Origin of the sequence: Peptostreptococcus anaerobius VPI 4330 = DSM 2949 (assembly GCF_000381525.1) — a bacterium.
GTDB classification, from domain to species: Bacteria; Bacillota; Clostridia; order Peptostreptococcales; family Peptostreptococcaceae; genus Peptostreptococcus; species Peptostreptococcus anaerobius.
This window is the reverse complement of record NZ_KB906611.1, coordinates 1-83,043: the sequence shown is the minus strand read 5'-3', so window position 1 is coordinate 83,043 and position 83,043 is coordinate 1. Positions and strand designations below refer to the sequence as shown.

Below are 83,043 nucleotides of genomic sequence, written 5' to 3'. Positions count from 1 at the left end.
CAAGATAAGATTTCCCACCGCAAGGTTAAGATCCCAGGAAGACTACCTGGTTGATAGGTCAGAGGTGTAAGTGCAGCAATGTATGTAGCTTACTGATACTAATAGATCGAGGACTTGACCAAGAAAGATGTTTGAGTAAGGATTAGGTCTAGCCGAAAGGCTCACTAAATATTCAGTTTTGAAGGTACAAACCTTTAATTAAATAATGTGGTTACTATAGCAAGGAGGATACACCTGTTCCCATTCCGAACACAGAAGTTAAGCTCTTTAGCGCTGAAAGTACTTGGTGGGAAGCCGCCTGGGAGGTTAGGACGTAGCCACGTGAAAAAGACTCTAGTTTATCTAGAGTCTTTTTGTTATATGAATGAAAAGTCTTCCCTTGCTTTAACTTGGGAAGACTTTTGCTTATTTTGTAAGTTGTCCAATCTGTTTTTTTAGAAGTGGGTCTGAAAATTTGACCACAAAACCAATAAATATGCCGGTTGCCAGTGAGGCTCCTAACATAAATGGTAGGTAGGACAGCATGGATATATTTACTATTATAATACTCGCAACAAGTAGCTGGCCTATATTGTGCATAATGGCCCCACATATACTGATACCTATAGTTGAAAAATCCTTGATTCTAGTAGCGAGATACATACCAAATAGGCTCAGGTAGCCCCCAGCTATAGAGAATAGGAAGTAGGAAACAGGACCAGCAAATATTGATGACAATATTATTCTTACACTCAATATTTTAAAGGTATCCTTAAATCCAAAATTTATAAGGCACAAAAGAGTTATTATATTGCTTAGTCCAAGTTTGGCTCCTGGAAATATCGCTATCATTGGGTTGGGTATTATAGTCTCAAGTAAGTAGAGCGCCAAAGAATAGGCTACCATGAGACTCATAAGTACAAGTTTTCTGGTATTATTTTTCAAGATATACTCCTTCCTATAAGTAAAGTTTACTAAGTAAGTGTTGTTCATATAAAAGTGCGTGACTTCTCTTTAAGTTACATTTACTTATCCCATTAAAAAGTATATCATAATTTAAGCTAGATGTGATAAAATAATCTTATAAAAACAATATATATTAAAAATTATTATCAATTACTTTTTACTGTTAGATAATTTAAAGAAACTATAATCTACAATATATAAAATACACAAAAGAAAGGAAATATTTAACATGGCAAAAAATAGACAGGATATAAGCAATGATTTCAAGTGGGACCTAGATTCCATGTATGATGGACCTGAATCAATAGACAAGGACTTAGAAAAGATAGGAGAGTCCATAAAGGAGATGGAGACTTATAAGGGAAGATTATCTGAGTCTAAGGAGATTTTTTACAAGGTCTTAAAGATGATGGAGGATACTTCTAGGAGGATATCCCACAACTATGTCTACACAAATATGAAGCACCATGAGGATACTAGGATAAATGAAAACCAAGCTAAGGCAACCAAGGCAGAGATGATGTCTAATGACTTTTCTAGGGCTACATCTTATATAGTCCCAGAGATAATATCTATGGACCCAGATACTTTGGAATCATATATGAGGGATGACAAGATAGCCCACTACAAGAAGATGGTTGATGAGATATTGAGGGACAAGCCTCACACTCTTAGCCAGAAGGAAGAGGAGATACTTGCCCAGGTTGGTGAGCTTACAAGTGTACCGGAGACTACTTATGAGATGCTGTCATATGCAGATATGGTATTTCCTGAGATAGAAGACGAAGATGGTAATAAGGTTAGGGTAGACCACTTCAACTATTCAAAGTACATAAAGTCCAAGGATAGGAGGGTCAGAAAGGAAGCCTTTGAGGCAGAGTTTTCTACATATAACAAGTACTCAAATACCATGGCTGCAACCCTATTTGGAGCTATAAAGGCAGAGGTATTTTCAGCTAGGGTGAGAAAGTACCCATCAGCTATCTATGCATCGCTTCACGGTGATAATATATCTACTGATGTATATGACAACCTTATAGAATCGGTTCATGAAAATATAGGAGCACTTGACAGGTACATTGGAATCAAAAAGAAGTACTTTGGACTAGACCAGATGCATATGTACGACCTATATCTCCCAATGGCCAGGGATTTCAGGATGGAAATACCTTACAAAAAGGCTCAGGAGATAATTATAGAGGCCCTAAAGCCTATGGGAGAAGAGTACCTAGGCCTAATCAAGAGGGCATTTTCAGAGAGATGGATAGACGTATATGAGAATGAAGGTAAAAAGGGTGGCGCCTATTCATGGGGCAGCTATGACTCTCATCCATATATATTGATGAGCTATAACGATGACCTTAATTCACTATTTACACTGATACATGAGTTGGGACATTCAATCCATAGCTACTATTCAAGGACTAGCCAGCCTTACATATATTCTTCATATAAGATATTCGTAGCAGAGGTCGCATCTACAGTCAATGAAACCCTATTGATAAAGTACCTACTTAAGAATAGCAAGGATAAAGAAGAGAAGATATACCTTCTAAACTACTACCTAGAGCAGTTTAGGACTACTGTATACAGGCAGACCCTATTTGCAGAGTTTGAAAAGATATGCCACCAGAGCGTTGAGGCGGGTAATCCTCTAACAGCCAAGGAGTTTACAGACATATATTATGACTTGAACAAGCTATACTACGGAAATTCTTGTGAGGTAGATGAGTTAGTAGGTGTTGAATGGGCTAGGATACCGCACTTCTACTCAAACTTCTATGTATATAAGTATGCGACAGGATTTTCAGCGGCATCAGTCCTATCCTCATTGATCCTAGAGGGCGGTGACAATGTAGAAAGATATATCAATTTCCTAAAGTCAGGTGGTTCTGAGTATCCTCTAGACCAGCTTAGGGCAGCAGGAGTTGATATGGAAAGGAAAGAGTCAGTTGATGATTCTCTAGGATTATTTTCAAAGCTAGTAGATGAATTGGAGGCATTATGCCAATAGAAAGAATCAATATAGACTGTATTCAGGATGAGATAGAGAAGGTAGCCCAGGCTATCTCTCTAGTCTTAGATATAGACGTTACAATAGTAAATGATGATATGGTCCGTATAGCAGGAACGGGTGTTTACAAGGACAAGTTGGGTCAAAAGATAGAGGGTATGTCTGCCTTTAAAAAGTCATACAGGGAAAAAAAGACCCTTATCATAGACAATCCAAAAGTGTCTGACCTGTGTAGGGACTGTTACAGGCTTGGTAACTGTATGGAAGAAGCAGAGGTATGCTGCCCGATAATCCTAGACAACCAGTGTTACGGGGTTATAGGTCTTATAGCCTTTGACCAGGTCCAAAAGACAAAGCTACTCAGTTCTAGGGATGAATTGATCCAGTTTATAGAGAAGATGGCAGACCTAATATCAGGCAATATAAGGGCAGAGATAAAGTCGAGTGAATACAATATAGAAAGAGAAAAAATAGCCCAGGTCCTAAACAGTATAGACAGACCTGTAGTGTCCTTGGATGAGATGGCTAGGATAGATTCCTTTAACTACAAGTTTTCAAAGATGTTCTCTGTAGGACCTGATGTTCAGGGTAGGTCTATTAAGGAGACCTTGGAATTTTTTGATCTTGAGACCCTATTTGATTTTAAAAAGTCAGATAGAAATTCTGACAAGTTCTATTATGAGTACAAGGCATATCGTGGTATATATTCCATAGCAAAAATAAGGTATGGAGGAGTAGTGTCAGGCTATGTAATAGACTTTATAGACAATAAGGAAGCTATTCAGACCTACAATAGGATGAACGTAGACCATAGGATGACAATAGATGATATAATAGGCAAATCAAGGGCCATTATGGATGTAAAAAGAGATGCCCTAAATGCAGCCAAGTCTACATCTACAATACTTATAACAGGCCAGAGTGGTACTGGCAAGGAGATGTTCGCCAGGGCTACACATAGTCATAGCGACAGGTCAGACGGACCCTTTGTGACCATTAACTGCGCCGCAATACCAGGTGAGTTGCTGGAGAGTGAACTCTTTGGTTACGATGAGGGAGCCTTTACAGGTGCCAAAAAAGGTGGCAAGCTAGGCCTATTTGAGATAGCCAACAAGGGTACTATTTTCCTTGATGAGATAGGAGATATGAGTCTTCACCTACAGGCAAAACTCCTAAGGGTCCTTCAAGAAAAAGAAATCCACAAGGTCGGTGGAGGCAAAAACATAAAGGTGGATGTCAGGATTATATCAGCTACCAACAAAAATCTAGCAGACATGGTAGCAGAGGGTATGTTTAGAGAAGACCTCTACTACAGGCTCAATGTAATACCTATATCCATACCTAGCCTAGAAGAGAGAAAGGATGATATACCCCTACTGGTAGATAGGATGATAGATGTGTACTCCCATAATCTTGGCAAGGAAGTGAGGTCTGTATCTGACAGGGTAATAGCTGCCTTGAAGGAATACTCATGGCCGGGCAATATTAGAGAACTTCAAAATGTCATAGAATACTCTATAAACATGACCAATGGAAGTATTATAGACGATGTCAACCTAGTCTATTCAAGGTTTAGGAAGATAGGCCCACAGGTTATGGAAAAGACAAGAGTTGACAGTCAGGAAGAAGACCAAGATATGGAGATTAGGACAATTGAATCCCTAGAAGAGGACCAGATAAGAAAGGCCCTTAGAAAGTACAAGGACTACAAAAAGGACAAGGATTTGGCAGCCAAGGCCCTAGGCATATCGAGGGCTACACTCTATAGGAAGATGGATAAGTACTCTATAGAGGTGGACTAAGTATATAGAAAGGTTAAGTCCAAAAAGATTAATTAAGTCTAAAAAAGAGTAACTAAGTCCCAAAAGAGAGAATAAATCTAAAATAAAAAATAATATCAGAATCATATTGATATAAATATGTATCAATATGAGAAATAATAATATCTTTTTGAGAAAAAATAAGGCCTTCATCTCATGCTATCTAGCTTGGATTTGTGGGCCTATTTTTAGTGCATAATATTTTATAAGGCAATATGTCTAAATATCAAGCTTGTATACAAATTTTAGGGATTTTAAAATAATAAGTGAGATAAATAAAAAATTGGCATGGCACTTGCTATATATTAGGCAGAGGATAGATAATATGTTTTTGCTTTTTGGGAGGATGTAAAGTATGAGAGATATAAGAAAAGAGCTAGTAGCAATGTTAAAGGCAGAAGTAAAGCCAGCTGTTGGTTGTACAGAACCAGTTGCTCTTGCCCTTGCTTGTGCTAAGTGTAAGGAATTAGTTGGGGAAAAAATAGTCGAAAATACCATGCTTGTAAGTCCAAGTATCTACAAGAATGGTATGTGTGTAGGGATACCAGGTACTCAAAGACTTGGTCTAAAGATAGCTGCAGCCATAGGTATAGTTGCAGGTAAGTCAGAAAATGGCCTAAGTGTTCTAGAGGGGTCTAGCCCAGACCAGATAAGACAGGCAGAGGCATTGATGGATGAGGGAAACCTATCAATAGAACCTGCAGATACTCTAGATAAGGTCTACATCATGGTTGCGTTTAAGGGGGAAAATAACTCAGCCAAGGTAATTATAAGAGAAAAGCATGACAATTTTGTATATATAGAACAGAATGGCAAGGTCCTAGTAGACCTATTAGCAAAGGAAGAAAAGTCACTTACTAAAGAGGAAGTAGTGGCTCAGACTTCTAAGGGAACTATAATGGATGATGCTACATTAGAAGAGTTGATAAGAAATATAGAAAAGATAGATGCCAGTGAATTAGAATTTCTACTTGAGGGAGTAGAAATGAACCTAAAAATGGCTGAAGTCGGTCTAGAGGAAAAAATAGGTATAGGTGTAGGGTACGGTATCAAAAAGTCAATAGAGTCAGGAATCATGGGAGACGATGTAATAAACAATGCCATGATGCTTACAGCAGGTGCATCTGATGCTAGAATGTCCGGTGTGGATATGCCTGTAATGAGTTCAAACGGAAGTGGTAACCATGGTCTAACAGCAATCCTACCAGTAGTTGCCTATGCTAGAAAGTTTGATATTAGTGATGAGAGACTATCTAGGGCCCTAGCTATATCCCACCTAGTTACAGCCTATATCAAGAACTTTACAGGTAGGCTATCAGCTATGTGTGGATGTGGAGTTGCTGCATCTACAGGTGCAACAGCAGGTATAGCTTGGTTGATGGATGAATCAATTGACCAGATAGGTGGAGCAATCAAGAATGCAGTAGCAGACCTTTCTGGTATGATATGTGATGGTGCCAAGTCAGGATGTGCCCTAAAGCTATCTACAGCAGCATCAGCAGCAGTACAGAACGCCCTACTTGCCAAGAATGATTGCTATGCAGACACAATCAATGGTATAGTAAATATCAGCGTTGACGATACTATCAGAAACCTTGGTAGGGTAAGTAACCTTGGAATGGGTATGACAGATACCGTTATCCTAGGTGTTATGAATGATATGAACAAAGTTAAATAATAAGCTATAAAAATAAATCTCCCTGTGGTAAAATTAGTTACCATAGGGAGATTTTTTATTTACCTGTGGAAAGGTGGTATCAAAATGAAAATATTAATAGTCGAAGATGATAAAAATATAGAGAGAATATTGAAAAATGAGTTGGAAAAATGGGGATACTCTGTAGATACTGTGGACAAACTTGACCAGGTTACTGATGTATTCAAGGAGTCTGACCCACAGTTGGTCCTTATGGATATAGTCCTTCCATTTTTCAATGGCTACTACTGGTGTCAAGAGATAAGAAAGATTTCCAAGGTGCCTATAATATTTATATCTTCAAAATCCGAAAATATGGATATAGTGATGGCAATGCAGTTTGGTGGAGATGATTATATCACCAAGCCCCTAAATATGGATGTGACTGTAGCCAAGGTCCAGGCTATGCTAAGACGTGCCTACAAGTTTGTCAACGATATTTACTATATCAGCTATGGGTCAGTTAACCTACATATAACTGATGCCAAGATAACCTACGATGGTCAGGAGGTGAGTCTCACTAAGACTGAACTATTAATTGCCCAGTCCTTATTCAAGGCCCAGGGTGGGGTGGCTTCTAGGGAGAGCCTGATGGATAGGTGCTGGCAAAATGACAACTTTATAGACGACAATACTTTGGCGGTCAATATAAACAGGCTTAGAAAGAAGTTGTCACAAATAGGTCTTGAAGGGCTTATAGAGACCAAAAAAGGTATAGGTTATTATCTGAGAGAGGGTGTCTAGTATGAAGAGGTATTTAGGTTCGTATCTTAGGAGGGTTTACCCTCAGTTGCTTATATTTATTTTATTCTCAATGGTGTTTTATATTACTTTTAAAGTGTCCAACCTTGGTATGGAATACTATTATATGGCCATAGAGATAATGATATTTTTTATGCTAGCATATTTAATATTTATACTTGTAGGTCATAAGAAGAGCCTATCTATGGCAGACCAGGTTGACAATTTGACATTTGAGAAAAAACAACTTATCAATAAGATGACCAATGAAAAAAATGATATGAGGGACTACTACACTATATGGATCCACCAGATGAAGACTCCAATAACAGTTGCCAATCTTCTGGTTGATGAGATGGATGAAGACAATACAAGACTTAAAAACGACCTTAAAAAAGAACTTATGTATATTGAAGACTATACAAATATGGCCATGACCTACCTCAAGATTGTAAATAGGCAGGCAGATATGGACCTAACTAGTGTATACCTTGATGATATAATAAGGTCGGTCTTAAAGAAATATTCTATGGTATTTATATCAAACCACATCAGTATAGACTACAAACCTATGGATATAAGTGTGGTGTCCGATTATAGCTGGCTGTCTATATTGGTGGAGCAACTTGTGTCCAATGCCGCCAAGTATACCAGCAATGGAAGCGTAAAGTTTGTATTTCATAGAGAATCAAACTCCTTAGAAATAAGGGATACTGGTATAGGTATCAGGCCTGAGGACATACCGAAGATATTTGACAGGGGCTACTCTGGATTCAATGGTAGGCTCAATCAAAAGTCTAGTGGTCTAGGCTTGTTTTTGGCTACTAGTATATCTTCCAAGTTATCCATAAATATCAGGGTTGAGTCTGAGTTAGGGGTTGGTTCTAGCTTCTTTTTGGATTTTCCAAAAGAGAGGGACTATAGGGACCTATAGTTTGTTTTGGACTCCTGTAGTCTATTATAGTTTTTTTGTAGTTTATTATAGTTTTTTTGTAGTTTATTATAGCTTTCTTTCAATTTTGTAAGATTGGGACCTACTATTGTAATCTTAGATAAATGCTAAGACTACAAATACTTGCTAAAATATACCTATAAGGTAAGGAGAGGAGCAAGAATATGAAAATACTAGAAGTACAAAACGTTAAAAAGATATATGGAGATAAGGGAGCTAGGGTTGAGGCATTGACTGACCTTAACTTCTCAGTAAACGAAGGTGAATTTATAGCTATAATGGGTGAGTCAGGTTCGGGAAAGACGACTCTATTAAACATTGTAGCTAGTTTAGATAGACCTACAGAGGGGTCTGTCTTAATAGGAGGAAAGAATATAGGTCAGATGAAGGACAAGGAGTTGGCAGCCTTTAGGAGAAATGAACTGGGATTTGTATTCCAGGACTTTAACCTACTAGATACTTTTTCAAATAGGGACAATATATATATGCCCCTTGTCCTATCAGGTATGAAACATAAGGATATGCTAGCCAAGATAAACAAGATCAAGTCACCCCTTGGAATAGACAAGTTGTTGGAAAAGTATCCATACGAAGTGTCTGGTGGGCAAAAGCAGAGGGTTGCAATAGCTAGGGCCATAATAACGAATCCTAGGATCATCCTTGCCGATGAGCCTACAGGAGCCTTGGATTCAAGTTCTTCAGAGATGATACTTAATCTTTTCTCTAAGATAAATGCAGGAGGTCAGACTATACTTATGGTTACCCATTCTCTTAGGGCTGCATCATATGCATCTAGGGTATTGTTTATAAAGGACGGTGGTGTCTACCATGAGCTATACAAGGGAAATGAAGACAAGGAAGTATTTATGGAGAGGATCAACCAGTCTATGATGCTTATGGGTAGAGGGGGTGACAGGTAGATGACTTCGATACTCAGCAAATTTGCCCTTAAGAATATGAAGACTAATAGGGTCATGTTGGTGCCATTTATCCTGTCATCAAGTATCATGTTGTCCCTATTTTATATAATGAGGTCCTTAGTCAGCAATGACTATGTTATACATAGGCATAAGGACCTGCCTATGGTTATCAACTTTGGTACATTGATAGTTGCTATATTTACCTTTATGTTTATTATTTATGCTAATAGGTACTTGGTAAAGAGAAGGTCTAAGGAATTTGCCCTTTATTCTATATTGGGGCTTGAAACTAGGCATATCAGGAAAATTATCTTTATTGAGGAATTTATTACATTTCTTGTAATAGGTATTTTGAGTCTGCTTGAAGGCCATGTATTTGGTAAATTGAGCTTTTTAGGACTTAATAAGATTATGAAGGATGTAAATGTCAAATTGATGAATTATACATTCTCCTACGAGTCTGCACTATACCTGTTTATGTTTACAGTGATTATATTTATAGCTGTATACATAATATCATGTTGGAATATAAGGGCGGTTAGTCCTATGCAGCTACTTGCCCAGCAAAAGGCTGGTCAAAAGGAGTCTAAGTCAAAGTTTATCATATCTTTATTGGGTGTGCTTTTACTTGCAGGTGGTTACTATCTAGCCTTGGCATCAGATGGTACACTTAACAGTTTAAAGAATTTCTTTGTGGCTGTAGTCATGGTAATAGGTGCTACATATTTCTTGTTTGTATCATTCTCTATATGGATATTGAAATTACTCAAAAAGAGGGAGTCTTACTACAAGACAAAGAATTTCTTATCTATATCTGGTATGCTGTACAGGATGAAGGCTAACGGTATGGGCTTGGCTTCGATAGCAGTTATGTCGACTTCTGTAATAGTTACTATAGGATCAACAATGTCAATATATTCAGGCATTGAGGGAGTGGTAAATTCAAAACTTGCTAGGGACTACTCTATTTCCTATGAAGACAGTATACCAGCTAGTATGTCAAATGACGAAATACTAAAGATAGAAAAGTCGATGACAGACCTAGTCAAATCAACAGTTACTGATAAATCAGATATAAAGGGCCTATATACAAAGAGGTCTAGTCTGGTTCCTATGTTAAAGTCAGGTTCTACACTTGATATATTACAAAAGACTAAGTCAGGCAAAAAACCATCAGGTCTTCCTGTATATGGCCTAATAGAGACCCTAGATTCATATAATAGGTCAAAGGGCAAAAATATAAGCCTAGAAGACAACCAGGTCCTAATGACATCAAACAACAAGAGGATAATGGATTATGACCATTTTAAGATAGCAGACAAAAACTACAGGGTCATAAGAGGGGAATCTGATTCTGGATCAGAATATGCCATAGATGCCTACCATATAGTTGTAAAGGACTACAAGACAATGGTCGATATAAACAAGTATTATAGTGTCAATAACTATAAAATTGATACAAACATTGAGGCCCTGTGGAACCTAGATAAAAATTCTAGCGAGGCTAGAAATGAGTCAGCCTATACGAAGACCCTAAAGTCTGTGGCTTCAAGAAATAATATGGATGTTTTGACAAAGGTTGATGTGAGGGAAATAGGCTATAACTTCAATGGTGGTTTCTTGTTTATAGGTATCCTAATAGGTATAATGTTCTTGGTCGGAACAGTGCTTGTGACCTACTACAAGCAGTTGACAGAGGGTTATGAGGATAGGGCCAACTACCAGATAATGAAAAAGGTCGGTCTACCAGATGATATGATCAAGAAGACTGCATCATCTCAGATAATATGGATGTTGTTTATACCATTGTTTGTTGCTGTGGTACATACAGCAGTAGCGTCTAAGGTCTTGAATGGGCTGTTGGGACTATTTGGGGTATGGTCTTATGGAATATTGGTTAAAAATCTTCTTATAGTTACCCTAGTATTCCTAGTGTTTTACCTAGTAGTGTTTAAAATCACGTCTAATATATATTATAAAATTGTAAATTAATTAAAAACAAATGATAGAGTATGATGAAAACTTGCAAAAATATATTTTCATCTAATAAATTAATTTACAAAAACCATATATAAAATCAACTCTATTTACTTAGATATTGATCTTGGTTTAAAAATTTAAAATATATAAACAAATAAATGTACGCTTTTGGAAGACTTAAAAGTCTCTAACCCAAAAGCGTACATTTTTTATGTAAAATAATAAAACATACGCAAAAAAACTTATCTAGTTAGAACAACCACCTCAAAATCCAACATATAAAAAATAGGACTTTATTATCGTTCGTTTTTATCCCTCTATAAAGAATTATATTTAGAATTTTAGATATAATTCATTATTTTATTAAAACTTGAAGAAAACGTATTTAAAATAAAGTGAGATTAGTATATAATAGATGTATTAAATTGAAAAATAAAGTGGAGGTTAATATATGCTTAAAAAGTTTAACAAAGTATTGGTAGCCAACAGGGGAGAAATTGCTATAAGAATTTTTAGAGCCTGTGCAGAGCTACAGATTAGAAGTGTTGGTATATACAGCGAAGAAGACAAGTACGGACTATTTAGGACTAAGGCAGACGAATCTTACTTGATAGGTGAAGGTAAGGGGCCAGTTGATGCATATCTTGATATTGATGGTATCATATCTCTTGCCAAGAGAAAGAAAGTAGATGCCATACATCCTGGTTATGGATTTTTATCTGAGAATGCAGAATTTGCAAGAAAGTGTGAAGAGAATGGCATAACATTTATAGGTCCGGACTCAAGTATCATGGAACAGCTGGGTGACAAGATTAATTCTAAGATAGTGGCTCATGCAGCTAATGTTCCTACAATACCGGGTGTAGAAAAGGCCCTAAAGACTATCAAGGAAGCCAAGGAAGTTGCCGCAGAGATAGGTTACCCTGTAATGGTAAAGGCATCTAATGGTGGTGGCGGTAGAGGTATGAGAATAGTCCGCCGTGAAGAAGACCTAGAGATAGAATTTGAAAACGCTAGAAGTGAATCAAGAAAGGCATTTGGTGAAGATATAATATTTATAGAAAAATATATAGAAGATCCTAAGCATATAGAGGTTCAGATACTAGGGGATGCATATGGAAATATCGTCCACCTATATGAAAGAGACTGTTCTGTCCAGAGAAGACACCAGAAGATTATCGAACATGCTCCAGCCTTTTCACTTCCAACTGAAATAAGGGAAAAGATATGCCAGGATGCTGTAAGGATAGCCAAGCATGTAAACTATAAAAGTGCTGGTACTCTTGAGTTCCTAGTAGACAAGCATGGCAACCACTACTTTATAGAGATGAATACAAGAGTCCAGGTTGAGCATACTGTTACTGAGCAGGTTACAGGTATAGATATAGTACAGAGCCAGATAATGATAGCCCAGGGCTATAAGCTATCTGACCCAGAAATCAATATAAAGGGCCAGGATGATATCCAGTTAAGAGGATATTCTATCCAGTGTAGAATCACTACAGAAGATCCTAAGAAGAACTTTATGCCAGATACTGGTAAGATCCAAGTATATAGGTCAGGCTCAGGTGCAGGTATCAGACTTGATGGTGGTAACGGATTTACAGGAGCTACTATCAGCCCATACTATGACTCACTTCTAGTAAAGACTATATCATATGATAGAACTTTCCAGGGTGCTATCAACAAGATGGTAAGGTCAATCAAGGAAATGAGAGTAAGGGGCGTAAAGACTAATGTAGGCTTCCTAGTAAACGTACTATTAGACCCTCAGTTTATAGAAGGTAAGTGCTCTACAAACTTTATAGATGAAAACCCTCAGCTATTCGATATCAAGGAATCAAAGGATAGGGGTACTAAGCTACTTAAGTTCATTGGTGATGTCGTTGTCAACGAAAGCAAGTGTAAGGGAAGAAAAGAATTTGATGCCCTATACGAACCTAGAATGAGAGAAATCAAGCAGGTTGAAGGTAGTAGGGAAAAATTACTTAGACTAGGTAAGGAAGACTACCTAAAAGAAATAAAGAACGAAAAGAAATTATTATTTACAGATACAACTATGAGAGATGCTCACCAGTCTCTAATAGCTACTAGACTTAGAACATACGACTTGATGAAGGTAGCAGCTGCAACAGAGCACTATCAAAAGGATATGTTCTCACTAGAAATGTGGGGGGGAGCTACATTTGACGTAGCCTACAGATTCCTAAAAGAATCACCATGGAATAGACTACACAAGCTAAGAGAGGCTATACCATCAATCAATTTCCAGATGCTACTTAGAGCTTCTAACGCGGTTGGTTACAAGAACTATCCAGACAACGTAATAGAAGAATTCATCAAGGAATCAGCAAAGTCTGGTATAGACGTATTCAGGATATTTGACTCACTAAACTGGGTTGAAAATATGAAGCAGTCAATAGATATAGCCCAGAAGACAGGAAAGATAGTCGAAGCTGCCATGTGTTATACAGGTGATGTACTTGACCCAGACAAGACTAAGTACACAATTGACTACTATGTAAATATGGCAAGAGAATTAGAAGCTGCAGGTTCAGATATCATAGGTATCAAGGACATGGCAGGCCTACTAAAGCCATATGCAGCCTATGAACTAATCACTGCATTAAAGCAGAATGTAAATGTGCCAATCCACCTACATACTCACGATACAAGTGGTAATGGTGTTGCTACACTTCTAATGGCTTCACAGGCAGGTGTAGATATAGTAGATGCTGCCCTAGAATCTATGGCAGGTATCACTTCTCAGCCATCCCTAAACTCAGTGATTGAAGGTCTAAAGTTTACAGATAGGGACCCTCAGATAGATATGTTCGGCTATAATGAACTAGGTAAGTACTATAGGGACCTTAGAAAGATCTACTACAAGTTTGAAAGTGACCTAGTCAATACAAACGCAGAAATATACGACTTTGAAATACCAGGTGGTCAGTATACAAACCTTAAGCCACAGGCAGACTCACTAGGACTTGTAAACAGGTTTGAAGAAGTAAAGGAAAACTACAAGGTAGCAAACAGGGTAGTTGGAGATATCATCAAGGTTACTCCATCATCTAAGGTAGTTGGTGACCTTGCAATATTCATGACAAAGAACCACCTAACAGAAGAAAACATCATAGAAGAAGGTAAGAAGTTGTCATTCCCAGACTCACTAGTTGACTACTGTAAGGGTATGATAGGCCAGCCAGTTGGTGGTATACCTCAGGCTCTACAGGAAGTAGTCCTAAAGGGTGAACCAGCTATCACAGCTAGACCAGGATCACTTCTTCCAGCTGAAGACTTTGATGCAATTAGAAAGCACCTAGTAGAAGACCTAGGAATTAAGGATCCTACTCATAGACAGGTCCTAAGTTACTCACTATATCCAAAGGTGTTTGATGACTATATCAACCATGTTAAGGACTTCAATGATGTAAGTGAGCTTGAATCAGACGTATTCTTCTACGGCCTAAATATAGGTCAGGAATGTGAGGTTGAAATAGAGGAAGGTAAGAACCTTACAATCAAGCTAGTAGATATCGGAGAGCCAAGAGAAGATGCAATGAGAACTCTTACGTTTGAGCTTAACGGTATGCTAAGAGACGTAGATATCAAGGATATGAACTATTCAGGTAAGGTAGTAAGTGTAGAAAAGGCTGACATGAATGACCCTCACCAGATAGGAGCATCAATACCAGGTAAGGTTGTCAAGATCCTTGTTAAGAAGGGCGATGAAGTAACTGAAAACCAGCCATTAATTGTAATTGAGGCCATGAAGATGGAGACAAATATAGTTGCCAAGGCTGCTGGTAAGGTTGCAGATATCAAGGTTGATGTCAACGATATGGTAATAGACAAGCAGTTGTTGATGCAGTTAGAAGAATTGGGAGAGTAATATCCAATAAGTAACTGTAGGGTCTTGGTATAGATCTATATATAAAACTTAAACAGAAAAAATTTAGGCTCTTTATCAGCTTTGTTTGATAAGGGGCCTAATTTATTTTTAGAAGATATTTATTTTTTTATCTTCTTGTAGTACAAAAACAGATACAAAAAAAGCCAGCATCTTTAGACACTGGCTTACAACTTTTTATTTACTTAGCTTTTTTTCATAGATTGAATATACTGGTAGTCCTAGTAACATTATTGCAATTGATCCACAAGCTAGTAGTGGAGCGTTGAATAACTGGCTAACAAGAACGAATAATCCACTTGCTGTAGCTACTATTGGCATAATTGGATATAGTGGCACTTTGTAGCTTCTTTCTAGGTTTGGCTTAGTCTTTCTTAGCTTGATAACAGCTAGGAATGAAAGAACTATGAATATCCAAACCGAGAACATTGCAAGGTCAGTTAGTAGGTTGAACTGTCCAGAAAGTGCATATACAGCAGCTATTAGAGATAGAACTAGTAGAGCAAATGCTGGTGACTGGCTCTTGTTAAGGCTACCGATCTTTTCAGATAGTGGTAGGTGCTTAGACTGAGCTAGAGCATATAGGACTCTTGATCCTGTGAATAGGTAAGCATTTGTTGCACCGAACACTGATACCATTATACCTACACCTATTACCTTGGCACCTGCTGGTCCAAGAATTCTTGTAGCAACTAGGCTGGCTGGTGATACTGAGTTAGCAAGTTCGCTAGCTGGTGCTACCCATAGGTAAGATACGTTGATTATTAGGTAAACAGCTGCAACAACAGATATACCACCAACGATTGCTTTTGGTAGGTCCTTACCTGGGTTTTTCATTTCACCTGCAAGTGCAGTAACATTCATCCATCCGTCAAATGCGAAGAATATAGCAAGTAGTATCTGACCGAATGCAGATGCTACATTTACTCCTTCACCTGTCATTGGAGTGATTACTGTGTTGTTGCCATCACCTAGTACAAAACCTAAGATTATAAGACCAACTAGAACTGCAAGCTTACAGATAGTAGATATGTTCTGGATTATTGATCCAGACTTGCTGCCCATTGAGTTTAGGAATGCAACTAATAATATAAGAACGATTGCCAATGGAACTTTAAGTGCTGCCATTCCTGATAAAACAGCGAACTGTTCTGAGAATATAACTGCAAGAGCTGCAATCATACCTGGATAGAATAATAATGCCTGTACCCAACCTGATAAGAACCCTATTTTCTTACCATATACTTCCTCGATGTACATCATCATACCACCTGTTTTTGGTATAACTACTGCTAGTTCTGCAACTGTAAGTCCTGCTGCTATTGTGATTAGTGCTGCCACTACCCAACCTAATATACCAAGACCAGGTGCTCCACCTGTTGCAGTATAAATTGCTTGAGGCTTAAAAAATACGCCAGAACCTATAACTCCACCGATTAGAGTAGATAGGGCAGCGCCTAAGCCAAGATTTTTTTGTAACTGGTTATTTTCCACTACAAATACCTCCCTTTACCATTTTTACTAAATTATAACTTGATTTTTTTAAAAAAACAAGGCAAAAAACCTAAAAAAATACAAAACACATAAAGTTTTTCACATGTATTTTATATGAATATGACAGTTTAAATTTAAAAACATAAAAAGATGATAAAAATTACACAATAATTAGGAAAAGATCTATAGTTATTATCTATTAGAGGCTTTTAAGGCTTTCGATTGTTAAAAAATAGATGTATAAAAATTTTGAAAAATCACTACTGTATAAAAAGGAATATTGAGTATGAGTGTAGAATAAATTAATAATTGACTTGTGAGGCCAAAATTTTATCTATTGAAAACGAAATTTTGCTCTTAATATAATATAAAGTATTTTTATGAAAGTGTCTTATATTATTAATATCTGAAAAGTCAAAAATAAACAAAAGGTAGGTGCTCTTATGAAAGTCTATAATAGTGAAAAAATCAGAAATATTGCAGTTTTGGGTCATAGTGGTTGTGGTAAGACTAATCTGCTTGAAACAATTGCTCATGCAGCAAATGTAAATAAGATTCCCAAGCTAAGCAACAATGTCCAGATGACTTATAGCATGAGTCTTATGCCGGTTGAATATGAAGGATTCAAGTTTAACTTCCTAGATACTCCTGGCTATACTGACTTTACTGGTGATGTTGTATCTGCTCTTGCAGCTAGTGACGCAGCTATAATAGTAATCGATGCTACAGATCCTATGCAGGTAGGTACTGAGAAGGCTCTAGAGCTTACAGAAGGTATACCTAAGATTATGTTTATTAACAAGATTGACAATGAAAAGGCTAGATACAAGGACGTAATAGCTATGTTAGACGAAAAGTTTGAGAACAAGATAGTTCCTATGATTTCTCCAGAATTTTCAGATGGAAAGTTTGTTAAACTACATAACCTATTTGAAGACTATGAAGGACTAGAAGGTGAGTTTGTAGACCAGGCTAAAAAGTCATATGATGCCTTGATGGAATTGGTTGCAGAGACAGATGACGACTATTTAGAAAAATTCTTTGAGGGACAAGAGCTTACTCGCGATGAAATAAGAAAGGGAATAACTATAGGAGTTAAGAGGGGAGATATAGTACCGGTAATATCAGGCTCTACTATAAATAATGTAGGTACAGCAGAGATATTGGCTTCTCTTGAAAGTTATATAGACCCATCATTTGTTGATGAAGACGCTAAGTTTAAGGGAACGGTATTTAAGACTTTCATAGATCCATTTATTGGTAAAATTTCATATATAAAGGTTACGGCAGGTCAGATAAAGAAAGATACAGAGGTTTATTTTGAGGATGGTTCAAAAGAAAAGATAGCCAATATATATACTATAAGAGGTGGAGAACTGATAGAACTAGACAAGGCCTATGCTGGAGACATAATAGTTGTGACTAAGGTATCAAAACTGTCTACAGGCAAACTTATATCTACAGACAAGAATGCCCAGTCTGATATAGATATAGTATTCCCTAAGCCACAGATTTACTATGCTATATCACCTAAGAACAAGAATGATGAAGACAAGATGGCTACTGTTATAACAAGACTAGTTGGTGAAGACCCAACTCTTGAATACTATAGAAATAATGAAACACATCAGGCTCTAATAGGTGGCCAGGGAGACCTTCACCTAAAGACACTAGTAAATAAGATGAAGGACAAGTTTGGCCTAGAGGTTGAACTATCAGACCTAAAAGTTCCTTATAGGGAGACTATAAAGGCTAGTTCAGATGTAGAAGGAAAGCATAAGAAGCAGTCTGGTGGTCATGGTCAGTATGGTCATGTAAAGATTAGGTTCTCAAGGTCAGATGAAGAATTTGAATTTACTGAAGAACTGTTCGGTGGATCAGTGCCAAAGTCATATGTACCGGCAGTAGAAAAGGGTCTAAGAGATTCAATGCTAAAGGGTGTATTAGCTGGATATCCTGTGACAAATATAAAGGCTGTATTATATGATGGCTCTTACCACGATGTTGACTCTTCAGAGATGGCCTTTAAGATGGCTGCATCTATAGCCTTTAAAAAGGGTATGGAAGAGGCAAAACCTATCCTTCTTGAGCCAGTTATGAAACTTACCATAACTATACCAGAAGAATATATGGGAGATGTTATGGGAGATATGAACAAGAGAAGAGGTAAGATCCTTGGCATGGAATCAAATGGCAAGGGCAAGCAGGTGCTAGAAGCCTTAGCTCCACAGGGAGAGACATTCAAGTATGCTATAGACCTTAAGTCAATGACTCAGGGACGTGGATATTTTGAGATGGAGTTTGATTCATATGCAGAAGTTCCTTCTTCAGCAGCAGAAAAGATAGTTGCTGGAGTAAGGAAAGACCAGTAGTTCACAACCTACCTTTTTATTATCCGTTGCGGGGGGACTTTTCTCCTCGCAACATTTTTATTTATTATATTTGGATTATTGCAAGTTCACATGTGGTATAATAGAAGCTAGAATTTAATTTTTACTTTAAGGTAAATTTAAGGGGGTATTGTTAAAATTTATGGCAAAGATTAGAACTAAGTATGTATGTCAGAACTGTGGCTATGAAAATCCAAAGTGGCTAGGTAAATGTCCAGAGTGTTTGCAGTGGAATACCTTTGTGGAAGAGACAGAGGTAAAGGAGACACCAAAGGAAAAAGCTATCAAGGAAAGAGCCTTGAGGGCATCTATAAAAACTGACACAAAGCCTGTTAAAATCAACTCAATACAGAGCCATAGGGAAGAGAGATTTTCTACAATGATACCTGAACTAGATAGGGTACTGGGTGGCGGAATCATACCGGCTTCATTGATCTTAGTAGGTGGAGATCCTGGTATAGGAAAGTCAACTCTACTTCTTCAAGTGTCCAACAACATAGCTAGATCTGGCAAAAAGCTCTTGTATGTATCTGGTGAAGAAAGTGAAAACCAGATAAAGATGAGGGCCAAAAGACTAGGTGTAGATTCAGATAATCTCTATATATACACAGAAAATAATCTTGCAGCTATAGAGTCTCAAATAGAGGATATCAAGCCCGATGCAATTGTAGTGGACTCTATACAGACCATGATATCTCCAGAAATAAATGCAGCTCCTGGAACTGTAAGCCAGATAAAAGAAGGTACTTCAAAGTTTATGAATATATCCAAGTCAAAGGGTATCTCTACTTTTATAGTGGGCCATGTAACAAAGGAAGGCTCCCTAGCCGGTCCCAAACTTCTTGAACACATGGTGGATACCGTCTTGTATTTTGAGGGTGAAAGATATAATACCTATAGGCTTCTTAGGGCAGTTAAAAATAGGTTTGGTTCAACAAATGAACTTGGTGTATTTGAGATGAAGGCAAATGGACTTGAAGAGTTAGAAAATCCATCCAAGGTACTAATATCTGAAAAGCCAAGTGATGCATCTGGTTCTGTAATAGTATCAACTGTTGAAGGTACAAGGTCTATGTTACTTGAACTCCAGGCCCTTGTTGCGACAACCAATTTCGGTTATCCAAGGAGGACGACAACCGGTGTAGACAACAATAGGGTAGCCCTTATCTTGGCAGTGCTTGAAAAAGTTGTCGGTCTTCAAATTCAAAACCAGGATGTATTTGTAAATATTATAGGTGGTCTAAAGATAAATGATCCATCTATGGACCTAGGAATCGCATTGGCAGTAGCTTCTAGTTTCAAGAACATACCTATAGATGCAAGTGTGGTTGTCACAGGGGAAATAGGTCTTACTGGAGAGGTCAGAACAGTGAGTTTCATTGAAAAAAGAATAATAGAATGTGAAAAATTAGGTTTCAAAAAGATGATTATACCTAGAGGAAACTACTTAAATGAATTCAAAAAAGAATATAGTCTAGAGATTGTTCCGGTGTCTAATTTAAGACAGGCCATGTATGCCTTGATGGGCAACTAGTTGGATAAGTTATTGGGCTTGGAAAAATCAGTTTTTTCTAAAGTTTGATCATGAAATATTTATAGGCTAAGCTAAAAACAAGCTTTTTGGTCTATATTATAGTCAAGGTTTTATAATTAAAACAATATTTTAATAGGAGGTGAAATAATGTTAGCAAAACTAAGAAGGTTTGTATTTGCTCTAGTAGGGTTTGCACTTACGACTACGATTTACCTATCGCTAACACCAGAGATGTCCTTTATAAAAGACCTACATACCAAGTATGGTTATTGGGGCGGTATAGCATTAGGAATTGTAGTTGGAGTAATATTCTTTTTATTGGAGCCGATTGCTAGCAAGCAATTAAAAAAGATAAGTAAGAAATTCGACAAGGAGTTGTCAGTATATTCTCAGGTAGATATTATACTTGGGTCGGTGGGATTATTATTGGGATTCTTTATTGCTTTCTTTGTCAGTAAATTATTGGAAAACTTGTATATAGTTGGACCGGTACTATCTATTATATCATACATTATATTTGGACTTATAGGAATCAGGATAGGCGTAAGAAGCAAGAACGAGTTGGCTAATTTATTTAAACTAAGACAGCAGGGTGAGAAGAAAGAATCTGAAAAACACAAAAAGTTGAAGAGAAATATTCCACCTAAGGTATTGGATACATCTGTAATAATAGATGGTAGAATAGCCGATATCTGCAAGACAGGTTTTATAGAGGGTAAGCTTGTTATACCCCAGTTTGTCCTTGATGAGCTAAGACACATAGCAGATTCAGCCGATGACCTTAAGAGGGTCAGGGGTAGAAGGGGTCTTGATATACTAAACGAGATCCAAGAAGATGGTTCAATAGAAGTAGAGGTAACCAACCAAGACTTTGATGATATAGCAGAGGTTGACATCAAGCTTTTAAGATTGGCATCAGTCCTAAAGGGCAAGGTAGTTACAAATGACTTCAACTTAAATAAGGTAGCCCAGGTTCAGGGGGTTGAGGTCTTGAATATAAACGAACTTGCTAATGCGGTCAAGCCAATAGCTATACCTGGTGAAGAGATGTTGATTACAATAGTTAAAGAAGGTAAGGAAAACCAACAGGGTGTTGCCTACCTTGACGATGGTACTATGATAGTAGTAGAGAATGGTAAGAAGTTTATCAATGAAACTAGGACAGTAGTAGTAACTTCAATACTTCAGACTCCAGCAGGTAGGATGATATTCGCCAAGGTCAAGTAGTTCTATGAATTAAGACAATCATAAGACATTCAAGTTTTAAATTTGAAATAGAGTTAAATAGATAAGGAGAAGAATGTTTATATTAGAATTATACCAAGATGGAATGAGCACAGAGCTAGGACTATTTGACACCATAGAAGAAGGAAGAAAATTTGTATCTCAACTTAAAGGATACAAATTTGAAGAAATAGACGGATTTGAATACGAAACTATAAAGCTAGATTCAATCTCAGACTACATGGAACTAGAAATAAATGGCAACATAGTACCACTAACTAAGCTTATGTTTACAGGAGATGGCGATGTAGAAGTATATTGGAAAGAAATTCCAAACCTATCTAAAAAAGGAAAAGGAATCGTAGAAGGTGCAACTAGAGTGGATGCCTACACAGTAGCGAATTCAGATTTAAGAGAATATATAAAAGCGAGAGAAAATAATTATTTAGAAGTAAAGAAAAATCTAGAAAAGAAAGGCTACCAAGTAGAAAGAGCCTACTTAGGTTCAGAAGACGGAGAAGCAATCCTATTTAGAAAAAAAGATTCAGAAGACTGGCACTTATTAACCCATATGGATCCAGAATTCACGGAAGAATTTGATTTAGATGAATGTTTAGAAATGCTAGAAGAAGATAATTAAATTGAAAGCTAAAAGCCACCACTCGGTGGCTTTTTATTTCCAAATTGTATTTTTTCTATTTAATTTAGAAATAAAAGCTTTGTTCCTCTTTTTTCCTTTCTAACTATCTAAGGGAGTTTGAAAGATATTTTTCCGGCTAAATTTGAATTTTTTCAGAAAAAAGTTTTCAAATGCTCTATAAATTTTGTCCTTCTACTAGGTAGCTTTAGGAGATAGTAAAAATTATTATTATATGGTATAATAACGCTATATTATTGAAATGTTTACGCAAGGAGATGCATAATGGGATTTCCAGATGAAATTAAAAGAATTAGACAATGATGCTTTCTTTCGCAGCAAGACTTTGCTAAAAAAATTAAAGTGGCATTTTCTACTGTGAATAGATAGGAAGGTGGCAAAGCAAAGCCTAACCTTAATGCTATGAAAAATATAAAAGAGTTCTGCCTTAAAAACGATGTTGACTATACAGGCGTTGAAGAGTCATGGCTCGATTTTGAAGTGGAGGGAAAAAAATAATGTCTATTGATAATAAGAAAGAACAGGAACGTGATGAACTTCACAGAGCAATATGGGCAATTGCAGATGAACTTCGTGGTGCTGTAGATGGATGGGATTTCAAAAACTATATACTTGGTACTATGTTCTATAGATATATTTCTGAAAATATTACTAACTACATCAACGAAGGAGAAATTGAAGCAGGAAATAGCGATTTTGATTTTGCAAAGATTTCTGATGAGATGGCCAAAGAGGCAAGAGAAGGACTTGTTGAGGAGAAAGGCTTTTTCATTCTTCCTTCTGAACTATTTTGTAATGTAAGGGCAAAAGCCAAGGATAATGAAAATCTGAATGAAACACTTGAAAAGGTATTCCGTCACATAGAGGAATCTGCAAAAGGCAGTGAATCAGAATCCGACTTTGCAGGTTTATTTGATGATTTTGATGTAAACAGTAATAAACTTGGCTCTACTGTTGCAAAGAGAAATGAAAAACTTTGTAAACTCCTTGACGGTGTGGCGGATATGAATCTTGGAAATGTTAAGGATCACGATATTGATGCGTTTGGAGATGCCTATGAATATCTTATGACAATGTATGCATCAAATGCTGGTAAATCGGGTGGAGAGTTCTTTACTCCTGCTGATGTATCAGAGCTTCTTACAAGACTTGGTACAGTTGGAAAAACTGAAATCAACAAGGTGTATGATCCAGCTTGCGGATCTGGTTCGCTACTTTTAAAGGCGGAAAAAATACTTGGTAGAGATAAGATTCGTAATGGTTTTTATGGACAGGAAATCAATATTACAACCTACAACCTTTGTCGTATCAATATGTTTTTACACGATATTGGATTTGATAAATTTAATATTGCTTGCGAAGATACCCTTATCGCTCCGGCACATTGGGATGATGAACCTTTTGAACTTATCGTTTCAAATCCGCCATATTCCATTAAGTGGACTGGTGATAATAATCCATTACTTATCAATGATCCTCGTTTTTCTCCTGCAGGTGTTCTTGCACCAAAGAGCAAGGCTGACCTTGCCTTTATTATGCATAGCCTTTCATGGCTTGCAAGTAACGGAACAGCTGCGATTGTATGTTTCCCCGGTATTATGTACCGTGGTGGCGCTGAAAAGAAAATAAGAAAGTACCTTATTGATAACAACTTTGTTGATTGTGTAATTCAGTTGCCACCGAACCTTTTCTTTGGCACATCTATTGCAACTTGCATTATGGTAATGAAAAAGAACAAGGTAGATAATAAAACGCTGTTTATCGATGCGAGCAACGAGTGCGTAAAAGTTACCAATAACAATAAGCTGACTCAAGACAATATGGATAAGATTGTGGGATGCTTTGCAAATCGCAGTGAAATTGAGCATTTCTCACATCTTGCAACCTACGATGAGATTTCTGAAAATGACTACAACCTTTCTGTATCAACTTATGTAGAAGCAGAGGACACAAGAGAAAAGATTGATATCGTTAAGCTCAATGCAGAAATCAAAGAAATTGTCGCTCGTGAGCAGGTGCTTCGTGATGAGATTGCGAAGATTATCGCAGAAATCGAGGTGCAGTGATGGAAAATGATTTTAATTTTTTAGTATATCAAACCGCTGAAGAAAATGTTTCAGTCAATGCGCTTGTGAAAGACGAAACAATTTGGCTTACGCAAAAAGCAATGGCTGAATTGTTTGATGTCGATAAATCTTCCATAAGCAGGCACTTGAAAAATATTTTCAATGAGGGCGAGCTTGACGAAAAAGTGGTTGTTGCAAAAATTGCAACAACCACTCAACACGGAGCTATCGAGGGAAAAACGCAAAGCAAAGAAACACAATTTTATAACCTCGATGCAATCATATCTGTTGGTTACAGAGTAAATTCCAAACGGGCAACAAGTTTCAGAATCTGGGCTACCAGTGTTTTGAAGGAATATATGATAAAAGGCTTTGCTATGGATGATGAACGCTTGAAGCAGGGCAAAACAGCCTTTGGGAAAGACTACTTCCGTGAACTTTTGGAAAGAGTTCGTTCAATCCGTGCGAGCGAAAGACGAATCTGGCAGCAAATCACAGACATCTTTGCGGAATGTAGCATTGACTATGATAAAAATACACAGATTACCCATGATTTTTATGCTATGGTGCAAAACAAGTTCCATTTTGCAATTACAGGGCAGACTGCGGCAGAAATTGTCTATACTTATGCTGACAGAACCAAAGAAAATATGGGGCTTACTACATGGAAAAATGCTCCGAACGGACGCATTTTGAAATCAGATGTGGTTGTTGCGAAAAACTATCTGGAAGAAAAACAAATTCGTCAACTGGAGCGTGCCGTAACAGGCTATTTCGACTATATTGAAGATTTGATTGAGCGAGAAAATACCTTTACTATGGAGGAGTTTGCCGCCAGCGTGAACGAATTTCTGGCGTTTCGCCGATATGATATTCTGCGGGATAAAGGGAAAATCTCCGGTAGAACGGCAAAAGAAAAAGCGTCGGCTGAATATGAAGAATTTAACAAAACACAGAAAATCACCTCTGATTTTGATAAGGCGGTCAATCGAATGTTGAAAGCAGGTGAGCAAAATGAATAAATTACAGGAATTGATTGAAACATTGTGTCCTGATGGGGTGGAGTATAAAAAGTTAAAAGAAGTTTGTAGATTCCAAAATGGTTTTAGTTTCAAGAGTTCTAAATTTACTAATGAGGGCAAACCGATATTAAGAATTACTAATATTCAAGATAATTCAATAAGTGGAGAATTTGTTTGTTTTTCTAAAGATGATTATAAGGAAAATCTTGAGTCATATTTAGTTTCTCCAGGGGATACAGTTGTAGCAATGTCTGGAGCAACAACAGGTAAAATTGGTTATAATTATTCTGATAAATATTATTATTTAAATCAACGAGTAGGTTTGTTTGTTCCAAACGAATCATGGCTAATGAAAAGATATTTGTTTCATTGGTTATCTTCGCAGACACAAAATATTTATAACGTTTCTTCGGGAAGTGGAGCTCAACCTAATTTGAGTTCAGTAAAAATGATGGAATTTGTTATTCCTGTACCTCCGTTGGAGGTACAACGTGAAATAGTCCGTATATTGGACTCTTTCACGTTACTTACAGCAGAGCTTACAGCAGAGCTTACAGCTCGTAAGAAACAGTATGACTATTATAGAGATGAATTATTAAAACCTAAAGCTAATATACCTATGGTAAAGCTTAAAGAAATTGCCACTTCTATTTATAGGGGTGCAGGAATAAAAAGAGACCAAGTAACTGAAGAAGGTATCCCTTGTGTCAGATATGGGGAAATATACACTACATACAATACATGGTTTGGTGAGTGTGTTTCTCATACAAAAGAAGAATATGTTCCTAGTCCTAAATACTTTGAACATGGAGATATTCTCTTTGCAATAACTGGTGAAAGTGTTGAAGATATTGCAAAATCTATTGCTTATGTAGGACATGATAAATGCCTTGCGGGTGGGGATATTGTTGTAATGAAACACGAACAAAACCCTCGTTATCTTGCTCATGTTCTTAATACCTCTATGGCAAGAGAACAAAAGAGTAAGGGTAAGGTTAAAAGTAAGGTGGTACATTCAAATGTTCCGTCAATCGAGCAAATTGAAATACCACTGCCACCATTAGATGTTCAAAAGCGTTATGCAGAAGTTCTGGATAACTTCGAAAAGATATGTAACGACTTGAATATTGGGCTGCCTGCTGAAATAGAAGCAAGGCAAAAACAATATGAATTTTATCGCAATTTACTATTGACATTTGCTGAAACCGGCAACATAATCGCACAGACAGACAGACAGACAGACAGACAGACAGACAGACAGACAGACAGACAGACAGACAGACAGACAGACAGAACATAATTAGGCTTATTCAGTATGTGTTTGGCTATGCACCTGTTAAGCTTGGTGAAATTGCAACTATAGTACGAGGTGGTAATTTCCAAAAGAAGGACTTTATAGAAAACGGTAGACCTTGCATTCATTATGGTCAGATGTATACTCATTTTGGTATTGCTGCTGATAAGACTTTGACTTTTGTGAATGAAGAAGTATTTGCAAAATCAAAAATTGCTAAGTCGGGTGATATTGTTATGGCTGTTACAAGCGAGAATGTTGAAGATGTTTGTTCTTGTACAGCATGGATTGGTGATGAAGATATTGCCATCAGTGGTCACACTGCTATTATCAGTCATAATCAGAATCCAAAGTTCCTATCATACTACTTCCACAGTGTGATGTTCTTCAATCAAAAAAAGAAACTTGCACATGGAACTAAGGTTATAGAAGTTACTCCGAGTAAGTTAGGTGACATTGTGATTATGCTACCCACTATAGAGAAGCAAAATAGAATGGTTTCAATACTTGATAGGTTTGATTCCCTATGCAACAGCATTTCAGAAGGATTACCTGCTGAAATAGAAGCAAGGCAAAAACAATATGAATTTTATAGAGATAAGCTGCTTTCTTTTAAACAGTTATAATCTTTTAAGGAGGTGTATGTATGTCATATTTCAATATCGTGGCAGCTACAAGTGAAAATACAGTTGTTACTGAATACGAGCCTCTAAAGGCACGTTCTAACAGTTATCAGTCAGAAGCTGAACTTGAAAAAGAGTTTATTCGTATGCTGACAGAACAAGGATACGAGTATCTTTCTATACAAGCAGAAAAAGATTTGACCACCAACCTTCGTAATCAGCTTGAAAGGTTGAATGCTTACCAGTTTTCTGAAACTGAATGGGATAGGTTCTTCAAGAATTCTATCGCCAATCAGAATGAAGGCATTGTGGAAAAGACTAGAAAAATTCAAGAGGATAATGTTCAGGTTCTAAAGAGAGATGATGGCAGTACCAAAAACATCACACTTATTGATAAGAAAAATATTCACAATAACTTTTTGCAGGTAATCAATCAGTACGTTACCAGTAAGGCTGACGGTGCAAATCACGACAACAGGTATGATGTTACAATTCTCGTAAATGGGTTTCCTATTGTGCATATTGAATTAAAACGCAGAGGAGTGCCTATTCGTGAGGCCTTCAACCAAATAGGTAGATATCAGCGTGATTCTTTTTGGGCAGGAAGTGGTCTGTTTGAATATACGCAGATTTTTGTTATCTCAAATGGAACTAACACAAAGTACTATTCTAACAGTACCCGTTTCAATGCTATAAAGGATGTAAATGCTGTATCTACCGCAAAGAAAGGCAAAACAAGCAACAGTTTTGAATTTACTTGCTTTTGGGCAGATGCAAACAATCGTGTTATTTCTGATTTGATCGACTTTACAAGAACATTCTTTGCAAAACATACGATTCTTAATATAATCACCAAGTATTGTATTTTCACTTCTGAAAATATGCTTATGGTCATGAGACCATATCAGATTACTGCAACGGAGCGTATTCTGAATCGTATTGAAATAGCTAATAACTATAAAAAATATGGTGATGTTGCTGGAGGCGGGTATATCTGGCATACAACAGGTTCGGGTAAGACACTTACATCATTCAAAACTGCAAGACAGGCATCACTTCTTCCTTACATTGATAAGGTACTCTTTGTAGTTGACCGTAAGGACTTGGACTACCAGACAATGAAAGAATATGACCGTTTCGAAAAAGGTGCAGCTAACAGTAATACCTCTACTGCTATTCTTAAAAAGCAGTTGGAGGACAGCAACGCTCACATCATCATTACGACTATTCAGAAGCTTGCAACATTTATCAAGAAAAATAAAGATCACGAAGTTTACAACAAGCACGTAGTAATTATTTTTGATGAATGCCATAGAAGTCAGTTTGGTGATATGCACGCCGCCATTGTAAAGAGTTTTAAGAAATATCATTTATTCGGTTTCACAGGAACACCAATCTTTCCTGCAAATACAGCAAGCTCTCGTAAGACTCAGTTTTTTACTACAGAGCAGACTTTTGGGGATCAGCTTCATACATATACTATTGTTGATGCTATTAACGATAAGAATGTACTTCCATTCAGAGTCGACTATGTTAAGACAATGGATATGGATGCAGATATTGATGATGAACAGGTATGGGATATTGCTCGTGAAAAGGCTATGATGGCTCCGGAACGCATCAAGCTTGTGACAGAATATATTCTTAACAACTTTGATAGGAAAACATATCGTGGTGATAAAACATATATTTACAACACCCTTACCAATATTTCAGAAGTTGCATCCGGTAAAAATGGTGCTGTAGAAGAAATTAAACAGAAACAACGTGTAAGTGGATTTAACTCAATCTTTGCAGTTAGCTCTGTTCCTATGGCAAAGTTATATTATCAGGAATTTAAAAAGCAGATGGAGAATGATCCTACGAAGAAACTTCGTATCGCAACCATCTATAGTTATGGTGCTAACGAAGCAGAATATGATGAAGCTACAAGTGGTATTCTTGATGAGGAAAATTCAGAAGATACATCAGCACTTGACCAGTCATCGAGAGATTTTCTTGAAATGGCAATCAAAGATTATAACGAGATGTTCCATACAAACTATTCGACAGACTCTGACAAGTTCCAAAATTATTATAAAGATGTATCTCTTCGTATGAAGAACAAGGAACTTGATTTACTTATTGTTGTAAATATGTTCTTAACAGGTTTTGATGCCACTACATTAAATACACTGTGGGTAGATAAGAACCTCAAGATGCATGGACTTATTCAGGCATTTTCAAGAACAAACCGAATTCTTAATTCCATTAAGACTTTCGGTAATATTGTATGCTTTAGAAACCTTCAGAAACGAGTAGATGCTGCTATTTCACTTTTCGGTGATAAGAATGCAGGAGGTATCGTTCTGATGAAGGGTTTCAAAGATTACTACTATGGTTATGAAGGTATTGATGGAAAGCAGTATCCAGGATATATGGATATGATGGATAACTTAACTTCCAAATTCCCACTTTCAGAGTCACAGATTATAGGTGAACAGAACCAGAAGGACTTCATCTCGTTATTTGGTGCAATTCTACGCATGAGAAATCTATTGTCTGCATTTGATGAATTTGAAGGGCGAGAGATGATTTCTGAACGTGATTTACAGGATTATCTTGGCAGGTATCAAGATTTGCGTGATGAATGGAATGAAAGACGCAAACATGGTGAAAGCACAGATATTATAGATGATATTGTCTTTGAAGTTGAACTTATCAAGCAGATAGAAATCAATATCGACTATATCCTTATGCTTGTTAAGAAGTATCATGACAACCATTGTGAAGATAAAGAAGTACTTGTTACAATCAAAAAGGCTATTGATGCCAGTCCGGAACTTCGTAGTAAGAAAGCACTTATTGAAACCTTTATTTCTGGTATCAATGATGTTGAGGATGTTATGACCGAATGGCATAATTATGTGGCTGAAAAACGAGAAGAGGAACTTGTTCAGATTATTAAGGAAGAAAAACTTAAAGAGTCTGAAACAAGGAAGTTCATTGAGAATGCCTTTTGTGATGGTGAAATCAAAACAACAGGTACGGATATAGATAGACTTATGCCTCCTATATCTCGTTTCGGAGGTGGCAACAGAACTACTAAGAAGCAAGGTGTCATTGAAAAGTTTAAATCATTCTTTGAGAAATTCTTTGGTGTTGGTGGTTCATTTACCGCAGATACACCTAAGGTTTTGAACTATGCTGATTCCTCTTCAAAGCAAGCCTTAATGATGGTAGCTGAAGATACTGTAACTATTGATTAATCGTGATTAAAAAAAGTATTTGACATTTTATTAAATATATTATATTATAATGTCATACCAAATAGAGGCAATTATAAAGGGATAGTAACTTGCAAAAGTTTACCAGAGAGGGACTGGGATATAAGGGTGTTTATGATACTTTTTATCCATGGTGTGAGGTCCTAGATTTGAGCTTGTGAACCAGCCTTTTAGCTTGGAGAGGTAACAATCTCCACGGTTTGAACCGTTATATTCTATCGAGGGAGTCAGGACAACCTGGCTAATAAGAGTGGTACCGCGGAAACTAACAGCCTTTCGTCTCTTTTTTAAGGAGATGAAGGGCTTTTTATGTTCTTCAAGGCTGTTGCTGATAATTTTATTAAAATTTAGGAGGACGCTAATATGGCAAAGAAAGAAAATCAATTTGTTGAAGAAATCACTCCAATGGAAGATGATTTTGCCCAGTGGTATACAGATGTAATCACTAAGACTGACCTAGTAGACTATGCACCTATAAAAGGATTTATGGTAATCAAGCCTTACGGTTTTGCACTTTGGGAAAAGATTAGGGACTATGCAGATGGACTATTCAAGCAGACAGGACACAAGAATGTATACTTCCCACTATTGATACCAGAAAGTCTATTAAATAAAGAAGCTGAACACGTTGAAGGTTTTGCTCCAGAAGTTGCTTGGGTAACTCAGGGTGGTAATAAGGTTCTAGAAGAAAGACTAGCAGTAAGGCCTACTTCAGAAACTATAATATGTACTATGTACGCAAAATGGTTAAACTCATATAGACAGTTACCATTCCTATACAACCAGTGGAACTCAGTTGTAAGATGGGAAAAGTCAACTAGACCATTCCTTAGAACATCTGAATTCTTATGGCAGGAAGGTCATACTCTACATGAGACAGAACAGGAAGCTATAGATGAAACATTACAGCAGTTAGCAGCTTACAAGTCTGTTGCAGAAGATCTAATGGCTATACCAGTAATAGACGGTAGAAAGTCTGAAAGTGAAAAGTTTGCAGGAGCATCTGCTACATATACAATAGAGGCTATGATGCATGATGGTAAGGCTCTTCAGTCTGGTACATCACACTTCCTAGGCCAACACTTTACAAAGGCGTTTGATATTACTTTCTCAGATAGAGAAGGAAAACTAGCAAACCCATACCATACTTCATGGGGAATATCAACTAGACTAATAGGTGGGCTAATCATGGTACACTCAGATAACAGGGGTCTAGTTCTTCCTCCAAAGATGGCACCAACTCAGGTAATCATAATACCTATAGCTGCCAACAAGGGTGGAGTAATGGAAGTAGTAGATAAGGTTGCAGCTGACTTAAAGGCCAAGGGAATATCTGTAGAAGTTGATGACAGAGACAACTACAGCCCAGGTTACAAGTTCAACGATGCTGAAATGAAGGGTATACCAGTAAGACTTGAAATTGGTCCAAAGGATATAGAAAAGAACCAGGCCCTGGCCTTTAGAAGAGATGAGCTTACTAAGTCTGAAATGTCACTTGACACAGTTGTTGATGATGTGGCAGCTTTACTAGATGAAATCCAGAAGAATATGCTTGAAAAGGCTAGAAAGTATAGGGACGAAAGAACTTATGTAGCCAACAATATGGATGAATTTGTAGACATCATAGAAAATAAGAAGGGCTTTGCTAAGGTAATGTGGAAGAACGATGCAGAAAACGAAGCAAAGATTAAGGAATTAACAGGAGCTACAATTAGAGTTATACCTTTTGCCCAGGAAGACCTAGGAGACAAGTGTTTCTACACAGGTGAAAAGGCAGATAATATGGTAATATTTGCAAAGGCATACTAAGATATAGCCTATATAAAAATTAATAATAGTGTTGAAAATGGTCACTCTTTAGGGGGTGGCCATTTTTGAGCATGATTAAGTTACAACTTAATTTTTAATGTCTTAATATAGTAGTTTCAATTTGTTTAGGATAAGTTTTTATATATTCACATATGTATTATTTAATATTGTTAACTGATAAAAGTTCTTATAAAATAATAATTGTACAGTATGAGCTGTGGCCTATTATGTCACAGTATATAATCTATCTTGTAAGTAGTCTTAGGCTCTTGACTTACATATAAATAAATTTTAGGAGGAAGTAAATTGATAGAGAAGAGTTTATTCGAATTTTGTGGTAAAACCAAAAAATATATCGTACAAGCAGTTCTTATAAATTGCATAAAATTGATGGCAAATATAGCCTTTTCAATTGCTTTTGCATCGCTTATGGCATACTTCATAACAGGAGATCTTATATATGATTTTAAATTAGTCAGTCTTGTGATTCTAGTATCGCTTTTATTTAGACAGCTATGTACTAGACTTGCTGCAAGAAAGAACCATATGGTAGTACATGAGGTCAAGCATAGTCTAAGAAGGGCCATATATGAGAAGGTCTTGTCAATGGGTACACTATACCAGGAGAAGTTGACTACCCAAGAGATAGTCCATCTTGGAGTTGAAGGTGTAGAACAGTTGGAGAGTTATTTTGGTTTGTACCTAACACAGTTTTACTATAGCTTTGTATCTACATTTATATTATTCTTGGTAATGCTACCTATAAATATAAAAGTAGCCTTGGTGATGTTGGTACTTTCCCCTATGATACCACTCTTTTTACTTTTGATCTTGAAAATAGTAAAGAATGTACAGAAGAGGTATTGGTCGAAGTATGCGGATGTAGGTAACCTATTCCTTGATAGTCTACAGGGGCTTACTACCTTAAAGGTATTTAAGGCAGATGAGCATAGGGCAAGTGAGTTGGATGAAATGGCTGAAGGGTTTAGAAAACAGACCATGAAGGTATTATCAATGCAGTTGAATTCCATAATGTTTATAGACTGGATGGCCTATGGTGGAGCAGCAGCAGGGATTATTGTTGCGCTTAATGAGTATGCGGCAGGCAATATGGGAGTCTATGAAGTTACCCTAATAATGCTTCTAATAGCTGATTTTTTTGTTCCTATGAGACTTTTGACATCATATTTCCATATAGCCATGACAGGGGTTACTGCAAGTGAAAATATGTTGGATTTCTTAAACTCACCAAGCGATATTGTATATGGCCATGATGAGTACGAGGAAAATACTCCTATAAGGGTTAAAAATATGACCTATGCCTATGGTGATGGGACAATAGCCCTAAGAGATATAGACATGGTATTTGAACCAGGCAAGATGACAGCCCTTGTTGGTCCGTCTGGATGTGGTAAGTCTACACTAGCATCTGTAATTGCAGGTGAGTACCTACAGCCACAAAAAGCCGTTTATTATGGCAATAGTGAGGCCTATAGCCTAGCCAAGGGTCAAATAAACAAGAACATAATAAGGATAACACATGATGGACATGTATTTGCAGGAACTGTCAGGTCGAACCTTCTTTTGGGAGATGAAAATGTGACAGAAGAGAGGATGATAGAGGTCCTAGAACAGGTGAGTTTATGGGATATATTCTCAAAGATGGATGGCCTAGATACACAAGTTCTATCACAAGGTAAGAACCTATCAGGAGGTCAGGCCCAGAGATTATCTCTTGCTCGTGCTCTACTATATGATGCTCAGGTATACATATTTGATGAAGCGACATCAAGTATAGATATAGAATCTGAGAATATAATTATTGACATAATAGAAAAAATATCTGCCTATAAGACTGTAATTTATATTTCACATAGGCTACAGTCTGTTGTAAATTCGGATAAGATATATGTTATGGAAGACGGAAGATTGGTTGAAGAAGGCAACCATAAGGAGCTTATGGAAAATAAGGGCCTATATGAACACCTATTTAGCCAACAGGAAGAATTGGAAAGGTATAGGAACCATAAGCTATCAAATAGAGGAGGTGTTTCTAATGAATAATAAAAATACGAATTCAGCAGATACAAGAAGGGGCACCCTAAGGATGATGCTAGAGATGGTTGGCCTAGTAGCCCCCTTAAAATTCCAGATGATGGGAGCAATCCTGCTTGGGGTTGTAGGTTTCTTACTGTCCTTTGGCTTGGGTATATTTGGTGGATATGCAGTAGTTAGCTTACTTCCTATACCAGTTGAAGGACTTGAGAATATACCATTTGGGGGACATGATTTTGCATGGTATATAAGGGCTCTTATAGTATGTGCAGTTCTAAGAGGGGTTCTTCACTATTTGGAGCAGTTCTTGAACCACTATATAGCTTTTAGGATATTGGCAGAGATAAGACATAAGGTATTTTCAGCCATGAGAAGACTTGCTCCCGCCAAGCTAGAGGGAGAAAACCAGGGCAAGTTGATATCTATAATAATGGGTGATATAGAGTTGTTGGAGGTATTCTATGCCCATACCATATCTCCAATACTTATAGCTGCTCTTACACTAGTGTGCCTATTTGTATTCTTTGTAAATATAAATATATATGTTGCCCTACTTGCCTTGGCTTCAGAACTTGTAGTTGGTCTTGTAGTGCCGATTATAGCATCTGAGAAGAGTAAGACAGTTGGTGTAAAGATAAGAAGAGAACTAGGTCTACTAAATGGCAAGTTTCTAGACCAGTTAAGGGGCATCAGAGAAGTAATCCAGTATGACAAGGGTAATGTAGCTATAGACCAGCTGGCCGATACTACAGAGCAGATACTAAAGAACCAGGAAGACCTAAGGATGCAGGTAGCTGGTCTGCAATCTAACACAGATACTATAATAATAGTATTCTCAGTCCTTCAGGCTATACTTTGTATGAGTTTGGTATCAAAGGGTATACTAAGGCCAAGTGAAGCCTTTATAGCAGTTTTGACTCAGATATCTACTTTTGCACCCTTTATAGCCCTAGCAAACCTAGGTGTTACACTTACACAGACCTTTGCTTGTGGAGATAGGGTTCTTAGCCTGATAGAAGAAGAGCCTATAGTTGAAAGGCTAGTAGACGGAAAAGACGTAGAAATGAAGAACTTGAGTGCAGAGAATATAGGATTTAAGTATGAAGATGTCGATGTCCTAAAGGATGTTAACTTTGATCTTGAACTAGGGGAGACAGTTGGCATCATGGGCAAGAGTGGAAGTGGTAAGTCTACAATCCTAAAGTTGATAATGAGGTTTTGGGATCCACAAAAGGGATCGATATCTATTAATGGAGTCAATATAAAGGATATAAATACAGATTCTTTATATGAAAATATAGACTATATGACCCAGTCCACAATCCTATTTGCAGGAGACATAAGGGATAATTTGAGGGTTGCCAAGCTAGATGCAACAGATGAAGAAATATATGATGCCCTTAAGAAGGCTTCTATCTATGACCATGTTGCCAAGTTGGAGCATGGGCTTGATACTAGGGTATCAGACCTAGGTGACAATTTCTCAGGTGGAGAAAGGCAGAGGATTGGCCTAGCTAGGTGTTTTCTGACTGACTCTAAGTTATTGTTACTTGACGAGCCAACATCAAATCTCGATTCCCACAATGAGGCTGTAATACTAAAGTCTATGATGGATGGAATGAAGGAAAAGACTATAGTCTTGGTATCTCATAGGGAGTCTACACTTGGAGTTTGTGATAGGATATACTCTTGCAAAAATGGGGAATTAAAACCTTTAATTTAACAAGTTAGTTGATTATTATTGGATAGATAAAATTGATTATTGTTGAATACATAAAAATTTAAAATGACAAAAATAGCCAGCTCAAAAATAATAGAGTTGGCTATTTTTGTGGTTTGCTATGATCTATTTTACTAGATGACGAGTTCTATATCTTAATATGGTGGGGATGTCCCTTAGGCGGACCATCTTGCCCCGAGTCATCTCGATTAGACGACTTTCTAAATGATGAACTGCTTTTTCTGAATTTAGCAGGAGAAAGACCTATATGTTTTGAGAACACAGTAGAAAAATAAGTAGGATTTCTAAAACCACACTTATTGCTGATTGCTACGACTGATAGGTCTGTATTGATCAACAACTCTCTTGCATAGTTGAGTTTTCTATTTGTCACATAAATACTGAAGGTCTGACCCATTTTTTGCTTGAATATATGTGAAAGATAGCTCTTGTTTACGAACATCTCTTTGGCAGTTTCTTCCAGTGTGATTGAATTGTTTAGGTTGTTTTCTATGTACTCCAAAACATCCTTCAAAAATGAATTTATGACTATTATATTTTCTTTTAACATAACATTGTAGTAGTCATTTAAAATGTGTATAGCAGTATCCCTAAAATTACTCTTACTTATATGTTTATGCATCAGAAGAGTACACTGAAAATAGCACTTAAGTAAGGATTTTTCGTATTTGAACAGAACATAGTAGTATATTGCTGAATTTAAGCTATTCAAAAAAACCCTGTATGCGACCAGGTTGTTACTGTCTACCCAATCAAAAGTTATAACATCAAACTCTTTTGTTGCATAGTCTAGGTTGCCCCTTACCAAATACTCACAAAGCATCCTATAGTCTACATTCATATCAAAAGAATCCAATTGATCTAGCTGTTTGTCCATTTTTTGTTCACCCCCCTTTTACAATACATACCACTGATTGATTATCTATACATAATAATTATCACTTTGTATTGCATGATATTATTATATCATAATAAAAACAAAATATAATGGAAATTTTAATAAAGAAACAAAAATTATATATTAATAAAGTATGATAATATAAACTGGTAAGATAATACAAAAAATATTAGGAGGATTAAATATGAAAGTAGCTGTGATATATAGTTCAATGACTGGTAATACTGAAAAATTGGCAAGGGGTATATTTGATAAAATACAAGGTCACGAAAAGGACCTATTTAACCTAAAGGACAAGCCAGATATTTCCGGGTATGACATAGTAGCATGCGGATTTTGGGTAGATAGGTCCACTGCCAACAAGGAGATGGGTGAATTTATATCAGGTATTAGGGACAAGAAGGTATTTTTATTTGGTACTATGGGTCACCTTCCAGATTCAGACCATGGAGAAAAATCTATGGCAAATGTAGTAGGTCTTGTTGATGATTCTTGTAAGATAATAGGTTATTTTATGGCTTGCGGTAAGATAAATATGAGGGTATTAGAGGGAATCAAGCATATGAAGGCTGAAACTATAGGTGAAAAAGCATTTAAGGCTCATATGCTAGATGAAAAGAACTTAATAGTTTATAAGATACTAGGTGACCATGTAAATGATGCTGATATAGACTATTGTTCAGCTAGACTAAATGAGAGAATATATATAGAAGAGTGTTTAGCCAAGTTATAAATTCAAGCTCGAATATATACTAGTTAAATAAGAGACCTCCCCGAAGTTAAGGCTAAGTGTTAACGTTGGGGAGGTCTATTTTTTATTTTGTGATTTTTAATTCTATTATTTTGTTTTATATTTTTGGCTAACAAACTCCATGTATGCTACTTGCTTCTAATACAGATATAAGTTTTATCAACTTATATTTCTTCTAGCAGGCAAACGCACTGAGATGATATACCTAGTTTTTCACCTGTAAAGCCTAGTTTTTCTTCTGTAGTAGCTTTGACATTTATCCTTGACTTGTCAGTTTTAAGGACTCTTGCAAGGTTGTCTATCATTGATTCTAGGTGGGGAGCCATTTTTGGAGCCTGGGCTATAATCGTCGAGTCTATATTTCCTACCTTGTAGCCCATTTCTGTCATTTTGTCGTGGGCATAGGAAAGTAGATTTAGGCTATCTGCACCCTTGTATTTTGGGTCGGTATCTGGGAAGTGTCTCCCAAGATCTCCTATTGCAAGAGCTCCAAATATTGCATCTATTATAGCGTGTGTTAAAACATCTGCATCAGAATGTCCCAGTAGACCTGTTTCATGGTCTATTTTTACACCTCCTATAATCAGGTCCCTGTCATTTACCAGCCTATGAACGTCATATCCAATTCCTATTCTCATTAGTTACCTCCTCTTATAATTACTTATATTTTTGGGCTATGTAGTCTGCATAGCCTATGTCTTCTGGTGTTGTAATCTTTATATTGTCGTAGTTACCCTTTATGATTTTGACTGGGTGGCAGTAGGCCTCTACAATACTTGCATCATCGGTTACTGATAGCTTGTTTGTGTAGGCATTTTCATAGGCCCTAAGTAGTAGGTCAAAGTCAAATGTCTGGGGTGTTTGGGCACACCATAAGTACTTTCTATCAGGCGTATCTACTATATTGAGGTCCTTATCTGCTAGCTTTATAGTATCTTTTGCTGGGACTGCTAGACAGGTTGCCTTGTGGACTAGGGTCTCTTTTATACAAGTATCTATAGTAGACTCAGATACAAAAGGCCTAGCTCCATCATGGACCAAGACTATGTGTATATCTTCATTGATACCTAGAGCTGGTTCTTTATCCGAACTTATTATTTGAGATTTTATACTCGACCTATTATGACTTAGGTTATGGCCTAAGTTTTTTATATATTTGAGGCAGTTAAATATAGAGTCCTGCCTTTCCTTACCTCCGTGCACTAGGTATATACCCTCAAATCCGTATTTATCCAGAAGGTACCTTACGTACTTTTCTTCATCTTCTTTGACTGCAAGGATAATTCTATCTATATTTTTGTGGTTATAGAATTTTTCTAGGCTATGGATTAGGATTGGCTTGTCATCTATCTTTAGAAATTGCTTGTTGGTGGAAGACTTCATTCTTTTTCCAGATCCTGCAGCCAATAGTATAAGGTCTATCATATATATCCTCCTAATATTCAATAAGAAGACTATAGATACTTGACTTTTTGCTAGATTAGCCAGTCTTTGATCGTATAGCCTTCTTAGTATAAATTCATAAGTCTTATCTATTTACTAGATTTTTTGCTAGATTTTTTATTTTGTCTTTTCTCTACGGCTGAATTTATTTCAGCAAGCCATTGGTCTGTCTTTCCAACTAGGACCTTGTGGCTGATACCCTTGTCTAAAAATATTTCTATTCCGTCATTTGTAAATGGTGTTGGCTTGAATCTCTCTATCTTAGAGACCTTAGAAAGGGGCATCCTAATAGCCTTTTTCTCTATTAGGTTTGGATCTGGAGTATTGGCGAATATTACAAACCTTGAATTTAGGTACAACCAACCCTTTGTCACATTTTTTTTATTGGCTACTATCATATCAGCCTGGGCGTCCATTATGAGGTCTCCCTCGTTATGGAGCTTTTTGGCAAATATCCTCATATTTGTAGTGTGTCTACCCCTTCTTGATGACATCATGCCTGTCAAAAAGAAGGTACCGCCCATAAGTATAAAGACGTATAAGAATTGTCCTATACCTTTTGCAAATCCATATTGGTAAAAGTGGGCTGAGTTGAGTATTAGTCCGAACAAAAGCCCTACTATACAAGAATTTCTAAGTTGTTTTAAAGTGTCTGTTCTCATATCATTCTCCTCTTTATTGCTTATCGCTATTTGCAAGTCTATTGGAAGTCAACATCAGCGAGCAAAGGATGCAGGCTATTGTTGCCACTAGACAAAGTATATATATTATATTGTATCCCTTAAATAGGGAATTTACTAGGTCTATTTTGTCAATACTTGTATTGGTAAGGAGACTGCTTGTGTCTACACTCATGCCCTTTTTCATAAAGTAATTGTTGACTGCTACATTTAGGCTAAGGCCAAAAGCACTTATTCCAAGTGTCTGGCCTAGGGTTCTCACAAGCATTACAGATCCAGAAGCCATACCCATATCATCCTTGTCTAGGGCTTCTTGGACAATAAATAGGAGCATATTAAAGCAACCGCCAAAACCAAGACCTACCAAAAATACGGCAAGGCCTATGTGTAGGAGTTCTGTATCAGGCTTCATGATAATTAGGGCAACTTGACCCAAGGCTAGTAGTGCTAGGCTGACTACCATAATGATTTTAGTTGTATACTTGTGTATGATCTTAGATAGTAAAAATGATGCCAGCACCCAGGCTCCTGACATAGGGACTATAGCCACTGTAGAATACATAGGTGGATAACCCGACACATTCTGCATAAACTGTGGATTATACACATCCATGGCAATAAGGACCATAGATGTCAAGAATGACATCACCATAATCAAGAATATATCCTTTGAAAATAGCTGTATAGGGAGAACAGGATGTTCTACATTTTTTTCTACCTTCTTGAATACAAGAGCTAGTATAAGTCCTATTAGAACAGGTATAAGTACCTGAGGATCACTTAGTGAGTGCTTTTCAAGAGCTGTCATAGCCTGTATCAGGGCAATTATAAATAGGGTAAGTATAACCAAGCCCTTGACATCTAGCTTTGAATCCGACCTTGTTTCTGATGCATGGTAGTTTTCCTTTATCAGGTACATACTTAAAAGACCGATTGGGATATTGATATAGAATATCCAATTCCACGTAAGCTTTAGTAGTATTGCACCACCTATAACTGGAGCTATAAGGCTAGCAAGACTCCATACTGTGGAATTGTAGCCCTGTATTTTGGCTCTTTCTTCCACAGCGAAGATATCACCTATAATAGCCATACTAAGAGTATTTATTGCACCAGATCCGATACCTTGGACACCTCTAGCTACAATCAGCATAAACATTGTTTTTGACATACCACAAAGTATAGAGCCTATCAAAAATATAAGTATGGATATCTGTAGGAGTTTTTTTCTACCATAGAGGTCGGATAGCTTGCCGAAGACTGCTGTTGCCACTGCTGAGGTCAACAGGTATATAGAAAATATATGACTGGCAAGGTTAAAACCATGCAAGTCCTTTACTATTGAGGGGATCGCTGTCGTTACAATTGTTATTTCAACCGCACTCATAAAAGAGCAGGCGAATATTGCAAAGGCGATCATTTTCTTACTTTTATTCATTATTTACCCCCCGATTAAAATGCCCAGTTGCCGTCTTTAAATATGGCAAACTCTGTTCCATCTTGCTTGATACCTACTATATCCATGTCCTTGTCGCCTATCATAAAGTCAACGTGAGTCATGCTTACATTCATTCCTATTTGGTCTTTTTCCTCTTCGCTAAATGAAGCTCCATTTTCTATACAAGAAGAATAGGCTGCACCTATTGCAAGGTGGCAAGATGCATTTTCGTCAAATAGGGTAGAGTAGAATATTATATTTCTATTTGATATAGGAGAATCATAAGGCACTAGGGCTATTTCACCCAACCTAAGTGATCCCTCATCTGTTTCAACTAGGTTTTTTAGGTTTTCCTTACCTATTTTGGCATCGTAGTCTACGATTTTACCTTCTTCAAACCTAATCCAAAATTCATCTATTAGGCTACCTGCATAGATAAGTGGTTTTGTAGAATATACGATACCGTCAACCTTGTACTTGTGTGGCATGCCGAACACTTCTTCTGTGGGAATATTTGGATTGAACATATTTTTCTTAGGATCAAATGATGCACCTGACTCCCAGATATGTCCCTCAGGTAGGCCTACTACTAGGTCTGTTTTTGATGATTTATACCTAAGTTCCTTGAAGTTCATCTCGTTTAAAAAGTCCCTCTTATCGTGGAGATTCTTGTTGTGTATAGCCCAATCGCCTATTGGGTCTTCTGATACCCTAGAGCAGTCTAGGATATTTTCCCAAAGCTCTCTTACAGCATCCTCATCATCAAGGTCAGGGTGGATTCTCTTGGCCCACTTTAGGGATGGAACAGCTACTATTGACCACTTAACCTTGTCTGAAAGTGTATATGACCTCCATTCCTTTAGGTACTTGCCGGCGATTTTTTGAGACCTGGCTATCCTGTCTGGATCAACACCTGCTAGTAGGTCTGGATCATCTGATATTATAGATAAGAAAGATCCACCTTCCTTGGCTATCTGAGTGTACTTGTCTGCCTGCCACTGAGGATATTCATCAAAAGCATCGTTTGGAGCACTCATATATTTTTCTCTTGTTATAACTCCGTCAGAATACTCAACGTATACTTGTTTGGCACCAGCCTTGTAGGCTTCTTTGACGCACCTTCTTGTGAAATCTATAGCTTCAACATCTGCTCTTATAAGCAGGTTTTCACCTGACTGTACGTTGATGCCGGTTTTTATAGCTAGTTCTGCGAATTTATCTATTCTAGTATTTAAAGTCATAAATACCTCCTTAAATGATTATAATTTTTACCTCCTATATATTATAGGCTAAAATCATGATTTTGCATACAAAAATTGGTTTTTATACATATTTAAATGCCTAAAGAGCTAGCAGGCATGATATACTGTTATTATGAAAGTTAGTATATCTATTAATTTATAAGGAGATTGGTATGAGACGTAGAAAAAAAGAGAGAATAATTATATCTGTATTTATTTTGATAAGTCTGCTTTTGTTTGGTCTTGTAATAGCCTTTAATAAGGTAAGGGAAAAGACTTATAATATGGCTGAAAACCAAGTTACTAGTCAGGTTACAGAAAAAAATACATATAAGGAAAAGAGTGAGGATACAGCTAAAAGGGTCAGTTTTGCAGGTGTTGGTGATAATTTGATCCATGACTCAATATACAATGCAGCTGACATGAGAAAGGGTGTATATGGAGATGGTCAGTATGATTTTGACAAGCTATATGAAAATATCAAGCCTAGTCTAGACAAGTATGACCTAAGATACATCAACCAAGAGTCTATAGTAGCTGGTGACCAATATGGAAAGAGCAATTATCCATTATTTAATACACCTCAGGCAATCATACCCTCTATAGAAAAGGCTGGATTTAATATTATAAATATGGCAAATAACCATTCACTAGATAGGGGAAGTCAGGGACTGGTAGATTCAATCAAGTTGTGGGATAAGACAGGACTTTGTCATATAGGGGCCTATGAGTCAGAAGAAAGCAGAAGAAAACCCGTAATAATAGAAAAGAAGGGCATCAAGATAGGTCTTATAGCATACACATATGGAACTAATGGTATGAGTCCAGATACTCCCTATAGGATTGGCTACTTAAATGAGAAGGACATAAGAAGTGATATTGCCAGACTGAGACGAGCTGGTGTTGATTTTATATTAGCATCTGCACATTGGGGACAGGAAGGGCAACTTGCCATAGATTCAGTTCAGATGAGATATGCTCAACTTTTTAATGATCTAGGTGTTGATGTTGTCCTAGGAACACACGCTCATAGAATTCAAAAAGTTGAGTGGAAGACCAATGACAAGGGCAAAAAGACCCTTATTTATTATGGAACAGGTAATTTTGTTGCCAATATGATAGGAGCCCATACTTATTTAGAGGGTATGGCAAGCTTTGACTTTGTGAAAAAGGGAAATGACAAGTACATAGATAATCCAAAGTTTATACCACTAGTATGTCACCTAGAGGCCAACCAGTATGGCTATGATGGTAGTGTATACAGGTTGGATGAGTATCCGGTCGAGTTAGCCAACAGACACCTTTATATGAGGGGAGCAGGAGCATATAATATTGAACTATATAAGAATAGTGTAAACAGTATTGTTCCTAAGGAATTTTTGGAATAATAGTTTGGTATAAAAGTAGCTTTTCTAATACTGGCATGATTTAATTTGTTGTGGTAAAATCATAGAAAAATCGGTAAGTTATAGAAAATAAAATACATAAACTAGTTGACACACAATGTGTGAGATGGTAAACTTATAAGGTATGTAATCTACGGATTGCATACCTTTTTAGTGAATAACTAAAGCATCAATCAATTAATCAATCAATATGAAAATATTGATGGGGTTGGCGATCACTGATTAAGATCGAAAATTTTAAAAAAAGGAGGTGCAGTTGATGCCAACAATCAACCAATTAGTACGTAAAAGTAGAAAAGCAGTAGAAAAGAAATCTACAGCTCCAGCACTACAAAAGGGCTACAATTCTTTATACAAGAAGGCCACTGACATTAGTGCTCCACAGAAGAGAGGTGTTTGTACTTCTGTAAAGACAGTAACACCTAAGAAGCCTAACTCAGCGCTTAGAAAGGTTGCCAGAGTAAGACTTACAAACGGTATAGAAGTATCAGCTTATATTCCAGGTGAAGGACACAACCTTCAGGAACATAGTGTTGTTATGATCAGAGGAGGTAGAGTAAAGGACCTTCCTGGTGTTAGATACCATATCCTAAGAGGTACACTAGATACAGCAGGTGTTGACAAGAGAAGACAGTCAAGATCTAAGTACGGTGCTAAGAGACCAAAGGAAGCAAAGAAGTAAGAATTTAATTTAAAATTGTAAGGCTAGTAGCCTAAAAAGTTAGCTGGTTGACAGCAATTGATTATAGTTAGATGCTTTAAATATATATATTTATGGCATCACGGCAATAATTGTCGAGTACCTATGATTTAACTTTAATAATTAAGGAGGGAAGCGAAATGCCAAGAAAAGGTAATGTTCCAAAGAGAGAAATTTTACCAGATCCAATGTACGGAAGTAAGGTAGTAACAAAGTTAATAAACAATTTAATGTATGACGGAAAAAGAGGAAAATCACAGAGAATAGTATATGATGCATTTGCATTAATAGCGGAAAGAACTGGTGAGGACGCTCTAGAAGTATTCAGTAAGGCGATGGACAACATCATGCCTGTACTTGAAGTTAAGGCTAGAAGAGTCGGTGGTGCAAACTATCAGGTACCTATCGAAGTTAGAGCTGATAGAAGACAGACACTAGGACTAAGATGGTTAGTTAGATATACAAGAGCTAGAGGCGAAAAGGGAATGGTTGAGAAGCTTGCAAAGGAAATAATGGACGCAGCTAACAACACTGGAGCTTCAGTTAAAAAGAAAGAAGATACTCATAAGATGGCAGAAGCTAATAAGGCATTTGCTCACTATAGATGGTAAGCTTTTAACTTTCAATAAATGAAGGAGGAAAATAATGGCTAGACAGTTTCCATTGGAAAAAACTAGAAATATAGGAATCATGGCCCACATAGATGCAGGTAAGACAACAACTACTGAAAGAATTCTTTTCTATGCTGGTCGTACTCATAAAATAGGTGAAACTCATGACGGTGCATCTCAGATGGACTGGATGGATCAGGAAAAAGAAAGAGGTATCACAATTACTTCTGCGGCTACTACTTGTCAGTGGAATGGCCATAGAGTAAACATAATAGATACTCCAGGACACGTCGACTTCACAGTTGAAGTTGAAAGATCTCTTAGAGTTCTTGACGGTTCTGTTGCAGTTTTCTGTGCTAGATCAGGAGTTGAACCTCAGTCAGAAAATGTATGGAGACAGGCAGAAACTTACGGTGTTCCTAGAATAGCATTCGTAAACAAGATGGATAGACAGGGTGCTGACTTCCTAAATGTTGTTGAAATGATGAAGGAAAGACTAAAGGCTAATGCTGTTGCTATACAGTTACCAATAGGTGCAGAAGATAACTTCACAGGAATAGTTAACCTTATGACTATGAAGGCTCATATATACAAGAACGATGAAGGTACTGATATAGAAATAACTGATATACCAGCTGATATGGTAGATCAGGCTAATGAATATAGAGAAATCTTGGTTGAATCAGTTGCTGAAACTGACGAAGAACTAATGATGAAGTACCTAGAAGGTGAAGAAATAACAGAAGATGAATTAAAGGCAGGAATCAGAAAGGCTACAATAGCTTGTGAAATGAACCCAGTTCTATGCGGTACTGCATACAAGAACAAGGGTGTTCAGCTATTACTAGACGCTGTAATAGACTACCTACCAGCTCCTACAGATATAGAATCAATAAAGGGTGTTCTAGAAGATGGTGAAGAAAGTGAAAGACATGCATCAGATGATGAACCATTCTCAGCTCTTGCATTCAAGATCATGACTGACCCATTCGTTGGTAAGCTAGCATTCTTTAGAGTTTACTCAGGTAAGCTAGAATCTGGTTCTTATGTACTTAATGCTACAAAGAAGAAGAGAGAAAGAATTGGTCGTATCCTACAGATGCATGCCAATACAAGAGAAGAAATAAATGAAGTTTACGCAGGAGACATCGCTGCTGCAGTAGGTCTTAAGGATACTACTACAGGAGATTCACTTTGTGATCCAGCTAACCCAATAGTTCTTGAATCAATGGAATTCCCAGAACCAGTTATCTTCGTTGCTATTGAGCCATCATCAAAGGCAGCTCAGGAAAAGATGGGTGTAGCTCTTCAGAAGCTTGCAGAAGAAGACCCTACATTTACAGTTAGAACTGACGCTGAAACAGGACAGACAATAATCGGTGGTATGGGTGAGCTTCACCTAGAAATCATCGTTGACAGACTACTAAGAGAATTCAAGGTAGAAGCTAATGTTGGTGCTCCTCAGGTTGCATATAGAGAAACAATAACAGTTCCAGTAGACGTAGAATACAAGTATTCTAAGCAGTCAGGTGGTAGAGGTCAGTACGGTCACGTTAAGATCAGAGTTAACCCACTTGAACCAGGCGAAGGATATAAGTTCGAAAACAAGACTGTTGGTGGTTCAGTTCCTAAGGAATATGTTGGTCCAGTTGACCAGGGTATCCAGGGTGCTATGCAGTCAGGTATCGTAGCTGGTTATCCAGTAGTTGACGTCGGTGTTGAACTATATGATGGTTCTTACCACGAAGTCGATTCATCAGAAATGGCCTTCAAGATGGCAGCTTCTATGGCATTTAAGGACGCTATGAAGAAGGGTAACTCAGTTCTTCTTGAACCAGTATTCGCAGTTGAAGTTGTTACTCCAGAAGACTACATGGGTGATGTTATGGGTGACCTTAACTCAAGAAGAGGTATGATCCAGGGTATGGAAGCTAGAAACGGAGCACAGGTAATAAAGGCTCATGTTCCACTATCTGAAATGTTTGGATATTCAACAGACCTTAGATCTGCCACTCAGGGTAGAGCAACTTACACAATGATATTCAACCACTACTCACAGGTTCCAGCATCAGTTGCTAAGAAGCTAGTAGAAGGTAAGTAATATAAAAACAAGTATTCATTTTTGCAAAATTAGGTTGAGATTTTTCAACGAAACATTGAAATTTAAATGAAAAAGTGATATACTTATTAAAGATTTACAAGATTTTTGTAAAATAGGGGAACCTCGTGTTCCCCAGACAAAATAAACTATTATTTTTCTAACAGGGAGGAAATTTGAAATGGCAAAAGCTAAATTTGAAAGAAGTAAGCCACATGTTAATATCGGTACAATAGGTCACGTTGACCACGGTAAAACAACATTAACAGCAGCAATAACTAAGACTCTATTCAACAAGTATCAGTTAGGTGAAGCAGTAGACTTCGCTAACATAGATAAGGCACCAGAAGAAAGAGAAAGAGGTATCACAATCTCTACAGCTCACGTTGAATACGAAACTCCAGCTAGACACTACGCTCACGTTGACTGCCCAGGCCATGCCGATTATGTTAAGAACATGATCACTGGTGCTGCTCAGATGGACGGTGCTATACTAGTTGTTGCAGCTACTGACGGTCCAATGCCTCAGACTAGAGAACATATCCTTCTTTCTAGACAGGTTGGTGTTCCTTACATAGTTGTATTCCTAAACAAGTGTGATATGGTAGACGACGAAGAATTACTTGAACTAGTTGAAATGGAAGTTAGAGAACTTCTTAACGAATATGAATTCCCAGGAGATGATACTCCAATAGTAAGAGGTTCAGCTCTTATGGCTCTTGAAGATCCAAACTCTAAGTGGGGAGATCAGATAGTTGAATTCTTCAACCAGATAGACGAATATATACCAGCTCCAGAAAGAGCAGTTGACAAGCCATTCCTAATGCCAGTAGAAGACGTATTCTCAATCACTGGTAGAGGTACAGTTGCAACTGGTAGAGTTGAAAGAGGTGTTCTTAAGGTTTCTGATGAAGTTGAACTAGTTGGTTTAACAGAACAGCCAAGAAAGGTTGTAGTAACAGGAGTAGAAATGTTCAGAAAGTTACTAGATCAGGCAGAAGCTGGAGATAACATCGGTGCACTTCTAAGAGGTGTTCAGAGAGATGAAATCGAAAGAGGACAGGTTCTTGCTAAGCCAGGAACAGTTCATGCTCATACTAAGTTCACTGCAGAAATATACGTTCTTAAGAAAGAAGAAGGTGGTAGACATACTCCATTCTTCGATGGATACAGACCACAGTTCTACTTCAGAACAACTGACGTAACTGGTGAGTGTAAGCTACCAGAAGGTACAGAAATGGTTATGCCTGGTGACAACGTAACAATCGAAGTTGACCTAATCAACTCTATATGTGTTGAAGAAGGTTTAAGATTCGCCATCAGAGAAGGTGGTAGAACAGTAGCTTCTGGTGTTGTTGCTTCTATAATAGAATAATCTATACTTTAGAGTATAACTACAATACGAGATATAAAAGAGAATTCCTATTTGGGATTCTCTTTTTTTATGCAAAAAAGTCTAAGCTTAAGGCAGATAAATCACATGACAAAGAACCAGATTAAATAGAAAGAAATAAATAGGATTTATGATATAAGTAATTGTATGGTTAATGTTTTCCTGTTATACTATTATTAAGATAACAAATTTTAAAAATTGCTCAATATTAAATAAGTGAGCAGTAAAATATTAACTTTAGGAGGACATATGACAGTGGATGAAAGAAAAGAGGCATTGAGAAATAAGTATGGTTCTTCAAGGGATAATCAGACTCACAGAAGAGGAGTAGAGCCTGAGCTTAAGAGGCGTCCAGTAAGTGAGACTCCACCACCTAGAAGAGATTATTACGATGAATCAGAGGATGATGAATTTGATGAAGACGACTATAATAACTATAGGAGTCCTAGAAGCCAGATGGATTCTAAACAAAAGAAGATGCTTGCAGGAGGAATTATACTTGCTATTTTATTAGTTGTAGGCTCATTCTTTGGTTTTAGATTCTACAAGGTATACAGTGATGAAAAAAGAGCTAGTCAGGCCCTCGAACTTGGGGAATTTGATGAAGCTGAGAACCTATACTCAGACCTTTATAAGAGAACAGGTGACCAGAAGTATAAGAAACTTAGAGAAAGTGTACTGGTTAGTAAAGAAAACGACTCTATCATTGTTTCTGCCAAGAATTCAGCTGATGCAGGTGACTATGTAGAGGCGGTTAGACTGTATGCTAGCGTAAGCAGTGAAGATGTTAAGAACTATGAAAAGGCCCAAGCGGCTGCTAAAATAGCTCAGTCTAAGGCAATAGACATGATTAACAATTATGTAAGAGATGAAGACTTCACAACTGCTAGGTCCAATCTCGATAGCCTAAAGGCATCCATGCCAGATGACTCTAGATATGCTGGTTTAGAAACCAAGATAAGTGAAGGGGAAAAGAAAAAGAAGGTAGCTGAAAATAAGCCTAATGAAACTACAATTGTATACAAGACTCAGGGTATAGAGAGAATAGCAGATACAAGTAGGAAAAGAGCTGTCGAGGAATACAGCCAGTCCATAATAGGTACTAGTCAGTCTATAACATCAGGTGCTGCAAATGTTAGAACTGGTCCTAGCAAGAGTTCATCTATAATAACATCTATAGACAGGGGTTCTACTGTATATGTAGAAGATACATATGTAGAGAGTGCAGATAGGATTTGGTGTAAGGTATCTTTTGGTGGCACTGTAGGATGGATATCTTATAATACTATGAATTATTCAATCAGATAGGAGGTATATAATGGGAAGGTATTACGAAGAGGAGCCATATCAGGAAGATATATATCCTGAGGATGATCTAGGTCAAGAGTTTAGAAGGGTCAGCAAAGATGTAGTAAGAGTTGGTGGCAAGGCCATTAAAAGAGGTGCATCTAAGATGAAGTCAAGTGTTTCCGGTGTAAGTTCGGGAGGACTTTTAGTTGCTAAGATTTTAAAGGTTTTGGCAATCATCTCTATTGTAATAGGTGTTATCGGATTTTTTGGTATATTGTTTTCAAAACCGGATGCAAGTATGTTTGGTAATCGCATAGATAGTGGGCTTGGTGGAGCATTTTTCATGGTGGCTCTGATGTATTTATTGTTAGCCTTAGGCATTGCCCTAGGACTATTTGCTGCTGGATTTAGTTTGGAATACTTGTACTTTGCAAATGTTAGATTAGACAGACTAGCAAAGCTTACGGTTGATACTAATGAGATACTCTTCTATCAGAATGAAGTTTTAGAAAAAACAGATACTAGTAAGCAGTAGGATATTGAAGATGATAAATGCTATAAGCGACAAAGCCTATAGCTTTAAAAGGACTCCTGTTCTATTTGTATAGGTTTATCCAATCCTAATACAGGTAGATTGACAGGGGCCCTTTTTATTGCTTATGTTTTGATTGAATTTATGTTATAATTGTAAATATTGAAAGGAGGTTTACTAATGATAGATAGAGCTAAGCAAATTGAAGATTATATAGTTAAAATGAGAAGGTACTTCCACGAAAACCCAGAGTTAAGTGGTGAAGAGTACAATACACAAAAGGTCATTCTTGCTGAACTTGAAGGTCTTGGACTTGATATAGAGAAGGTTGGAAATACATCTATAATTGCAAGACTAAAGGGTTCTAAGCCAGGAAAGACTGTAGCCCTTAGGGCTGATATGGATGCTATTCCAATAATAGAGCAGTCAGATGTTGATTTTACTTCAAAGAACCAGGGAGTAATGCACGCCTGTGGTCATGATGCCCACAGTGCCATGCTATTAGGAGCTGCAAAGATTCTGACATCTATGAAGGACGACATAAAAGGAGAGGTTAGGTTCTTCTTCCAAGAAGGTGAAGAAAACTTCTCAGGAGCTAAGAAGATAGTAGCTGCAGGCGGTATGGATGGAGTAGATGGTGTATTTGGAATGCACGGTCTACCAGGTATAGATGTAGGATACGCAAATATCGAGCCAGGCTACAGACTTACAGGTTGTGATACTATATTTGTAAAGTTCGAGGGAGTATCAGGTCATGGATCAGCTCCACACCTAGCTAAGGATACTATACATCCGGCTTGTATGTTCGTTACTGATATCCAGTCCGTTGTTACAAAGAATGTTGACCCACAGGAGCCAGTTATCGTATCCGTTGGTCAGTTCCACGCAGGAACAAAGCCAAATATAATATCAAAGTATGCAGAAGTTGAAATGTCTATGAGATACTATGATCCAGAGGCTAGGGCTGCTATACATGAAGGTATAAAGAGACATGCCAAGTCTATAGCTGATGCATTTGAAATAAGCGTAGAGGTTGTTATAGAAGAATCTACCCCAAGTCTTAGAAATGACGAGGCTATGACAGAACTTGCTAAGGCTACTTGCGAGAAGGTAATGGGACCAGGAAAGAATGCTCCTATGAAGAGGGTCATGGCATCAGAGGATATGTCATATTACTTCCAGCATGCCAAGGGAGTATATATAAATATGGGTTATAGAAATCCAGAAAAGGGATGTATCTATTTCCCACACCATGAAAAGTTCAAGATAGATGAGGACTACATGAAGTACGGAACTGCCATGTTTGCCCAGTTTGCACTAGACTTTTTAGATAGTGATTTATAGGAAAAATTTAGAGGAGATGTAAGTGGAAGAAGGAGTTTTTAGAATATTATCGAGGACGTGGAGGAGTATTTATAGGAATAAATTTGATTACCTTATAAATGCATCCGTACTCCAGCTGATAATGACGAGTATAGGGACCTATCTCTTATCCGAAATATTCAACCTAGTCTTAGCCAGTTCTAGGCAAACAAATATAAATATGGATAATATAGGAGTACTGGTGAAAAATCCTGTTAGCCTTGTAATGGTAGCAGTATACCTTCTATTTTTTGCCCTTCTCATAACTATAGAATTTTCTGTTATGTGTATGATGGTATATGGGAAGCAAAATAATAAGTACTATTCTATTAAGTCTGCCCTACTAATAGCGAGCAAGAGGTTCAAGGGCTTGATAGGAGTTTCATTTATATTCTTTATAGGCTATCTACTGGTGACTATACCGACAGCAAATACAGGTATGATGTCGATATTGACAGAAAAATTATATATTCCAAAGTTTATAACTGACGAGATACTGAAGATGGGGTGGGGAAGGTTTTTTATACCGATGATTTCCCTAGTATTTATATATATTAACTTTAGGCTCATATTCTCTATACCTATTCTGCTTATAAAGGGTAAGGATTTTAGGACCTGTCTTTTTGAAAGCTGGAAATTGACACGTAAGAAAAAGTTGAAGTTGGCTACAACCATGGTCCTATTTGAAGTGCCACTCTCTTTGGCAAACTTGCTATTTTATGCAGGTATAGTAACAGTCCTATCTATGGTGGATCCCCAGGGAAAGGACCTGGTCAGTGAGGCTATATTTTTGAGTGCCACCAAGTTAGGCATATTCTTTTTCTTGGTTATGACTAAGATAGGTATACTTGAGATAATAATATCTATTATAAGTGGTGGCCAAGACCTATCAGAGGATATAGATACTATAAGTCAGGAAGAGAGGAAAAAGTCAAAACTCCTGATATCATCTCTTGTAGTGGTGTCGATATCATCTATAGTTGTAAATGGTTTTAGGTTGTCTTTGTGGGATATAAATAAGGATATGGAAACTATAGCCCACAGGGGATGTGTAGGTTATGGGGCAGAAAACTCCATAGAGGCCCTAGAAGGAGCCAAGAGGGTAGGTGTAGACTATGCTGAGATGGATGTTCAGATGACTAAGGACCATAAGTTTGTGGTTGTCCATGACTTTAACCTCAAGAGACTGACGGGTAAAAAACTCTACGTCAAAGATATGTACTATAAGGATATAGTTGGTATTAAAATAAGGGACCATGGATTCACTGGTAATATAGTTTCCTTTGAAAAATATGTTAAAAAGGCAAAAGAACTAAATATAAAGTTACTAGTTGAGTTGAAGCCCAACGGTGGAGAACCCAAGAATTACGCAGACTTATTTATAAAAGAGGTTGACAGGTTGGGTATAAGGAAAGAATATAAATATATGTCATTGTCAAAGTCTTTGATGGAAGAGATCAATAAGAAGGCCCCAGAAATGGAGACAGGTCATGTAATACCCCTTCAGATAGGTGGTTTTTCCGATGAAGACGTGGACTTCTTTGTCATAGAGGATTTTTCATATAGAAATAGGTATGTTGAAGAGGCTAAGTTGATGGGCAAGGATGTATATGTATGGACCATTAACGATGAAGGAAAGATGAACCAGTACCTACAAAGACCTGTTGATGGTATAATAACTGATGAAGCGAGTATTTTTTTGAATATAAAAAGAGATTATATGAAGAATAATACCTACTTTGATAGGCTAGCTAGGATAATAGAAGCAAGCTAAAAATATGTGAAAACGGATGGCAAGAGGCCGGTCCTAGAGTGATTGAAATTTCAAGAAAAATAATAAAAAATTAGATGAAAAACTTTAAAAAAAAGCTTGCATTATGCAGGCTTTTTTGTTAAAATAATCTAGTACGCTCACACAAGTGAGTAAGTTTTGGGTGGATAAACAAAAATCGATTAAGGAAATACGACACACCCGGAACAGTGTATCGGTGTTTTGATTTATCTGGCCAGGTAAATAAAATCAGAAGGAGGGACTAAAATGGCTAAGAATGAAAAGATAAGAATAAGATTAAAATCATATGATCATAAGTTATTAGACTACTCAGCTACTAAGATAGTTGAAGCTGCTAAAAAAGCAGGTTCTGTAGTTTCAGGTCCAATACCACTTCCAACAGAGAAGAAGGTTGTGACTATACTAAGAGCTGTACATAAGTACAAAGACTCTAGAGAACAGTTCGAAATAAGAACTCACAAGAGACTTATCGACATAGCTAATCCAACACCAAAGACAGTTGATTCATTAATGAAGCTTGACTTGCCAGCTGGTGTAGATATAGAAATCAAATTATAAGCCGCCTAAGATAGAAATATCTTAGAATGATTACCCAAGTTGGTAATCCGCTGTAAGAACTAGGAGGTAAATATGAAGGGAATTTTAGGAAAGAAAATAGGAATGACACAGGTATTCACTGAAGAAGGTCTTGTAATACCAGTGACAGTTGTAGAAGCTGGTCCAGTAGCAGTTACTCAGATAAAGACTCTTGAGAACGATGGATATGAAGCTATACAGGTTGGTTATGTTGATGCTAAGGAAAAGGCACTTAACAAGCCACAGAAGGGACATCTAGCTAAGGCTGGTGTACTTAAGAGACATCTAAAGGAATTTAGAGTTGACACAGTAGAAGGATATGAAGTTGGACAGGAAATAAAGGCTGACCTATTCACTGCTGGAGAAAAGATAGATGTTACAGGTATCTCAAAGGGTAAGGGATTCCAGGGACCAATAAAGAGACATGGACAGAGTAGAGGTCCAGAATCTCACGGTTCAAGATACCACAGAAGACCAGGTTCAATGGGTGCTTGTTCATATCCGGGTAGAGTATTTAAGAACAAGAAACTTGCAGGACACATGGGAAGTGTTAAGATTACAATTCAGAATCTAGAAGTAGTAAGAGTAGATGCTGAAAAGAATCTTTTATTAATAAAGGGTGCCATCCCAGGTGCTAAGGGATCTGTAGTAACTGTTAAGGCAGCTATTAAGGGTTCTAACTAATCACTAGAGGAAAGGAGGATTAACAAATGCCAAAGATTAATGTATTAAACGTATCAGGCCAGAATGTTGGTGAAATAGAATTAAACGATTCAATATTTGATATAGAAGTAAACGAACACGTTCTATACGAAGCTGTAAAGTGCCAGTTAGCTAATAAGAGACAGGGTACACAGTCTGCAAAGACTAGAGCTGAAGTTAGAGGTGGTGGTAGAAAGCCATGGAGACAGAAAGGTACTGGTAGAGCTAGACAGGGTTCTATAAGATCAGTACAGTGGGTAGGCGGTGGAGTTGCATTCGCACCAAAGCCAAGAGATTACTCTTACTCACTACCAAAGAAGGTTAGAAGACTTGCAATGAAGTCTGCTTTATCTTCAAAGGTACAGGATAAGGAAATAATAGTACTTGACGCACTTAGCTTAGAGGCTCCTAAGACTAAGGAAATAGTAAATCTATTCAAGAATGTAAACGCAGCAAAGAAGACTCTTGTTGTTACTGCAGAAAACGACGTAAACGTAGTTAAGTCAGTAAGAAACATAGAAGGAGCTAACGTAGCTCACGTAAGCACACTAAATGTTTACGATATACTAAACTGTGATTCATTCATAATAACAACAGACGCAGTTAAGAAAGTGGAGGAGGTGTACGCGTAATGACAAATCCACATGATATAATCATAAAGCCAGTCGTTACTGAACAGTCAATGGCTGAGATGGGTAATAAGAAATATACTTTTGTTGTTGCAAAGAGCGCCAACAAGACTGAAATAAAGAAAGCAGTAGAAAAGATTTTCGAAGTAAAGGTAGCAGCAGTAAATACGCTAAACTACGATGGAAAGACTAAGAGAATGGGAAGAACAGTTGGAAAGACTGCAAGCTTCAAGAAGGCTGTTGTTAAGTTAACAGCTGAAAGCAAGGATATTGAATTCTTCACAGGAATGTAATTCAGATAAAGGAGGAAATAAATAATGGCTATTAAAAAGTTTAAACCTACTTCTCCTGCCTTAAGACAGATGACAGTTTACAAGTCAGATGATATTACTACAGACAAGCCAGAAAGATCACTTCTTGTAAAGTTAAAGAAGAACGCTGGTAGAAACGTTCATGGTAAAATAACTGTACGTCATAAGGGTGGCGGAAATAAGAGAAAATATAGAATAATAGATTTCAAGAGAAATAAAGATGGAATACCTGCAAAGGTAGCAACTATAGAATACGATCCAAACAGAACAGCTAATATAGCTCTTCTAAACTATGCAGATGGTGAAAAGAGATATATACTAGCTCCTCAGGGATTAAAGGTTGGTACAGTAGTACTATCAGGTAAGGGTGCTGACATCAAGCCAGGTAACTGCCTTGAATTAAGAGACATGCCAGTAGGTACACTAGTACATAACATAGAGTTAAAGGCTGGAAAGGGTGGCCAGATAGTTAGATCTGCTGGAGCATCTGCACAGTTAATGGCTAAGGAAGGCGGAAGAGCACTTCTTAGATTACCATCAGGCGAAGTAAGATACGTTAAGGATAACTGTAGAGCAACTGTTGGACAGGTTGGTAACGTAGAATACGCTAACGAAGTAATCGGTAAGGCTGGTAGAAAGAGACACATGGGTATCAGACCTACAGTAAGAGGTTCTGTAATGAACCCTAATGACCATCCACACGGTGGTGGTGAAGGTAGATCTCCAATCGGTAGACCATCACCAGTTACTCCATGGGGTAAACCAGCTCTTGGATACAAGACTAGAAAGAAAAACAAGGCTTCTAATAAGCAGATAGTATCTAGAAGAACTAAGTAATAGATTTAATTTACTCAGGAAGGAGGATTATTAATGTCAAGATCAACAAAGAAGGGACCTTTTGTCCATGCAGGATTATTTAAAAAGGTTGAAGCGATGAACGCTAGCGGAAATAAAGAAGTAATTAAGACTTGGTCAAGAACTTCAACAATATTCCCACAGTTTGTAGAACATACAATAGCAGTTCACGATGGAAGAAGACATATACCAGTATATATCACAGAAGATATGGTTGGACATAAATTAGGAGAATTCGTTCCTACAAGAACTTTTAGAGGTCACAAGGACGATGAAAAATCTTCAAAGAGAAAATAACTAATTGAAGGTGAAAGGAGGAATAAGAATGGAAGCAAAGGCTACAGCTAAATACGTTCGTGTATCATCTAGAAAAGCTGGACAGATATGCGACTTAGTTAGAGGAAAGAACGTGAATGAAGCATTAGCAATACTTAAGTTTACACCAAGATACGCATCTGAAATAGTTGCAAAGGTAGTAAAGTCTGCTGCTGCAAATGCTGAAAACAACCACGAAATGGACGCAGATAAATTATACATATCACATATAGTTGCAAACCAGGGACCTACAATGAAGAGATTCATGCCTAGAGCACAGGGTAGAGCAACAGCAATCAGAAAAAGAACATCTCACATAGAGGTAGTTGTTAAGGAAAGAGAAAATTAATAAGAAGGAGGGACACAAATGGGTCAGAAGGTAAATCCACACGGCTTAAGAGTTGGTGTAATTAAAGATTGGGACTCAAGATGGTTCGCTAACGATAAAAAAGAGTTCGGCGCTTTCATCAAGGAAGATAATGTTCTTAGAAAGCATTTAAAGAAAGAATTATACTCAGCAGGACTTGCTAAGATAGAAATAGAAAGATCAGCTAACAAAGTAAAGATGGACTTACATGTTGCAAAGCCAGGTGTTGTAATAGGTAAGGGAGGAGCTGGAATCGAAGCTCTAAAGAAAGAATTAGAAAAGATGACTGGTAAGACAGTTATACTTAATATAATCGAAGTAAGAAACATAGACAGAGATGCTCAGCTAGTTGCTGAAAACATAGCACAGGCAATAGAAAGAAGAATTGCTTTCAGAAGAGCTATGAAGCAGGCAGTTGGTAGAACAATGAAGTCTGGTGCTAAGGGTATCAAGGTTAGTGCTTCTGGTAGACTAGGTGGAGCTGAAATGGCTAGAACTGAAGGATATTCAGAAGGAAACGTACCTCTACAGACATTAAGATCTGATATAGAGTACGGATTTGCTGAAGCAAACACTACTTATGGTAAGATAGGTATCAAGGTTTGGATCTGTAACGGTGAAATCCTTCCAGGCAGAAATCTTTCAACTGAAAGAGAAGAAAAGAGAGCCGAAATGAGAAATGGAAGAGATAACAAGAGAAACGGCAGAGGAAACGACAGAAGAGGAAACAGAAATAACGACAGAAAAGGTAACAATAGAGGTCCTAGAGCTTCAAAAAGAGAAGCAAAGCAGGACTAATTAGTTCGGAAGGAGGAAACAACTCATGTTAATGCCAAAGAGAGTAAAGCGTCGTAGAGTACACAGAGGAAGCTTAGCTGGTAAGGCAAATAAAGGTAATAAAGTAACTTACGGAGAGTTTGGACTTGTTGCCCTAGAGCCTTCATGGATAACTTCTAACCAGATAGAAGCAGCCAGAATCGCGATGACAAGATATATCAAAAGAGGTGGTCAGGTTTGGATCAAAATCTTCCCACACAAGCCAATAACAAGAAAGCCTGCAGAAACTCGTATGGGTGCTGGTAAGGGTTCTCCAGAATATTGGGTAGCAATAGTAAAGCCAGGTAGAGTAATGTTTGAACTTGCAGGAGTTTCAGAAGAAAAGGCAAGAGAAGCTATGAGACTTGCAGCTCATAAGTTACCTATCAAGTGTAAGTTTGTTAAGAAAGAAGATTTAGAGAAGGTAGGTGAATAGGATGAAAGCTAAAGAATTAAGAAATTTAACAAGTGAAGAGTTGCTAGCAAAGTTAGACGAATTCAAGAGTGAATTATTTAGCTTAAGATTCCAATTAGCTACTGGTCAGTTACAGAATACAGCTAGAATAAAGACTGTTAGAAGAGACATAGCAAAGGTTAAGACTGTTCTTGCAGAAAGAAAGTTAAACGAAGCTAGAGCTTAATATTGGAAAAAGGAGGCTTTATAGACATGGAAGAAAGAAACAGAAGAAAAGTTAGAGTTGGCCGTGTTGTTAGCGATAAGATGGACAAGACAATAGTTGTTGCTTGTGAAGACTTCGTTAGACACCCACTTTACAATAAGCGTGTAAAGAGAACAAAGAAGTACAAGGCTCATGATGAAATGAATGTGTGCAACATTGGAGATAGAGTAAGAATAATGGAAACTAGACCTTTATCAAAAGACAAGAGATTCAGACTTGTTGAAGTAGTTGAAAAGGTAAAATAGTTTTACAAGAAGGAGGAATTGCGATGATACAGCAGGAATCACGTTTAAAAGTAGCTGATAATTCAGGTGCTAGAGAACTATTATGCATACGTGTTCTTGGCGGAAGTAAGAGAAAGTACGCTAACGTAGGTGATGTAATAGTTGCAACAGTTAAAAGTGCAACACCAGGCGGAGTTGTAAAAAAAGGTAAAGTAGTAAAAGCTGTTGTAGTTAGAAGCAAGCAGGGTATGAGACGTAACGATGGTAGCTATATTTCATTTGATGAAAATGCTGCAGTTATTATAAAGGACGATAAGACACCAGTAGGTACTCGTATATTTGGACCTGTTGCGAGAGAGTTAAGAGATGCAGACTTCATGAAGATCGTATCACTTGCTCCAGAAGTACTATAATTAGAGGAGGTGCAATAGACAAATGATGCGTGTAAAGAAAGGCGACACTGTAGTAGTTATAGCAGGTAAGGACAAAGGTAAGAAGGGTCTAGTACTAAGCGTAGATGCTAAGAACGATAAGGTTCTAGTTGAAGGAATAAACGTTGTAACTAAGCACAACAAGCCATCTGCTACAAACCAGCAGGGTGGAATAACAACAAAGGAAGCTCCTATACATATATCAAATGTTATGCCATTTGATGCAGAAGCAGGAGTTGGCGTTAGAGTTAGATACGAAGTTAAAGACGGAAAGAAAGTTAGAGTATCTGCTAAGAGCGGTAAAGAATTATAGAAATAACTAGACGAAAGGAGGACATGTAATGGCTTCAAGATTACAGGAAAGATACAATAAAGAAGTTGCTCCAGCACTAATGGAGAAATTCGGATATAAGAATATAATGGAAATACCTAAGCTTGATAAGATAGTAATAAACATGGGAGCTGGCGATTCTAAGGATAACGCTAAGGCCCTAGAAAAAGCTATCGAAGAGCTAGAAAAGATAGCTGGTCAGAAACCAGTAACAACAAGGGCAAGAAAATCAGTAGCAAACTTTAAGTTAAGAGAAGGTATGCCAATAGGAGCAAAAGTTACACTAAGAGGTGACAAGATGTTCTATTTCATGGATAAATTAGTTTCAGTATCTCTACCAAGAGTTAGAGACTTCAGAGGTGTTAACCCTAATTCATTCGACGGAAGAGGTAACTATGCACTAGGAGTTAAGGAACAGCTTATATTCCCAGAAATAGTTTACGATCAGGTTGATAAGGTTAGAGGTATGGACATAATCTTCGTAACAACAGCTAAGACTGACGAAGAAGCTCGTGAACTAATAAAGTTATTAGGAATGCCATTTTCTAAGTAGGTAAAGGAGGAATTCACGTGGCTAGAAAAGCGATGATAGTAAAGCAGCAGAAAAAGCAGAAATATAAGACAAGAGAATACACAAGATGCACAATATGTGGTAGACCACATTCAGTACTAAAGGATTTCGGAATTTGCCGTATATGCTTTAGAGAACTAGCATACAAGGGTGAAATACCTGGTGTAAGAAAGTCAAGTTGGTAAGATTAAGATAAATCGGAAGGAGGTTTTATTATGACAATGACAGATCCAATCGCAGATATGCTGACAAGAGTTAGAAATGCTAACACTGTAAAGCATGAAACTGTTGATGTTCCGGCTTCTAATATAAAGAAAGAAATAGCTAGAATACTTCTTGAAGAAGGATTCATTAGAGGTTATGACGTAATCGAAGATGGTAAGCAGGGAATAATAAGAATACAGCTTAAGTATGCACAGGAAGGTGAAAGAGTAATCTCAGGATTAAAGAGAATCTCTAAGCCGGGAATGAGAATATATGCATCAGCAGCTGATGTACCAAAGGTATTGAACGGACTAGGTATTGCAATGATATCTACATCAAACGGTATATTAACTGACAAGCAGGCAAGAGAAAATAACGTAGGTGGAGAAGTAATCTGCTACGTTTGGTAATTATTTCGTAGAGTAAGGAGGTGTAATAATGTCAAGAATAGGTTTAAAGCCAATCGTGATACCTGCAGGCGTTGAAGTAACTATAGGTGAAGGAAACGTAGTAACTGTAAAGGGTCCGAAGGGAACATTAACAAATACATTCAGTCAGGATATGGCTATAAAGAAGGAAGAAAATACAGTAGTAGTTGAAAGACCTACTGATAACAAGAAGCATAAGAGTCTTCACGGTCTTACAAGAACACTTATAAACAACATGGTAATAGGTGTGTCTGAAGGATACGAAAAGAAGCTAGAAGTAAAGGGTGTTGGATATAGAGCTGCAAAGCAGGGTAAGACACTTGTTATGAACTTAGGTTTCTCACATCCAGTAGAAATGGAAGATCCAGAAGGTATAACTGTTGAAGTACCAAACCAGTTTGAAATAATCGTAAAGGGTATAGACAAGCAGAAGGTTGGAAATTACGCTTCTAAGATTAGAGCATGGAGAAAGCCAGAGCCATACAAGGGCAAGGGTCTTAAGTATGCTGATGAAGTTATCATCCGTAAGGAAGGTAAAACTGGTAAGAAGTAATAATTAACGAAAGGAGTGAGTACTTTGTTCAAGAAAATCGATAAGAACGCAAACAGAGTTGCTAGACATAAGAGAGTAAGAAAGAAAGTAACAGGAACAGCTGAAAGACCAAGACTTTGTGTATTCAGAAGTTCAAAGAATATATACGCTCAGATAATAGATGATGCTAACAGAGTTACACTTGTATCTGCTTCTTCACTAGATGAAGCAATCAAGGGTGCAGTATCATACACAGGAAATAAAGAAGCTGCTAGAAAAGTTGGAGAATTAGTAGCAAAGAAAGCCGCTGAAAAGGGTATAACAGAAGTTGTATTCGACAGAGGTGGATACATTTATCACGGTAGAGTTTTAGAGCTAGCTGAAGGCGCAAGAGAAGCTGGTCTTAAGTTCTAATTAATAAAGGAGGAAGAATATGCTACATAGTAAACCTATAGATGCAACTCAATTCGATTTAGAAGAGAGAGTAATAGAAGTTAGACGTGTTACTAAGGTTGTAAAAGGTGGTAGAAACTTCAGATTTGCAGCACTAGTTGTAGTTGGAGATTCAAACGGACACGTTGGTATCGGATCAGGAAAAGCAATGGAAGTTCCAGATGCTATAAAGAAGGCTGTTGAAGATGCAAAGAAGAACCTAATAGTAGTACCAAGAGTTGGAACTACAGTACCACACGAAGTTGTTGGTCACTTTGGTGCAGGTAACATCCTTATAATGCCTGCTAAGGAAGGTACAGGAGTCCTAGCTGGTGGTCCAGTCAGAGCCGTACTAGAACTTGCTGGAGTAATGGACGTTAGAGCTAAGTCAACTGGTTCAAACAACCCAAGAAACATGGTAAACGCAACAATAGCAGGACTAAAGAGTCTTAAGACTGCAGAATCAATTGCAAGATTAAGAGGTAAAAAAGTAGAAGAACTGCTTGGATAATAAATAGGAGGTTTCACAATGTCTAAGATACAGATAAAGTTAGTTAGAAGCGTTATAGGAACTACTCCTAATCAGAGAAAGAACGTTGAAGCTCTTGGATTAAAGAAGAGAGAATCAGTAGTAGTAAAGGAAGATAACGCTCAGATAAGAGGAATGATAAACAAGGTTAGTCACCTTGTTGAAGTAACTGAGATAGCAGAATAATAGAAATAGAAAGAGAAGGAGGTGCGACATAATGAAGTTACATGAGTTAAAACCTGCCAAGGGAGCTGTTAAAGCGAAGAGAAGACTAGGTAGAGGTACTGCGACTGGTCAGGGTAAGACATCTGGTCGTGGACAGAAGGGCCAGTGGTCAAGATCAGGCGGAGGAGTTAGAGTAGGATTCGAAGGTGGACAGATGCCACTTGCAAGAAGACTGCCTAAGAGAGGTTTCACTAACATATTCAAGAAAGAATACACAGAAGTCAACGTTGAAACTCTTAACAAGTTTGAAGCTGGAACAGAAATCACAGCAGAATTCTTAAAGCAGAATAAGACAATAGCTAAGATTGAAAAGGACGGACTTAAGATTTTAGGTAATGGTGCTATAGATAAGGCTCTTACAGTTAAGGCTGCAAAGTTTACTGCATCAGCTAAGGAAAAGATTACAGCTGCTGGTGGAACAGTAGAAGAAGTTTAATCATTTCTAATGATGTGGAGGTGATTGGATTATGTTAAACAAATTTAAGCAGGCATTACAGATAAAAGATATAAGAAAGAAACTAGTATTTACTTTCTTGATGATTATAGTGTTTAGGATGGGTACAACAATTCCAGTACCTGGTATAGATACATCTATAATCAAAAACATGGTTGCTAATAACTCATTACTAGGGTTATACAACATGTTTTCTGGAGGAGCATTCAGTAACTTTACTATATTTGCTCTAGGTATTGGTCCTTACATCACAGCATCAATCATTATTCAGCTTCTTACAGCAGGTTTCGAGAGTTTGAAAGAACTACAGAAGTCTGGTGAAGAAGGTAAAAAGAAAATAAATAAATACACTAGATTTACAGCGTTAGGTCTTGCAGTTATACAGGCAATAGGTATAACATTAGGTATTGTTAGAAGAGCCCTAAAGGTAAACAGTCCATTCTTTATATTCACTGTTATCATTACATTGGTAGCTGCCAGTATGATGGTAATGTGGCTTGGAGATAGGATTACTGAAAAGGGACTTGGAAACGGAAGTTCTGTTTTAATATTTGTTGGTATCATATCAAGGACACCAATAGATATAATAGCAATATCACAGAAGACTTCACAGGGAATCATAAAGTGGCCAGCGATAGCAGTTCTTGTTGTGGTTATATTGATTACAATAACGGGTGTTACATTCATCAATGAGTCTACTAGAAAGATTCCAGTACAGTATGCAAAGAGGGTTGTCGGAAGAAAAATGTACGGTGGAGATTCATCTCATATACCTATGAAGGTTAACCAGTCAGGTGTTATGCCTATCATATTCGCGAGTTCAATACTTGCGCTTCCACAGACTGTAGCTCTTCTTGGTGGACCTAAGATGCAGGCTATTGTAAATAATCTATTCAATATGTCAACAGATAGAGGATTTTGGACATATAGATCTATAGAAATAGTGCTTATAGTACTGTTCTCATACTTTTATAATACAATATCATTCAATACTGAAGACATAGCAAAGAATATGAAAAATAGTGGTGGATTTATACCGGGAATAAGACCGGGTAATCCAACTGAAACGTATTTAAATGGCATACTTTCAAAGCTAACTATCGTGGGAGCTGCCTTCCTAGGCATCATGGCCATGGTTCCAGCCCTAATAACTCACTATATGCAGATACCTATGAACCTTGGTGGTACATCACTACTAATCGTTGTTGGTGTTGCACTTGAGTTAAAGAGACAGTTAGAATCAAATCTTGTAATGAAAAATTATCAAGGTTTCTTAAAATAATTTTGGAGATGATAAATATGAGAATAATTTTACTTGGACCTCCTGGTGCAGGTAAGGGTACACAGGCTGCCAACATAGTAGACAGCTACAAGATACCACACATATCAACAGGAGATATTTTTAGAAAGAACATTAAAGAAGGAACAGAGCTTGGTAAGAAGGCTCAGGAATACATCAACAATGGACAGCTAGTTCCAGACGAGCTAACATGCGGTTTGGTAGCATCAAGGCTTTCAGAAGAAGATTGTAAGGACGGATTTATGTTGGATGGTTTCCCTAGAAATATTTTTCAGGCAGAATACCTAGACAAATATCTATCTGAAAACGGCATAGGCTTAGATAAAGTGGTAAACATTGAAGTTGATCCTAAACTACTAGTTGAGAGAGCTTGTGGAAGAAGAATTTGTAAGACATGTGGAGCTACATTCCATGTTAAATTCAATCCAAGTAAGCAGGAAGGTGTTTGTGATGTTTGTTCAAACGCTCTTACTCAGAGACCGGATGACAACGAAGAAACAGTTTCTAATAGAATAAATGTTTATTTATCTGAAACAAAACCACTTGTTAGCTACTATACTGAAAAGGGCATAATAGCTGATATAGATGGTGCTCAGGACATAAATAAGGTTTTTGAAGATATTAAAGCTGCATTGGCTTAGTTAAAACCGAAGGCTCTTTAAGATTTGTATTTACCACCAATTGCAAAAGGATGTGGGATTTGAATCGGGCCCTGTTTGAAGACAATTGGTTTACCGTGGAAGTAATCACTTTTACGGTAATAAAAAGAGGAGCATTATGATGGCTTCACAAACCGAACGGGAGGTGTGTTATGCTATCAAGTGATTTAAATGTAGGTCAGTTAGTCATAGCTTCTTGCGGAAGAGACCAGGGACAGGCATTTTTCATATCCAAGATTGTGGATGAAAAATACGTCTTGATCGTAAACGGTAAGAGCAGGAAGCTGGACAAACCAAAACTAAAAAAGATAAAGCATTTGAATATAAGCAACTTTATTGATGAGGAAGTTAGGCAATCATTGCTTAAAAACGATAAAATAACAGATTCTTATTTAAGGGCAAAGTTGTATGAGTTAAAGTAGATACTTAACTTGTGAAATGGAGGTTTGGTTAATTAATGGCCAAAAAAGATGTAATAGAACTAGAAGGTACAGTTTCAGAAACTCTACCTAATGCAATGTTTAAAGTTAAATTAGAAAATGGTCACGAAGTATTGTGCCATATTTCTGGAAAGCTAAGAATGAACTTCATAAGGATTCTCGAAGGCGATAAGGTGAATATAGAGCTTTCCCCTTATGATCTTACGAGAGGAAGAATAACTTGGCGTAAGAAGTAGACTATTTATTAGTCTGAGGAGGGATAAATAATGAAGGTTAGACCATCTGTAAAACCAATATGCGAAAAGTGCAAGGTTATAAAGAGAAAAGGTAAAGTAATGGTAATATGCGAAAACCCAAAGCATAAGCAGAAGCAGGGTTAAGCAGTTACGGTATATAGATATTAGATATACTAAGTAAACGTAGGAGGTGCGAATATGGCAAGAATAGCTGGTGTAGACTTACCTAGAGAAAAAAGAGCTGAAATAGGCTTAACATATATATATGGTATAGGTAGAGCTACTTCAAATGAAATATTAGCTAAGGCTGGTATAAGCAAAGATGCTAGAATTAAAGATCTTTCTGATGATGAAGTAAACGTACTTAGAAAGATAATAGATGAAGATTATCTAGTTGAAGGTGATTTAAGAAGAGAAATATCACTAAACATAAAGAGACTAAGAGATATAAAGTGCTACAGAGGTATGAGACATGCTAAGGGCTTACCTCTAAGAGGTCAGAAAACTAAGACAAACGCAAGAACAAGAAAAGGTCCTAGAAAGACTGTATCTCGTAAGAAGAAGAAGTAAATATAGATTACAGTAAAAGGAGGGAAATATTATGGCAAAAGGCAATAAGAAAGTCGTTCAGCGTGTTAGAAGAAGAGAACGTAAGAATATAGAACGTGGACATGCACATATACAGTCTACTTTTAACAATACAATAGTAACATTGACAGATGTACATGGTAATGCAATATCTTGGGCATCTTCAGGACAGTTAGGATTTAAGGGATCAAGAAAGGCTACTCCATTTGCTTCACAGATGGCAGCTGAAACAGCAGCTAAGGCAGCAATGGAACACGGTCTAAAGACTGTTGAAGTATTTGTAAAGGGACCTGGTTCAGGAAGAGAAGCTGCAATAAGAGCTCTTCAGGCTACTGGTCTTGAAGTTACAATGATAAAGGATGTCACTCCAATACCACACAATGGTTGTAGACCACCAAAGAGAAGAAGAGTGTAGTGTTTGAGGTATTTCACCCTCAGTGGACCAATATATGTATAGGAGGGTTTATCCATGATAGAAATAGAAAAGCCAAAAGTTGATATTGTCGAATTAAGCGAAGATTATAGATTTGGAAAATTTGTTGTTGAACCTTTAGAGAGAGGTTTCGGTATTACAGTAGGTAATGCACTTAGAAGAATCCTCCTTTCTTCTCTACCAGGTGTAGCAGTATACGCTATAAGAATAGATGGAGTACTTCATGAGTTCTCAACTGTTCCTGGTGTTAAGGAAGATGTAACAGAAATAATACTTTCTCTAAAAGAATTATCAGCTACAATAGACGATGAAGAACCTAAAGTATTAAGAATTCAGGCGATTGGTCCTTGTGAAGTCAAGGGATCAGACATAATATGTCCTCCTGAAGTAAACATAGTGAGCAAAGACTTACACATAGCAACACTTGACGAAGGTGCAAAGCTAAACATGGAAATCTATGTAAATAAAGGAAGAGGATATATTTCAGCTGAAGAAAATAAAAAGGAAAGTATGCCAATAGGAGTATTACCTGTTGATTCAATCTATACTCCAGTTGAAAAGGTAAGCTATCATGTTGAAAATACTAGAGTTGGTCAAAGATCAGACTTTGATAAACTAACACTTGAAGTTTTAACAAATGGAAGTATCAATCCTCAGGAAGGTATATCTTTAGCTGCTAAAGTATTAGATGAACACTTGAAGTTATTCATTGACCTAACTGAGCACGTAGGCAATGTAGAAATAATGGTAGAAAAAGAAGAGGACAAGAAAGAAAAAGTCCTTGAAATGACAATAGAAGAATTAGACTTGTCTGTTAGATCATATAACTGTCTAAAGAGAGCTGGTATCAACACAGTTGAAGAGCTATCTAACAAGTCTGAAGACGATATGATGAAGGTTAGAAACCTTGGTAAGAAGTCTCTTGAAGAAGTAATACACAAGCTTGAAGAACTTGAACTAAGATTAAAGCCTAGCGAAGAATAATTCTTGTAAAGGAGGGAAATAGATGGCAATTTACCGTAAATTAGGACGTGAAACAGCTCATAGAAACTTAATGTTAAGAAACCTTGTAACATCTTTACTAAGAGAAGGTAGAATAGAAACTACAGTTACTAGAGCTAAAGAAACTAGAAGAATGGCTGAAAAGATGATAACTCTTGCAAAGAGAGGAGATCTTCACGCTAGAAGACAGGCACTTGCTTACATCCTTGATGAAACAGTAGTGACTGACCTATTTGAAAACATAGCACCAAAGTATGCTGAAAGAAATGGTGGATATACTAGAATAATAAAGATGGGACCAAGAAGAGGCGACTGTGCTGAAATGGCATTCATCGAATTAGTATAATATATATTCAATAGATAAAATTACCGTAGCAACCTACATATAGGGGAGCTACGGTTTTTTATTTCTATATATAGGTGATATGGCAATATATAGAAAATATCTATAAAAAGCTATAGTTTTATAAATTGAATATTTTAAAGTAATCGTGATTATATTGGCTATAAAATAAACTTTAACGAATGAATAAATAGATTCAATAAACAGGGCTGAAACCACTGAAAAACAAGGGCTAAGACCACTTTATGCAAGAGTAATTTCACATTTAAAAAATAAAAAAATATTTAGTAAAAACCCCTAGATATTTTATATTATTCGTTGTATAATCTATGTGAGCAAAGGAATTATACTTTTAAATATTTGAAAGTTATTGCTTATTAAAAAACATTGAGGAGGTATTATGATGAAGAGTAAGATGGTCTTAGTTATTGTTGGTTTTATGGTTATGGGTATATGTGCGGCGAATGTTTTACCAGTGTCGCAGGCATACGTAGCGACCAATAATGCTATCGTTATGCCAGCTGAATCTACTAATCCTGTAGTGCCAAACTCACCTGGTGAATCACCAGTATCACCTGCAGCATCAAGAGATGTAGTACAGTCTCCTGTATCACCTGCAGCATCATCAAAGCCAGTTGCTTCTCCAGTTAGTCCAGCATCACCAACTGCTGAAATAGTTGATCCAGAAACACCAAGCCCTGTTGAATAGGTTTATTTAAAAGATCTTAGCTAATAGGTTATTAATACATAAAACATATAATCTCATTAAGAATGGAGCAATCAGTTATAGCTGTTTGCTCCATCTTTTTCTTTATAGAAATTTTTTAGAAATTTACTGCATAGAATACTGTACAGAATATGCAAGTACCTATTTAACCTATATTTTCCTTAAACATCATGACAAGTCCAACACTTAGGAGTAGAGCCACTAGCCATATAGAGTGAAGTCCCATATGTCTTGAGATAAGTGCTCCAAATCCTGCGCCAAGTGAAAATACCAATATGATTAAAAAATAGTAACGACTTCTTATCAAGAGATCACTGTCTCCACTTGTGTGATACTTGCATAGGAGGGTTGTAGCACTTCTTAGGTTGCCAGTACACATAGTAGTAGCATAGGAATTACCATGAAATTTGTTGAAGGCTATAACCTGCATACCACATACAAATGATATTAGCATATTTGCAGGACTATCATAGTTTTTGGACAAAAACCCTATAGCTATAATAAAGAGTATTTCAATAGCTAGTATTATTTGTCTCCAGTGTATTTTCTTTGTGTATTTGTACTTTATTTGAATCCTCTGACACAGATATACGCCAAGTGCGAATGTAAATATTGGAAGTATATAGTTAAGTGCCCTGTGGATGTTTCCTTCAGCAAGATTTTGACCCAGGAGGACTATATTGCCGGTCTGAGCATTGGCAAAGACCTTTCCCCTACAGATATAGGAGTAGGCATCCATAAAGCCTCCAGCAAGGGTCAGAAACATACCCACACGGACGGATTCAGACATCTGTCTTTTGTCAGTCATAATTTCACCCCTATTCTTCTGTATATAATTTTACCACAAATATATGTCATAGTTAATCCAATAGGCAAATTATTCTATTTTTGGTAAAATAAGGGTAGTGATATTTTAATATGTAAATATATTGCATTTGGAGGTTGCTATGAAAGTTATATTAAATAGGGATTTAGGTCAAAAAAAGATTGATATGATAAGAGACTTGGGTTATGATGTGGAGTTGATACTTGAAAAGGATTTAAAGTCTAGAGATGATTATTATGATGCAGATGTTTGGTTTACCTACCAGGGATTTTCCAAGGTAGATATGGACAGGTGGACAAACTTAAAATATATTCACACTACTAGTAGGGGGATAGACCAGGTACCCAAGGATTTTGTAGTGGATAGGGGATGCTATCTTTCTTGTAATACTACAGGATACTCAGTACCCATGGCTGAATCAATAATTATGTATATACTAGAGGTCTTTAAGAATACTAGGACTATGTTTGACAAGCAGGACAAGAGATTATGGAAGATGGATTCTAACTGGATAGAACTAGCTGGAAAAAGAGTAGGATTTTTGGGGACAGGAAATATTTCCTACCAAACAGCCAAGAGACTCAGGGCCTTTGATGTCGAGATATGGGGAGTCAATACAAACGGTAGGTCTGTTGAGGGCTTTGATAGGACTTTTTCCCTTGGAGAATCTGATGAGTTTTTCAAAGAGTGTGATGTAATTGTAGGCCTGATGCCAGCTACAGAAAAGACGAGTGGCCTAATAGATGGTTCAAAATTTGAGCTGATGAAGGAAGGGACTACTTTCCTTAATATAGGCAGGGGTAACCTAGTCAACCACCAGGACTTGGTCAAGTATGGACCTAAGTTTAGGGGGATTGTAATAGACGTTGCAGATTGTGAGCCACTACCAGCAGACAGCCCTCTTTGGGATTTAGATAATATTATAGTTAGCCCCCACAATAGCTGGGTGTCTGAAAATAATATAGAGAGGTTGGGAGACATAGTATACGAAAACTTAAAATCATTTATAGAGACTGGTAGACCAAAGACTTGGGTCAAGGATATAAACAGAGGATACTAGGAGATCAGGGAGTTTTCAATAATGGACTCGATATACAAGTATCCAAAGATAAACGGAAAGACAAACTATGATGTAAGTTTTGAGAGAGACCGCTTAGGTGTATGCCTAGTGGTCTCTCTTAATTATTTTGAGATTATTTTTAGGAATAATATAGATTTTAAAGGCTCATATAAAGGAATATTTAGTCAATAAAGGGTCTAGATATGGTATAATGAAGAGTAGATTATAAAAAATAATCCTAGAATACAAGAGACTACTTATAAATATTGTCTATGGGTATAATAGGACTTATACAATATATTAAACAATTAATACGGAGGAAATGGATGACCGATAAAATAGTCGAAGTAAAGAACTTAACATTCGAATATACCAGTGATGAGGATATCCATCGTGCGATCGACGATTTTAACCTAGATATTACCAAGGGTGAATTTGTTGCCATAATAGGGCATAACGGTTCTGGAAAGTCAACTCTATCAAAAAATCTAAATGCTATTTTAGTTCCGACTAAGGGGGATGTTTTGGTAGGTGGCATGAATACTAGGGATGATGATAGATTATGGGATATAAGACAGACAGCTGGAATGGTATTTCAGAATCCAGACAACCAGATAGTTGCTACTATTGTTGAAGAAGACGTTGCATTTGGATGTGAGAACCTAGGAATTGAATCAAGTGAGATAAGAAAAAGAGTAGATGAAGCATTAAAGAGTGTAGATATGTACGAATACAGGGAAAGACAGCCCCACCTATTATCAGGTGGACAAAAGCAGAGGGTAGCTATAGCGGGTATAATCGCTATGAGACCTGAGTGTATAATATTTGATGAGGCAACAGCCATGCTTGACCCATCAGGTAGAAAAGAAGTCATGTCTACAATTAAAAAGTTAAATAAAGAATACAATATAACAGTATTACATATCACTCACTTTATGGAGGAGGCTGTTGAGGCTGATAGGGTGATAGTAATGGAGAAGGGAAGAAAGATACTAGAGGGAAGTCCAAAAGAGGTGTTTTCTCATGTTGATGAGTTAAAAAGCATAGGGCTTGATGTACCTTATATGACTGACCTAGCCAAGAGGTTGGTTGGCCAGGGTATAGATATTAAATCTGACGTTCTAACTGTTGATGAAATGGTGGGTGAACTATGTCGATTAAAATAGAAAACTTAACATATATATACGATGAGGGTATGCCATTTGCCCACAAGGCCCTTGACAATGTTTCTTTTGAGATCAAGGACAAGGACTTTGTAGGTCTTATAGGCCATACGGGATCAGGTAAGTCTACCTTGATTTTACACTTAAATGGACTTATGAAGCCTAGCTCAGGGTCAATATTTATCAATGACTACGAGATTACCAAGAAAAATCAGAACTTGACAGATATAAGAAAGAGAGTTGGTATAGTATTTCAGTATGCTGAATACCAGCTATTTGAGGAAACTGTTGAAAAGGATATAGCCTTTGGTCCTACCAATCTAGGTCTTGATGAGGCAGAGATAAGCCAAAGGGTTAAAAAGGCCATGGAAGATGTAGGTCTTTCCTATGATGACTATGCTCAAAAGTCTCCATTCGAGTTATCAGGTGGGCAAAAGAGAAGGGTTGCTATAGCAGGAGTGATAGCTATGAAGCCCGATGTCTTGATACTGGATGAACCTACTGCTGGACTTGATCCTGGTGGAAGGGATGAGATATTTAAGCTGATCAAGGACCTATATGAAAACAACGATATGACGGTAATCCTATCTTCTCATAGCATGGATGATATGGCCAAACTAGTCAATACCCTTATGGTTATGAACAGGGGTAGGCTAGAGCTTATGGGAAGTCCAAGAGAGATATTTAGGGACCATGCAGACCAGCTAAAGTCTATGGGTCTAGATGTTCCACAAGTACTTCAGTTGGCTAAGAAGCTTAGAGAAAATGGCTTTGAAATTAGTGATGATGTCATAACTGTAGATGAGATAGAAAAAGAAATATTAAGATGTATCAAGGAGGATAGAAATAATGCTTAAAGATATTACTATAGGCCAGTTCTACCCTTCCAAGTCTGTTATACACAGGCTAGACGCTAGGACAAAATTACTGGCTACCCTACTTTTGATGGTGGCGATATTTACTATAAACCAGTTTTGGCCATATTCAGTATTGTTCTTATTCTTGCTGTTTATTACCAAGCTATCAACAATACCAGTTTCATATATTATGAAGGGATTAAAGCCGCTTAGGTGGATTATCCTGTTCACATTTGTAATAAATATCTTCTTTGTTCAAGGAGACCATATACTTTGGCAGTTTGGATTTTTGAAGGTAAGTGATAAGGGTCTACATACAGCTATATTTATGGCCATTAGGTTGACATTGTTGGTTGTCGCTACGTCTCTTTTAACACTTACGACATCTCCAATAGAGCTGACTGATGGTATAGAAAACGCCTGTGGACCACTTAAAAAGATTGGTTTTCCAGCCCATGAACTGGCTATGATGATGACTATAGCCCTTAGGTTTATACCTACACTTCTAGACGAGACCGACAAGATAATGAAGGCCCAGATGTCTAGGGGGGCAGACTTTGAATCTAGCAATATCATCAACCGTGCCAAGAATATGGTACCACTACTAATACCCCTATTTGTCAGTGCCTTTAGGAGGGCTGATGAACTCGCTATGGCCATGGAGGCTAGGTGCTACAGGGGAGGAGAAAATAGGACTAAGATGAAGCAGTCCATACTTACTAGGCAAGACTACATAGCGAATTTTATAATGTTTGCCTTTGTGGCCTTTACAATTGCTAGTAGGTGGATAGAACTTATATAAAATACAAAGATAAGGAGTGACGGAGATATTGGCTGCACTCCTTATTTTAAAATACAAATATCGAGGTGATATTATGAGACTTAACTTAAGAGCGTCATCAGGCGACTATGATATAATAATAGAAAAAGGATGTGCTACATCGAGGGATGGAATAGGAGAACATCTCATAGCCTATCTAAAGACTAGGTCATTGAGTAAGATATATATACTAACAGATACTAATATAGATAGACAAGGACTTGCTACAAGTGAATATAGCTATTCACAGGTGCTAGAGTATAGCCTAAAAGAATCTGGCTATGAGATCTACAAGAGAGTTATACAAGCGGGTGAGGCTTCAAAACATATATCAAATCTTTCTGGTATTTATGATGACCTATCTAAAAAGGGGATCACACGATCTGATATAATAATAGCCTTAGGTGGTGGAGTTGTTGGAGATCTTGCTGGTTTTGTAGCGGCAACCTACCTAAGAGGCATAGACTATATTCAAGTTCCTACTAGCCTCCTAGCCCAGGTAGACTCCAGTGTAGGTGGCAAGACTGCAGTAGACATTGACTCAGGCAAGAACCTAGTGGGTGCTTTTTACCATCCTAGTATAGTCTTGATAGATACTAATGTGCTCAAGACCCTACCTGTTAGGGAGTTTAGGTCGGGCATGGCAGAGGTCATAAAGTATGGTATGATAAGCGATGGGGACTTGTTTGAAAGTCTTGAAAAAATAGGAAATGACCATATGGACCAGGCTATTTTTGATAAGATGGATGAGATTGTATACAGGTCTTGCTCTATAAAGAAATTCATAGTAGAAGAAGACGAGTTTGATAGGGGTGGTCGTATGGTCCTTAATTTTGGGCATACAATAGGACACGGTTTAGAGTCCTACTATGACTATAAGACCTACAACCATGGAGAGGCAGTTGCTATAGGTATGTATGAAGTTACGAGCCTGGCATATTCTCAAGCTATGGTTGATATAGGACTAGTAAAAAGGCTGGAGGAGATACTGATCAAGTACGGTCTAAAAGCCAAGTCACCAGTAGCAATAGGCAAGTTAGTCGACTTTATAGGCAAGGACAAGAAGGTCTTGGATGGTTATTTAAACTTGATTCTTGTAGAAGAAATCGGCAGTGTTTCTATAAAAAAGGCCTTGGTAAGTTGTAAGGGAATAGAATTTATATAGGAGGTGGCAATTTGGATATCAGAATAAGACCCAAGAAACTTTGTGGGAGTATAAATATACCACCTTCAAAGAGCATGGCCCACAGGATGATAATATGTGCCAGTCTAGCAACCTTATCTTGTGACCATGATACAAATATTGAAAATATAGCCATGTCAGATGATATTTTAGCTACCATAGGTGCTATGAGGTCCTTGGGCTTAGAAATAGAAAAAGACTTACTGGAAGGTGGAAGGTATAGGTTGAAAGTATCCGGCATAGATGGGTCAAGAAATGATGGACTAGCAGATGATTACCTGACTATAGATTGTGGAGAATCAGGTTCTACTCTTAGGTTTATTATTCCTATTTTGTCCGTTTTTGCCAAGAGGTATGGACTTGTAAATTACAGGTTGGATACAAGGGGAAGACTACTTCAAAGACCTCTTGAACCTTACTTTGATATACTTGATAGAGAAGGCATAGACTATAATATAGATGGGACCAGCCTATATATAAGGGGCATGAAGGGCTTTAGCCAGTCCTCATATGAAATTGATGGGGGAATTAGCTCACAGTTTATATCGGGTCTCTTGTTTAGCCTACCTCTTATGGACTTTGATACTGAGATAGTTATAAAAAACAGGCTAGAGTCAAGGGGCTATGTCGATATGACCCTTGATGCCCTTTATAAGTACGGAATAGAGGTAGAAAATATTGACTACAAGACCTTTAAAATAAAGGGCAATCAAAGCTACAAGCCAGTAAAGGCAAGCGTAGAGGGTGACTACTCACAGGCGGCCTTCTTCCTTGTGGCCAATGCTCTGGGTAACAAGGTCCAAATCAAGGGACTAGATCCAGGCAGTCTCCAGCTAGACAAGGAGATAGTAGATATCATAGACAGATATGACAAGTATTATTGCAATGAGGGTGGAGACAGGTGTATAGCTAGTGATTTAGCCATAGGTATAGATGCGACCAATATACCGGATATTGTACCTATAATGTCCTTACTGGCTACAAACTATAAATATCCTAGCAAGATAAGTGGAGTAGAAAGGCTTAGGATAAAGGAATCGGACAGGCTTCAAGCTACTAGTAGCCAGTTGAGGATACTGGGAAAGGACATTGAAATAATAGGTGAAAAAGAGGAAACAAGCCTACTTATAAATGGGAATCTGGATAGGGGCAACAAGGACCAATCTACTGGTGATGACTACTATTTGGTGGATTCTTTTAAGGATCATAGGATAGCTATGACACTTGCGATTGCAGCTACTGTGTCCGACAAAGACCTTGTGATAAAAGATGCCCATGTGGTGTCCAAGTCATATCCAAATTTTTGGGATGACTATAAAAAGCTTGGAGGTGAAGTATATGAGTTCGACTTGGGGTAGAAAGTTTAAGGTATCTATATTTGGGGAATCTCACGGTAGCCATATAGGAGTTGGTATAGACGGGATACCAGCAGGAACTCCGATAGATGTGGACTATATAATGGACCAGATGAAGAGGAGGTCTCCGGGCCAAGACTTGATGAGTACAGCAAGAAAAGAGCCAGATAGACCCAATATAATCAGCGGTGTATTTGAAGGAATGGCCACTGGTGCCCCACTCTATATGATAATTGAGAACCAAGATAAAAAATCCAGGGACTATTCAAACATCAAGGACCTAGCAAGACCAGGCCATGCAGATTATTCAGCCTTTGTTAAATACAAGGGTTATAATGATTATAGGGGTGGAGGTCACTTTTCTGGTAGGATTACAGCAGGTCTAGTGTTTGCCGGATCTATAGCTAGGAAGATTTTAGAGGACAGGGGCATATATATAGGCAGCCATGTCAGGTCAATAAAGGACTTGAAAGATAGGAGGTTTTGCCTAGATGACATGACTAGGGAAGTATTTAAGCAACTGGAGTCTAAGAGGCTAGGATTTTTGGATGATAGGCTTGAAGATAAAGCCCATGATATGGTAGTTGATGCTAGGAAAAACCAAGATTCTTTAGGAGGTATAATAGAGCTGGGCTTGACTGGTCTTGAGGCTGGGATTGGAGACCCGTTTTTTGACAGTCTAGAGTCAAGTATATCTTCTATGATGTTTTCAATACCAGCTGTAAAGGGACTTGAATTTGGATCAGGTTTTGACCTTGCTAGTATGTATGGGTCTCAGGCTAATGATGAATTTTACATAAATGAAGATGGAAATATTAGGACTAGGACAAACCATAACGGTGGTATAAATGGGGGAATATCCAATGGTATGCCTCTTAGCTTGTCTGTAGCTCTTAAACCGACCCCATCTATAGGTAAGCTACAAAATACAGTGGATTTTAGGAAGGGAAAAGAGACCTGTATAGAAGTTAAGGGAAGGCATGATCCAATAATTATAGCCAGGGTAAGACCAGTCTTGGAGGCGGGACTTGCCATTGCCATATTGGACTCCTTGATGTATGATAATAGTATATAGATATATGCAGGAGGTACTATGCTAGAAGAATACAGGAGAGAAATTGACGATATAGATAGAAAAATGCTTGAATTATTTGAGGCTAGGCTTGATATATCTAAGAAAGTTGCCTCTTATAAAAGAGACAATGGACTTGAGATATTCCATCCTGATAGGGAAGAGGCAGTTGTAGATAAGTGGAGGTCCTCGGTGTCTAAGGTGGAATATGTAGACTATGCAGAGGCCTTGATAAGAAAGATAATGAATCTATCAAAAGATCTTCAAAAGGAGTGCCTAGGTCAAGATTAATATAATTTTATATGATTTACAATGTGATTACGGAGGAGGTATGTATGATTGGATTTAAGGAGTTCTCAAAAGAAAATTATGACAGACTCTATAGTATGATGGTTGAATTTTATAGGTCTGATGCGGTTGACCATCCAATAGACTTGGATATTATTAAGAGGTTGTTGGAGGATATATTGACAGGAGACTATACTATAAGAGGATATGAGGTGTATTACGACGACAACTTGGTTGGCTTTGGTGTTATGACTAGATACTATGCATCAGAGGTTGCAGGTATTACTATCCAGTTGGAAGATTTATTTATCCAAGAGGAATACAGGAGCAAGGGTATAGCCAAGGAGTATTTCAGGAGGATAAAGGACAAATTCCCAGAAGCCAAAAGGTTTAGGTTAGAGGTTGCCAGAAATAATAAGAGGGCCATCAAGTTGTATAAGGCAGGCGGATTTGAAGAATTAGAATATATGCAGATGATTTATGATAGGGTCTAGCTTAAAGCTAGGCTCTTTTATATTTACCAATAAAAATAGAGGGGCGAAAATCCACCCCTCTTAGTCTATCTAATATTAAGTTTATGGTGTCCTAATTAGAACTTGAATGCATATTCCTTGCTACCATCTAAAGCATTGAATACATTAGTGTAACCTAACTTAGTTAACTCACCAGCAACTGTAGCTGACTTGTTTCCTGAGTAGCAGAATACATATATAGCTGTGTTCTTATCCTTAGGTAATTTATCCTTGTTAGCTTCGAAAGAGTCAGGACCTATATTTACAGCATCCTTGAAAGTCTTATCCTTGAAGTCTTTTTCATCTCTAGCATCTATTACTAGACCAGCCTTACCGTCAGCTATATCCTTTTCAAAATCAGCACCCATAAGGTTTGTGAAAGTTACTAGGTCATACTTGAACTGCTTAACTCCATCTGCATTGTAAACCTTAGTGAATCCATTATTTACTAGGATTTCAGCAGCCTTACCACTCTTCTTTCCAGAGTTGCAGTATAGTACTACATCTTTGTCCTTGAAAGATTCTATCTTCTTGTAGTCTTTTTCAAATGAGTCTATAGGCATGTTTATAGCAAATTTGATGTGTCCAGCCTTGTATTCTTCAGCTGCACGAACGTCAACTACTAGGTAGTTTTCCTTCTGCTTCTTGTCAGCTTCAATCTTTGCAAGGTCTTCACCCTTCATAGCCTGTACTTCAGCTGGCTTAGTTTCTTCCTGCTTAGCTTCTGGCTTAGCTTCCTGCTTCTGTGAACATGCAGTTGCTCCGATTGATGTAGCCATTAGTAGAGCAGCTAGTAAATACTTAGATTTTTTTAATTTCATGTTAATCCTCCTAAAAAGTTATATATAAAATATTTAACATTATTGCATACTATTATATAGTATTTTCTATTAAATTTGTAAAGGTTATTAGAAAAATTTATATAAATAGAAAAATAAAATATGACAACAAGTAACAATAAAAAATATATATAGATTAGAATATGTAATATAAGCCTTATTGGCCTTATAGATTGAATGATTTGCTTATATGAAGTATAATGTACTAAAGATAAGGTATTTATTATCAAAACGATTAACAATAAAATAAATCAATCAAAATTAAACTCATTAATTAGGAAAGAAGGTGTAAAAATGAGGAGAAAATGCGTAGGTTTATTTCTAGCAGGAGTTATGGTGTCTTCAAGTTGTCTATCTACATTTGCAAAAAATAAGGTAGAAATTGAGAGTTTGTCTGGTAAGAATAGGTATGGAACAGCTATTGGCATATCTAGATATGGATGGCAGGACACAAGTAAGGATGTCATAATAGTAAATTCGGATTCAGTTGCAGATGCTCTAGCTGTAGGTCCATTAGCTAGGATTAAGGATGCTCCTGTTCTTTTGAGCGCTAGGGATGGGATAGGCAGTGAAAGTATGGCTGAGATAGATAGGTTAAAGCCAGAAAGTATCACCCTTATAGGAGGAGAGGGGTCTCTTTCAAGGTCTCTTGCCCTAAGTTTAGAGGCCAAGGGATATAAGGTTGATAGAATAGCAGGAATAAACAGGAACGATACTTCCTATAAGATAGCGGATAAGATAAAGGAAGTATACGATGAAAAGAATATGTCTATAGATGGTCTAATGGTAGTTGATGGCTACAAGGGACTAGCTGATGCTGCTGGGGCTGGTGCAATTGCAGCAAGGCTTGGCTATCCACTCTTGATGGCATCTAAGACAGAAAACCTAAACCAAAGTATAGCCAATGGTTTAGATAGGGCAAAGGTCTATATAGTAGGTGGAGTGGCGTCTAGCTTGTCATCTTACTTTAAGAGTCCGATTCTTATATCTGGATCAAATAGGACCAGGACAAATGTAAACCTAATAAAGGAATTTTATCCAGAAGGTTTCACAAAAGCATATATTGCCAAGGACGGAAAAAATAATCCATCTGAACTTATAGATTCAGTTGCTATTGGAGGACTTGCTGCTAGAGAGTCTGCACCTGTAATACTCTTAAATCCTAATTTGAATGTAGAGGCAAGTACCAAGGGCTTGATAGGAGAAAGTTTGGATAGGGTAGTTAAGATCAGTGGTGGAATTGATCTTCAGGTTGACCAGATGTTGGGAAATACAGATATAGTCCTACCAATAGAAAAACCATCAGAAGGACCAATTCAAAAGCCTAGACCAAGTACAGGTACAAAAGATAGGGCAAGCTTTGACTATTGGAATGAAGCCAACAAGTATTCTAATGACATATTGATGACAAGTGAGAAGATAAGGGCATGGAACAGAGAAAATCTTAAAAAAACAGGTCTTTTAAGAGATCCCCTATCTGTTGCCAATAAGACTTATGGAGTGATGACTAGAAGGGAAATAGCAAGACTAAAACCAGGTTATCCGGGTAATGTTTCATTTGACTCTACTGCCAATACAGCCCTTAACCCATGGGAGACCATATATATTGAGTCCTATTCTCCTAATAGACAGTGGGCATATGTTAAGTCATACAATTCATATGGATGGTTGCCAGTTGATTCTTTTGCCATAACCAGCAAAGAGGACATAAGGACCTATGAAGCAATGCCTTTTTCAATAATAAAGAATAGACAGTACTTAAATGGTACTACAAGGATAGATATGGGGAATAGGATGCCTATGGAAAAAAATATGGTCCTATTGCCTGTAAGAATGGCCAATGGTAAGCTTACAACTAGAAAGATAAACTTTGATTCCGGGTCTATGAACAGGGGTTACCTTCCTCTTACAAGGGCCAATATAGTAAAGCAGGCTCTCAAGTTCCAAAATGAGGTCTACGGTTGGGGTGGAAGTAAGAATGCTCATGACTGTTCATCCCTAGTCCAAGATGTATTTAAGTCTATGGGAGTCATGATTCCAAGAGATTCAAAAGACCAGGAAGCTGTGAATTTTGGTCATAAGATGTCTATGAGGGGGGCTTTAAAGCTAGCCAAGTTGGATGGTATGAAGCCGGGAACTGCTCTTTATATGAAGGGCCATGTTATGCTGTATATAGGCAAGGATAAAAGTGGTAAACACCAGATGGTTCACCAGTATGCAGGCCACTATGAAAATGGAAGATACATCAGGGTATACTCAGGCAAGATAACACCTGTGACAATAGGAGCCGAGGGTGGAAGAACTTATTTGGATAATATGAGGACTGCTGTGGACTGGATTAGGTAGGTGAGGACATGAATACAATAAAGAATTATCTAAATTGGAGGGGGGACTTGACCTTTGACCAGGATCCCTTAAATGAAGTCGACAATGCTATATTTTCACTATTGGCTTACCTTGATTTTAGTGTGGTATCTGGAAGTGCAAAAATAAAAGACCTAGTTAATATGTACAGTAGATATATGGATAAGACCAAGAGCTCCTACTACCATAGCAAGTTTATAAAGGGCATAGAGGATATTTTAGAAAAGATGTCCACAACTAATAGGTTCAAGGATGTATGGGTGTCTGACTACTGTGATATGCTAGACGAAAAAAACCAGACCCAGTTTTCCGCTATGTGCTTTATACTTGGACATACGGGTATATTTGTAGCCTTTAGGGGAACGGATAATAGTTTTGTAGGATTTAAGGAAGATTTTAATATGAGTTATTCCCAACATGTTCAAGGCCAACTAGAGGCTGTCAAATACCTAGACTATCTAATGGACAAGTACAAGGGCAGCGATGTATATGTAGGTGGCCATTCAAAGGGAGGAAACTTTGCCGTATACTCTGTATGTGGCTTAAAAGAGGACAAAAGAGATAGGGTCATAAGGATATTTAATAATGACGGGCCTGGTTTTTCCAAGGCTTTTGTAGAGACAAAGGCCTACAAGGATACATCGGTCAAGGTCAAGAAGATAATACCAAAGGACTCTATAGTAGGTATCTTGATGGACAATGAAGAGGAAACCAAGAGGGTGAACGCCCTAGGCTCAACTGGCTTTATCCAACATGATGCTCAAAATTGGGAGGTCATGGGCAATGAATTTGTAGAAGAAGAGTGTGGTGAACAAGCCCAATTTCTAGACGATACCATAAGGTGTTGGTTATCTACCTTGAACGATATGGAAAAAGCTCTCTTTGTCAACGAAATGTACAATATCATACTTATGACGACAGATGCCAAGAAACTCTCTGACATATCTGAGAGCAAACTGAGGTTGACTATGAACTTTATAAGGAATATGAAGGGGCTAGATCCTGAAAAAAGGGAGATAATGTACGGAGTTGTCTACAGGCTATTTGAGAGTGCATCCAGGGTCAAGAGAGAAAAAGACCTCCACAAAAAATTGAAGAAGGCCAAGCAGAAAGAGCCTAGTTTAAAAAGCAAAAGTGAAAAAAATTCACTATAAAAGGATTTGAAAAAACCACAAAAAAATAAATTTAAAAAGTAAGCTATAGGTGGTTAAAAAATACAAATAAATAATATCAAATAGGTCAAAAATGTAATGTGCTATAACATATGTTACACAATTGAATAAAAAAAGAGAGGAACTCTGATACAATAGTAATATCAACAAAACCATTTAGTAAAGGAGTCCTCTCATGTCTATTATAACAGAAGAAATGCGTTACCGCCAAAAATTATGTGAATTTGCTAAAAAATATGGAGTTACAAAAGCCGCAAGGCGATATCATACTAACCGTCAGTTTGTGTATAGACAACTAAAAAAGTATGATGGCACAGTAAGGAGCTTAGCATTAGGCTCTAGAAGGCCTTTACGCAGTCCAAATGCTCACACAAAATCTGAATTGAAGTTAATTAGAAAG

The 83,043-nt window shown here is 37.4% G+C and carries 82 protein-coding genes, 2 rRNA genes and 1 pseudogene; 75 read left to right on the top strand and 10 right to left on the bottom strand.

All coding sequences use genetic code 11. The features are described 5' to 3' along the window. Nucleotides 1–122: ribosomal RNA gene (locus F823_RS0103750) — 23S ribosomal RNA — on the top strand; the annotation flags it as partial. A gap of 84 nt (nucleotides 123–206) precedes the next feature. Beyond that, nucleotides 207–323: ribosomal RNA gene (rrf, locus tag F823_RS0103745) — 5S ribosomal RNA — on the top strand. An 82-nt stretch (nucleotides 324–405) separates the two neighbouring features. On the opposite strand, the gene F823_RS0103740 is transcribed toward rrf, so the two are convergent. Next, entirely contained in the window at nucleotides 406–972 is a 567-nt protein-coding gene (locus tag F823_RS0103740; protein ID WP_002845955.1) for a Gx transporter family protein, read from the bottom strand. Between the two features lie 202 nt (nucleotides 973–1,174). Here F823_RS0103740 and pepF point away from each other — a divergent pair, with 202 nt between their 5' ends. The 8 genes from pepF (at nucleotide 1,175) to F823_RS0103700 (ending at nucleotide 14,963) form a co-directional block, all read left to right on the top strand. Then, the gene (gene pepF, locus F823_RS0103735) at nucleotides 1,175–2,959 is read left to right on the top strand and encodes an oligoendopeptidase F (protein WP_002845956.1); all 1,785 of its coding nucleotides are present in this window, start codon (nucleotides 1,175–1,177) and stop codon (nucleotides 2,957–2,959) included. Next, nucleotides 2,950–4,761, top strand: coding sequence for a sigma-54 interaction domain-containing protein (locus F823_RS0103730; protein WP_002845957.1), 1,812 nt, complete (start codon nucleotides 2,950–2,952; stop codon nucleotides 4,759–4,761). Before pepF ends, F823_RS0103730 begins: the two co-directional genes overlap by 10 nt. Nucleotides 4,762–5,134: 373 nt before the next feature. Then, entirely contained in the window at nucleotides 5,135–6,457 is a 1,323-nt protein-coding gene (locus tag F823_RS0103725; protein ID WP_002845959.1) for an L-cysteine desulfidase family protein, read from the top strand. 84 nt (nucleotides 6,458–6,541) lie between these two features. After that, complete coding sequence (locus tag F823_RS0103720) at nucleotides 6,542–7,219, top strand: response regulator transcription factor (RefSeq protein ID WP_019595393.1); 678 nt, start codon at nucleotides 6,542–6,544, stop codon at nucleotides 7,217–7,219. A 1-nt stretch (nucleotide 7,220) separates the two neighbouring features. Then, nucleotides 7,221–8,150 carry a sensor histidine kinase gene (locus tag F823_RS0103715; protein WP_002844287.1) on the top strand — a complete coding sequence of 310 codons (930 nt, stop codon included), beginning with the start codon at nucleotides 7,221–7,223 and terminating at the stop codon, nucleotides 8,148–8,150. Nucleotides 8,151–8,332: 182 nt separating this feature from the next. Next, nucleotides 8,333–9,088 carry an ABC transporter ATP-binding protein gene (locus F823_RS0103710; protein WP_002845966.1) on the top strand — a complete coding sequence of 252 codons (756 nt, stop codon included), beginning with the start codon at nucleotides 8,333–8,335 and terminating at the stop codon, nucleotides 9,086–9,088. Then, nucleotides 9,089–11,080: an FtsX-like permease family protein gene (locus F823_RS0103705; protein ID WP_002845967.1), complete on the top strand. Its 1,992-nt coding sequence runs from the start codon at nucleotides 9,089–9,091 to the stop codon at nucleotides 11,078–11,080. 439 nt (nucleotides 11,081–11,519) lie between these two features. Further along, on the top strand, nucleotides 11,520–14,963 hold the full coding sequence (locus tag F823_RS0103700) for a pyruvate carboxylase (RefSeq protein ID WP_002845968.1): 3,444 nt from the start codon (nucleotides 11,520–11,522) through the stop codon (nucleotides 14,961–14,963). Nucleotides 14,964–15,158: 195 nt separating this feature from the next. On the opposite strand, the gene F823_RS0103695 is transcribed toward F823_RS0103700, so the two are convergent. Beyond that, complete coding sequence (locus tag F823_RS0103695; RefSeq protein ID WP_002845969.1) at nucleotides 15,159–16,475, bottom strand: APC family permease; 1,317 nt, start codon at nucleotides 16,473–16,475, stop codon at nucleotides 15,159–15,161. Nucleotides 16,476–16,918: 443 nt separating this feature from the next. Here F823_RS0103695 and F823_RS0103690 point away from each other — a divergent pair, with 443 nt between their 5' ends. The 12 genes from F823_RS0103690 to cydC all read left to right on the top strand — a co-directional run bounded on the left by F823_RS0103690 (nucleotide 16,919) and on the right by cydC (nucleotide 36,139). Further along, nucleotides 16,919–18,847: an elongation factor G gene (locus tag F823_RS0103690; RefSeq protein ID WP_002845975.1), complete on the top strand. Its 1,929-nt coding sequence runs from the start codon at nucleotides 16,919–16,921 to the stop codon at nucleotides 18,845–18,847. 160 nt (nucleotides 18,848–19,007) lie between these two features. Next, complete coding sequence (gene radA, locus F823_RS0103685) at nucleotides 19,008–20,399, top strand: DNA repair protein RadA (RefSeq protein ID WP_002845976.1); 1,392 nt, start codon at nucleotides 19,008–19,010, stop codon at nucleotides 20,397–20,399. Nucleotides 20,400–20,546: 147 nt separating this feature from the next. Further along, entirely contained in the window at nucleotides 20,547–21,626 is a 1,080-nt protein-coding gene (locus F823_RS0103680) for a PIN/TRAM domain-containing protein (protein WP_002843672.1), read from the top strand. A 73-nt stretch (nucleotides 21,627–21,699) separates the two neighbouring features. Then, nucleotides 21,700–22,263 carry a hypothetical protein gene (locus tag F823_RS0103675; RefSeq protein WP_002843669.1) on the top strand — a complete coding sequence of 188 codons (564 nt, stop codon included), beginning with the start codon at nucleotides 21,700–21,702 and terminating at the stop codon, nucleotides 22,261–22,263. Between the two features lie 515 nt (nucleotides 22,264–22,778). After that, nucleotides 22,779–24,347, top strand: coding sequence for a type I restriction-modification system subunit M (locus F823_RS0103665; RefSeq protein WP_002845977.1), 1,569 nt, complete (start codon nucleotides 22,779–22,781; stop codon nucleotides 24,345–24,347). Further along, nucleotides 24,347–25,369 carry a virulence RhuM family protein gene (locus F823_RS0103660; RefSeq protein WP_002845978.1) on the top strand — a complete coding sequence of 341 codons (1,023 nt, stop codon included), beginning with the start codon at nucleotides 24,347–24,349 and terminating at the stop codon, nucleotides 25,367–25,369. Before F823_RS0103665 ends, F823_RS0103660 begins: the two co-directional genes overlap by 1 nt. After that, a complete protein-coding gene (locus tag F823_RS0103655; RefSeq protein WP_019595390.1) occupies nucleotides 25,362–26,669 on the top strand; it encodes a restriction endonuclease subunit S in 1,308 nt (435 codons plus the stop codon). The genes F823_RS0103660 and F823_RS0103655 overlap by 8 nt, the downstream gene beginning before the upstream one ends. Before the next feature lie 17 nt (nucleotides 26,670–26,686). Continuing rightward, a complete protein-coding gene (locus F823_RS0103650) occupies nucleotides 26,687–27,289 on the top strand; it encodes a restriction endonuclease subunit S (RefSeq protein WP_002843632.1) in 603 nt (200 codons plus the stop codon). Nucleotides 27,290–27,309: 20 nt separating this feature from the next. Then, nucleotides 27,310–30,534 carry a type I restriction endonuclease subunit R gene (locus F823_RS0103645; protein ID WP_019595389.1) on the top strand — a complete coding sequence of 1,075 codons (3,225 nt, stop codon included), beginning with the start codon at nucleotides 27,310–27,312 and terminating at the stop codon, nucleotides 30,532–30,534. Between the two features lie 381 nt (nucleotides 30,535–30,915). Further along, nucleotides 30,916–32,361 (top strand): proline--tRNA ligase, encoded by a 1,446-nt coding sequence (proS, locus tag F823_RS0103640; RefSeq protein ID WP_019595388.1) that lies wholly within the window; start codon nucleotides 30,916–30,918, stop codon nucleotides 32,359–32,361. A gap of 306 nt (nucleotides 32,362–32,667) precedes the next feature. Next, complete coding sequence (locus tag F823_RS0103635; protein ID WP_002845983.1) at nucleotides 32,668–34,425, top strand: ABC transporter ATP-binding protein/permease; 1,758 nt, start codon at nucleotides 32,668–32,670, stop codon at nucleotides 34,423–34,425. Further along, nucleotides 34,418–36,139 (top strand): thiol reductant ABC exporter subunit CydC, encoded by a 1,722-nt coding sequence (gene cydC / locus F823_RS0103630; protein ID WP_002845984.1) that lies wholly within the window; start codon nucleotides 34,418–34,420, stop codon nucleotides 36,137–36,139. The genes F823_RS0103635 and cydC overlap by 8 nt, the downstream gene beginning before the upstream one ends. Nucleotides 36,140–36,284: 145 nt before the next feature. On the opposite strand, the gene F823_RS0103625 is transcribed toward cydC, so the two are convergent. Further along, on the bottom strand, nucleotides 36,285–37,034 hold the full coding sequence (locus F823_RS0103625; RefSeq protein WP_002844205.1) for a helix-turn-helix transcriptional regulator: 750 nt from the start codon (nucleotides 37,032–37,034) through the stop codon (nucleotides 36,285–36,287). Between the two features lie 205 nt (nucleotides 37,035–37,239). Here F823_RS0103625 and F823_RS0103620 point away from each other — a divergent pair, with 205 nt between their 5' ends. Further along, nucleotides 37,240–37,788 (top strand): flavodoxin family protein, encoded by a 549-nt coding sequence (locus F823_RS0103620; protein ID WP_002844227.1) that lies wholly within the window; start codon nucleotides 37,240–37,242, stop codon nucleotides 37,786–37,788. Nucleotides 37,789–37,970: 182 nt separating this feature from the next. Here F823_RS0103620 and ispF read toward each other — a convergent pair whose 3' ends face one another. From ispF to F823_RS0103595, 5 genes are all read right to left on the bottom strand, one after another. Then, nucleotides 37,971–38,444: a 2-C-methyl-D-erythritol 2,4-cyclodiphosphate synthase gene (ispF, locus tag F823_RS0103615; protein WP_002844192.1), complete on the bottom strand. Its 474-nt coding sequence runs from the start codon at nucleotides 38,442–38,444 to the stop codon at nucleotides 37,971–37,973. A 19-nt stretch (nucleotides 38,445–38,463) separates the two neighbouring features. After that, a complete protein-coding gene (locus F823_RS0103610) occupies nucleotides 38,464–39,231 on the bottom strand; it encodes an IspD/TarI family cytidylyltransferase (protein WP_002845985.1) in 768 nt (255 codons plus the stop codon). A 107-nt stretch (nucleotides 39,232–39,338) separates the two neighbouring features. After that, complete coding sequence (locus F823_RS0103605) at nucleotides 39,339–39,911, bottom strand: hypothetical protein (RefSeq protein WP_002844226.1); 573 nt, start codon at nucleotides 39,909–39,911, stop codon at nucleotides 39,339–39,341. Nucleotides 39,912–39,924: 13 nt separating this feature from the next. Beyond that, the gene (locus F823_RS0103600; RefSeq protein WP_002844236.1) at nucleotides 39,925–41,367 is read right to left on the bottom strand and encodes an MDR family MFS transporter; all 1,443 of its coding nucleotides are present in this window, start codon (nucleotides 41,365–41,367) and stop codon (nucleotides 39,925–39,927) included. Between the two features lie 14 nt (nucleotides 41,368–41,381). Next, nucleotides 41,382–42,608, bottom strand: coding sequence for an aminopeptidase (locus F823_RS0103595; RefSeq protein ID WP_002845988.1), 1,227 nt, complete (start codon nucleotides 42,606–42,608; stop codon nucleotides 41,382–41,384). 173 nt (nucleotides 42,609–42,781) lie between these two features. On the opposite strand from F823_RS0103595, the gene F823_RS0103590 reads away from it, so the two are divergent. The 40 genes from F823_RS0103590 (at nucleotide 42,782) to F823_RS0103395 (ending at nucleotide 69,114) form a co-directional block, all read left to right on the top strand. Continuing rightward, the gene (locus F823_RS0103590) at nucleotides 42,782–43,996 is read left to right on the top strand and encodes a CapA family protein (RefSeq protein WP_002845989.1); all 1,215 of its coding nucleotides are present in this window, start codon (nucleotides 42,782–42,784) and stop codon (nucleotides 43,994–43,996) included. Between the two features lie 277 nt (nucleotides 43,997–44,273). Next, nucleotides 44,274–44,696, top strand: a complete 423-nt coding sequence (rpsL, locus tag F823_RS0103585; protein WP_002844231.1) for a 30S ribosomal protein S12 — start codon at nucleotides 44,274–44,276, stop codon at nucleotides 44,694–44,696. Between the two features lie 158 nt (nucleotides 44,697–44,854). Next, on the top strand, nucleotides 44,855–45,325 hold the full coding sequence (gene rpsG, locus F823_RS0103580; RefSeq protein ID WP_002844185.1) for a 30S ribosomal protein S7: 471 nt from the start codon (nucleotides 44,855–44,857) through the stop codon (nucleotides 45,323–45,325). Between the two features lie 34 nt (nucleotides 45,326–45,359). Further along, a complete protein-coding gene (fusA, locus tag F823_RS0103575) occupies nucleotides 45,360–47,426 on the top strand; it encodes an elongation factor G (RefSeq protein WP_002844198.1) in 2,067 nt (688 codons plus the stop codon). Nucleotides 47,427–47,604: 178 nt separating this feature from the next. Further along, nucleotides 47,605–48,798 carry an elongation factor Tu gene (gene tuf / locus F823_RS0103570; protein WP_002844214.1) on the top strand — a complete coding sequence of 398 codons (1,194 nt, stop codon included), beginning with the start codon at nucleotides 47,605–47,607 and terminating at the stop codon, nucleotides 48,796–48,798. 267 nt (nucleotides 48,799–49,065) lie between these two features. Beyond that, nucleotides 49,066–50,124: a tetratricopeptide repeat protein gene (locus tag F823_RS0103565; RefSeq protein WP_019595387.1), complete on the top strand. Its 1,059-nt coding sequence runs from the start codon at nucleotides 49,066–49,068 to the stop codon at nucleotides 50,122–50,124. Nucleotides 50,125–50,134: 10 nt separating this feature from the next. Further along, nucleotides 50,135–50,641, top strand: coding sequence for a hypothetical protein (locus tag F823_RS0103560; RefSeq protein ID WP_002845993.1), 507 nt, complete (start codon nucleotides 50,135–50,137; stop codon nucleotides 50,639–50,641). A 177-nt stretch (nucleotides 50,642–50,818) separates the two neighbouring features. Continuing rightward, nucleotides 50,819–51,982: a M20 metallopeptidase family protein gene (locus F823_RS0103555; RefSeq protein ID WP_019595386.1), complete on the top strand. Its 1,164-nt coding sequence runs from the start codon at nucleotides 50,819–50,821 to the stop codon at nucleotides 51,980–51,982. A 22-nt stretch (nucleotides 51,983–52,004) separates the two neighbouring features. Further along, nucleotides 52,005–53,774, top strand: coding sequence for a glycerophosphodiester phosphodiesterase (locus tag F823_RS0103550; protein WP_002845996.1), 1,770 nt, complete (start codon nucleotides 52,005–52,007; stop codon nucleotides 53,772–53,774). 264 nt (nucleotides 53,775–54,038) lie between these two features. Continuing rightward, nucleotides 54,039–54,350 carry a 30S ribosomal protein S10 gene (gene rpsJ / locus F823_RS0103545; RefSeq protein ID WP_002844239.1) on the top strand — a complete coding sequence of 104 codons (312 nt, stop codon included), beginning with the start codon at nucleotides 54,039–54,041 and terminating at the stop codon, nucleotides 54,348–54,350. Nucleotides 54,351–54,422: 72 nt separating this feature from the next. Then, a complete protein-coding gene (rplC, locus tag F823_RS0103540) occupies nucleotides 54,423–55,052 on the top strand; it encodes a 50S ribosomal protein L3 (protein ID WP_002844235.1) in 630 nt (209 codons plus the stop codon). Nucleotides 55,053–55,078: 26 nt separating this feature from the next. Continuing rightward, a complete protein-coding gene (rplD, locus tag F823_RS0103535) occupies nucleotides 55,079–55,702 on the top strand; it encodes a 50S ribosomal protein L4 (RefSeq protein ID WP_002844246.1) in 624 nt (207 codons plus the stop codon). Beyond that, nucleotides 55,702–55,992, top strand: a complete 291-nt coding sequence (gene rplW / locus F823_RS0103530) for a 50S ribosomal protein L23 (protein WP_002844170.1) — start codon at nucleotides 55,702–55,704, stop codon at nucleotides 55,990–55,992. Before rplD ends, rplW begins: the two co-directional genes overlap by 1 nt. A gap of 24 nt (nucleotides 55,993–56,016) precedes the next feature. Further along, nucleotides 56,017–56,847, top strand: a complete 831-nt coding sequence (rplB, locus tag F823_RS0103525; RefSeq protein WP_002844183.1) for a 50S ribosomal protein L2 — start codon at nucleotides 56,017–56,019, stop codon at nucleotides 56,845–56,847. A gap of 33 nt (nucleotides 56,848–56,880) precedes the next feature. Beyond that, nucleotides 56,881–57,162 carry a 30S ribosomal protein S19 gene (rpsS, locus tag F823_RS0103520; protein ID WP_002844234.1) on the top strand — a complete coding sequence of 94 codons (282 nt, stop codon included), beginning with the start codon at nucleotides 56,881–56,883 and terminating at the stop codon, nucleotides 57,160–57,162. A gap of 28 nt (nucleotides 57,163–57,190) precedes the next feature. After that, a complete protein-coding gene (gene rplV, locus F823_RS0103515) occupies nucleotides 57,191–57,529 on the top strand; it encodes a 50S ribosomal protein L22 (protein WP_019595385.1) in 339 nt (112 codons plus the stop codon). Between the two features lie 18 nt (nucleotides 57,530–57,547). Continuing rightward, nucleotides 57,548–58,345, top strand: a complete 798-nt coding sequence (rpsC, locus tag F823_RS0103510) for a 30S ribosomal protein S3 (RefSeq protein ID WP_002844172.1) — start codon at nucleotides 57,548–57,550, stop codon at nucleotides 58,343–58,345. Nucleotides 58,346–58,370: 25 nt separating this feature from the next. Continuing rightward, nucleotides 58,371–58,799, top strand: a complete 429-nt coding sequence (gene rplP, locus F823_RS0103505) for a 50S ribosomal protein L16 (RefSeq protein WP_002844193.1) — start codon at nucleotides 58,371–58,373, stop codon at nucleotides 58,797–58,799. Between the two features lies 1 nt (nucleotide 58,800). Further along, the gene (gene rpmC / locus F823_RS0103500; RefSeq protein WP_002844189.1) at nucleotides 58,801–59,004 is read left to right on the top strand and encodes a 50S ribosomal protein L29; all 204 of its coding nucleotides are present in this window, start codon (nucleotides 58,801–58,803) and stop codon (nucleotides 59,002–59,004) included. Between the two features lie 26 nt (nucleotides 59,005–59,030). Further along, the gene (rpsQ, locus tag F823_RS0103495) at nucleotides 59,031–59,288 is read left to right on the top strand and encodes a 30S ribosomal protein S17 (protein ID WP_002844202.1); all 258 of its coding nucleotides are present in this window, start codon (nucleotides 59,031–59,033) and stop codon (nucleotides 59,286–59,288) included. 23 nt (nucleotides 59,289–59,311) lie between these two features. Further along, complete coding sequence (rplN, locus tag F823_RS0103490; RefSeq protein WP_002844210.1) at nucleotides 59,312–59,680, top strand: 50S ribosomal protein L14; 369 nt, start codon at nucleotides 59,312–59,314, stop codon at nucleotides 59,678–59,680. Between the two features lie 25 nt (nucleotides 59,681–59,705). Next, the gene (rplX, locus tag F823_RS0103485; RefSeq protein WP_026333326.1) at nucleotides 59,706–60,011 is read left to right on the top strand and encodes a 50S ribosomal protein L24; all 306 of its coding nucleotides are present in this window, start codon (nucleotides 59,706–59,708) and stop codon (nucleotides 60,009–60,011) included. Nucleotides 60,012–60,039: 28 nt separating this feature from the next. Further along, nucleotides 60,040–60,582 (top strand): 50S ribosomal protein L5, encoded by a 543-nt coding sequence (gene rplE / locus F823_RS0103480; RefSeq protein ID WP_002844238.1) that lies wholly within the window; start codon nucleotides 60,040–60,042, stop codon nucleotides 60,580–60,582. A gap of 17 nt (nucleotides 60,583–60,599) precedes the next feature. Then, complete coding sequence (locus F823_RS0103475; RefSeq protein WP_002844233.1) at nucleotides 60,600–60,785, top strand: type Z 30S ribosomal protein S14; 186 nt, start codon at nucleotides 60,600–60,602, stop codon at nucleotides 60,783–60,785. Nucleotides 60,786–60,815: 30 nt separating this feature from the next. Continuing rightward, nucleotides 60,816–61,214 carry a 30S ribosomal protein S8 gene (rpsH, locus tag F823_RS0103470; protein WP_002844225.1) on the top strand — a complete coding sequence of 133 codons (399 nt, stop codon included), beginning with the start codon at nucleotides 60,816–60,818 and terminating at the stop codon, nucleotides 61,212–61,214. Between the two features lie 28 nt (nucleotides 61,215–61,242). Then, complete coding sequence (rplF, locus tag F823_RS0103465; RefSeq protein ID WP_002844197.1) at nucleotides 61,243–61,785, top strand: 50S ribosomal protein L6; 543 nt, start codon at nucleotides 61,243–61,245, stop codon at nucleotides 61,783–61,785. A gap of 24 nt (nucleotides 61,786–61,809) precedes the next feature. After that, nucleotides 61,810–62,178: a 50S ribosomal protein L18 gene (gene rplR / locus F823_RS0103460; RefSeq protein WP_002844194.1), complete on the top strand. Its 369-nt coding sequence runs from the start codon at nucleotides 61,810–61,812 to the stop codon at nucleotides 62,176–62,178. Nucleotides 62,179–62,197: 19 nt separating this feature from the next. Then, a complete protein-coding gene (rpsE, locus tag F823_RS0103455; protein ID WP_002844240.1) occupies nucleotides 62,198–62,707 on the top strand; it encodes a 30S ribosomal protein S5 in 510 nt (169 codons plus the stop codon). A gap of 18 nt (nucleotides 62,708–62,725) precedes the next feature. Further along, nucleotides 62,726–62,911 carry a 50S ribosomal protein L30 gene (gene rpmD, locus F823_RS0103450; protein WP_002844211.1) on the top strand — a complete coding sequence of 62 codons (186 nt, stop codon included), beginning with the start codon at nucleotides 62,726–62,728 and terminating at the stop codon, nucleotides 62,909–62,911. Nucleotides 62,912–62,942: 31 nt separating this feature from the next. After that, the gene (gene rplO, locus F823_RS0103445) at nucleotides 62,943–63,386 is read left to right on the top strand and encodes a 50S ribosomal protein L15 (RefSeq protein WP_002844181.1); all 444 of its coding nucleotides are present in this window, start codon (nucleotides 62,943–62,945) and stop codon (nucleotides 63,384–63,386) included. A 31-nt stretch (nucleotides 63,387–63,417) separates the two neighbouring features. Further along, nucleotides 63,418–64,686 carry a preprotein translocase subunit SecY gene (gene secY, locus F823_RS0103440; RefSeq protein ID WP_002844191.1) on the top strand — a complete coding sequence of 423 codons (1,269 nt, stop codon included), beginning with the start codon at nucleotides 63,418–63,420 and terminating at the stop codon, nucleotides 64,684–64,686. Nucleotides 64,687–64,703: 17 nt separating this feature from the next. Further along, nucleotides 64,704–65,345 carry an adenylate kinase gene (locus tag F823_RS0103435; protein ID WP_002844174.1) on the top strand — a complete coding sequence of 214 codons (642 nt, stop codon included), beginning with the start codon at nucleotides 64,704–64,706 and terminating at the stop codon, nucleotides 65,343–65,345. Nucleotides 65,346–65,515: 170 nt separating this feature from the next. Next, nucleotides 65,516–65,785 (top strand): KOW domain-containing RNA-binding protein, encoded by a 270-nt coding sequence (locus tag F823_RS0103430; RefSeq protein WP_002844222.1) that lies wholly within the window; start codon nucleotides 65,516–65,518, stop codon nucleotides 65,783–65,785. Nucleotides 65,786–65,820: 35 nt separating this feature from the next. Then, entirely contained in the window at nucleotides 65,821–66,039 is a 219-nt protein-coding gene (gene infA, locus F823_RS0103425; RefSeq protein ID WP_002844171.1) for a translation initiation factor IF-1, read from the top strand. Nucleotides 66,040–66,069: 30 nt separating this feature from the next. Then, on the top strand, nucleotides 66,070–66,183 hold the full coding sequence (gene rpmJ, locus F823_RS0103420; RefSeq protein WP_002509257.1) for a 50S ribosomal protein L36: 114 nt from the start codon (nucleotides 66,070–66,072) through the stop codon (nucleotides 66,181–66,183). 54 nt (nucleotides 66,184–66,237) lie between these two features. Further along, nucleotides 66,238–66,609 (top strand): 30S ribosomal protein S13, encoded by a 372-nt coding sequence (gene rpsM, locus F823_RS0103415; protein WP_002844190.1) that lies wholly within the window; start codon nucleotides 66,238–66,240, stop codon nucleotides 66,607–66,609. A 31-nt stretch (nucleotides 66,610–66,640) separates the two neighbouring features. Further along, complete coding sequence (gene rpsK, locus F823_RS0103410; protein WP_002844204.1) at nucleotides 66,641–67,042, top strand: 30S ribosomal protein S11; 402 nt, start codon at nucleotides 66,641–66,643, stop codon at nucleotides 67,040–67,042. Nucleotides 67,043–67,096: 54 nt separating this feature from the next. Next, nucleotides 67,097–68,044, top strand: coding sequence for a DNA-directed RNA polymerase subunit alpha (locus tag F823_RS0103405; RefSeq protein ID WP_002844184.1), 948 nt, complete (start codon nucleotides 67,097–67,099; stop codon nucleotides 68,042–68,044). A gap of 22 nt (nucleotides 68,045–68,066) precedes the next feature. Further along, nucleotides 68,067–68,408: a 50S ribosomal protein L17 gene (rplQ, locus tag F823_RS0103400; RefSeq protein ID WP_002844243.1), complete on the top strand. Its 342-nt coding sequence runs from the start codon at nucleotides 68,067–68,069 to the stop codon at nucleotides 68,406–68,408. Nucleotides 68,409–68,805: 397 nt separating this feature from the next. Continuing rightward, nucleotides 68,806–69,114: a hypothetical protein gene (locus tag F823_RS0103395; RefSeq protein WP_002846011.1), complete on the top strand. Its 309-nt coding sequence runs from the start codon at nucleotides 68,806–68,808 to the stop codon at nucleotides 69,112–69,114. Nucleotides 69,115–69,277: 163 nt separating this feature from the next. Here F823_RS0103395 and F823_RS0103390 read toward each other — a convergent pair whose 3' ends face one another. Further along, the gene (locus F823_RS0103390) at nucleotides 69,278–69,940 is read right to left on the bottom strand and encodes a YoaK family protein (protein ID WP_002844173.1); all 663 of its coding nucleotides are present in this window, start codon (nucleotides 69,938–69,940) and stop codon (nucleotides 69,278–69,280) included. 139 nt (nucleotides 69,941–70,079) lie between these two features. Here F823_RS0103390 and F823_RS0103385 point away from each other — a divergent pair, with 139 nt between their 5' ends. From F823_RS0103385 to F823_RS0103340, 9 genes are all read left to right on the top strand, one after another. Further along, nucleotides 70,080–71,018: a phosphoglycerate dehydrogenase gene (locus tag F823_RS0103385; protein WP_002846012.1), complete on the top strand. Its 939-nt coding sequence runs from the start codon at nucleotides 70,080–70,082 to the stop codon at nucleotides 71,016–71,018. 326 nt (nucleotides 71,019–71,344) lie between these two features. Next, nucleotides 71,345–72,184, top strand: a complete 840-nt coding sequence (locus tag F823_RS0103375) for an energy-coupling factor transporter ATPase (RefSeq protein ID WP_002844188.1) — start codon at nucleotides 71,345–71,347, stop codon at nucleotides 72,182–72,184. Continuing rightward, on the top strand, nucleotides 72,169–73,038 hold the full coding sequence (locus F823_RS0103370) for an energy-coupling factor transporter ATPase (RefSeq protein ID WP_002844179.1): 870 nt from the start codon (nucleotides 72,169–72,171) through the stop codon (nucleotides 73,036–73,038). The genes F823_RS0103375 and F823_RS0103370 overlap by 16 nt, the downstream gene beginning before the upstream one ends. Next, nucleotides 73,031–73,840, top strand: a complete 810-nt coding sequence (locus F823_RS0103365) for an energy-coupling factor transporter transmembrane component T family protein (protein ID WP_002846014.1) — start codon at nucleotides 73,031–73,033, stop codon at nucleotides 73,838–73,840. Before F823_RS0103370 ends, F823_RS0103365 begins: the two co-directional genes overlap by 8 nt. Before the next feature lie 73 nt (nucleotides 73,841–73,913). Continuing rightward, on the top strand, nucleotides 73,914–75,023 hold the full coding sequence (gene aroB, locus F823_RS0103360) for a 3-dehydroquinate synthase (protein WP_019595383.1): 1,110 nt from the start codon (nucleotides 73,914–73,916) through the stop codon (nucleotides 75,021–75,023). Between the two features lie 11 nt (nucleotides 75,024–75,034). Beyond that, nucleotides 75,035–76,399: a 3-phosphoshikimate 1-carboxyvinyltransferase gene (locus F823_RS0103355; protein ID WP_019595382.1), complete on the top strand. Its 1,365-nt coding sequence runs from the start codon at nucleotides 75,035–75,037 to the stop codon at nucleotides 76,397–76,399. Then, the gene (gene aroC, locus F823_RS0103350) at nucleotides 76,380–77,471 is read left to right on the top strand and encodes a chorismate synthase (RefSeq protein ID WP_002844229.1); all 1,092 of its coding nucleotides are present in this window, start codon (nucleotides 76,380–76,382) and stop codon (nucleotides 77,469–77,471) included. The genes F823_RS0103355 and aroC overlap by 20 nt, the downstream gene beginning before the upstream one ends. 18 nt (nucleotides 77,472–77,489) lie before the next feature. After that, on the top strand, nucleotides 77,490–77,759 hold the full coding sequence (locus tag F823_RS0103345) for a chorismate mutase (protein WP_002846018.1): 270 nt from the start codon (nucleotides 77,490–77,492) through the stop codon (nucleotides 77,757–77,759). Between the two features lie 44 nt (nucleotides 77,760–77,803). Further along, nucleotides 77,804–78,250: a GNAT family N-acetyltransferase gene (locus tag F823_RS0103340; protein ID WP_019595381.1), complete on the top strand. Its 447-nt coding sequence runs from the start codon at nucleotides 77,804–77,806 to the stop codon at nucleotides 78,248–78,250. A gap of 95 nt (nucleotides 78,251–78,345) precedes the next feature. On the opposite strand, the gene F823_RS0103335 is transcribed toward F823_RS0103340, so the two are convergent. Beyond that, nucleotides 78,346–79,089, bottom strand: coding sequence for a rhodanese-like domain-containing protein (locus F823_RS0103335; protein WP_002844180.1), 744 nt, complete (start codon nucleotides 79,087–79,089; stop codon nucleotides 78,346–78,348). A gap of 312 nt (nucleotides 79,090–79,401) precedes the next feature. Here F823_RS0103335 and F823_RS0103330 point away from each other — a divergent pair, with 312 nt between their 5' ends. The 3 genes and pseudogenes from F823_RS0103330 to F823_RS0103320 form a co-directional block, all read left to right on the top strand. Continuing rightward, nucleotides 79,402–81,453, top strand: a complete 2,052-nt coding sequence (locus tag F823_RS0103330) for a cell wall-binding repeat-containing protein (RefSeq protein ID WP_002844176.1) — start codon at nucleotides 79,402–79,404, stop codon at nucleotides 81,451–81,453. 8 nt (nucleotides 81,454–81,461) lie between these two features. Next, complete coding sequence (locus F823_RS0103325; RefSeq protein WP_002844209.1) at nucleotides 81,462–82,625, top strand: Mbeg1-like protein; 1,164 nt, start codon at nucleotides 81,462–81,464, stop codon at nucleotides 82,623–82,625. A 193-nt stretch (nucleotides 82,626–82,818) separates the two neighbouring features. Continuing rightward, nucleotides 82,819–83,043 (top strand): annotated as a pseudogene (locus tag F823_RS0103320) (IS481 family transposase); the annotation flags it as partial.

Excerpts from the sequence above, each read along its gene's own strand:
- F823_RS0103740 (WP_002845955.1), bottom strand. The coding sequence starts at position 972 with ATGAACAACACTTACTTAGTAAACTTTACTTATAGGAAGGAGTATATC.
- pepF (WP_002845956.1), top strand. The coding sequence starts at position 1,175 with ATGGCAAAAAATAGACAGGATATAAGCAATGATTTCAAGTGGGACCTA.
- F823_RS0103730 (WP_002845957.1), top strand. The coding sequence starts at position 2,950 with ATGCCAATAGAAAGAATCAATATAGACTGTATTCAGGATGAGATAGAG.
- F823_RS0103725 (WP_002845959.1), top strand. The coding sequence starts at position 5,135 with ATGAGAGATATAAGAAAAGAGCTAGTAGCAATGTTAAAGGCAGAAGTA.
- F823_RS0103720 (WP_019595393.1), top strand. The coding sequence starts at position 6,542 with ATGAAAATATTAATAGTCGAAGATGATAAAAATATAGAGAGAATATTG.
- F823_RS0103715 (WP_002844287.1), top strand. The coding sequence starts at position 7,221 with ATGAAGAGGTATTTAGGTTCGTATCTTAGGAGGGTTTACCCTCAGTTG.
- F823_RS0103710 (WP_002845966.1), top strand. The coding sequence starts at position 8,333 with ATGAAAATACTAGAAGTACAAAACGTTAAAAAGATATATGGAGATAAG.
- F823_RS0103705 (WP_002845967.1), top strand. The coding sequence starts at position 9,089 with ATGACTTCGATACTCAGCAAATTTGCCCTTAAGAATATGAAGACTAAT.
- F823_RS0103700 (WP_002845968.1), top strand. The coding sequence starts at position 11,520 with ATGCTTAAAAAGTTTAACAAAGTATTGGTAGCCAACAGGGGAGAAATT.
- F823_RS0103690 (WP_002845975.1), top strand. The coding sequence starts at position 16,919 with ATGAAAGTCTATAATAGTGAAAAAATCAGAAATATTGCAGTTTTGGGT.
- radA (WP_002845976.1), top strand. The coding sequence starts at position 19,008 with ATGGCAAAGATTAGAACTAAGTATGTATGTCAGAACTGTGGCTATGAA.
- F823_RS0103680 (WP_002843672.1), top strand. The coding sequence starts at position 20,547 with ATGTTAGCAAAACTAAGAAGGTTTGTATTTGCTCTAGTAGGGTTTGCA.
- F823_RS0103675 (WP_002843669.1), top strand. The coding sequence starts at position 21,700 with ATGTTTATATTAGAATTATACCAAGATGGAATGAGCACAGAGCTAGGA.
- F823_RS0103665 (WP_002845977.1), top strand. The coding sequence starts at position 22,779 with ATGTCTATTGATAATAAGAAAGAACAGGAACGTGATGAACTTCACAGA.
- F823_RS0103660 (WP_002845978.1), top strand. The coding sequence starts at position 24,347 with ATGGAAAATGATTTTAATTTTTTAGTATATCAAACCGCTGAAGAAAAT.
- F823_RS0103655 (WP_019595390.1), top strand. The coding sequence starts at position 25,362 with ATGAATAAATTACAGGAATTGATTGAAACATTGTGTCCTGATGGGGTG.
- F823_RS0103645 (WP_019595389.1), top strand. The coding sequence starts at position 27,310 with ATGTCATATTTCAATATCGTGGCAGCTACAAGTGAAAATACAGTTGTT.
- proS (WP_019595388.1), top strand. The coding sequence starts at position 30,916 with ATGGCAAAGAAAGAAAATCAATTTGTTGAAGAAATCACTCCAATGGAA.
- cydC (WP_002845984.1), top strand. The coding sequence starts at position 34,418 with ATGAATAATAAAAATACGAATTCAGCAGATACAAGAAGGGGCACCCTA.
- F823_RS0103625 (WP_002844205.1), bottom strand. The coding sequence starts at position 37,034 with ATGGACAAACAGCTAGATCAATTGGATTCTTTTGATATGAATGTAGAC.
- F823_RS0103620 (WP_002844227.1), top strand. The coding sequence starts at position 37,240 with ATGAAAGTAGCTGTGATATATAGTTCAATGACTGGTAATACTGAAAAA.
- ispF (WP_002844192.1), bottom strand. The coding sequence starts at position 38,444 with ATGAGAATAGGAATTGGATATGACGTTCATAGGCTGGTAAATGACAGG.
- F823_RS0103610 (WP_002845985.1), bottom strand. The coding sequence starts at position 39,231 with ATGATAGACCTTATACTATTGGCTGCAGGATCTGGAAAAAGAATGAAG.
- F823_RS0103605 (WP_002844226.1), bottom strand. The coding sequence starts at position 39,911 with ATGAGAACAGACACTTTAAAACAACTTAGAAATTCTTGTATAGTAGGG.
- F823_RS0103600 (WP_002844236.1), bottom strand. The coding sequence starts at position 41,367 with ATGAATAAAAGTAAGAAAATGATCGCCTTTGCAATATTCGCCTGCTCT.
- F823_RS0103595 (WP_002845988.1), bottom strand. The coding sequence starts at position 42,608 with ATGACTTTAAATACTAGAATAGATAAATTCGCAGAACTAGCTATAAAA.
- F823_RS0103590 (WP_002845989.1), top strand. The coding sequence starts at position 42,782 with ATGAGACGTAGAAAAAAAGAGAGAATAATTATATCTGTATTTATTTTG.
- rpsL (WP_002844231.1), top strand. The coding sequence starts at position 44,274 with ATGCCAACAATCAACCAATTAGTACGTAAAAGTAGAAAAGCAGTAGAA.
- rpsG (WP_002844185.1), top strand. The coding sequence starts at position 44,855 with ATGCCAAGAAAAGGTAATGTTCCAAAGAGAGAAATTTTACCAGATCCA.
- fusA (WP_002844198.1), top strand. The coding sequence starts at position 45,360 with ATGGCTAGACAGTTTCCATTGGAAAAAACTAGAAATATAGGAATCATG.
- tuf (WP_002844214.1), top strand. The coding sequence starts at position 47,605 with ATGGCAAAAGCTAAATTTGAAAGAAGTAAGCCACATGTTAATATCGGT.
- F823_RS0103565 (WP_019595387.1), top strand. The coding sequence starts at position 49,066 with ATGACAGTGGATGAAAGAAAAGAGGCATTGAGAAATAAGTATGGTTCT.
- F823_RS0103560 (WP_002845993.1), top strand. The coding sequence starts at position 50,135 with ATGGGAAGGTATTACGAAGAGGAGCCATATCAGGAAGATATATATCCT.
- F823_RS0103555 (WP_019595386.1), top strand. The coding sequence starts at position 50,819 with ATGATAGATAGAGCTAAGCAAATTGAAGATTATATAGTTAAAATGAGA.
- rpsJ (WP_002844239.1), top strand. The coding sequence starts at position 54,039 with ATGGCTAAGAATGAAAAGATAAGAATAAGATTAAAATCATATGATCAT.
- rplC (WP_002844235.1), top strand. The coding sequence starts at position 54,423 with ATGAAGGGAATTTTAGGAAAGAAAATAGGAATGACACAGGTATTCACT.
- rplD (WP_002844246.1), top strand. The coding sequence starts at position 55,079 with ATGCCAAAGATTAATGTATTAAACGTATCAGGCCAGAATGTTGGTGAA.
- rplW (WP_002844170.1), top strand. The coding sequence starts at position 55,702 with ATGACAAATCCACATGATATAATCATAAAGCCAGTCGTTACTGAACAG.
- rplB (WP_002844183.1), top strand. The coding sequence starts at position 56,017 with ATGGCTATTAAAAAGTTTAAACCTACTTCTCCTGCCTTAAGACAGATG.
- rpsS (WP_002844234.1), top strand. The coding sequence starts at position 56,881 with ATGTCAAGATCAACAAAGAAGGGACCTTTTGTCCATGCAGGATTATTT.
- rplV (WP_019595385.1), top strand. The coding sequence starts at position 57,191 with ATGGAAGCAAAGGCTACAGCTAAATACGTTCGTGTATCATCTAGAAAA.
- rpsC (WP_002844172.1), top strand. The coding sequence starts at position 57,548 with ATGGGTCAGAAGGTAAATCCACACGGCTTAAGAGTTGGTGTAATTAAA.
- rplP (WP_002844193.1), top strand. The coding sequence starts at position 58,371 with ATGTTAATGCCAAAGAGAGTAAAGCGTCGTAGAGTACACAGAGGAAGC.
- rpmC (WP_002844189.1), top strand. The coding sequence starts at position 58,801 with ATGAAAGCTAAAGAATTAAGAAATTTAACAAGTGAAGAGTTGCTAGCA.
- rpsQ (WP_002844202.1), top strand. The coding sequence starts at position 59,031 with ATGGAAGAAAGAAACAGAAGAAAAGTTAGAGTTGGCCGTGTTGTTAGC.
- rplN (WP_002844210.1), top strand. The coding sequence starts at position 59,312 with ATGATACAGCAGGAATCACGTTTAAAAGTAGCTGATAATTCAGGTGCT.
- rplX (WP_026333326.1), top strand. The coding sequence starts at position 59,706 with ATGCGTGTAAAGAAAGGCGACACTGTAGTAGTTATAGCAGGTAAGGAC.
- rplE (WP_002844238.1), top strand. The coding sequence starts at position 60,040 with ATGGCTTCAAGATTACAGGAAAGATACAATAAAGAAGTTGCTCCAGCA.
- rpsH (WP_002844225.1), top strand. The coding sequence starts at position 60,816 with ATGACAATGACAGATCCAATCGCAGATATGCTGACAAGAGTTAGAAAT.
- rplF (WP_002844197.1), top strand. The coding sequence starts at position 61,243 with ATGTCAAGAATAGGTTTAAAGCCAATCGTGATACCTGCAGGCGTTGAA.
- rpsE (WP_002844240.1), top strand. The coding sequence starts at position 62,198 with ATGCTACATAGTAAACCTATAGATGCAACTCAATTCGATTTAGAAGAG.
- rpmD (WP_002844211.1), top strand. The coding sequence starts at position 62,726 with ATGTCTAAGATACAGATAAAGTTAGTTAGAAGCGTTATAGGAACTACT.
- rplO (WP_002844181.1), top strand. The coding sequence starts at position 62,943 with ATGAAGTTACATGAGTTAAAACCTGCCAAGGGAGCTGTTAAAGCGAAG.
- secY (WP_002844191.1), top strand. The coding sequence starts at position 63,418 with ATGTTAAACAAATTTAAGCAGGCATTACAGATAAAAGATATAAGAAAG.
- F823_RS0103435 (WP_002844174.1), top strand. The coding sequence starts at position 64,704 with ATGAGAATAATTTTACTTGGACCTCCTGGTGCAGGTAAGGGTACACAG.
- F823_RS0103430 (WP_002844222.1), top strand. The coding sequence starts at position 65,516 with ATGCTATCAAGTGATTTAAATGTAGGTCAGTTAGTCATAGCTTCTTGC.
- infA (WP_002844171.1), top strand. The coding sequence starts at position 65,821 with ATGGCCAAAAAAGATGTAATAGAACTAGAAGGTACAGTTTCAGAAACT.
- rpmJ (WP_002509257.1), top strand. The coding sequence starts at position 66,070 with ATGAAGGTTAGACCATCTGTAAAACCAATATGCGAAAAGTGCAAGGTT.
- rpsM (WP_002844190.1), top strand. The coding sequence starts at position 66,238 with ATGGCAAGAATAGCTGGTGTAGACTTACCTAGAGAAAAAAGAGCTGAA.
- rpsK (WP_002844204.1), top strand. The coding sequence starts at position 66,641 with ATGGCAAAAGGCAATAAGAAAGTCGTTCAGCGTGTTAGAAGAAGAGAA.
- F823_RS0103405 (WP_002844184.1), top strand. The coding sequence starts at position 67,097 with ATGATAGAAATAGAAAAGCCAAAAGTTGATATTGTCGAATTAAGCGAA.
- rplQ (WP_002844243.1), top strand. The coding sequence starts at position 68,067 with ATGGCAATTTACCGTAAATTAGGACGTGAAACAGCTCATAGAAACTTA.
- F823_RS0103395 (WP_002846011.1), top strand. The coding sequence starts at position 68,806 with ATGATGAAGAGTAAGATGGTCTTAGTTATTGTTGGTTTTATGGTTATG.
- F823_RS0103390 (WP_002844173.1), bottom strand. The coding sequence starts at position 69,940 with ATGACTGACAAAAGACAGATGTCTGAATCCGTCCGTGTGGGTATGTTT.
- F823_RS0103385 (WP_002846012.1), top strand. The coding sequence starts at position 70,080 with ATGAAAGTTATATTAAATAGGGATTTAGGTCAAAAAAAGATTGATATG.
- F823_RS0103375 (WP_002844188.1), top strand. The coding sequence starts at position 71,345 with ATGACCGATAAAATAGTCGAAGTAAAGAACTTAACATTCGAATATACC.
- F823_RS0103370 (WP_002844179.1), top strand. The coding sequence starts at position 72,169 with ATGTCGATTAAAATAGAAAACTTAACATATATATACGATGAGGGTATG.
- F823_RS0103365 (WP_002846014.1), top strand. The coding sequence starts at position 73,031 with ATGCTTAAAGATATTACTATAGGCCAGTTCTACCCTTCCAAGTCTGTT.
- aroB (WP_019595383.1), top strand. The coding sequence starts at position 73,914 with ATGAGACTTAACTTAAGAGCGTCATCAGGCGACTATGATATAATAATA.
- aroC (WP_002844229.1), top strand. The coding sequence starts at position 76,380 with ATGAGTTCGACTTGGGGTAGAAAGTTTAAGGTATCTATATTTGGGGAA.
- F823_RS0103345 (WP_002846018.1), top strand. The coding sequence starts at position 77,490 with ATGCTAGAAGAATACAGGAGAGAAATTGACGATATAGATAGAAAAATG.
- F823_RS0103340 (WP_019595381.1), top strand. The coding sequence starts at position 77,804 with ATGATTGGATTTAAGGAGTTCTCAAAAGAAAATTATGACAGACTCTAT.
- F823_RS0103335 (WP_002844180.1), bottom strand. The coding sequence starts at position 79,089 with ATGAAATTAAAAAAATCTAAGTATTTACTAGCTGCTCTACTAATGGCT.
- F823_RS0103330 (WP_002844176.1), top strand. The coding sequence starts at position 79,402 with ATGAGGAGAAAATGCGTAGGTTTATTTCTAGCAGGAGTTATGGTGTCT.
- F823_RS0103325 (WP_002844209.1), top strand. The coding sequence starts at position 81,462 with ATGAATACAATAAAGAATTATCTAAATTGGAGGGGGGACTTGACCTTT.